Raw genomic sequence first — 115,343 nt, forward strand, 5'->3', positions numbered from 1 at the left:
CACGCGTCCTGGGCCGACCGCATCCTGTTCCTGCGCGACGGTCGCGTGATCGATGAGTCGGCGCGCGAGAACGCCGATGCTCTGCTGAGCGGCGCACGGTGATGTTCCGCGACACGAGGGGCGGTGGCGCATCGCGCTGGCGGGTCGCAGCGCGACTGGCGAGACGGCAAGCCTGGCGGGCGCGGGGTTCGAGCCTGTTGATCACGCTGCTGATAGCGCTTCCCGTCGCGGGACTGGTGACGGCCGCGACGCTGACGACCAGCACGATCCCGACACCCGAGCAGGTGCTGGATGCACAGCTGGGCAGCACACAGACCCGGGTGCAGATCGTCAGTGGCCCGGACCCGAGCCTGATCCAGTCGCCGGTGGCTCCGGACTGGTGGCAGGTCGACCGGGATCAAGCCACCGGCGAGCCGGACAATCCCGTTCAGGACCCGCTGCAGGACGTGACCGACCTGCTGCCGCCCGGTGCCGAGACCCTACGGATCCAGCCCGCCACGATCATCGCCCGCACAGCGGCCGGCGTCGCATCCATGGCCGCGCTGGTCGGACCGGCCGGCGACCCCTCCTTCGCGGGGCGCTACGACATCGCGCAGGGGCGGGCCGCAGCATCCGATGACGAGGCACTGGTGACGCGCTCCGCGCTGGAGAGCATCGGCGAGAAGGTCGGCGGCACGCTCGAGTTGCAGAACCCGACCCGTGAGTTCACCATCGTCGGCGTCATCGACATCGTCGATCAGCCCGACTCCACCCGCACCGTGGTGCTTCCGGATGCCGAGCCGAGCGAGATGATCGACAACCCCACCTGGTACCTGCCCGATACGGCACTGACCTGGGAGCAGATCCGAGCGCTCAACGCGCAGGGCGTGACCGCGCTGTCGCGTCCGGTGGCGTTGGAGCCGCCGGTGACCGGTACCCGGGTGGATGAGGCTCGATTGGTGAACCCGGAGGCGACGCTGGGCAGCATCCTGATGATCGGCGGGGTCATCTTCGCGTTCGTGGCGTATCAGATCGTGCTGCTGGCCGGGGCGGCCTTCAGCGTGAGCGCACGGCGGCAGCAGCGTGCGCTTGCGATGGCTGCGAGCGTCGGCTCGACCAGGCGCGATCTGTCGCGCATCGTCATGCTGCAGGGGCTGGTGCTGGGCGGTGCGGGCGCCCTGCTGGGTGTGATCCTCGGGCTCGGCGGGGCGTGGGTCGCCATGCGGATGCTGGATGACGGCAACCGCACCGTGTACTGGGGCTATTCGGCGGTGCCGTGGCTCGTCGCGGCGATCGCCGCCCTCGCGGTGATCGTCGGCACGGCATCCGCCATGCTGCCTGCCCGTGCGGCAGCCAAGGTCGACGTGCTCGCCATGCTGCGCGGCGGTCGCAGGCCGCAGACCGTGCGTCGTTCACGCCCGGTCTGGGGCATCGCCCTCATGCTGCTGGGCGTCGGGACCAGCATCGCGGCTGTCGCGGGGCTGCTGTGGGTGCGCAGTGCCCTGGTCAGCTCCGACGACATCCGTGCGATCGCCTCGTACGTCGGCGTGTTCGCCGGCCCGGTGATCGTGCAGGTCGGCGTGATCGTGAGCGGGCACTGGCTGCTCACGAAGCTGGTGCGCCCGCTGTCGCGCCTGGGGCTCGCACCGCGGCTGGCGATCCGCGATGCCGCAGCCAACGGCACCCGCTCGGCCGCCGCGCTCGGATCGATCGGCGCGGCAGTCATGATCGCGACGTTCGCCGTGTCGGTGGTCGGGATGACGGTGGGAGCGCAGGGGTACGACTACACGGCAGCCGCACCTCGGGGAACGATGACCATGGAGGTGTTCGGAGAGAGCGGCGACCCGGAATCCCCCATCGTGTCCCGGGCCAAGGCTGTTCTCGACGCGCAGTCGCCCACGGCCGACGCGCGGCTGCTCATGCCGCTGAACGAAGCCGACCTGATGGCGCTGGAGCTTCCGGATGCGGAAGTCGCCATGCCGGTCTCACCCGAAGAGATCATCTGCCGCGGGGACGGATCCTCACGGCGCGATGCGGAGTGCGAACACCGACTGGGTGCCCTCACCGGGCTGCGTGTCACCACACCGGAGTCGCTGCCGGTGCTGCTCGGAACCGCCGACGTCGCGGATGCTCAGCGGGTGCTGCGCGACGGCGGCGCCGTAGTACTGGATCGGAGCCTACTGCACGACGGCCGGCTCGTGATCGGATTCTGGAACGCGCGGAAGGCGTACGACGCAGGCGGGACGATGCACTGGTCGGGTGAGACCTCCGTGGCTCTCGGCGAGGGCGCGGCCGTCGCCCAGGATGAGCCGGATCATCAAGAGACGCTCGATACGGTGCTCATCGACGTCCCAGAGCGTTACCGGTACTCGGCTCTGCTCTCGGAGCAGACGGCCGAGCGGCTCGGCATCCGGGTGGGCTCCCTCACACTGGTCGGCGCCTTCGAGCAGCCGGCCGATCAACAGATGGTCGAGCGCATCAACGCCGCGGCCGGGTTCGAAGCCGGCTTCTATGTGCGGGCCGAGACCGGCCCGCCGAGCCCGGTGGTGGGCATCCTGCTGCTGCTGGCCGCCACCGGCATCCTCATGCTGGGCACCAGCGCGATCGTGCTGGGACTGGCCCGCATCGACGGGGCCGCCGACGACGCGACCCTCGCCGCTGTCGGGGCGACGCCCGGGCTGCGCCGCGGGATCTCGTTCTGGCAGGGATCGATCATCGCCCTGCTCGGCTCCGTGACCGGAGCGGCCATCGGCCTGCTGCCGGTGTGGGGTCTCCTCGCGACCGAGCAGGGCTACTACCGCCCGGAATCCATCCCGTGGTGGGCGATCGGCACGATCGCCGTGGGCCTGCCGCTGCTGGTCGCTGCGGTCAACGCCATCACGTCACGCCGACGCCCGGTCGTCACCCGCCGCACTGCGATCGCCTGAGCATCCGGATCGCCGCCCCTGCTGAGCATCCTCGCCCCCGCTGATTCACGTGACTGAGCGGGGGCGGCGGCGACAGGCAGAGGCGGCGACAGGGATGACGCGCGCGCCACTGTTCGCGGAAGACTCGTCGGATGCACAGCGCTGTCAGGGACTCGCGAAAGTAGGATCGGAAGCATGGCCGGTTTCTGGGGCAGACGCAAACGTGAAGAAGAGGCGCTCGCTGCGCAGGATGCTGATCTCGCCCGGCGCGCCGAGCAGGCGCTGGTGGCCGCGGACGAGCGCATCCGCACCACCTCCGACGAGCTGGCCTTCGCGCAGGCCGAGCTCGGCGACGCACTGACCGCCGATCTGAAGGCGGCGCTGACCGCGGTGCGCACGCACCTGCGCGAGGCGTTCCAGCTGCACCAGCTGAACCACGACGAGATCCCCGACACGCCTGAAGAACTGCGCACCCGCAACGCGCGAATCGTGCAGCTGTGCGACTGGGCCGAGAACCTGCTGGATGAGAAGACCGGCGACATCGCCGAGAACGTCGCGAAGGTGCGCCGCGCACCCGAGGTGATCGCACAGGTGCGCAGGGATGCCGAGGCGCTGGGCGCCCACATCCCCCAGGCGCGGGAGACGATCGCGCGCCTCGCGGCACGCTACGCCGAGACGGCCACGCGCCGCATCGCATCGTCCGCCGATGAGGCGGACCAGCTGGTCGCGTTCGCCACGCACGGTGCCGATGTGTCGGAGCGCCGACGTGCAGCGAAGCGGAACGAAGAGGCGAATCTCGCACTGGAGACGGCCACGGAGGCCGTGCGCCGGGCGGCCGCGATACTCGACGCCGTCGACGACTTCGAGATCCAGGCGCTGCGCGCAGAGGCGACCCTGGCGGATGTCGTGGCCGACTCTCGCGGAGACATCGTCGCCGCACGCACCGCGCCGCAGACCCCCGAGGTGACCGCTGCGACGTCAGCGCTGGAGGCCGCGCTGAATGCACTGGCGCCGGCCGGCACCCTGAACGACCCGTTCGCTGAGCTCACCCAGCTGCGCGCGGCCAACAGCGCGCTGGACGCCGCCATCGCCAAGGCGCAGTACCGCATGCAGCATCCGCTCCCCTCCTCGACCAGGTGCAGCATGCGCTGGACGATGCCGACCGTCAGCTGGGCGTGGCGCGCGGGCTGATCTCGGGGCACCGCGGCTGGATCGGAGCGGATGCCCGCACCCGACTCGCCGAGGCCGAGCGCCTGCGCGTGGACGTGCCGGCGATGCTGCCCGCAGAGGACACCCGCGAACAGGCGCTGACCTCCGCTCGCCGCGTGGCGCACCTCGCCGCCGAGGCCCTGCAGCTCGCGCAGCACGACATCGACTCGTCACGCCCGCAGGATCAGGGCTGGGGCGGCGACGGCTGGGGCGGAGGCCGCCGTGGTGGCGGCGGGAACATCGTCAGCGGCGTGCTCGGCGGTCTGGTGATCGGCAGCATCCTGGACGGCATCTTCGACTGACTGCGTCACCGCATCCCGAACCCGATGCACTCCCGATGCATTTTGGGGGCCGACACGCCAGATGTCGGATGGTTTCGCTGGATCGGTCCGACATCTGGCGTGTCGGCCGTCATTTCGGAACGGCGGCCCGAGCCGGGGCCCGCGGCAGACGCGACGAGGCGCCCTCCGGCGGGAGGGCGCCTCGTTCAGTGCGGGGTCAGGATGCCATGGCCTCCGCAGGCGGGGCCTGCGTGGTCAGCGAGATCACGCCGTAGTCCCATCCCTTGCGCCGATAGACGACGCTCGGGTGGTCGGTGCGCACGTCGACGAACAGGAAGAAGTCGTGCCCGACCAGCTCCATGCGGTCGACGGCCTCCTCGACGGTCATCCATTCCGCATCGAAGTTCTTCGTGCGGATGACCACGGGCGAGTACGACTCCTCGTCCTCCTCCACCACGGGGATCGTTCCGGTTGCGACGGCCTGCAGCACGTCGACGGATGCCGGCTGCACATCGATCCCGGTCAGGGCACCGCTGCCCTTCTCGAAGTGCGGGCCTCGCGCATGGTTGCGCCCGTCGATGCGCTTCTCCTTCGCGCGGCGCAGCTGCTCGGTGAGCTTGTCGAGCGCCATGTCCAGAGCGGTGAACTTGTCGCCGTCGACGGCCTCCGCGCGCACGACGGGCCCCTTTCCGAGGAGCGTGAGCTCCACGGTCTCATCGGGAATCCGACCGTTGCGATAGGCGCGGTGCGTGACCTTGACCTCGAGTCGGAGCGCTCGCGGCGCGAGCGTCTGGATACGCGCTGTCTTCTCCTCGACAACCGTCCGGAACCGATCGGAGATGCTCACCCCGACACCGACGATGCTCGTTTCCATCACTGCCTCCTTGTCCCGGTCCTCCCGGCCAAGGGCGGACCGTGGTCGCCTTGTGACCCCCTACGCTAGTCCCCGCGAACGGACATGTCACTATCCACCGACCGCGAGTTCGCGCGTGTCGCGACGGCCGGGCGTGGCGGCGAGCGCGACAGCGCACTGCGGACGGAATCCGGCGGCCCGCAGCGCCCTGGCCGCCTCGTCCAGGGTGGCCCCTGTAGTGACCACATCATCGACGATCACCACCTCCCGTCCACCGCCGTCCACTCCCCTCGCACGCAGACTCCCTGCGACGTTCCGTGCACGCGCCGTGCGATCCAGACCGCGCTGATCCTGCGTGCGCCGGCTCTGGCGCAGCATCCGATCGGCGTGGAACCCGGCCCGCCGGATCAGCAGCTCGGGCACGCGATAGCCGCGCCGCCGGAAGGCGGGCCGGCTCGTGGGCACTGGCACGATCAGTGCGCCGCGCGGAACACGCGTGCGGAGCACGGTCGACAGTGCCGTGCCCAGCGGACGGGCGAGCATGGTCGCGCCCTCCTCCTTGACACGACGGATGCTGCGCGCGACGACCCCCTCGTAGGTCAAGGCGGCGTGCACCGTCAGTCCACCCGGCGTCGTGGTGGCGATCGGGTCGGCGAGCAGCATCCGCCGGCAGTCCGCGCACAGCAGGGTGCCGGTGCGGTCGCATCCGGGGCAGACGGATGCCAGCAGCAGCGCCAGCGCCTCCTCGGCCACCGCGATCATCCTGCCTGCATCCATCCGACGATCCTCGCGCATCGGCAACGCCGAACGGCGCGCCATCACGGCATCCGTGCACAAGTGCACGACGCCCCGTAAATGTGCAGGGAGATCAGTACCCGGCGCGGGTGCCGAGCACCCGCACATCCTCTACGGAGATCTGCCACGAGGAGCCTCGCTGGGCGTACACGGAGCCGTCGGAGGTGAGCACGCGCAGTCCGGTGGTCGTCTTCGCGCCCGAGAGTCCCATGGCGCCGTCCGGCGCCGGAGAGGACGACGAGGGCCCGCCGACGATGTAGGAGATGAGCACCGGATCGGGGCTGTGCGCCAGCACCGCGACGGTGTCGGAGCCGATCCACGCCAACCCGTGCGCCGCGCCGGGGAGACGGCCGATCTCGTGCACCTCGCCGAGCTCCACCGGCTCGGAGTCCTCGCCCCGCAGCACAGCAGCGACGAGCACGCGACGCTGACCGTTCGAGGTGACCACAGCGGCCACTCGCGCGCCGTCGGCCGACACCCGCAGGTGACTGATCGACTCCGCGCCCGGCCACGCCTTGGCGATCGGATGCCGAACCACCCGCGCGGACCACGCCAGCAGTGCGTCAGGGTGATCGCGAGGCACTGTCCAGGTGTAGTCGAACGGATCCAGCGAAGGCTCGATAAGGCCGGTGCGATCATCGAGCTCAGCGGAGTTCCCTGCGGTGACGGCGAACACCCGCCCATCGCGCAGCTGCATGGCCGCCAGTGACGCGTTCGCCGACACGTCCAGAGCGCGGATGGGATCGGCGATCTTCGCGATCTGCGCGGTCAGTCCTCCCACGGGCTCCAACGCGTCGCCGGATGCCGTGCGCCCGAAGGTCTCGTCGTTGAGTACGAGCACGCCCGGGTCGACGATGGTCCCGTCGATCGGCACGGTGCCGGCGTCCAGCGGTGCGCCGTCCACTGTGAAGCGCACCTCCGACACTCCGGCACCGGCCAGGCTCGCCTCCAGCTGGGTCCTCATCCGCGCCAGCTCGCTCGACGATGCAGACAGCACGGTGCGCGACAGCGCGACCGACGCGACCTGCGAGGGGTCGACGGTCACGGCATCGCCGGCCAGGGACATGTCGGCCGAGAAGGCGGTGCGCACGGCAGGTGCGAGCCATTCGCTGGGCTGCCCGGTGATCAGCGCGCGCGAGATCGTCGTCGCCATCGCCGGCCGGCGCGGGAACCAGCGCACATCCGGCACGAGATGCGTCCAGCTGGGATCGAAGTACTTCAGGGCGTACTTCTGATACACCTGCAGGAAGGTCTCGGCATCCAGCACGATGCCGTTGATCGCCTTGGAGATGCGCCATTCACCGCCCTCGGTGCGCTGCAGCTGGTACGTGGCCGTCGCCGGCTTCGAGGTGGCGCTGTACGCGCCGTTGACATCCACGCTGGCGACCTGGTCGAACTGCGCCTTCACCTCCGCGGTCGTCGCGGTGTCGTCCTCGGCATCCACCGATGCGTCGAACTGGCGCGTGAGCACCGACTTGTCGATCGTCACGGACGTGCCGGGTTTCCAGGCCTGCCGGAAGTCGTCGGTGAGGAACTCCTGCGCGGTCTCCCAGTTTCCCGCCGGTGTCATCGAGGCCTCCAGGAAACCATCGACGATGTCCTCCGGTCCGGCACCGGGCTGCGGGCCCTGGGCGATGGGGGTGAACACCGGCACCTCGCCGTCCTCGCCGATCGCCAGCCCCGGGTTCGGCGCGCCGGAGGTGGGCAGTCCCGCGCAGCCCGCCAGCAGCAGCGCCGTCGCCGCAGCGACGAGCAGACGGATGCTGCGCCGACCCCTCATGATGGCTCCTCCCGCTCGCCGTCGCTCCGGCGCAGCACGATCGGCTGCGTCGCGTTGCCCAGGTCGGCGAGCATCTCGGGCGGCTCGACCTGGATCGGTCCCTGGCCCGCGGCCTCTCCCCCGGTGCGCGGGATCGTGAGCACGAAGTTGCTGCCGACGCCCAGCTCCGACCACACCTGCAGCGTGCCGCCGTGCAGGGCGGCATCGCCCAGGGCGATCGACAGCCCCAGTCCGGTGCCGCCGATGGTGCGCTTGCGCGACGGGTCTGCACGCCAGAAGCGGTCGAACACGTGCTCGGCATCCTCTGGCCGCATGCCCATCCCGAAGTCCCGCACGCCGACCGCGACCGCGTGCTGATTGCTGTCGACGGTGACGACGACCGGCTGCCCCTCGCCGTGCTCGATGGCGTTGCCGATCAGGTTGCGCAGCACCCGGCGCACCCGACGCGGATCCATGTCGACCGGGGAGTAGCCGCCGGGTGCGACCATGCGCAGCTCGGTGCCGTGCGTCTCGGCGAGCGGACGCAGCTGCTCGACCATCTCCTCTGCCAGCTGGGCGAGGCTGGTGGCCTCGATCTCCAGCTGCACGGATCCCGCGTCGTAGCGGCTGATCTCGAGCAGGTCGGCCAGCAGGGTCTCGAAGCGCTGCACCTGGGTATGCAGCAGCTCGGCGGTGCGCGCCGTGGTCGGGTCGAACTCGTCCCTCTGGTCGTTGATCATCTCCGCGGCCAGCCGGATGGTGGTCAGCGGTGTGCGCAGCTCGTGTGAGACGTCGGAGACGAACCGCTGCTGCACGAGCGAGAGCTCGGCCAGCTCCTTGATCTGCCGTTCGATGCTGTCGGCCATCGCGTTGAACGAGCGGCCGAGACTGGCCAGCTCGTCCTCGCCGTGCACGGGAAGCCGCACTTCGAGATCGCCGGAGGCCAGCCGCGCGCTGGTCTCGGCCGCCTCGATGATCGGCGCCGACACCGACCTGAGCACCAGCCAGGAGATGACCCCGATCAGGGCGACCAGCGTGAGCCCTGCCAGCCACAGCGTGCGCTGCACGAACAGCAGCGTCTCGTCGGCATCCGCGAGGTCGTACGCGATATAGACGTCGTAGCGGGCGACGTCGGGGATTCGCAGCAGCTGTCCGACGACGATACCGGCGGATTCCGCGTCATCGCCGTGCGGTAGCGCGATCGACTGCCACGCCTGACGCCCCGGCACCTCTTTCACACGGGTCCGCAGCTCCGTGCTCAGCTGCGCCGAGGTCAGTTCCAGGCTGCCGAACCCCGGCGGGGTGTACCCATCGCCGAGATTCTCGGCCAGGAAGCCCACGATGCGGCCGGATGACGCCGCACGCCCGAGTTCGTTCTGCGCCTCGCGCCACAGCGCGGACAGCGTGGCGCGGTCGTCGCCGGCGATCCCCGAGTCGAGCACACGCTGCGCCTGCGCCACGGATGCCCGGGCATTGTGCAGCGCCTCGTCCTTGCGCGCCTCGAACAGGTCGTTGCGGATGACCAGGCCCATGATGATGCAGGTGATCAGAATGGCCAGTGCGGTCGCCACCAGCGTGATCGCCGTGGCACGGAAGCGCATGGATCGCCGCCAGTCGACGAGCAGCGCCTCCGGCCAGGTGCGGGGAGAGCGCCAGGATGCCGCCCGCACATGCGTCGCGGTTGTCGCGATCACCGGGATCTCCTAGCTGATGCTCCCGGCGCGGTAGCCGACGCCGCGCACCGTCATGACGATCTTGGGATTGTCGGGGTCGAGTTCGACCTTGGCGCGCAGCCGCTGCACATGCACGTTCACCAGCCGCGTGTCTGCCTTGTAGTGGTAGCCCCACACCTGCTCGAGCAGCATCTCGCGCGAGAACACCTGCTGCGGCTTGGATGCCAGGGCGACCATCAACTGGAACTCCAGCGGGGTCAGCGCGATCGGCGTCGTGCCGCGTCGCACCTCGTGCGCGTCGACATCGATGGTCAGATCCCCCACCCGCAGCACCTCGGAGGTCGCCTGCGGAGTCGGACGCAGACGGGTGCGGATGCGGGCGACGAGCTCTTTCGGGTTGAACGGCTTGACGATGTAGTCGTCGGCGCCGACCTCCAGCCCGCGCACCACATCGGCGGTGTCGCTGCGTGCGGTGAGCATGATGATCGGCACGCCGGATTCGGCGCGGATGCGGGTGCAGATCTCGATGCCGTCCATCCCCGGCAGCATGAGATCCAGCAGCACCAGGTCGGGGCGCGAGGTGCGCCACTCGTCGACGGCCTGAGCGCCGTCGGCGCAGAACAGCACATCGAGTCCCTCGGTGCGCAGGACGATGCCGATCATCTCGGCAAGCGCCGTGTCATCGTCGACCACGAGGATCCGTGAGGTCATCTTGTGCCCAGCCTCATCTTTCTCTGCGAAGCGGACAGCGATCATCCGCCCCGTCCGCGACTCGGATCAGCCTACTTGAGAATCCCGATGTCGTCCCGAATTCGGCCGCGCGCCCGCATGGCCGGTCTGCCGTGTGACACGATGGGAGAGCACACGGAGGGAGTGCCGATTGAGCGGTCAGACCTGGACCCCCGCGCCCAAGAAGGGCGTGATCCCCCTGCATCCGATGACCTTCGGGACCATCCTCAGCCGTGCGTTCGCCGCGCTGCGGCACAACCCCAAGGTGCTGTTCGGATTCGCGGTGATCGTCGAGTTCGTCGTCACGGTGGTCACGACCGGCGTCATGCTGCTGGTCGGCTGGTTCGTGGTGGGGCGCATCGCATCCGTTCCGGTGGCCTCCCCCGACTACTGGCCGGTGTTCATCGGCTCCGTCGCGCTGGGCGCGCTCGCCGCCGTGGTGATGGCGCTGGCCGCCATCGCCTTCACCTCAGTGGTGCAGGGCCTGGTTGCCGCAGACGTGTCCTACGCGGCGCTGTCGCAGCGAGCACCGCTGCGCGTGCTGTGGAGGCGGGTCAAGCCGGCGTTCTGGCGGCTGTTCTCCTACTCATTGCTGCAGGGCGTGGCCGTGCTGCTGTGGATCGCGCTGGTCTTCGGTGCGATCGTCGGCATCCTTGCCGCACTCGGCCCGGACAGCGCCGGCACGATCGCGCTGACGGTGGGCGTGGGGCTGCTGCTCGCGCTCGGCAGCGTGCCGCTGTACGTGTGGCTGACCACCAAGCTTCTCGTCGTTCCTGCGGTGCTCATGCTGGAGGGCGCTTCGCTGCGCTCCGCGCTGGTGCGCTCCTGGCGGCTCATCCGCGGCCGGTTCTGGCCCGCGTTCGGTGTGATGTTCCTGATCGGCCTGATCATGAACATCGCCATGCAGGTGGTCGCGCTCCCAGCCTCCATCGTCTCGGGTCTGATCAGCGGAGTGCTGGTTCCCACCGGCGCCGACGAGCCGACCCAGGTCATCGCGATCATCACCGCGAACGTGCTGCCTCAGGTGCTGGTGCTGGCCGTGCAGGCGATCGCGATCGTCGTGCAGGGCACCGGGGCGACGCTGATCTACATCGACAGCCGGATGCGGTACGAGGGCCTCGACCAGACGCTGATCCGGCACGTCGAGCTCGCTGCACAGGGAACCCCGGACGAGCAGCTGGACGACCCGTTCGTCGTCGATCCGGCCCGCGCGGTGGCGAAGAACCCGCCGCCCGTGCAGACCCCGACCCCGCCGCCATACCCGGCCCAGTATCCCGGACAATACCCGTATCCGGCGCCGTATCCGGGACAGTACCCGGCCCCGTATCCGGCCCAGTATCCGGCACAGGGCGGCTACCAGGCACCCGGATACTCCGGGTATCCGGCGCAGCCGGCCACACAGCAGCCCGGGTACCCGCCGCCGCCGGCATCCGCTCCTCCTGCCGCGGCCCCGGCCGCCGCTCCTCCCGCCGCAGAGCCGGCAGAACCGGTAGAGCCGGACTCCCCTGCGTCTGCGAATCCCTGGACGCCGCCCGGCGACAGCGCATGATCGCGCTCCCGCTCACCGAGGTGTTCGTCCCGGATGGCGACGAGGCGCGCCGCTGGGCCGGCGAGGAACTGGCGAAGCACGAGTACCAGGCGGCCAAGCCCACCTGGTTCGACGAGGCGGTGACAGCGGTCGTGGACTGGTTCTTCGGCCTGTTCACCGACAAGGGAGCCGGCAGCGTCGCGCCCATCGTCGTGACACTGATCGTCATCGTCGTGATCGCGGCGCTCGTGGTCGCACTGCTGGTGTGGGGCAGGCCCCGCGCCTCGCGCACGGTGAGGAGGCGGGCCGAGCTGCTCGGCGAGCGCGACGACCGCACCGCCGCACAGCTGCGGGCCGAGGCCGAGCGGCGCGCCAGGGAGCGGGACTGGGACGAGGCGATCGTGCTGCGCTATCGGGCTCTGGCACGTGCTCTGATGGAGCGCGACCTGATCGATCCTGCTCCGGGAGCCACCGCGCAGAGCATCGCCCGCGATGCGAGAGGTCCCTTCCCCGGCGTCGCCGATCGGCTGCACGCCGCGGCCACCGCCTTCGATGCCGTCCGCTATCTGCGTACGCCCGGCGATGAGGCCGGCTACCGGGCGATGGCGGCGGTCGACGACGATCTGAGCGCCGCGACGCCGACGATCCCGGACTCCACGGCGGTGACGGTATGAGCGTTCTGGATGCGCCCGTATCGCGCGCGGCCGCGTCGATCGCCCCGGATGCCGCGGCACCGGCATCCGCGACCGCACCGGCATCCACCGCTGCACCACCCCCACCCGGTCGCGCGGGCCGGATCATCGGCTGGGTGATCGTGATCGCACTGCTGCTCGGCATCGCACTGCTGTCGATGCGCTTCATCGTGACGAACCCCGACCTGAGCGGGACGCTGAATCCCGAGAGTCCCGGGCCGAACGGCGCGAAGGCGCTGGCCCAGCTGACCCGCGATCAGGGCGTGGACGTCGAGGTGACCCGCAGCCGTGCCGAGGCGACGGACGCACTGGGATCCGATGCGACGCTGGTGCTCACCGATCCCTTCACCCTCAGCGACGCCGCTGTGCACGAGCTGGTCGACCGCGCCGACCGCGTGGTGCTGCTCAGCAGCAGTGCGCGGATGCTGCGTCTGCTCGACCTCGGCGAGGATGCCCCGGCCGAAGGCGGCACGGTGCGCGCGCAGTGCACTGTTCCCGAGTTCGCGCGGGTCGGCGAGATCGACGCCGCGCGGATGTTCTCCCCGCCGAAGGCGTGCAGGGCTGCTTCCGGTCGGGCACCGGCGCGGCAGCGGTGCTGCGCAGCACTGCGGAGGGCCGCACAGTCAGTCTGGTCGAGGGCACCCGGCTGTTCTCCAACGCCGAGCTGGCGCAGAACGGCAACGCCGCTCTCGGTCTCGCGCTGCTCGCTCAGCAGCCCCGCGTCGTCTGGTACGTGCCCTCCTTCGCCGACAGCGACATCTCGCCCGACGACGAGCAGACTCTGGGCGACCTGACCCCGGATTGGGTGACGCCGGCGATCCTGATGCTGCTCCTGGCGGGTCTGGCCGCGATCTGGTGGCGGGGACGTCGTTTCGGCCCGCTCGTGGCCGAGTCGCTTCCGGTCACGGTGCGCGCCTCGGAGACCATGCAGGGCCGCGCGCGTCTGACGGCGAAGGCCGCGGACGCCGCCCACGCCGGCGCGTCGATCCGCACCGGCACCGTCGGGCGCCTGGCCGCGCGCCTCGCCCTCGGACCGCGCGCCGTCGTCGAAGAGGTGGCGGATGCCGCATCCGATCGCCTGGGCGTGCCGCGCACCTCGCTGTACGACCTGCTCGGCGGACCTGCCCCGCAGGACGACCACGAACTCATCGACCTCGCCCGCCGTCTCGCAGAACTCGAGACTGCGGTCGAGAACACCGTCCGCACCGAAAGGAAACGCCCGTGACCGACGAGCACCTCCTCCGGCCCTGCCTCCGACGACGACACGCTGCGGCAGGCGATGCATCGCGTCCGCGCAGAGGTCGACAAAGCCGTCATCGGCCAGGCCGGCACCGTCACCGGTCTGCTGGTCGCCCTGCTCGCCCGCGGCCACGTGCTGCTCGAGGGCGTGCCCGGCGTGGCCAAGACCCTCGTCGTGCGCAGCTTCGCCCGCGCCGTCGGACTGGACACCAAACGCGTGCAGTTCACGCCCGACCTCATGCCGGGGGACGTCACCGGATCGCTGGTGTACGACGCGCGCACCGGAGAGTTCGAGTTCCGCGAGGGGCCGGTGTTCACCAACATCCTGCTCGCGGACGAGATCAACCGCACCCCGCCGAAGACGCAGGCCGCCCTGCTGGAGGCCATGGAGGAGCGCCAGGTATCGGCCGACGGCCTCAGCCGCACCCTGCCCGATCCCTTCCTGGTCGCGGCGACGCAGAACCCCGTCGAGCACGAGGGCACCTACACGCTGCCCGAGGCGCAGCTGGATCGCTTCCTGATGAAGCTCGTGGTCGGCATGCCCGAGCGCGACGCCGAGGTCTCGGTGCTACGCCTGCACGCAGGCGGCTTCTCACCACGCCTGCTCACCGGCGTGCAGCCGGCCGTGACCGGCGACGAGATCCGGGCCGCGCAGGATGCGGCCGCGCGCGTGCAGGTCACCGACGATGTGCTCGGCTATGTGGTCGACCTCGCCCGTGCCACGCGCCAGTCGCCGTCCGTGGAGCTCGGCGCCAGTCCGCGCGCCTCCACCGCACTGCTGGCCGCGGCAAAGGCCTGGGCCTGGCTGAACGCCTCCTCGGCGGTCACCCCCGACCACGTGCAGACCATGCTGATGCCCACCTGGCGTCACCGCCTGCAGCTGCGCCCCGACGCGCAGATGGAGGGCGTGTCGGCGGATGCCGTGCTGCAGTCGGTCGTGCAGCAGACGCGGGTGCCGATCTGACATGTTCGTGACCGCACTGCTGGCGCCGCTGGTCGCGCTGGGGATCGTGCCGATCGTGCTGCTCAGCGCGATCGGCTATCCCGCGTGGGCGGTCTTCGGCGGCTGGCTGCTGCTGTGCGCGATCCTCGTGGCACTCGACGTGACGCTCGCGGCGAGCTCCCGTGCGGTCGTCATCACCCGTAGGGTGCCGGCGCGCGCACGGCTGGGCGAGCCGGTGGCCACGAGCATCGCCGTGCAGAACACCGGCACCCGCACCCTGCGCGGGTGGCTGCGCGATGCGTGGCAGCCCACGGCCGGCGCACCGCAGGAGCGGGAGCGGATCACCATCCCTCCGGGTGAGCGCCGTCGTCTGCAGATCCCGCTGCTGCCCCGACGACGCGGTGAGCTGGTCACCGGTTTCGCGGTGATCCGCTCCCGCGGGCCGCTGGGCCTGGCGGGGCGGCAGGCCCGGCACGACGTGCGCGGCGCGCTGCGCATCCTGCCGGCGTTCGCCTCCCGCAAGCACCTCCTCCCGCCTCGCGCGCCTGCGCGAGCTGGACGGCAACACGTCGATCCAGGTGCGCGGACAGGGCACGGAGTTCGACTCGCTGCGCGAGTACGTGCGCGGCGACGACATCCGCTCCATCGACTGGCGTGCCACCGCGCGAGCGGGCACCACCATGCTGCGCACATGGCGACCCGAGCGCGACCGCCACGTGGTGATCCTGATCGACACGGGACGCACATCGGCGGCACGTGTGGGCGACAGCACCCGGCTGGAGGCGTCACTCGAGGCCGCGCTGCTGCTGGCCGCGCTGGCCTCCCGCGCGGGCGATCACGTGCACCTGCTGATGTACGACCGCGTCGCACGCGCCCGCGTCACCGGTGTCGACGGGGTGGGGCTGCTGCCCGCGCTGACGGATGCCATGGCGCCGGTGCACGCACGGCTGGTCGACACGGATTGGGCCGGCGCCTTCGCATCCGTGCGCACGCTGACCACCCGCCCGTCGCTGATCGTCGTGCTGACCGCGCAGGATGCCGCGGAATCGGCACGCGGGTTCCTCGGCGCCTTCCCGGACGCCTCGCGTGCGACCACCCTGCTGGTCGGCTCGGCGACCGACGATTCGATCGTGGAGCTGGCACGGCGCCGCGAGTCGCGCATGGACGTGTACCTGGCCGCTGCGGCAGAGCAGACCATCCGGGATGCCCAGCGGGTGGCGGATGCCGTGCGCCGCGCCGGTGGAGAGGCCATCGCGGCGGATCCGGAGACCCTCCCCCGCGCATCGCCGATCGCTATCTCGAGCTCAAGGCCGCCGGCCGCCTCTGACCCCGCCCCAACGGAGAAGGCAGGGGCGCTGGGGCCCGGAGGAAGAGGAACGGCCCCCGCCCCTGAAAGGGGCGAGGGCCGTCGAGGCTGATGCTCAGACCAGGTCGAAGCGGTCCAGCTCCATGACCTTCGTCCAGGCGGTGACGAAGTCGTTGACGAAGCGCTCCGAGGCGTCGTCGGCGGCGTAGGCCTCGGTGACGGCGCGCAGCTCGGAGTTCGAGCCGAACACCAGGTCGGCGCGCGTGCCGATCCACTTCAGCTCGCCGGTGGCGACCTCGGTGGCCTGGAAGGCGTGCGAGCCCGGGTCCAGAGCCTTCCACTCGTAGGCCATGTCGAGCACGTTCACGAAGAAGTCGTTCGTGAGAACGCCGGGGCGATCGGTGAACACGCCGTACTTCGAGCCGTCCCAGTTGGCGTCCAGGGCGCGCAGACCGCCGACCAGCACCGTCATCTCGGGTGCGGTCAGGTTCAGCAGGCTCGCCTTGTCGACCAGCAGGAACTCTGCGGGCAGCTCGGCTGCGGTCGCCAGCGGTCCCACGTAGTTGCGGAACCCGTCGGCGACCGGCTCGAGGTACTCGAACGATTCGACGTCAGTCTTCTCCTGGGTGGCGTCGGTCCGGCCCGGGCGGAACGGCACGACCACGTCGTGACCGGCGTCCCGCGCCGCCTTCTCGACACCGGCGTTTCCGGCGAGGACGATGAGGTCGGCCAGTGAGACGCGCTTGCCGGACTCCTCGAACGACGCCTTGATGCCGCGCAGCACGTCCAGCACCTTCGCGGTGCGGGCCGGGTTGTTGGCCTCCCAGCGGTTCTGCGGCTCCAGCGCCAGGCGCGCGCCGTTGACGCCGCCGCGCTTGTCGCTGTTGCGGAAGGATGCCGCCGCAGCCCATGCCGTGGCGACCAGCTCGGAGACCGTCAGACCGGAGTCGAGGATCTGCTGCTTGAGGGCGGCCGCATCCGCATCGCCGATCAGCTCGTGATCGACCGCGGGCACCGGGTCCTGCCAGATGAGCTCTTCGGTCGGGGCGAGCTTGCCGACGTAGCGCGTCGACGGGCCCATGTCGCGGTGCGTGAGCTTGAACCAGGCCCGGGCGTACGCATCGGCGAACGCCTGCGGGTCGTCGCGGAACTTCGCCGAGATCGGCCCGTAGATCGGGTCGAAGCGCAGCGACAGGTCGCTGGTCAGCATTCGCGGCTCACGACGCGTGGAGGGGTCGTGAGCCATCGGCACCATGTCGGCGCCCGCACCGTTCTTCGGGCGCCACTGCTTGGCGCCCGCCGGGCTCTCCATGAGCTCCCACTCGTACGCGTACAGGATGTGGAAGAACTCGTTGTCCCAGCGGGTCGGGTGGTAGGTCCAGGTGACCTCCAGGCCGCTCGCGGTCTGGTCGTCGCCCTTTCCGGTGCCGAAGGAGTTCTTCCAGCCGATGCCCATCTGCTCCATCGGAGCGTCTTCCACTGCGGGGCCGACCTCATCGGCGGGACCCGCGCCGTGCGTCTTCCCGAAGGTGTGGCCGCCGCCGATCAGGGCGACGGTCTCCTCGTCGTTCATGGCCATCCGCGCGAACGTCTCACGGATGTCGTGAGCGAGCTCCAGCGGGTCGGGGTTGCCGCCCACGCCCTCGGGGTTGACGTAGATCAGGCCCATCTGCGTGGCCGCAAGCGGGCTCTCCAGGTCGCGGGTCTTGCCGGCCTCGTACCGGCCGTCGTCGGCGAGCCAGGTGTTCTCCGAGCCCCAGTACACGTCGTCGTCCGGCTCCCAGGCGTCCACGCGGCCGCCGCCGAAGCCGAAAGTGGTGAAGCCCATCTGCTCCATCGCCACGTTGGCGGCGAAGATCATCAGGTCGGCCCAGGAGACGCGCGAGCCCCACTTCTTCTTGACGGGCCAGAGCACACGGCGCGGCTTGTCCAGGCCGACGTTGTCGGGCCAGCTGTTCAGCGGCGCGAAGCGCTGCTGACCGCTGTTCCCGCCGCCGCGGCCGTCGGTCACGCGGTAGGTGCCGGCGCTGTGCCAGGCCATCCGCACCACGGCAGGACCGTAGTTGTCGAAGTCGGCGGGCCACCAGTCCTGCTTGGTGGTGAGCACCTTCTCGATGTCGGCGCGCAGCTCATCGAGGTCGACCTCCGCGAACTGCCTGCGGTAGTCGTACTCGGGGCCGTACGGGTTGGTGGCGGGCGGGTTCTTGGCAAGCACCCGCAGGTTCAGCCGATTCGGCCACCAGCTGTGCGCAGACGATCCGCCCACGCGGGTGGCGCCGCCGTGCACGACCGGGCACTCGCCGGCCGCAGCCTGCTCCTGTGCTTCGGCCTGCTCTTCGCGGGTCGGCGCCGGGATGATGCCGTCGTTCTCGTCGATGACGTTGTCAGTCATGATGTCCTTCCTGTGGGTGTGAATTCGCGGGGGTCGAGCTGCTGCTCAGCGCGCACGCGGCGCACAGCCCCCAGTACGTGACTTCGGCGACCACGACGCGGTATCCCTGTGCGTCGGTCGGTGTGAGGCAGGGGCGTGCCCGGTGGCGCAGTCCACGTCGGTGACGGCGCCGCACGACGTGCACACCAGGTGATGGTGGTTGTCGTCCACGCGCAGCTCGAACATCATCGGATGCCCGGCGGGTTCGATCCTGCGCACCAGCCCCGCGGCGGTGAAATCGCTCAGCGCGTTGTACACCGACTGCAGGCTCGTGGAGGAGATCTCGTCTCGCACCGCGTCGTGCACGGCATCCGCGGTGGCATGCGGGTGCGCGCGCAGCACCTCGTAGACCGCACGGCGGGACTCTGTGACGCGCAGCCCGGCAGCACGGATCGCCGTGCCTGCGGCATCCGTCGTCAGTTCCTCGCGCATGACACCATCCTACCTTATTTTGAGTCAATCAAGAAAGCCGATGAACGGCCATCGCGCTCCCCGGCGCGCCTCCGGGTTCAGGCGCTGCGCAGCCGAGATCATGTGCTCGCCCGACGCACGCCGGGCACCGACCGGAAGGACAGGGAGATGTCTGAGTCACCCATCACCACCGAGAAGCCGACCCTGGCGGCCAAGCTCGCCGCCGAAGGGTTCGGCACGTTCCTGCTTGTGTTCGGCGGCGTCGGCACGGCGCTGTTCGCCTCGAACCACTTCACCGATCCCGGTGCGACCTCGGCCGTCTACGTCGGTATCGCACTGGCCTTCGGCCTGACCGTCCTCGTGGGCGTCTACGCCTTCGGCCCGCTCTCGGGCGGGCACTTCAACCCTGCCGTCACCGTCGGGGCCGCCGCCGCCGGCCGCATTCCGTGGCGCGATGTGGCCCCGTACATCATCGCCCAGGTTGTCGGCGGCGTGATCGCCTCCACCGCGCTGGTGCTGATCGGAATGTTCGGCCCGGACAACTGGCTGACCACGGCTCAGGATGCCGGGTTCGCCAGCAACGGCTGGGGAGCGCACTCCCCGGCGGATTCGGGATGCTGTCGGCGATCATCATCGAGGTCATCCTGACCGGCTTCTTCGTGATGGTGATCCTCGGCGCCACGCACCCCACGCGCGGCAGCGCCCATGCAGGCATCGCGATCGGCCTCACCCTGACGCTGATCCACCTCATCGCCATCCCGGTGGACAACACCTCGGTCAACCCGGCGCGCTCGATCGCGGCGGCGATCTACGGCGGCCCCGAGCTGCTGGCGCAGCTGTGGGTGTTCCTGGTGTTCCCGATCGTCGGCGCGCTGATCGTCGGCTACTCCTACAAGGCGCTGTTCGACGGCACCGCGAAGGCCTGATCCAGCGGGTCACACATCGGAGGGAGCGGCTGCGGCCGCTCCTCCTCGCGTCTGCGGCGGGGACGGCCGGCAGGTCGGGCGTCAGCCGGCGACCAGGGTCGGCGTGCCCGCCTCGTACTCGATCAGGTCTCCGGTCTCGCCCTGCCTGGCAGCGCGCCGGCCGATCACCAGCATGTAGAACAGCACCACTCCCAGCGCGACGGCGCCGATGCCGATCTTGACCGCCCAGGGCAGTGCGGATCCGGTGATGAAGCCCTCCACGAGCCCAGACAGCAGCAGCACGAAGACCAGTCCCATCGCGACGGTGGCCAGTGCCCGTCCACCGGACGCCAGCGACTGCGCCCGGGTGTGGCGACCGGGCACCGCCCAGGACCAGAAGATGTGCAGTCCCGCGGCGGCGGCGATGAAGATCGCGGTCAGCTCGAGCATGCCGTGCGGCAGGATGTGCAGCATCATCACATCCAGTCGTCCGTGCGCGGCCATGACCGCGGCGGCGACGCCGAGCCCCATGGCGTTCTGGATCAGCATCCAGATCGGCCAGATGCCGGTGACGCCGAACAGCACGCACTGCAGCGCGATCCAGGCGTTGTTCGACCACACCATTCCGGCGAAGGACGCCATCGGCCCGTAGTAGTCGACGAAGTCCTCCTCGGCATACTGCGCGAGCGCGTCCGGGGTGCCGAGGGTGGCGATGCGCGCGGGATCGGCGGCGATCCAGGCGCCGCTGATGAGCACGACCAGCACGAAGGCCACAGCGATCACCCCGGTCGTCCAGCGCAGCCGGTACAGCGCCGCGGGCAGCTGCAGCGTGAAGAAGCGGACGGTCTGGGCGACGATGTTCTCGGACGCCCCGGTGAGGCGCAGTCGCGCGGCGGCGAGGATCGTCGAGAGGTAGGCGCCCTGCGGGGAGTCGCCGACCGAGGTCTTGAGCTCGGCCAGATCGGCGGATGCCGCGCGATAGCGCACGATGAGCTCATCGACCTCCGCGCCGGTCAGATGACGCTGGCGGCTGAGTGCGTCCAGCCGCTCCCATTCGGGGCGGCGCGCGTCGGCGAGGGCATCGGCATCCACGTGATTCACTGTACTCATGTCTCTACCGATCACCGATGAGCAGGAGATCCTCTCCGGCGAGGCCGTCGCGATCGATGTGCAGCCGGTCGGCTTCGTGCTGCGCGCGGCCGGCGCGCTGATCGACATGCTGATCGGCTTCGCGCTGTTCGCCGCGTTCATCATCCTGCAGATCTGGCTGCTGTCGCAGGGGCTGCTGGACGAGCACACGATGGCGATACTGAGCATCTGGTCAGCGGCGATCAGCTTCCTGGTGCTGCCGATCACGGTCGAGATGGCGCTGCGCGGACGCAGCCTGGGAAAGCTCGCCGTGGGCGGCCGCGTCGTGCGCGTCGACGGCGGTGCGATCACCTTCCGGCACACCTTCATCCGCGCGCTCGTGGGTGTGCTGGAGATCTATCTGACCCTCGGCGGCGGTGCCGTGATCGCGGGTGCGGTCACGGCGCGCTCGCAGCGGCTGGGCGATCTGGTGGCGGGCACGTACTGTCAGCGGGTGCGCACGCCCCGGCTCGTCGAGCACGCCCCGTTCCTGCCGCCGTCGCTGATCGGATGGGCGCCGATCGCAGATGTCGCGCGTCTTCCCGACCGGCTGGCCCGGCGCGTCTCGCAGTTCCTGGCCGGGGCCGAGCAGCTCTCTCCGGCCGCGCGCGTGCGCGTGGCGCAGGAGCTGGCATCCGAGGTGAGCGCCTTCGTCTCGCCGCTGCCGCCGGTGGCGCCCGAGGAGCTGCTTCGCGGGGTGACCGTGCTGCGGCGTCAGCGCGAGCAGCGGGCGCTGACGATCGCCGACGACCGCGCGGAGCGGCTGACCGGGCGTCGCATACGCATCTGAGACGGCCCGACGCACATCGAGAAGATGCAAATCAGTGTCGCATGGCCTCATGGCGGACGACCACCCAGCCGGCCGGGACCGAGAGCCGCTGGGCGTGCTGCGCACACAGATCGTGAGCGTGCGGATCCCCTCCAGGACCGAGCGGGCCGAGCGCGGCCATCTGGTCGCCGTAGTCGAACGTGAGCGTCGCCACGGCCTCGCGCGCGCAGGCCACCTTGGAGCAGAGTCGTTCGTCGGTGCGGAGTGAGTCATCCATCCCCTTCAGGCTAGAACCGTCGCCGCCGGATGCGCGGCTGCCGCGCGGCGTCCTAGACTTTCGGCATGCACCGACGTCGACCACCGCGCCCCTCCACCCGGCGCGGAGCGCGCCACGGCCGGCACGGCCGTCTGGGGCGCAGTGAGGTCGTGCGTCCTCCGCTTCCTCCTCTGGACGGCCGCCTCGATCGCTTCGACGTCACCGTCGGCAGCGCGGTGGAGTACCTGCGCGGCTCGTGGGAGGAGCTGCGTGATGTGCGGTTCGAGATCGCGGCCATGCCGACCAGCGATCGCGATGACGGCATCCCGCGCTGGCGCGTCGATCACGCCGGGAAGCGGGTGTCGCTGTTCCGCGTTCCGATCGAGCGCCTGCTGCCGAAGGGTCACGACGACGCTCTGCACCGCCGGATCGCCATCGAGACCGCCGTGTTCCACGCAGCGGCGGAGTATGTCGGCCGCGAGCCCTGGGAGTTCGGCCCCGACCCGCACGACCACTGAGCATGACGCGCCACCGTGCTCGATCCGCGGGATCGCAGTGTGTGTCGGGTCAGGGGCGCACGACGATCGGCTGCTGCGTCGCGGCTCCCGGCCACAGCGGCCAGCCGGCGATCGCCGCAGACCCGTCGCCCCCGCGCATGCCGATCGCGGCATTGACGCTTCCACTGGCCGTCAGGGTGTGCCCGCCCGCGCGCAGAGCGACCGCGGCGATCCCGCCCGCGTCGACCTGCACCACCTGCTCATCGGCACCCTCGAGCCGAACCGTGATCGCTTCCGGCTGAGGATTGCGCAGGTACAGCGTCGCGGGCGCGCCGCTGGGCACCGAGAACGTCGTGCGTGCGTCCGCCGTGAGCTCGGGCGAGGGCAGGGACCAGGCCAGGTCCTCCTCCGCGCCCGCTCGCACGGTCTGGCGGGCGCCGACGACCACGGGAGCAGTCGATGACACCTCGATGTCGTAGGCACCCTCGGCCAGCCCGGCCAGTGAGATCTCGGCGGGCGTGGCCGCCGTCAGCTCGATCGGGTACTCGTCGATGCTCTCGCCGGATGCGGCGGACCTCACCTGAACGGTGGCCTGCGCATCGGCATCCGGTGCGAGCATCCGCACCACGATGCCCACCGCGTCGTCGCCCTCTGTGGCAGGCGTGGCACGGGCCCCGAGGATGACCTGCGTCTTCTGAGGGCCGCTGACGCCGTCCTGCAGATCGATGCCGACCGGATCCAGGGTGCGCACGAGCGTCGACTGCAGCGCCGCCCGCACCGGCGCGCCGGTGGAGACCACCCGCACGACCGGGGATCGCGAGCCGGCGGCGACGGATGCCAGCGGCACGCCGAGCTGGGTCTTGGCGGGCACGACCACCGTCGAGGCGGAGCGCTCGTCACCGTAGACGTCGAGATCGACGGTGGCGGTGACCTCGCCGGGGTTGGACAGGATGATGATGTCGGAGGCGCCGGTGGACACGTCGCCGCCGACGAGCCAGCTGGTCAGCGAGGGCTCTCGGCACGGTGCGGCCGCGAAACCGGCCGCGTCCTCGTCGGACAGCTGCACGGACTCGGCTGCTGCGATCTGCGGCACCGAACGGTTCTGCACCGCGCCGACGATCGCCTGCGCGCCCTCGCCACCGGTCACATCGGGCATCTCCAGTGGTGCGGTGGTGGTCTCGTCCTCGGCGCCGTCCACGCGCAGGCGCAGCGGCGCCGCCGACACCATCAGCCCGGCCTGGGTGGCGTCGCGCCCCAGCACTCGGAACGCCCCGTTGCAGACGAGCACGACGTCACGGGGCACAGGCGTGACGATCGTCACCGCCGGCGAGTTGCGCACTTCGGGCCACGGCGCCGGCACGGACGCGACGGCGCCGGCAACGCAGGCCGCTGCCAGCACGGCGCCAGTGGCGATGCGGGCTCCCGTCGTAGCCAGGCGCACGGTTCGCTGCTTCATCGGGTGGCCTCCGCTCCGTCGACGTCCTCGGGCACGGAGTGCTCCGGCTCGTGCTCGCGAGCCGCCTGCGCCTCGGGCTCCTCGATGATCGGGGCCTCCACGGCGGCAGGTGCGGCCTGGACATCATGATGGTCGACGATGCGCTGACGGGGAAGGACGATCGGCTCATCCGGCATCCGTCCCACGATCCGCGACCGGGAGCGCGCGGCACGACGGGATGCGCGGGTGGGGATCGCCAGCAGCACGGCGGCGAGCAGGATGATCAGCTGCACCAGGGTGACCAGCGAGGCGATGGCGCCCTGACTGGGCGTCAGCGGCGGGCGCGGCGCGATGTCGCCGTCGACGCGCCAGAGCATCCCGCGCGCTGTCTGCCCGGCCTTGATGAACCCAGGCCGCTGGTCGACGGAGGTCGTCGCCTCCTCGCGCATCGTGCGAGCGCGGTCCTGTTCCTGCGGCCGCTGCGCGAGCAGCACGAAGCTGATTCCCTGCCGTGCGAGAGCCCCGGCGGCGTCGAACTCGCGTCCGGAGAGCAGGTCCACGGCGGTCGCGCTGATGTCATCGCCCACTGGCGCGGTGGCCGTGCTGACCAGGGTGGTCTGCGCGCTCAGCGTGGCACTCGCACCCCACACCACTCCTGCAGAGAGGCTGCCGTCGTCCAGTGGGGTCAGCACGAGGGTGCCGCGATCGGCGTCGCCGACGGCCTGCGCCGCCACCAGCGCGGGAAGCGTGCTGGTGGGGCCGTTCTGCACCTCGGCGTGGCCCGTCGGAACGGCCAGCAGAGCGGGCAGCGCGCATACGGCGACCGCGATGGCGGCGACCAGCGAAGCACCGGTGCGCAGCGGACGAAGCGCGACGACGGTGTCCAGGGTCACCAGCGCGGCCCCGACCACCCCCAGCCAGGCCAGGCTCAGCCCCGTGCCGGGCCACACCGACACGCCGACGCCCGCGGCGAAGGACACCACCACACCCGGTGCGAGCAGCGCGGTGGCCAGGCCGGTGAGCGTCGTCGCCAGAAGTACGTATCCGGCACGCCAGCGCGGAGAGAGCGCCGACAGCAGCGCGAGCACGGCCAGCGGGATCAGCAGCAGCGGCACCCAGTCGATGAGCACGCCGCCCGCGAACCATTCCCAGCCCGCGCGGTCGACCGACGGGAAGCCCATCACGATGTCGGCGCGACCGACCGCGTCCAGCGGGAGCACGACACCCGGATCGGCGAGCAGCGCCCACGGATCGCCGCTGCGCAGCTGACGGATCACGAGTGGGAGGAACAGTGCGGTGCTCGGGATCAGAAGCCACAGCAGTCGCGCAGCACCGCGCAGGCGTCGTCCGGCGAGCATGAGCACGAGGGCCAGGAGCCACAGCAGCACGAATGCCGGCGCGAGCGACGGCGAGCAGGCCAGTGCCGCGGCGATGAGCACGGATGCCGCACCGGCGGCTCCCCAGGAGCGATGCGCGACCACGGCGGTGTGGAAGACCCATGGCAGCACCAGGTGCAGCAGCACCGCGGCGGGCCGGCCCTGCACGAGCGCGGAGAGGAAGGTGGGGGCGAGCGCCCAGAGCACGCCGCCGAGGATGCGCAGCCCTGCCCGGTCGGTGACGCGTGTGGCGGCGAACCAGCCGCCGAGCGCGGCCAGCGGCAGTGCGAGGAGCCAGAGCACCACGAGGGCAAGCGATGGGGCGGCTGGTGACAGGCTGCCGAGCACGGCGAGGACGCCGGTGAACGGGTCGGCGGGCCCCACGATGCCCAGACCGAGATCGCGCAGCCCCCAGGCGGCATCCGCCCACAGCGCGGCGACGGTCTGCCGCAGCGGCAGCAGCGCGCCGCCGCCGATCGCCGGCCAGGCGAGCATCGAGACGAAGGCCACCAGGTTGACCAGCAGTGCGGCGAGCACCGTCCACGCGCCCCCGCCGCCGAAGAAGTTCAGTTCGCTCACGACCCCGCGCTCACTGCCGTGGCCGTCGTCCAGCCGCTGCTTCAGCTGCGCCCTGCTCACGCGCAGTGGGGCGATGTCTGCCCAGGAGGCGCGTCGGAAGGAGCGGATGGCACGGCGGGAGCGGGTCAGCGCCCTCAGGCTCACCATGCTCGTGAGCGCCGCACCCCACTCGGGGACGACCTCGCCGGGACGCTTCGCGATCAGATGGGTGATCGAGCGCCATAGCGCCAGCGGGAGCAGCGAGAGCCAGTGCAGCGGAACGGCGACCGCAGGCGCGTACGCGAGGCGGCGGTGCAACTGTGACCTTCTGGTCGCCCATGCTCGCGCGATGGCGTTGCGGGGCTGAGCCGCGGGCCCGGTCGGCAGCACGCCGACGCGTGCTTTCGGCACAAGCACCAGACGAGCGCCACCCAGACGCGCCCGCACACCCAGGTCGAGGCCTTCGTCGGCACCGGCCAGCGCCGTGTCCGGGCGCAGCACGGCGGGCGCTTCGCCGCGGATGAGCACACCGCGCACATCGGCGCCCAGCACATCCTCGAGATCGTCGTGCTGACCCTGGTCGAGTTCTCCGGCGGCCAGTTCGACGGCGCGGCCGGCACGCGTCATGCTGACGCCCAGCGACACGATCTCCCGATCATCGTGCTGCTGCACGAGCTTGGGTGCGGCGATCGCAGCGGATGGCGAGCGCTCGAGCGCTCCGGCGAGCAGGTGCAGTGCGCGGGGATCCGGCCTGGTGTCCTCGGCGAGCAGCCAGACGGCGCTGCCTGGCGCGACACGCGGCTGGGCGAGGGCGACGGCCTCGGAGAACGTGGTGTTCGCGCGTGCCTCGATGATCCCCTCGACGATGTACCCGATGCCGGACAGCGCGCGCACGCGGGTGGCGTCTCCCAGCACGACGACCGTCACTGCGGCGGGAGGAGTGCGCTGGTCGCGCAGCGCGTCGAGGGTGCGACCGAGCTGAACGCTCGCGGATTCGCCGGAGCGCGCGACGATGATGGCGTGGACAGGTGCTGGCATGGCCTAGTCAGCCTATGCAGGGGCGTGCGCCCCGCCGGTCACCACGTCGGCGCGTTCACGAAGAAACCGGCGGGATGCCGCGTCCGAGGACGCGCATCCCGCCGGTTTCATGCTGCCTGGTGCCGATCAGCCGGCGCGGCGCTTGAGCTTGCGACGCTCGCGCTCGCTGAGTCCGCCCCAGATGCCGAAGCGCTCGTCGTTGTTCAGCGCGTACTCGAGGCATTCACCGCGGACATCGCAGGTGGAGCAGATGCGCTTGGCATCCCGCGTGGAGCCGCCCTTCTCAGGGAAGAACGCCTCGGGGTCGGTCTGCGCACATAGCGCGTCGGCCTGCCATGCGAGAGCGCCGTCGTCCTCTGCCTCTGCCCTGCGAACACCCGGAACTCCGAGGTTCACCGGATCGACGAACCAATTCTCGGGAACGTCTGAGCGGTAACCCGTCATCTCGATCTCCCAACCCTGCTTGTGCCCCCCACGGGCCGTGCTTTCACCTAATTACACCCGTGTCATTCGCTCCGGTCAAGTCGCAGATCGTAAACCCTCAATGGCCGCTTTAAGGTTCATTGGATGTTCTCCGGCGTGTCGCGACCGGGCTCGCAGCTCAGTTCCGGCCGGGCTCGGCCAGAAACACCTCGCCGGTTCCGCGCAGCACCAGCTCGGTCTCATCCGCCGTCGCGAACACGGCCGTGCCGACGCGGATCCGCGTCGCCCGGCCCGCGGCACCGGTCACGGCGACATCCCCCGCCGTGGCGAGCACCATGGCGGGGCCGGCCACCTGCAGCCTCTGCTGACCGGACAGCTCGATCCGGCGCAGCGCGAAGTCCGCCACCGGCACGTCGTACGCCGTCACTTCTCCCCGGGGCGCTGGACGGGCACCTCACCGGGTGAGGTGTCGACGATCGCGAGCAGCTCGTCGACGTCGATGTGCTTGGGGGTGAGTCCGCCGCGCAGCACGTTGTCGCTGGCAGCCATGATCTCCACTCCCAGGCCCGAGACATAGGCGTGCAGCAGGCCCGCGCGCAGGAAGATCGCCTCTCCGGGATGCAGCACGAGGAAGTTCATCAGCAGCGCCACCACGACGCCGGGGTCGCGCGGGTTGCGCTGCGCGATCCCGCGGATGGCGGTGAGAGTCTCGGCGAAGCCCTCGGCATCCGCCGTGCGCAGCCCGTCGATCACATCGGCGACGGCTGCGTCGGCCGTGCCGGAGAGCAGCCAGCCGATCGTGGATCGCAGCGCCTCCGGCTCGTCGCCCTTGCTGAGCCGGTCGCGCAGTTCCACCACGCCTGGCGTGTCGGGGAAGGATGCCAGCAGTCGCCGCGTCTGCGTCAGCGGGCGCAGTCCGCTGAGCGCCTCGAAACGATCGCTGAGGGCGACGATCAGCTCGGGCTTGTGGTTGTCGTCGCGATAGTTGCGGGCCGGGTCGGCGGCATCCATCCCCGCCTCGCGCGCGAAGCCGGCACGCGCCTGCTCCCGCGTCGGATGCACCTGGATCGACAGTGGATCGGCGGCGGCGAGCAGCTTGAGCAGATACGGCAGCGAGCCGCCGGTGACGGCATCGAGCGTTCCCCCGTCGGCGACGTCGGCGGGGTCGCCCGGGTGATCCCCGAACCACACCTCCGCCTCGGGTCCCGCCGAGGGGCTGCGCCCCTCGAGTCCGGCCAGCAGCGTCGTCGAGCCCCAGGCGTAGTCGCGCGGCTCGTTCGTGATGGTCAGCAGCATGGCTCTCAGCGTAGAACGTTCTCGCCCCGGTGTACGGCGCGGTGTCACCACGGCACAGGCGACCGAGCGAGGTAGCCTGAACCCGATGGCCGTGTACACCAAGCATCCTGTGGCGGCACCACCCGCTGCACCCGCCCGAGAGACGACGGGGCATCTGATGGTGCGCGCGTACACGGTGCTGTGCCTGTTCACCGTCTTCGCGCACACCGCGGTCTACAACCTGGTGGGCCCGGTCGGCTCGGTCGTCGTGATCATCGTGCTGACGCTCGGTGCGCTGGGGATCTGGATCCCGGCAGTCGTGAAGAGCAGGCCGACACGGTTCCCCTGGCGTCGTCTGCCGTGGGTGGCGCTGGGCTATGCGGCACTCGCGCTGGTGTCGGTGGCATGGTCCCGCTGGCCCAGCGCGACGCTGCTGACCTGGATGCTGCTGGGCGCGGTGACCATGACGGCCATGCTGGCCGCCACCATGCTGAGCTGGCAGGAGATCGCGCGCGCGTTGTCCACGACGCTGAAAGCGATCCTGACGCTCTCCGTGCTCATCGAGCTGTGGGTGGCGCTGGTGCTGCGGCATCCGATCCTGCCGAACTTCGCGGAGGTGCCGCCGGGAAAGATCGATCCGCACATCTACTGGGTGCGCGGGAACCTCTTCGACGACGGGCGCATCCAGGGTGTGGTGGGCAATGCGCATACTCTCGCGATGATGTGCCTGTTCTCGCTGATCGTGTTCGGCGTGCTGTACGCGGCGCGGGTGCGCCGACGCGGGATGCTGATCGCCTGGGCGGCTCTGGCCGTGGTGCTGCTGGTGAAGGCGGCGTCCACGACCGTGTATCTCGGCATCGCGGTGCTGCTGGCCGTTCTCGCGGCGGCGATCCTGGCGCGTCTGACGGAGACCCCGCGCGCTCGCAGAGCCGTGTACGCCGCATGCGCGATCGTGGCTGTGGGCGGCACGACGACCGCCGTGCTGCTGCGCGAGCGCATTCTGGAGCTGTTCGGCAAGGACTCCGATCTGACCGGCCGGCTGGAGATCTGGCAGGCGGTGTGGGAGCGTGCGATCACCCGGCCGGTGTTCGGGAACGGCTTCTCCTCTCCCTGGGTGCCCTGGGATCCCGCGTTCCACGACTGGATCATGGATCACGGGCTGACGGTGTTCCACGCGCACGACATGTGGCTGGATGTCTTCCTGCAGCTCGGCATCGTCGGCGTGGTGCTCATGGCGATCGCATGGCTCGCCCTCACCTGGCGGGCCTGGTTCTTCGCGATCGACCGGCCGCGCTGGGATCTCGACGCCCGGCGCCCGTATTCGGCGATCGCGCTGCTGCCGCTGCTGCTGACGACGGCGCTGCTGTTCGAGGGGCTGGCGGAGTCGGCGCCGATCATGCTGTGGGGCTGGCTGCTGCTGGTACTGCTCTCGTTCAAGATGAAGTCGGTGCCGCTGATCGGCGTCGGCATCGGCGAGCGCACGCCGGTCATCTCGCACGGACCGCGCGGTTCGCAGGTGCGGCGGGCGCCATGACCCCACGGCGACTCGTGGTCTCGCTGCTCGGATCGGCGGAGTTCGCCCGCGCCTACACGCTCACCGCTCTCACGGCCGTTTTCGCCTCGTTCCTGATCGAGCAGCTGACGTCGGCGACGACTCTGGCGACGATCCTCGGAGTCATCGCGGTCATCGGAGTGGGGATGCTGGTCACCCGGCGTGAGGAGCTCTCGCTGCTGCGCTTCGCGCCGACCTCTCTGCTCGGCTTCCTGGCGCTGGCGATCAGCAGCGTGCTGTGGTCGTCGAACCGCCCGCACACGGTGCTGGGGTGGCTGACGCTGCTGGGCTGCGCGACGATCGCGATCACGATCGGGCACGTGCGCGACACGCTGCAGACCGTGCGCGCCATCGGCGACACACTGCGCTGGCTGCTCGCGCTCTCCCTGGGGATGGAGATCATGTCGGGCATCCTGTTGGATATGCCGTTCGCCGCGTTCGGGATCGAGGGCAATCTCGCCCTGGGCGGCCCCATCCAGGGCATCTTCGGAACCCGCAACATGCTCGGATTCATCGCCGTGGTCGCCCTGATCACCTTTGTGATCGAGTGGCGTACGCAGTCGGTGCACCGGGTCGTCGGCGTGCTGTCCGTCGCGCTGGGAGGGTTTCTCGCACTGCTGTCCGATTCGCCGTCCGTCGTGGTGCTCGCTGCCGGTGTCGGCGTGGCGACGCTCGCGTTGACGATCGTGCGCCACACCGCACCTGCTCGGCGCGCAACGGTGCAGTGGGTGCTGGGTGCGCTGGTCGCCGCCGGGCTCGTGTTCGCCTTCGCGCGCCGGCATCAGATCATCCGGCTGCTCGACGCCGGATCGGACTTCTCCACCCGCGCCGATCTGTGGAACACCATCCTCGATTTCGTCGCCGACAAGCCGATCACCGGCTACGGCTGGTTCGGCACCTGGACAGGCAGCGAATACCCGTTCCCCTACATCAACTTCCAGCTCTCCGACCATCACCAGTCCGCGCTGAACGCATACTTCGACGTGCTTCTCCAACTCGGCGCGGTGGGGCTGGCGCTGTTCCTGATCTTCGGCGGCGTAGCCATCGTGCGGTCGTGGCTGGTCGCCAGCGTGCGCCGCTCGGTGGTGTACGCCTGGACGCCGCTGCTGCTTGTCACGCTGGCCGTGGAATCGATGTTCGAGAGCTTCACACTCGTCGGGGCCGGCTGGCTGCTGCTGGTGCTGTGTGCGCTGCGCGCGGGTCAGAGCAGATCGTGGCGGCAGAACATCGACGACGCACAGACCGGCACGATCCCGACGCTGGGTCCCGAGAAGTAGTCAGCCGAGTGCGCACTCCCTGTCTCCAGCGTTCCCAAGGAGATGACCGGTAGGCTTTTGACCCGTGACCCACGTGCTGCAGAACGTCGTCTTCCCACTCGACCGAGACCCCGATCTGCTCCCGCTGTACGCCGACCCTGAGACCTGGTCCGTCATCGACGAGGAGCCGGTGCGCGTCTCCAACCGCGCCCATCTGGGAAACATCCTCGGCCGTCACCGCGCCCGCATCGTCTCCGGCCGCCGCGTCTCGCTCGGCACCTACTTCAATGCGTTTCCCGCCTCGTACTGGCAGCACTGGACGAGCGTCCGCGAAGTGCGCCTCACGGTGCGCACCAGCGGGCCGGCGACGGTTCTCGTCTATCGCTCGAACGGCAGCGGAGTGCGGCAGCGCATCGACACGCGCGAAGTCACCGGCGACGCCTCGACCTCATTCGATCTGGCGCTGACCGAATACAGCGACGGCGGATGGATCTGGTTCGACGTCGTCGCCGACGAGAAGAATGCGGTGCTCGAGGGGGCCGAATGGACCACCGAGCAGGAGCCCGCACGACAAGGCAAGGCCTCGCTGGGCATCACCACCTACAACAAGCCCGACTACTGTGTCGACACGCTGCGCGCCCTCGCCGAATCTCCGGATGCTCTGGAGTTCGTGGATCGGATCTTCCTGATCGATCAGGGCACGCAGCTGGTCGCGGAGCAGTCCGGCTATGACGAGGTCGCCGTCTCGCTCGGCGACACCCTGCAGGTGATCCGGCAGGCGAACCTCGGCGGATCGGGTGGTTTCGCACGTGCCATGCACGAGACGCTGCAGCGCCCGGAGAGCGACTTCGTTCAGCTGCTGGACGACGATGTGCGTCTGGAGCCGGAGTCCCTGCGCCGCTCGATCGTCTTCGCCCGCTACGCGACGACGCCGGTGCTGGTCGGCGGCCACATGTTCGATCTGCTCGACCGCCCCAAGCTGCACGGCTGGGCGGAGGTCGTCGACGAACACCCCTTCATGTGGCGGAACCTGTACCAGGAGAAGATGCCGCACGACTTCGGCGTCGCGAATCTGCGGCAGTCGCCGCTGCTGCACATGCGCATGGATGCCGATTACAACGGCTGGTGGATGTGCCTGATCCCGCTCGAGACGATCCGCGAGGTGGGCCTGTCGCTGCCCGCGTTCATCAAGTGGGACGATGCCGAGTTCTGCCTGCGGGCCGGCGAGGCGGGGTACCCGACGGTGTCCTTGCCCGGCGTGGCACTGTGGCACGTCTCCTGGGTGAACAAGGACGACACGATCGACTGGCAGGCGTACTTCCATGCCCGCAATCGCATCGTGGCGGGCCTGCTGCACTCGAACGCCCCGCAGGGTGGCCGACTGCTCACCCACAGCCTGCGCGTGGACCTCAAGCACCTGATGATGATGCAGTACTATCCGGTGGCACTGCGCGCGAAGGCGCTGCGCGACGTGCTGTCCGGGCCGGAACACATGCGGCAGAACCTGGCGACGGCGATGCCGGGCGCACGAGCGTTGGCGGCAGACTTTCCGGAGACCGTCGTGCACCGCGATCCGAGCCGTGTGCTGCACTCACGGCGAGGACGGCAGGTGTTTCCTCCGCTGCGGGCCCATGAGCTCGACAGTCCTACCGGAGCTCGCCTGCGGCTGTTCACGCTTCGCACGCTGGTTTCCCATTGGCTGCGCACCCTGATCCGGCGAACGTCGAGCGCCCTGAGGTCGAGTTCGGCAAGGGCGACGCACTGTGGTGGAGAGTTCCGCGCTTCGACAGTGCCCTGGTGAGTTCCGCCGACGGCTCAGGGAAGAACATCTACACGCGCGACCGTGCACAGTATCGCCGGATGCTGCGTGAGTCGTTCCTGCTGCACCGACGGCTGCGTCGGAACTGGGCCAGACTGCAGCAGCAGTACCGCAAGGCACTTCCCGAACTCGTTTCGGACGCCTCCTGGCAGCAGACCTTCGAGGAGCAGGCATGACCGCCGCCGCATTCGACCCGGCATCCGCAGCGATCGTGGTCGTCACCTTCAACCGCTCTCATCTGCTGAGCGGGCTGCTCACCAGCATCCGCACGATGGATCCCCAGCCGGGCCGGGTCGTCATCATCGACAACGCCTCCTCGGACGACACCACCGCCGTCGTCGATTCCTTCCGCGAGGGATTCGGCGCCGAGCTCGTCTACCGTCGGCTGCAGACCAACACCGGCGGATCCGGTGGGTTCAGCGAGGGCATGCGCACCGCATACGAGTTGGGCGCGGAGTGGATCTGGATGATGGACGATGATGTCGAGGTGCTCCCCGACGGCCTCGCCCGAATGGGCCGCTGGTCTCATCGGTTCAAGAGCATCCAGGGCCGACGGTACGACTACGACGGCAGCGAGTTCTACTGGCAGTACCGCATCGCCGACCGCATGGGCATTCCCATCCCGTTCGCACCGTCGAAGTTCGACGCGTCGGGTTTCAAGGAGATGAACAGCGGATGCTTCGAGGGCATGTTCATCCACCGCTCGATCGTGCAGCAGATCGGCCTGCCCGACCCCAGGTTCTTCATCTACTGGGATGACCAGATGTACGGCTGGCTGGCGTCGCGCCTGACGACGGCTGTGATCGTCGACGAGTTCGTGTTGCGACGCACGCGTGAGATCCGGCAGTGGGACATGGGCATCAGGCACATGAACGCCTCAAGCAACGCCTACCGCTACTACATCATGCGCAACCGGGCCTTCATCAAGCAGTACTACCGCGTGCACGATGCTTACAGCCCGGCGCTGTTCGGGCTCGGCACGACCGCGACCTTCTTCAAAGAGCTGATCCGGCTGGTCTTCGTCGAGCGCACCGTGCGCGGCACCAGCAACCTGTTCCGTGGCCTGCGCGATGGCGGCAGGATCGGACGCGACCGCAGCTGGCAGCCGATGCCGGCATTGGAGGCATGATGAGCGAGCCGCAGCCCGAATACGTCTGGGCCCACTCCGAAGACAAGCCCAAGCGCGGACGCGTGTGGCTGATCGTCGTCCTCGCCGTGGTGGCGGTGGCTATCGCCGCGGTCGTGTTCTGGCTGTTCCTGCGTCCAGGTGCGCCTCTCGCGCAGCCGACTCCGACCTCAAGTGCCACGCCGAGCTCCTCCCCGCCGGCCACGGCGACCGCTGCGCCGACGCCGACAGCGACGGTCAGCAGCTCCCCCGAGGCGAGCCCCACTCCGATCGACACCCCGCCGCCGGCGCCCGACCCGAGCATCGAAGCGTTCCGCGGACAGGTCGGCGGATGGCTCGACGACGCACTCACCGGACTCGACATCGTCTCGGACTCCAGCGGTCAGGACGCGCTATCGGTCATCGACAACCTGCGGGGCGATGCTCAGCGCCTCGCGGAGGCGTCAGCGCCGTCTTCGATCTCAGCCGACTGGCGCTCGGGCGTATCGGACTACGGCGATCGTCTGACCGACCTCCGCCAGGCCGTGTCGTCCGGCTCAGGCACCTCGGTCGAGGCTGCCCGCTCCGCGGCTCAGCATCTGCGCGATCTGGTGGGAATCTGAGCCTGGGTCACCTGCGCCGGCGGTTGGCCGCACGACCGAGGCGTCGCCCGAGCGATCAGTCGCTCACGACGACGGCCCAGTCACAGATTCGAGTTCTGACAAGTTCCGTTCGATGTTCGACAACGCCGCCTGCAACCGCATGGGGTCGTGCGCGCTGGCTCCGGTCTCGGCGAGCGCGATCCAGCGGTCCAATTCATCCAGCATGGCGTGCCAGACCGCGGCACGGTCGCTCGGCGGCGTGACGGCACGTAACGAAACACCGCGTTCTCGCAGAGCCGCCACCGCTGGCGGTACCGGACCATTCTCCTCTACCGCCGACCGCACACTCTCAACGTCGGCTTTCAGGCTGCGGACGTAGGGCTCGGCGACGTGTTGGAACTGAGTCAGCGCTTCACGACGGGCACTCCCGGGCGTTTCCGCGTCATCGTGCGACGATTCGTTGTCGCGCATCGAGTGCGCGCTCGACTGTCCGGCGGGTGCATCCACACTCGGCTGCCCGTCGGGGGCTTCGCTTGACCCTTCGAGCGTCTCGTCCGTCTTCGCAGAGCTGGCCACGGTGTCGCGTCCCGCGGAGTCCGGCTCAAAGGATGCTGTGGCCCCGGCCGTCCAAACGAGGGCGATCACGACAGCGAGTACCGCGACACCTCCGGCTGCAGCGGCAGCGACTGGCCACCGCAGTTTCGGAAGCGCGCGTGCCTCCGCCCGCTCGGAACGGCTTTTCTCGTCCCTGTGCATCACATCACTCCAAGTGCGCGTAGCGGAACAGGAACGCGGCCATGGCATCGCGCGTGATCGCATTGTACGGGCGGAACTCCTTCTTTCCGCTGACGTCCCATCCGGTCGAGATTCCCGTTGAAGCAAGCCAGGTGATCTCCTTGTAGAAGCCGTTGCTCACAGGAACATCCGCGAACGGCGTCTTCGCGGGAGCAGTGAAAGCCGGCTGCCCTGCGTAGCGGTAGAGGAAGGCGGCCATGGCATCGCGTGTGATGTTCGCGAACGGGCGGAACTCCTTCTTTCCGCCTCCGACATCCCACCCGGTCGTGATACCTGTATTAGCGAGCCAGGTGATCTCCTTGTAGAAAGAGCTCGACGGACTCACATCGGTGAACGGTGACTTTGCGGGCGCCGCAAATGTCGGCGATCCGGCGGCTCGATAGAGAAACGCTGCCATCGCGTCTCGCGTTACGGTGCCGAAAGGACGGTATTCCTTCTTACCGTTTCCGATGTCATACCCCGTGGAGATTCCCTGCCCAGACATCCAGGTGATCTCTGTCGCGAATGCGCTGTACGACGCGGAACCTGGCGTGCTGCTGACATCCGTGAATCCCGTCGACGGGGTCGGTGGCTGGCTTCCGGTCGGTGAGACGGTACCGTCGACACCTGTCTTCGTCCCGGCCAACGTGATCGCATCGGCTGTGGCCAACGTCGCACGGTTCTTCCACCACTGCTCCTTCACCGAGCTTGCGGCGGAGTAGGGCGTCTGGGACTTCTCGAATCCCACGGTGTACGTTCCTGCTGCGAGGCCCGGGATCGAATACGCCGTCGACCCGTTCTTCTGGATCGCTGCGTTCCGGCTCGGGGATGGCACCCATCCAGTGTCGAGCTTCTGATAAGCGATCACGTCTGCGAGGTAGCTGCCTTGAGTGGCATTGCTGCTGAATCCCGACGCGGTCGCTGTCCCTTCGATCTTCGCGTCGAGCTTCTTGGTCGTGAGGTTGACGCCGGTCGCACCGCCGACGGGAGCGGTCACCTTGTACGAACTCGTTCCACTTCTTTGCGCGTATTGTTCGCCCGCAGTGTCGCTGCTGGCAGATCCAACGACGACATAGTAGTCACCGGGCGCAAGCCGCTTGACCGTGTACTTGTTGTTCTCGTCCAGAGAGGCGTCTGCGCCGGCGTATTGCAACGAGCTGGCCGAGCGGAGTGAGAGCCAGATGTTCTCATACCCCGTCGGGGCCGTGATCGTTCCGCTCAGTGTCGCACCTTTGGCCAGCGACGCGTTGATGCCCGCAACAGTGCCACCGACGGAAACCGCGACCTTCTTCGCGCTGGCCCAATCAAGCTCGTCGTCGTAGAACTCGCTCACCAGGTTGGGAGCTTCGATATACGTCTGGCTCACCTCGTCGAAATACTGCGCTGCTGAGAAGGCAACAGTGTAGGCGCCGGAAGACAACCCGGACAGGCTGTAATTTCCGGTTGCTGGATCGACTGCCGCGTAGGCTGAGTCGAACTCGTTCCATGCGGTCACGGAGACGCCGCGGTACGACGAGGCAGGTTCGCCGGCGGGAAGAGAGACCTTGCCGCTGATGATCCCTCCCTTCTCGAGGGTCGCGCTGATCCCTGTGCGCGAGCCGCCTGCGACCAACTTGATGTTCGCAGCCTTGGCGAAGTCGGTCGTGTTGTCGAAGTATTCGCTGATCAGGTTAGGTTCGGGGATCATTGCCGTCCCGTCCCAGAACGAGCCGACCGCGAAGCGAACCGTGTAGTCACCGGCGGCGAGACCCGTGATGGTATACGCACCGGTGGAAGGATCTGGCTGTGCGGTCGCGTGGATCGGCCCATCGGCGATGACGGTGATGTTTCGCAGCGATGTCGCAGGCTCGCCGGACGGAAGAGAGACCTTGCCACTGAGGCTGGCCCCTCTCGCGAGGGTGGCGTTGATACCGGTCCGAGCGGCACCTTCCGTGACTGAGATCGGCACGGCTGTTGACGCATCAGTCACGTCGTTGTAGTACTCCGGGACGAGATTCGGAGCAGGCTTCTCACCGGCGTCGTCCCAGTACGATTCAGCGGAGAATCGAATTCGATAGTCGCCAGCACCGAGTCCGGTGAGCGTATACGCTCCCGACACCGGATCCACACCTACCGGCTGAACGTATGTATCGTTGCTGGTGCTCTCAGCCGTGACGCGGATGCTTCTCAGAGACGTGATGGGCTCTCCCGACGGCAACGTCACCTTGCCGCTGATCTTCGCGCCCTTGACGAGCTGGGCATTGATTCCCGACTTCATGCCGCCGGCGGAAACGGCTACGAGGTCGGCTGCGTTCCAGTCCGCCGTGCCGTTGTAGTACTGAGTGACGAGGTTGGGCGCAGCGACGTCTGTAGACGCACTCTCGTCCCAGTAGCTCGTCGTCGTGAACGTGACGCGGTACTCGCCCGCCGCAAGTCCGACGATCTCGTAGTTTCCTGTCGAAGCATCCACGATTCCATGTGCGAACGATGGTCCGTCAGCAGACACGGTCACCCCCTTCAGCGACGCGGCGGGCTCGCCGGCGGGAAGGGTGATCTTGCCGGTGATCCTGGCTCCCTTCGCGAGCGTCGCATTGATCCCCGATCTAGTGCTCCCAGCCGTCACGGTGACCACAGACGAGGCACTGTAGTCGATGGTGTCGTTGTAGTACTCCGAGACCAGGTTGGGAGTCACGTACTCTGACGTCGCCTCATCCCAATAGCTCTGTGTAGCGAATTGGACGCGGTAGTCGCCCGCGGGCAGATCCTCGATGCTGTACATGCCTGTCACCGGATCGACCGATACGCTGCTTCCTGTTTCGTCGTTCACGGCGTAGACGTACACACCCTGTAGGGACGTCGCCGACTCGCCGGCAGGAAGCGTGACTTTTCCCGAAATCGTCCCGCCGACTGCTGCCGTGGCAGGCTGGGAAACTCCGGTGGTCAGAAATGCGGCGGCGAGGAGGAGCGTAGTTACGACTCCCCCTGAACGTGCGACCAATCCGCGCGCACGACTATTAATCCCCAACACGCTGCCTCCCAGCAGAAATCCGGCCCGTCCCCTGTGGAGGCCTCTAAGCAGTCAACGTAGCGGAAACCCGTTTGAGAAGGGAAGCGCGAATATTTCTGTTTCAGAAATCTGCCGCGCTCCTCTGGAGCACGTGAAACATCCAAGCGACGACTACATCCGCAGGGCCGCTCAGAACTGACTCGTCAGGCAGCATCTCGCCCCGCCAGGCGCCGTGAGAAGACGACGTCCATCGGCGTCGCTCCAGTACCCGTTGTAGAGCTGCCCGGAGCTGTAAGCGATGTAGCCGCCGATCATGAATCCGTTCATGTGCACCGGTTGGCCACGGTAGGTGATCGTCAGGTGCACATGGTCGAAGTTCGCTCCGCCGCCGCAGGGAAGCGTGCGCCCCACATCGCCGAGGTAGGTGCCGGCCTCGACCCGGTGGCCGATCAGCTGGGTCTGCTGGTTGATCAGGTGGTAGTAGCCGGAGGTCCATCCTCCCCGTGGTCGATAACCAGGTACCCGTTGGCGCCGCAGGAGTTCCACCGCACCGTGCCCGCTGCGATCGAGACAACGCGGGTCGAGGCGCCGGTGCCCGGCCTCGGCCCGAAGTCGAGGGCATTCCACGCGTCGTTCGCCCCGCCGTGCGCCGCGCCCGCCTGCCACCGCTGGCCCTTCTCGAATGGCAGACCGAACACGACGCTGCCCTGATCCGAGGCGGACCACAGGGTGACTCCGGAAGTTGCGACCACGACCAGGTCGCCATCGTCCCGGAGCAGCAGGCGGGGCGACAGGCCGGTGCCCGGCGTGCTCGACCAGGCGAGCGATCCATCGGTTCGAAGCAGCGAGAGGATGCCTGTGGAAGACAGCCGGAGCGCGGCACCGGCGTTCCCTCCGGTGTGCGATCTCCAGATGGGCTCTTGCCCGCTTGCGACGACCAGATCCCCCCGGGCTCGACTGTGAACGAGAAGCGCCCGTCCGCGGAGTGCAGGCTCGCACCAGCGGGCATCGACTCACCTGCGGAGATGGACGATCCGAGGCGTAGGGAGACGGTGAGGGGTGCACTCTGACGCACGGCACGAAGATATCCGTCCCTGCTCGCGGTGACCCGGACCGTGATCGGCGCCCCGGCGTCTGCGACCTGCGGTCGGTACTCCGCCGTCGTCGCACCGGGGATGGCCGTGCCACGGCGCAGCCACTGATACTCGATCGTGCTCGGTGCCGGGGACCAGGTGCCGGCGGCGGCCTTGAGCGCCTTCCCGACGGCGGCTTCACCTGTGATCGTGGGTGTGGGCGTCCCGCTGAATTGTGGCATCCCGCCGCGCGCGTACCGATAGAGGAACGCGGCCATGGCGTCTCGGGTCACGAAAGACCACGGATGAAACTCCATGAGCCCCCGGGCAGATCGTATCCCGCGGTGACACCCAGCCGATGAAGCCAGCCGATCTCCGTAGCGAACGGGGTACGAGCCGTGACGTCGACGAACCCCGAGTCGGTGCCGACGTGCGGCGAACCCGCGTATCGATAGAGGAATGCGGCCATCGCATCCCTCGTGATCGGATCCCAGGGTCGGAACTGACGACTTCCGTCGCCCATCTCCCATCCGGTGGAGATGCCGGTCGATGCGAGCCAGGCGATCTCGTGAGTGAACTCCGAGTCGTCCGGCACGTCAGAGAACGGGACCGCGGCCAGCTCATCGACTTCCGGCGATCCCGCGTAGCGATAGAGGAACGCAGCCATCGCATCCCGGGTGATCGGCTGCCAGGGGCGGAACCGACGCACCCCATCGCCCGAATCCCATCCGGTCGAGATCCCCTCGCCAGCCAGCCACGAGATCTCGGCGGCGAACTCGCTGTACGCGGGCGATGCGCGATCCGCAGAGACATCCGCGAACGAAGCCGCGGCGTTCGCCGCAGAGCCCGTCCACACCATCATCGCGGCAACGATCGCGAACGCACCCGTGATGACGCGCTTACGCATTCTTCCCCGATCCTTCCGTGCTCCGGTCTCTTCCGACATCATGCCCGATCTCAGAGGCCCCGGAGATCGCATGTTGCCGACCGCCGCGGCGCGCCACTATCTTCAGTCCTGAATGGCCCCGACGACGAGGCCCGATCATTCTGGGGTGAAATGCGATGGCAATCGGCAACGAGAGGACCGGTGGGATGCCGCGCTCAGAACGACGCGTTCTGAGCAACCTTGTCTTCGGCGCGCTTTCGGTCGGACTCGCCATAGCAGGAATCGCGCAGCCGGCTGTCGCGGTCGAGGATGCTCCGCTGTCCGACCTCTGGCCAGATGGCGGGCTCTTCATCCAACAGAGCGTGCTCGGTCCAGAGGACGCCCTGTACGCAGGCGACGACGGCTACGTCGGCCCAGCTGGATTCCGCGTCGAACCTGGAGGGCTGATGGGACACCGAGTGTATGTCCTGGCTCCCTGGGCCGGAGATGGAGAATGGGAGCGGTGGGAGAGTCGCGCCTGCCCCAGCGAATCAGAAGCCGACGACGCCGAAGTGCGCGTCTCTTTCGCCGACAAGGCCGGAACCGTGATCGCTTCCGCAGAGCGCTGGGGGTTTGGTGAAGACGCGCTCGGCGAGCAAACCGGCTTCCTCATTCATCCGCTGACGAGCGGTGAGTCATCCACGCGCGGCCTGCTCCACTTCACCTGCCACCACTCCGACGGCAGGAGAGACAAGACGGTGGCAGATCTTCCCCTCACCATCTCGTCGTCAACCCCACCCTCACTGTACGCGACGCCGCACCAGTGGACGATCAGCAACGTTGTCGCGGGTCAGCGCTCCCCGTTCAACGCCATGGGGTTCCGACCTGGGGAGACCGTACGCGTCTCGTTCGTCATGCCGGACGACGCGACGTTCACCGCCCATCTGCCCGCACCACCGACGGTGGTCACCGCGGATGGCGCGGGAGGGATCAGCGGAACGGCCCTGGTGCCGCCAGACTGGACCGGCGACGAACTCGTCCTCGTCGCCGCCGGAGCGACCAGTCGGTACGTGCTCATCTCCTGGATGGACCAGGACGACATCTCGGAAAGCGACGTCACCCTCACCGCATCCGTGGTCGAAAAAAGCAGTGCGCCATCCGGCCGCGCGGTGCAGATTCAGCTGACCGGAGACGACGCGAATGCCAGCGTGATCGTCGCCCTGCACTCCGCGGAGGAGCCGATCGTACTCGGCTCCCTCACGACCAATGCCGCCGGCGCCAGCAGCGCCACGCTCGTCCTCCCGCCCGGTCTGGCTGGCGACTATTCCCTCTGGACGGGAACGAAGACCGGCGGATACCGGCTCACCAGCACGCTCATCTCTCTCGGAGCCTCGCCAGCGCAGGCGGTGTCCTTCTCGGATGTGAGTGGCTCGCCGGGGTCTGCCAAGTTCAGTGAGTTCGCGGTGGAGATCGCGTGGATGGCGCAGTCGGGTATCTCGACGGGGTATGACGTTGCCGGTGGGAAGAAGGAGTACCGGCCGTTCGGGACGGTGACGAGGGATGCGATGGCGGCGTTCCTGTATCGGGCGGCGGGGTCGCCGGCATTCAACGCTCCGGCGAAGTCGCCGTTCACGGATGTGACACCGTCCAGCCCGTTCTACAAGGAGATCACCTGGCTCGCCTCGACAGGCGTCACCACCGGATGGGAGCTGCCCGGGGGCAAGAAGGAGTATCGTCCGTTCTCGAACATCACCCGGGATGCGATGGCCGCGTTCCTGTACCGGTTCGCGGACTCACCGTCCTTCACCGCACCAGCCAGATCCGCGTTCATCGACGTGGCCACGAAGCAGTCGTTCTACAAGGAGATCGCCTGGCTGTCCAGCACCGGTGTCTCCGGCGGATGGACCACCGGCAAGGGCAAGGAGTTCCGCCCCTACAACGCCATCACCCGCGACGCCATGGCCGCATTCCTCTACCGATATGACCACCTCAACTGATCAGTGACAAAGACCCGAGACAAGAGGGCGGTGGGTGCAACAGCATCCACCGCCCCTCCGCGTCGCCCGACCGCCCGTGTCGCATTGGCCCTCGCCTTCGTCTGTCTGAGCGCGTTTGTCTTTGACCCCTTCGGGATGGACCGCTGGGTGTTCTCAAAAGAACTCGTATTCGTCACCGGTGCGCTTCTGGCCCTGTGCACTCCGGCATCGGGCAGGTTGCCTCGGTGGTGGTATTGGTGGCTTGTCGGCGCAACAGGCGTCCTCCTGATCGCAACTCTGAGCTCCGGCGCTCCCCTGGCTCAACTGCTGGGGCGCTGGCCACGCTATGAAGGTGTCATCAGCCTGGGGCTGTATGCGCTTGCCGTCGCTGTCGGGGCACGCCTGCTGGGCGGGAGCAGATCCGCCGTACAGACGCAGCGCTCAGGTCAGAGGTTCCTCACTCTGTTCGCGGCCGCTCTCGCTTTGACCGCCTTCATCTCCGTCTTGGAGTCGTTCGGACTGAGACCGATCTCTTCGGACCTCCTGCGCCCCGGCTCGCTTCTCGGCAATGCCTCTGACCTTGGAATCATGGGTGTCATCGGGCTGGGTCTCTTCCTGCCCGCGTTCGCGGACGCCATGGCAGCGGCACCGAGACTCCATCGGATCACCCCTTTGATCGGGCTGCTCTCCGCCATCGTGGTCGTCGTGACCTCCGCTTCTCGCGGAGCGATGCTGGGTGGAGCAGCGGTCATCGTCACCCTTATCGGGGTCGGCGTCTTCCGCCGCGAACGCACGGCACGCTGGTGGGCGGCTGTCGGCGCTGCCGCGGTTGCCGGGCTCGTACTGCTGCTCGTTTCGCCCTTCACGCTGAGCCGTTTGGCCGGGAGCAGCGAGAAGTCGGCGGGCAGTGCAGCTAACCGGCTCGAGCTCTGGTCCACGACGACGTCCTTGATCGGTGGCCACCCGGTCGCAGGCGTCGGAGCGAACGGCTATGCGGACGCGATCACCGCGTTCCTCGGCGACTCGTGGTTCGCCACAATCGGCATCGGCGGCTGGATCGAATCTCCGCACAGCGTGATTCTGCAGATCGCCACGGCAGGTGGATTGCTGGGTATGCTCGCCGTGCTGGCGTTCGCAGCGCTTGCCGCAAGACACCTTAGAAGACAAGGAGTGGGCGGTCCATTCGGAATCGCCGGCCTCCTGGCACTGCTCGGTGCAGGCGTCGCGCTTTGCGTGCATTTCACGTCTCCGGGCACCATGATCCCGCTCTGTTTGATCGCCGGCGCGACGCTGTCAGCGCCACCCGCAGAGGAGCACCGACAGCGCTGGACACGCATCATCACTGTGTCGCTCCTGGGACTGTGGGTGGTCCTCCTCGCAATGTCCGTGGCTGCGGATCATCGCCTCAGCGACGGGATGGCTGCCCTGTCCGACGGCGAGACGGCCATCGCTGAACGGGAGTTCCGGGCTGCGTCGGTACTCCGGTTCTGGGACGCGGATCTTCCTCTCATGGTGAGCGAGTCCCTCGCCGCAACTGCGGAGCATGCGGGCACCGCGCAGGCGGTCCCCACGGCCGCGTCGTGGGCATTGGAGGCCACGACCCGCCTGCCTGCTTCGGCGCGCGCGCTGAAGGCGGAGGCAGTGATCGCGCAGTTCTCCGGACGATTGCAGTACGGGATCACTGCACTCGAGCGTGCTGCTGAACTTGCTCCGACGGACCCGCAGATCTTCCACCGTCTGGGTGGTCTGCAGTTCCTCAATGGAGCACCCCAAGCTGCGCTAGTCTCATTGGAGCGCGCCAGTGCCCTCGCTCCGAACGACCCCGACGTCCGAGCGACTCTCGAATACGTTCGCTCCTCGAACGCGAACTGACACGCTTACCTACCCATTCAGCCAGCTGTCCTCCGTGGCCGCTCGTTTCCTTGAGGAGCCCTGTGCGCGCTCTCTTCCACATCGGCGTCATCAGCGCTCTGGTCCTGGTGCCGTTCACGGCCGCCCCAACGACCGCGGCTGCCGACTCTGGGCCCCCGGCTGGGCCTCTGGCAGCAGCCGAACTTCCTCGCTGCTTTCCGTGGCCCCGGAGTCAGCATCGGCGCCCTATGATCGTGGGCGGTTCGAACACTGGATCGATCTCGACGGGGACGGTTGCAACACCCGCTACGAGGTCTTGATCGACGAGTCAACGTCGCCCGTCACAGTCAGCGGACGATGCACCCTCACAGGCGGAACGTGGGTGTCCCCATATGACGGCTTGATCGCGTACTCCCCTGCCGATATCGAGATAGACCACGTCATCCCGCTCGCCGAAGCGTGGCGATCGGGAGCATCCGAGTGGACCGATGCCCGACGGAAGGCGTTCGCGAACGACCTTGATGTGCCATACGCACTCACCGCCGCATCCTCGGTGTCCAATCAGTCGAAGAGCGACAAGGACCCGGCGAAATGGCTGCCCACCAACAGCGCATTCACTTGCGAATACGTGACGAGCTGGGCTCTGGTCAAGTACCGCTGGACGCTCACGGTGGACCCGATGGAGCTCGCGGCCATCCAGGCCATTCTGTCTGGTGAGTGCGGGGCCGCATCCATCACCCTCCCTACCGTCGTCGAGGCAATGGCTGTGCACCCTGTGACACCGACCACGTTCACCGACGTGTCGGCCGGCATGTCTTTCCGAGACGAGATCATGTGGCTCGCCGATCGCGGAATCAGCACCGGCTGGGCTGATGGGACGTTCCGCCCATATGCGCCGGTCACCCGTGATGCAATGGCAGCGTTCATGTACCGTCTCGCGGGATCACCGGACTTCACAATCCCGACGTCTTCCCCTTTCCTCGACGTGCCCACGAATTATCAGTTCTACAAGGAGATCTCGTGGCTCGCCACACAGGGGATCACCACGGGCTGGCCCGTGTCAGGAGGGCAGGAGTTCCGGCCGTGGAACTTCATCACGCGAGACGCCATGGCCGCGTTCCTGTACCGATACGCGGGGTCGCCCGCGTACACGCCCTCGGGATCCTCTCCGTTCTCGGACCTCCGCTCGACTTCGTCGTTCTACACGGAGATTCGCTGGCTCGCAGCCCGCGGCATCTCCACCGGCTCAGACATCGGATATGGGTGTCGCAACTATGAGCCATTCGGGAACGTGAAACGCGACGCGATGGCCGCGTTCATGTACCGGGCTACTGTTGGCGGGACCACACCCGTAGCGGAGGGAACGTGCTCACCGCCAGCACCACCCATGAAGCCGACACCGCCCGTGGAGCCAACGGGAACGTACATCTCGGGCTATGTCAGCCCTGGCGCATTCTGTAAGAAGGAAAATGCCGGCTGGTACGGGCGCTCCAAGACGGGCGTGCTGATGCGATGCACGACGAGCTCGAGTGATAGCCGACTTCGCTGGCGCGCCGTATAAGCGCGACCCCTACCGCTAGGGTGTGAGAGACCCGGATCGAGGAGACACTGTTGTCGATGCCACCCCCACCACGAGTCAGCGTGATCATTCGTACCAAGGACCGTCCACGACTGCTCGCTCGGGCACTGAAGGACGTGATCGCGCAGGATCATGAGGATTGGGAACTGGTCGTCGTGAACGACGGCGGTGATCCCGCCGCGGTGGACTTGCTCATTGCCGGACTTCCCTCGCTTCGCAGTCGCGCCCGCACGATTCACCATGCGGAGTCCTTGGGAATGGAGTCGGCGTCCAACCATGGCGTCGCCGAGACCACCGGCGACTACATCGCCATTCATGACGACGACGACACCTGGGCGCCGGATTTCCTCAGCGCGGCCGTACGGTGGCTCGACGAGCGCCCCTCTGACGTGGCAGTTGCGGCTGCCACCGAGATTGTCATCGAACGCCTGGAAGACGACAGGATCGTCGAACTCGAACGGCGGGAGTTCCGACCGCCGCACGATCTCATCACTGCCTTCGACTTGATCGTCGTCAACCGGCTGGTGCCGATCTCGCTCTTGACCCGACGCGCGGTGCTGACCGAGCTGGGCGGGTTCGACGACAGCCTCTCCGTCGTCGGAGATTGGGAGTTCCATCTCCGCCTCGCGCTGCACGGTCACATCGGCTACCTTCCTCAGCCCGTGCGTGCTTTCTGGCATCAGCGACCGGAGTCGACCGGCGACCTCTCCAACAGCGTGCACGGAGCACGCGACCTTCACGGGCAGTTCGATCGGCTGATACGGGATCGCGCGCTGCGCTCCTACGCGGAAGAGCACGGCATCGGCGGCCTGCTGTACCTCAGCAAGTTCATCGATGAGCGCATCGCGGCGAGCGAACGCCACACCTATGAGAAGGTGCGCGACGCGATCGAGGCACACCGTGCCGAGATCACCGCCGCGGAGCAACGGATGCAATCGGCTCTCATCGAGGCAATCCGCTATCACTCCCTCGGTGCCACGGTCCGCCGCAATATCGGCCGGCTGCTCCGGCGACGCGGCTGATCAGTTGAGGTGGTCGTATCGGTAGAGGAATGCGGCCATGGCGTCGCGGGTGATGGCGTTGTAGGGGCGGAACTCCTTGCCCTTGCCGGTGGTCCATCCGCCGGAGACACCGGTGCTGGCCAGCCAGGCGATCTCCTTGTAGAACGACTGCTTCGTGGCCACGTCGATGAACGCGGATCTGGCTGGTGCGGTGAAGGACGGTGAGTCCGCGAACCGGTACAGGAACGCGGCCATCGCATCCCGGGTGATGTTCGAGAACGGACGATACTCCTTCTTGCCCCCGGGCAGCTCCCATCCGGTGGTGACGCCTGTCGAGGCGAGCCAGGTGATCTCCTTGTAGAACGGGCTGGACGGTGTCACATCCGTGAACGGCGACTTCGCCGGAGCGTTGAATGCCGGCGACCCCGCCGCCCGATACAGGAACGCCGCCATCGCATCCCTCGTCACCGTCCCGAACGGCCGGTACTCCTTCTTCCCACCGGCAACGTCATACCCCGTCGAGATACCCGACTGCGCCATCCACGCGATCTCCACCGCGAACTCACTGTAGTTTCCGGCGCTCGGGTTGCCGCCGACATCCACGAATCCGGTCACGGGAAGTCCTTGGGGATTCCCGAACCAGTCCCAGAAGTATGCGAAGAAGTTCCGGTTACCGTAGCTGGAACAGTTATCGCCTTCGCCGTAGCCAGCGGCGAGGGAAGCTGCGTTGGGCTGATACGGGGTGTAGTAGTACAGGGCCGACGTCGCGACGTTCTCGACGTACACGGGGGCAGCTCCACACCCCGTTTTCTCTTCTCGATACAAGATGTTCCAGGTGTGGCCGGGATCGTACCAGGAGAAGTAATCCACCTTCACATAACGCTGCATCTGCCGGGCGGCGCCGTACACCTGAAGGAAGAAGCCCCTATAGGCAGGGTCGCACACCGCGTTGTCCGGGCAGTTAAATCCCATCGCCGCGTTGTACCGCTTTGTGTCCGGGTACGTGTGCGTGACAAGGCCCTGCTCCTTCTGCAGCATCACGATCAGCACCTGCGGGTTGATCCCGCACGACTGCGCCACCTTGTGGATGATGGTGGCCGCCGGCTCGTTCGACACGCCCTTGTATCCCTTGCAGAACTCGTCTGCGGGTCGATCGGGCGTGGTCTGCCGATAGTCCTTCAGGCAGACATAGCCTGCCTGGCAACTCGACACCTTCCCACGCAGGAAGGTGTCGATCTGCGCGGACGTCATCGTGCCGGCGTCGAAGAAGACGTCATCCGCAATGATGTTGCCAGGCTTGAAACGCGAGAGATCCGCTGCCTGAGCCGTCAGACTCGGCACGGTCATGACCAGCACCGCGATCAGGCACGCGAGCACCCGGAGAACGATCTTCTTCGATCGAGACATGGTTTCCTATCCTTCGAACTTCATCGCGTCGAGGCGGGCGATCCACGACCGCCTCGTCGCCAGGTGATCGGTGATGTCCAGTGCGAACCGACTGGGATCCTGCAGGAATTCCTCCAACGGAGGCAGGTCGAACAGCTTCGCCTTCTGCCCGAAGTAGGCGTTGGCCCCCATCAGGTACGCGGGGACACCCAGGAACGTCATCATCAATGCCGTGTGATACGAGGACGAGAGGCCGAAGTCCACGCCCTGCAGGGTCCGCAGAGCTGCGGGCAGCCCGGCACCGATTTCGCAGTCGAGCGCCACGCGCGCGGTGTCGATCAGGGTCACCGTCGCGAACGGGAAGTGCTCGGCCAGTGCCTCGACTGTCCCCAGCGTGTCGCGCACCTCCGGACGGGAGTCGTCATACGCATGCAGCAGGATCACTTCCGCCGGTCGCAGAGCTGCGACGCCTGCGAGGGCATCCCTCCAGACGGCAAGGGCGTCCGCTCCACCGGCGTAGTCGGATGTGTTCATGTGGATGGCTACGCGCGGCCCGACCGCTCGGCCTCCAGGCACCTCGGGCGGGGTCGTCCAGTCCTCGAGCACCTCGGTGAGATCATCGAACGTGTCGATGGCGGGGATGTCGAGGCGCTCGCGAACGAGCAGGAGCGATGAGCGGTCGCGCAGTCCGATGAACGGGATCGTGTGGCGCGCGGCCAACGTCTTGAATCCGGCAAGCGCACGCTCATCGACCTGCAAACCGGTGAAGAAGACCTGAGATGCGCCGCACGCTGTCGCGATCGCGTCGATGGCCGCGAAGTGCGCTTCCCCCACATCGCGTTCAGATAGCCCCCGCCGACGACGTGAACCGGTGCGTTCACAGACGGCGGGACGATCTCGGTAAGACCGTCCGGGCGCTCCTCTCGCCCTGGAGCGAAGAACACGATGTGCGGGCAGTTGAACCAGCGGCGAAGAGAAGCGATGCGTTCGGGCGATGCCGCAGCGAATGAGGGCAGGAACAGCACGGGAATCCGATCGCGCCGCTGGTTCCAGTAGTGCAGCACGTTCTTGTTCTGCAGGATGTCACCGAAGTTCGAATGACCGTTGGACCCGGTGTAGACGAGGGTCAGTGCAGCCTTCGAGGTAAGCAGATCCGCCGTTGCCTCATCCGTGAACCAGCGGTAGCCGATACTGGGGCCGCCGCCGGGGCGAGGCAGGTAGCCGCGGAGGGATTCGAGCGTCCGATCCAGCTGATCCGCCGAGTATTCGCGCACGACCAGTTCTCGCGCGGCGGAGATCCGTCGCAGGGCGCCAGAGCGGCCCGTGATGATCTCGTCAAGTGCATCCACGTACGCGTTGATGTCGCCGGCATCCGCGATGAGGTATCCCGTGTCCGAAGTGACGGCCCGCGCGATGTCGCCTACATCGGGCGCGACGACGGACAGCCCGCTCGACATCGCTTCCAGCAGAACATTCGGAAGACCTTCACGGTCGGACGTCAGCAGCAGAACATCCGCGCCGTTTCCGACGACTTCCCCGAATCCATCCGAATACGCGGGATGACGGACGACGCCGGCAGCGTCCAGCCTTCTCATGGTGTCGTGCAGGGTCGGGTCGTCCCCGATGACAGCATCCCCGTAGGCATGGAACTCGACGGGCCGACCTTGCATGGATTCCGCGATGTCGGCCAGACGGTCGAGCCGCTTCTGCCGATCGAATCTGCCCGCCCAGACCACCCGCAGCGGGTGGTCCTGATCGATCGTCGTCCGCTCCGACGGGTGGAATCGCTCATCGACGACCGCATGATGCACGACGAACGCGTTCGCCGGCGCCCCTTCCGCCGTCGCCATGTGATCCACAAGCCGCTCGTTGTCCGTCAGTACGGCAGAGATCGAGTCATAGAAGTCGCGCCCCCGGTGGTGCAGGAACGACCATGCCGTGCCATCCGGAAGACGGTCGATGACGAAAGTGGAGGCGAACAGGTTCGAGTGCTGCGCGAGAGCGCGTCCGTACCTATCTAGGACATCGAATCCGAGCGTGGAGTTGACGACATGCACGGTCGGGGGACGCAACTGGGCGATGAGTGTACCGAGGATGCGCACGCCGAACTGCGGGAGCAGCGCGAACTCTCCGAGGTGGAAGACCGTGACGCCCTCGAGCTCGTCCAGCCGTGTCGAAGGCTCAGGTTCCGTCGTCACGAGTCCGATGACCGATTCCGGTCGAGTTCGGCGCACGGCGGCGATGTACTGCATCGTCAGCAGATCAGCGCCACCCGTGCGAAGCCAAGGGGCGATCACGAGCACATCGACATCGGACGGAAGCGCCGCGATGCCCGCCCAGTAAGCCCGCTGCTCCGGGAGAAATATCCGATCCCATTCCTCCCCCAAGAACCGTACGTGCGCAGTACCTCGGCGCTCGGATACGGCAGCGCTGGCTGAAGCTCGTGCACTTCCGCCCATTCGGATCGGCGATCCAGGAGTTCGTCGCGGATCGGCTGGCTTGCAGTCCGTCGAAGCCGAGATCGGAGCGGACGCGAGAGGTAGGCTGCCGCACGCCAGCCACGATCCACGAGTCGGCTTCGCTGTCGCAGCGACGCCCCACCCCGCGCTTCCTCAGCTGGCGGGTGAATCCGCTCAAGTGCAGCCCGCGCGATGTCACGATCACGCAGAAGGTCGTTCTGAGGGAGCAGGCTGGCGTGATGTGCTGCCGCAAGGCCATGATCGGTGACCCGGTAGAACAGTGTGGTGCCCGTCGCGATCACGTGAAGGATACCTGCCGCCACGGTGTCGCAGTTCCATGCCCAGTCCTCCGGACCGAAGCCACCACCCGGCGACGACGGACGGTAGGGGAACCGCTCGAACACGCTTCTGTGGGCCATGGCAAAGGCATCCCAGGGTTGAACCAAGCTAGCCATCCCGGCTGGAAGGCCGGATCGTCGGTGCCGATAAGACGCCAGGTCTCTCGCTTGGAACCAAACGTGACGACGAGCTCAGGATGAACGATTGCCGGCTCGGACGTGTGCGCGAGTGCATCGAATGCCCGCGAGATCCAGTTCTCAGAAGGAAGGTTGTCCGCGTCCAGCACGCCGATCACCGGGGCACGAGTCGCCGAGATGCCATCGTTCCGGGAGGCGCTGAGGTCACCATTGTCGACTTCCAGCATCGCGATGGCAGCCGCGTTCGCGAGTGCATAATCCGTGCCCAGTCGCGCGAGTGTGCGCCGGGTCGCCTCGTCGATACGGTCGCATACGATGACGACTTCCACCGACAGCGGTGCCGCGGAGGCGATCGCCCGGTCGAGTGCACGAACCGTTGGGATCAGGGTACGACCCTCATGGTGAACAGTCAGGACGATGGCGACATCAGGCTCGAGAGGCACGGTTCCTCACTCTATCCTGCGACGCCGTCGGGCACGTGTTCTAGAAGATCTCGCCACCTGGGCTGCCCTCACTCGAGCACTGGCCGATCAGCGCGTGGTGTAGTCGGCGTTGTACCGGTCGAGAACGTCATTGATCGGCGCATCCAGCACGAGTCCGCCCTTGTCGAGATAGAGGCCTCGCTTGCAGAAGCGACGCAGGTCGCGCTCGTTGTGGCTGACGAAGAACAGCGTGCGCCCTTCTGCCAGAAGCTCGTCGATCCGCTTGTAGCACTTTTCCCGGAAGGCCTTGTCGCCGACAGCGAGCACCTCGTCGACGAGGAGGATGGGTTCGTCCAGTTGAGAGACCACGGAGAACGCGAGCCGCACCTTCATGCCGTTCGAGAGGTGTTTGTAAGGCGTGTCCTCGAAGCCGTCCAGCTCCGCGAAGGCGATCATGTCCTCGTAGCGGGCTGCGACCTCCGCGCGCGACATGCCGTGCAGGCCCGCGGTCATCTTGACGTTCTCGCGCACCGTGAGGTCGCCGACGAATCCGCCGGTCAGCTCGATGAGGGGCGCCACACCGCCGTGCACCTCGACCTCGCCCTCATCGGCGAGCAGCACACCTGCGACCAGTCGGAGCAGTGTCGATTTACCCTGTCCGTTGCGGCCCACCACGCCGATGGACTCGCCAGACTCCACCGAGAAGCTCACGCCGCGAAGCGCCCAGAACTCTCCCGGCCGCGACCGACGGGAGGCCCCGGCGAACAGATCCTTGAAGCTACGACGCCCACGCCGGTTGCGGCGGAAGTGCACCCCCAGGTCCTTCACCTCGATGGCGGTCGACATCACAGCTCCTTCAGTACAGGTCGCTCGAGTGCGCGGAACACCCAGACGCCGAGCGCCAGGATGAGCAGGCTCATGACGACACTGATCACCACGGTCAGCGTGTGCCACTGATCCGGGAAGAACGCCATTCGGTACAGAGTGAAGATCCCCGCCAGCGGGTTGAACGCGCCGAGCGTCTCGAACACGCCAGGAAGGTTCGAGACGTTGTAGATGATCGGGGTCGCGTAGAACAGCGCGCGCAGGATGAGGCCAGTGGTTCGCTCCAGGTCGGCGTACAGCGCGCACAGCGGCGCGACGAGCAGTCCCAGCCCCACCAGCAGAATCGTCTGCAGCAGCACCGCCACCGGCAGCCACAGGATCCCCCACCCGATCTGCGCGTGCTGGCCTGGGTCCGTCTCCACGAGCAGGTTGATGATCACGAAGATCGCGAGCACCGGCAGCGAGAAGAGGAACTCGATGCCTTTGCTCAGCACGATGCGCGTCACCCAGATGGATCGCGGAATCGCGGTGGAGCGCACCAGCCGGGAGTCGCGCTTGAACGCTTTGGTGAAGTCCGACACCGACGAGTTGAACCACACCCAGGGCAGCAGGCCGCTGATGAGGAAGACGATGTAGGGATCCTCGCCCACATCGCGGTGGAACACGCGGGTGAAGACGAACCAGTAGATAGCACTCATCACCAGTGGGTCGAGAACCGACCACAGGTAGCCGAGCATGCTCGTGGAGTAGCGCACCTTCAGATCTCGCGCCGACAGCAGCCACAGCGAATGCGCGTAGCGCTTTGGCGTGCCGGGCGCGCCGACTGAAGTCCTGCTCATCTGCGCGTCAGTCGTCCTGACCTGCGAGGTCGTTGCGCCACATCGACAGGGCCGAGCCGATGGCCATGTGCATGTCGAGGTACTGGTAGGTGCCCAGGCGCCCTCCGAAGTGCACGTCCTGCTCCCCCTTGGCGAGTTCGCGGTACGCGAGCAGACCGTCGCGGTCGGAGGGCGTGTTCACCGGGTAGTACGGCTCGTCCTCCTGGTTCGCGAATCGCGAGAACTCCCGCATGATGACGGTCTTCTCCTGAGCGAAGATGTCCTTGCGCTCGGGATGGAAGTGCTTGAACTCGTGGATGCGGGTGAAGGGCACGTCCAGGTCGGGATAGTTCATCACGCTTGTGCCCTGGAAGTCCGTCGTGTTCAGCACCTCCTGCTCGAAATCGAGTGTGCGCCAGCTGAGCGCGCCTTCCGCGTAGTCGAAGTAGCGGTCGACGGGGCCGGTGTACACGATCGGAAGCTGCCCCACCGTCGCCTTCTTGTTCAGCGGCTGGGTCTCGTCGAAGTAGTCGACGCCGAGCTTCACCTCGATGTTCGGGTGGTCGGCCATCCGCTCCAGCCACGCGGTGTATCCCTCGGTCGGCAGCCCCTCCCAGGTGTCGTTGAAGTAGCGGTTGTCGTAGGTGTAGCGCACGGGCAGACGGCTGACGATGTCGCCGGAGAGCTTGTGCGGGTCGGTCTGCCACTGCTTGGCGGTGTAATCGCGGAAGAACGCCTCGAACAGAGGTCTGCCGACCAGGGCGATGCCCTTCTCCTCGAAGTTCTGCGCGGTCTTGACGTCGAACTCGCCGGCCTGCTCCTTGATGAGCGCCCGCGCCTCGCTCGGTGAATAGGCCGCCTGGAAGAACTGATTGATCGTGCCGAGGTTCACAGGCATCGGGTAGACGACGTCCTTGTGGTGCGTGTACACCCGGTGCACGTAGTTCGTGAACGTCGTGAAGCGGTTCACGTACTCCCACACCGTCGGGTTGGACGTGTGGAACAGATGCGCACCGTAGCGGTGCACCTCGATCCCGGTCTCGGGATCCGCCTCGCTGTAGGCGTTGCCGCCGATGTGCGCGCGACGGTCGATGACGGTCACCTTGCGGCCGGCTGCTGCCGCGCGCTCGGCGATGGTGAGGCCGAAGAAACCCGACCCGACGACGAGAAGATCCATTTTGCGAACTGCTTTCTGGGTGCGCGACGAGAGGTTGAGATGAGCGGATCACAGGTCCGTCTGCTCAGACGATTCTAATGTGACGACGTTGCCGATCCTGTGAGGCCCCGCTGGCTGGAGTCAGCCGGGAGCCGGCAACGCGAACCCACCGCTGTCGAGCATCGTCTTCAGCATCGGCGCCAAGGTACGGCCGTAGGAGTCCGAGATGTGGTTGTCATCGATGTAGGGCGCGATGTTCCCGATCTCGGGCATGCATACACCATCGGGACACAACCATGGGCTGAAGTCCACTGCAGCCACCGCGCCACGTCGGCTGATCGCGTCCAGATCTGCCGCGGACTCCGGCTGGGGCACCTCGCAGTCCTTCTCGGACGAAGTCGCGCATTCATACATGTCGAAACGGAAGCGGGGGTTATCCCTCACTGCGATCACCTGGATGCCCTGATTGGTCAGGTCGTCGATGATCGTCCGAATCCCCTCGATGAAGACCTCGGGTCCTTCGGGAGTGGCCCGCGTCGCAACGAGATAGACGGCGTCGGGAGCGAGATCCGCAGCGTACTCCAGAGCAGCCTTGCGCCATTGCTCGCATGGCGGCCCGGAAGTCGACCACGAGGGCGCGTCAGCTCCGATCGAGCATCCCCCTTCAGCAGCGCAACCATCCCCCAGCCGTTCTCGTCAGCCAGCACTCGAAGCGGCGACATCAATTGCTGCGCATGAGAGTCACCCATGACGAGTACCAGCGGAGCATCGGATCGATGCGCGGCCGCGTTGCTCGAGCACGTTCCAGCCAGAACGTCGTCGTGTGGCTCGAGCGAACCGCAAGAGGCACCGAGATCCACCCACTCGTCTCCGAGCCTGAGGGGTCGCGGCTTGAGGGGAGATCCGGCAGCGGCTCAATCGGCGTGTCAATCTGCGCAGCACCTGGGTAGTCACGGGCATCAGACGACATGACAGCTGCGTCGCGAGCTGCAGCACCCGCCTGCCAGACGGCAAGTGGAATTCCAACCAATGCGACCGTGCATGCGATCACGGCCCCGCCCCAGAGCGCGTGACGATCGAAGACTCGTGCATGGCGGAGCGGCTGCTCTACGCCCCACGCGATCAGGCGGGCCAAGATGAATGAGATCACGATGATCGCCAGGCCGGCGTACGGCCCGGGTTCCGATCTACCGGTCCACATCATCCAGGTGATGAGAACAGGCCAATGCACGAGGTACAAGGCGTAGGCGTCGCGCCCCAGGAATCGAAGGGGCCTGGATGCGAGCAGACGCGTCGGCGATCCCGCCGCTTCCTGCTGGCCTGCGACGATCACGGCGGCAGTGCAGAGAACCGGCCAGAGCGCGAGGTACCCCGGAAACCCGCCCTGCACGTCGAGGACGATGCCGCACACGACAATGCCGACGACTCCGCCCCATCCGAGCAGGATGCGAACGAGACGAGAGGGTTTCAGGTAAGGAAGGGCGAGCGCCACCAGCGAACCGGCGGCGAACTCCCACAGCCTCGTGCGCGTGTCGAAATACGCGAACGACTGCGCCGTGTATGTCTCGTAGATGGAGAAACCGAGTGAGAGCACGAAAACTGTCGAGAAGACGAGCGCCAGCAGGGGCACAGCGCGCTGATGGCTTCTGCGTGTGGCCAGTGCGACGAGGACGATCAGCAGAGGCCAGATGACGAAGACCTGTCCTTGAACTGACAGGGACCAGAAGTGCTGGAAGGGGCTCGGTGTGGCGGTATCCCGAGCGTAGTAGTCCACGTTCGATGCAGCGAGTGACCAGTTCTCGAAGTAGAGAAGACTCGCCCAGCCCTCGCGCCATACCCTCGGCCATTCGATCTCGGGATAGGTCAAGAACGCGACCAGGGCGATACCGACGATCGTCGTGGCCGCGGCTGGGAGGAGGCGACGGAACTTGCGAAGCCAGAATGTGCCCAACTTGAGCGGCGCGCCACCGCGGACTTTCCGCACGAACGAGGCTGTCAGAAAGAAGGCCGAGATCATCAGGAAGACGTCAACGCCACCCGAGACGCGACCCAACCACACGTGGTAGACGACGACGAGAAGGATGGCCAATGCGCGGAGTCCGTCGATGTCGGCGCGGTATCCAGCCGTGCCGACCGCGGACTTCTCCCGACGTACCGTTCTGCGTGTGCTCGCGGGTGTCGTTGGAGGACTGTGGGAAGTCAAGATGCGCGAAGTCTCCTCGATGCTCGGAATGGACGACATATCGAACACCAGCTCGGGAACATGAGAACCTCAGCATGCTAGCCAGAGAAGCTTAGAACGGACCCGCCCCGTTCTCAGACATTGTTCTTGAGCCAGCCGGCAAGCTGCACGTGCGCGTCGCCGAGAACGAGTCCAGTCTCGCCAATCTTTCGCAGGTCAAGAGTGCTGTTCGCGGGGCGAGGCGATACGGGCCCCGCGACGTCGGCATAGTATTCCGCCGTGCTCACAGCGGTTACGCGCGCTGGGTCATGCCCCTTGAGCAGGTAGACCTCTCGCGCGATGTCCGCCCACGAGGCAGGTGTGCCAGCGCTCGTCACGTTGTACACCCCGTACTCGGCGCCGAGGTTCAGGAGATGAATGATCGCGCGCGCTATGTCGGCCGTGAAGGTGAGTCGTCCGACTTGGTCGTCCACGACCTTGGGGTCGATGCCTCGATCGGCCAATGCGGCCATGGTCCGGACGAAGTTGTTTCCTTCGCCGATGACCCAGGAGGTGCGGATGATGTAGTGGCGGGGAACGGTGACGGCGATGGCGTCTCCTGCGGCCTTTGTCTGACCGTACACGCCGAGAGGGCATACCGGGTCGTCCTCGGCATAGGCCTCTTGCTTTCCTCCGTCGAACACATAGTCGCTGGACACGTGCACGAGAGTGATCCCGTTGTCGGCCGCGACTCTTGCGAGGGCGGTCAGTCCCGTGACGTTGGTGGCCCAGGCGTCACGTCGGCCATCTGCTGTCTCGGCGGTGTCGACTGCGGTGTAGGCGGCGGCGTTGATGATCGTGCCGTAGTCGCGCCAGCGCCGCGCGGTCGGGACATCTGGGCTGGCGAGATCGAATGTCTCGCGGGTCGTGTATTCGATGTGCGATTCGTCGCCGAGCTCAGCGTGTAGCGCGCGGCCGAGCTGTCCATTCGCTCCGACGATCAGGATCTTCTTTGGCGGGATCGGGCTGACGTCGGCAAGTCGCGGGTGTTTCTTGTCCTTGTCGGACAACTCGACCTGGTCGAGTGGGATAGGCCAGTCGATGGCAGCGGTCTCGTCGGCGAGGTTGAGGAAGGAGTACTCGGCGTTCGGGGACCAGTGGTCGTTGACGAGGTACACGTACGCTGTGTTCGGTTCGAGGGTCTGGTACGCGTTGCCCACTCCGCAGGGCACGAAGATCGCCTTGGACGGGTCGAGTTCCGTGGTGAACACGGTGCCGAAGGTGGGACCCTCGCGCAGGTCGACCCAGGCGCCGAAGATGCGTCCGGTGGCGAGTGAGACGAACTTGTCCCAGGGCTCGGCGTGGATGCCGCGAGTGGTCCCGACCGCGTCATTGAAGGAGATGTTGTTCTGCACCGGTCCGAGGTCGGGAAGACCTGCGGCGACCATCTTCTCGCGCTGCCAGTTCTCCTTGAACCATCCGCGGCTGTCGCCGTGCACGGGCAGGTCGAACACGACGAGCCCCGGGATCGGTGTCTCCGTGCGGGCGAGCTTCTTGCCGAACTCCATACTCATTGGCCCTTGCCCGCGTAGAAGGCCTCGGTGGCGTCCTTGGACGGCGCCCACCAGTCCTCGTGTGCCCGATACCAGTCGATGGTCGCGGCGAGCCCCGCCTCGAAGTCGCCGTACTGAGGCTTCCAGCCGAGCTCGGTGCGCAGCTTGGTGTAGTCGATCGCGTAGCGCAGGTCGTGCCCGGCACGGTCAGTGACGTGATCGTACGCGTCGGCGGGCTGTCCCATCATGGTGAGGATCAGCTCGACGACGGTCTTGTTGTCCTTCTCGCCGTCTGCGCCGATGAGGTAGGTCTCGCCGATCTGGCCCTTCTCGAGGATGGCGAGCACGGCCGAGGAGTGGTCGTCGGCGTGGATCCAGTCGCGCACGTTCTGTCCCGCCCCGTACAGCTTGGGGCGGATGCCGCGGATCACGTTCGTGATCTGACGGGGAATGAACTTCTCGACGTGCTGGTATGGGCCGTAGTTGTTGGAGCAGTTCGAAATCGTGGCCTGCACGCCGAAGGAACGCACCCAGGCGCGCACGAGCAGGTCGGAACCGGCCTTGGTCGATGAGTACGGCGACGACGGGTTGTACGGGGTGGTCTCGGTGAACCGCTCCGGATCGTCGAGTTCCAGATCCCCGTACACCTCGTCGGTGGAGATGTGATGCAGCCGGGTGCCGTGCCGGCGCGCTGCCTCCAGCAGCGTGTAAGTGCCGATGATGTTCGTGTCCAGGAACGGACGCGGGTCATGCAGCGAGTTGTCGTTGTGCGACTCCGCGGCGTAGTGCACCACGGCATCCGCATCAGCGAACAGACGGTCGACCAGTTCGGCATCCGCGATGTCACCCTCGACGAACGACACGCGTTTCCCGGGCAGCCCCGCCAGCGACTCCCGGTTCCCGGCGTAGGTGAGCTTGTCCAGCACCGTCACATCGTGATCGGTGTGTGCCACGACATGGTGAACGAAGTTGGATCCGATGAATCCCGCGCCACCGGTGACCAGCAGACGCGACATCAGCGTCCCCTCTCCAGGATCTCGAGCAGGTACGTCCCGTACCCCGATTTGACCACCTTCTCAGCACGCTCGCGCAACTCGACATCCGAGAGGAATCCCTGCCGCCAGGCAACCTCCTCCGGGGCACCGATCTTCATACCGGTCCGGCGTTCCATGGTGCGCACGTATTCGGTGGCATCCGTCATCTGATCGAACGTCCCCGTGTCCAGCCAGGCCGTACCGCGCGGGAGCACCTCCACCTGAAGCTTGCCGCGCTCGAGATACGCACGGTTCACGTCGGTGATCTCGTACTCGCCGCGCGCCGACGGCTGCAGGTTACGGGCGATCTCAACCACGTCGTTGTCGTAGAAATAGAGACCCGGGACAGCGAAATTGCTCTTCGGCACCGAGGGCTTCTCCTCCAGCGACACCGCGCGGCCCTCAGTGTCGAACTCCACCACGCCGTATGCCTGGGGCTCGGAGACCCAGTACGCGAAAACCGCACCACCATCCACGTCGACGTACCGCTTGAGCTGCGTCCCCAGGCCGGGGCCGTAAAGCAGATTGTCGCCGAGTACCAGCGCGACCGAGTCGTCCCCGATGAAGTCAGCGCCGATCGTGAAAGCCTGTGCCAGACCATCCGGCGACGGCTGCTGAGCGAAAGTGATCTTCACGCCGAACTGCGAACCGTCTCCGAGAAGGCGCTCGAAATGCGCGGCATCGTGCGGGGTCGTGATGATCAGGATGTCATCGATCCCGGCGAGCATGAGCGTGGACAGCGGGTAGTAGACCATCGGCTTGTCGTACACCGGAATCAGCTGCTTGGAGACGCCGAGGGTGATCGGATGCAAGCGCGTGCCGGAACCACCGGCGAGAATGATGCCCTTCACTCGATCATCGTGCCACACTCCGCGGAGAGACGCGGTGGAGCGTCTTTACGTGCGTCACTTCGTTCACAGTGGCAACATCTGGATATATCAGTCACAATATGCAGGTGACCGGCTTGAGATTCACCCGTTTTCGCGCGCTCCTTGCGACTGGAGCGGCGATAGTCGTGGCCGCCTCGCTCCTCGTCGCCGGTCCGGCGAACGCGACTGCGGACAGCGTCGTGGTCGCCGGAACGGACGTCTCCTCCACCTCGAGCATCGCCGCATCGATGTCGGGCCCGGTGAAGACCGCGAACCTTTCGTTGTTCCGACCGGGCAACATCATCTCCGACGACGTGTTCTTCAATTCATCGACGATGACGACTGCGCAGATCGACGCATTCCTACGCGGAAAAGTATCAAGCTGCCGATCTGGCTACGTCTGTCTGAAGGACTTCCGTCAGAACACGCCCAATCGTGCGTCGGACACGTACTGCAAGGGCTACAACGGAGCGGCGAACGAGTCGGCGGCCACGATCGTGTACCGAGTGGCGCAGTCGTGCGGCATCAACCCGCAGGTGTTGATCGTCATGCTTCAGAAGGAACAGGGTCTGGTCACTCACACATACCCCAGCACCAAGCGATATGACAAGGCGATGGGACAGGGATGCCCCGACACCGCCGGCTGCGACCCTCAATTCGCCGGTTTCTTCTACCAGGTGTACGGCGCGGCACGTCAGATGCAGATCTACGTGGAGGGACGCTACTTCAAGTGGTACGCCCCCGGCCACACCTGGAACATCTTGTACCACCCGAACGGTTCCTGTGGGACCGCGCCCGTCTACGTGGAGAACAAGGCCACGTCGGCGCTCTACTACTACACCCCGTACCAGCCCAACGGCGCCGCACTGCGCGCCGGCTACGGCGAAGGCGACGGCTGCTCAAGTTACGGTAACAGGAACTTCTTCCAGTATTTCTGGGACTGGTTCGGCGATCCCCAGGGCAGGTCCGTTTCCGGTGCAATCGCTGATGTGTGGCATGCCCACGGCAGCGCGTCCGGATGGATCGGCGGCGCAACCGATGACATGCGCGGGTGGGCGAGCGGACCCGGCTGGTCGCAGCGGTTCGCGAACGCAGACATCTTCGTCAAGGCAGGGCAGCCGGGGCACACGGTAACCGGTCCGATCCGTACCGAGTACCGCTTGGTCGGGGAGGTTGCAAGCGGACTCGGCTGGCCGAGAACAGACCGCGTGGTGATCGCCGGCGGCGCATACCAGGACTTCGAGGGCGGCCGCATCTACGAACGATCCGACGGACGCGCCTTCGCGATCGCGGCTCCGATGTTCGCACTGCATGAGTCCGTCGGCAATGTCTTCGGGGCGTACGGCTGGCCGACCAGCCGTGCGTACGCAGTCGCCGGGGGCTCGACGCAGACGTTCGACCACGGTGCGGCTTACCAGACCAGCAGCGGCGCCTACCTCCTGAACGAGTCGTGGAACAGCTGGCTGACAGCTGCCGGAGGCACTGCGGGCAAGTACGGGATCCCTGTGTCAAGCGTCCAGTCGGTCGGAACCTCGACACAGAGACTGCTCCTCTCGAAGGCCGCTGCCTATCGCACTGGGTCGACGACCCTCGCCGTCGCCGATCAGTTCTTTGCGCCGTATGCGCAGCAGGACTACGAGAAGGGCGCCCTCGGTGTTCCGAAGGCGTCGTCCAAGAGCGTCGCAGGTGGCAGCGTTCAAGAGTTCGCCGGGGGCAGATCTACTCATCGTCAGCCGGCACGTACGCAGTCACAACGCTGGCTTCCGCGCTGGCGAGCGCGGGCGGCGTCGGCAAGGTCGGATTCCCCGCAGCGCCGGCACAGGTGAGTTCCAGTGCGTCTTCGCAGCGGTTCACCGACGTCACCCTCACGGTCGGCAAGTCCGGTCCGCAGACTGTACGCGGTGCCATCAGGTCGCGGTATGACGCTTTGAACGGCGCATCGGGGTTCCTCGGCGCGGCCAAGGGTCCCGAACGGGCGGTTGCAGACGGATTCGTTCAGGACTTCGACGGTGGCCGCATCGTCTGCACCCCCGGTGCACTGGTCGCGCTCAGCACGTCCATGGCTGCGCAGTGGGACAAGCTTGGCGGGCAGACCGGGCGTCTTGGATGGCCTCTCGGGACCCCCACCACGTCAAACGGCATCACCCAGGTGACCTTCCAGGGCGGGCTTCTCATCACCGACGCGAAAGGACTGACGACGCCGGTCTTCGGCATGACGTTGAATGCGTTCCGCGTCGCTGGTGGCGTCGCCGTGCTCGGAGCGCCCACCGGACCTGAGCAGTCCTCGGCCGCGGGATATTCGCAGCCATTCCAGAAGGGCGTCGTCTTCGTTCCGTTCAACGGGTATGCCTCCGCCGTGGCCCTTGAGACGTACGGTGAGTTCGTGCGTGGCGGCGGCATCCCCGGCTTCGGCTTCGCCACCGGTCCCGCTGTTCCGGTGGGTGCGGGCAAAGCACAGCCTTTCCAGCTGGGTTCCATCGCTACCGACCGTGCGGGCGTGACCGCCGCGATTCGGGGTACGACATGGCGAGTGTTCCAGTCCAACGGTGGATACACCGGCCCCCTCTCCTTCCCGACCAAGAGCGAAGCGAAGATCGATGACGGTTATGTCCAGCAGTTCGCCGGTGGTTGGACCTATGTCTCTCCCTCCGCACTGGCGGTCACTCGCGGAGTGCTCAACCGTGAATACTGGAAGCTCGGCGGACCGAGCGGCAGCCTCGGCTGGCCGCTGGCGAATGAGACCAGCGGAAACGGTGTCTGGCAGCAGCGATTCCAGAAGGGCACGATCTCTCTGTACGCCAACGGGTCCGTGGTCGTGCGCTGAGCATCGCCCTGTAAGCGCGCTTGTCGCGGCAGTGGATAGACTTGGGAGATTATGACGCACGCGCAGGATGCTGTGCTGGTGATCGTGCCTGCCTGGAATGAGGCAAGAAACGTCGGCAACACAGTACGTGAGATCCTCACGTCCGACCCCCGCTATCACGTGACGGTTGTCGACGACGGATCTGTCGACGACACCGCGGCCGTTGCACGCGAAGCAGGCGCGACGGTGCTCACTCTGCCGTTCAACCTCGGCGTCGGAGGGGCCATGCGCACAGGCTTCACGTATGCGCAGCGCAAGGGCTACCGCCGCGCTATACAGGTCGACGCAGATGGGCAGCACAACCCTGCGGACATCGCACAGGTTCTTGCGGGGCTGGACAAGGCCGACATCTCCATCGGCGCCAGGTTCAGTGACGTCGGAGACTACAAGGTCCGCGGTCCACGACGCTGGGCGATGATCATGCTCGCCGCCATCGTGTCGCGCGTGGCGAAGACGAGGCTTACCGATGTCACGAGCGGCTTCCGTGCTGCCAATGAACGCGCGATCGCACAGTACGTCAGCTACTACCCCACCGAATATCTCGGCGACACGCTCGACTCGCTGGTCGTAGCATGCCACGCCGGACTGACTGTGACTCAGATCCCCGTGGCGATGCGTCCTCGAGTCCACGGTGAACCCAGTCAGGGGGCGTTGGGTTCGACGGTCTACCTCGCGCGCTCACTTTTCGCGCTCGGACTCGCGCTGCTGCGCCATCCGCGTCGACCGAAGCGTTCTGAGGAGAGCAGATGACCATTGCGATCTCCGGGGCGATTCTCGCGGCCATCATGCTGGTCGCGGTCTTCGCGATGCTGCTCACCCGCCGGCTGCGAGAGAAGTATGCCGTGCTCTGGATCATCATCGCGCTTGCGATGCTCCTGCTGGGTCTGTTCCCCCAGCTTCTCCTGAGCATGACATCGCTGCTCGGCGTGGTCCTGCCGGCGAATCTGTTGTTCGCCATGGCGATCCTGCTACTGCTCGGCGTCTCCCTCCACCTCTCGTGGGAGCAGTCCCAATCTGAGGATGAGATCAGGCGTGCCGCCGAGGAACTGGCGATACTCCGCGGCGACTACGATGAGCTGTCGCGTGAGATCGCGGCGATGAAGGAACACAACGGCGCACCGCGTCAGGAGCCCCCGCGGACGATCAGCCACATGGCTGAACCTGCCGCTGGGCGGGCCACCCGGGGCGGCCTGAGGCACATCCTGATCGCGACCGCCATCGCGGGTGGCATCGGCTACCTCATCCAGCTGGCAGTACCGATCGTCGCACCCGATGCGTATCTCGATTTCGCGACGATGTGGTCCGCGACCTACCTCGTGGTCACGTGCCTTTCCGGCATCCAGCAGGAGCTCACTCGTGCGTCGCGGCGTGGCCCGGCCGGGTCCGGCTTCCGAACCTGGAGTAGGTTCGCGATCACGAGCGGCATCACGGCGACGGGCCTGGTAGCCGTCATCTTCTGGGTGAGCGGGCCTCGTCTTTTTCCGGCAGAAACCCTGCCATTCGTCGGCGTGGTCGCGCTTGCAACCTTCGGCTACTGCCTCGTCGCGGCGATCAGCGGCGCGGTCTACGGGCTCACCGAGTGGGGCGCCGTGGCAGGAATGACCGTCGTCGACGCGGTGATCCGCGTGATCCTGATCGCATCGGCGCTTCTTGCCGGAGGCAGCGCGATCCTGCTCGGGTGGGCGACGGCCGTCCCGTTTCTCCTGGCTGCGCTGGTTATCTGGCTCTGGGTCGGGAGACGCATCAGACACCATCTGGTGATCGATGTCCCGATGGTTCGGCTCTTCAAGAACTCAGCCGCGACCGTGGCAGCGTCATTGTCCACGGGCGCGCTGATCAGCGGCCTGCCGATGATCCTCAAGGCATTCGCACCGGACGCGGGAGTTGACCTGCTCGCGTCGTTCATCCTGGTCATCACTCTCACGCGAGCACCGCTGGTCGTCCCCCTCGTAGCCTTACAGGGATACCTGCTGGTTTCCTTCCGAGATAGCGCGCATGGTTCTGCTTCGCGCATCCTTCGATGGACGACAGCCGTGCTCGGCGTCGTGATCGTGCTCGCGGTCGCAGCAGCAGTCGCGGGACCGGCGCTCATGACCTGGCTCTTCTCCGGCTTCCTGATCCTCACCCCGATGGACTTCGCGCTCATCGTGCTGAGCGCGGGTCTCACCGGTGTCATGTGCATCACGGGGCCCGCCGTGCTGGCGATGAATCGGCACGCTTGGTACACATCCGGATGGGTGGTCAGCGCAGGGGCGACCATCGTCGTGCTCCTGCTCCCGATAGAGGCGCACACTCGTGTCGTCGCCGCGCTGCTCATGGGGCCTCTACTGGGCGCGATCGTTCACGTCATCGCAGTCGCCCGAGCGTCTGCGCCGACTCGCTGAGGCGTTGTCGCGCCCAGCTTCATACCTGAAGGTCAGGCCAGAGCGCCCTCGAAGACAGCCCGTGTCTCTTCCGCCGTACGCGCCCAGGTGAATTCTGCAGCCCTCGCACGGCCTGCGGAGGACATCGCAGCGACGAGCTCGGGATCCGCCAGCACGGCTGCGAGCAGCTCGGCGAGTGAGCGATCGCTTGCCGGGTCGAAGTATCGCGCCGCGTCACCACCTACATAGCGATGTACATCTATATCGCTGAGCAGCGTCGGCAGGCCGGCTCCCATCGCCTCCAGCGTGGGCAGGGAGAACCCCTCGGCGAAAGAGGGAATCGCCAGCGCCGTCGCTACCGAGTAAAGATGCGCGACCTCGGAGTCGTCCACCCACCCTCGGAGTTCGACCCAGGGCGCCATCCCGTTCTCCGACACGACGGAGGCAAGAGGGTCATCGCCCCTCCCCCGGTGATCACGATGCGAGGGCGCTCGTGCTCTGGCAACAGCGCGGCTGCCCGTATGAGGGCACCCCAGTTCTTATGCGGACGTCGGTTGCCCATCGCAATGATGAGCGGACCCTCGGATCCGGCGAGGGACCGATCAACGCCCGCAGGACTCTGCCCTGCCAGCGGGATCACGCTGATCTTCGCGATGGGAACATGCAGGTACTTGGATATCTCGTGCTGAGAGGTCGGGCTGATCGTGATGATGTGAGCGGCGTTGCCCGCCGCCTGCTGCTCCATCCACTTCACGGGCGCGGTGTAGAGCGGGGTCGTCATCAGCTCGGGATGGCTCCAGTACAACATGTCGTGCATGGTGACGACGGTGGGCATCGCGGTGCGGCGGGGCCCCAGAGTCGCGGGAGCGTGAACCAGATCTGCACGTTCACGCCGGGCCGCACGCCCGACCTGGACCAGCTCGCCCCAGGCCCATGCAAAACGGTTCTCACCGCTGATGCCGGACTCGACCACACGTCCGGGGAACCAGTTGAGGTCAAGTTCTGCACCTTCGCGAGACACGAACCCGACATACTCCCAATCGCCGGGCAGCCGGCCAAGAGCGCGGTACAGCTCGCGCGTGTATGTCTCCATACCGCCCTTGGTACCGGTGTATGAAAGGAGGTCTACGAGAACGCGGGGCACGTGCACAAGCCTACAAGCTGGTCCCTGAGCCGCTCACTCGCTCTGGCGCCGCTGGCCTGCGGCGAATGCGATTCATCGCCGGTCTCTCGATCAAGGTCCAGCTCAGCCAGGCCAGGCTGAACGTCACGAGGATGGCCACCAGGTTGTAGACGACGAAGCCGAGCGCGCCGTCCCCTGCGCCCAACCCGATCAGCACCAGGAGCTGCTGAACCGGCCAGGCGTAGATGTAGAAGCCATAGCTGACATCATTGGTTCCCACCCAGCGCGGCTGCGGAATGATCGTGGCCAGCCACAGCAGTCCATAGGCCAGAAAGGGCGCGGATGCCTGCCCTCCCCAATGCGGGATTGCCAGAATCTGCGCCGCCGCGATGGCGAGCGAGGACACTCCGAGCCACTGGTTCACGCCCAGACGCTCGATGACGAAGTAGACGCAGGCGCCACCAAGGAAGAATGGCGCCAGTTTGGCGAAAAGCACAAAGCTTCCGTCCAGGCCGAGCGCCGTCAGAAGCGAACCGCTCGCGTGGGCCGCTGTGGCGACGACGAAGATGATCAGACTAAGGACCGCGCTGCGGCGGAACCACGCCAGGGCCCCAAGGCACCAGACGAGCACGTAGCAGAGGAACTCGTAGTACAGCGTCCACAGCGAACCGTTCCACACGGCGGGATACGGGAGCTCGCTGAGGGTTCTGCCGATGGAGTATTCGTTCATGTAGAGCGTGATGTTGCTCCACACGAATTCGACGGGTGTGACCGCGGTCGTCGCGTACCCCTGCAGCGAGCCGTACTGGATCAGCATCGCCAGCGGCCCGAACAGAACCGCTGTGACGATCAGGCAGACGATGAATGCCGGGAAGATCCTTGTCGCACGATGCAACAGGTAGTCGCCTGCTTTCGAGCGCAACCGGGACCGGGTGATGAGAAACCCGCTGATGACGAAGAACCCTGCAACAGCCCAGCCGCCGAGGTTCTCCCCCTGAGGTGCGGCCCATCCCCGTTGCCCGTCGTGTAGAACGAGTGCGCGAGCAGCACAGTGGCCGCTAGTACCAGCCGGAAGAGGTTCAGGCTGTTCTCACGATAGGGGTACGGCACACCTTTGAGTGCCGCAGAGAGACTCACTTCAGCAGTTTCCGATCCGCCATCTCCTTCAGCGAGCGCTCGTAGCCATCTGACTCGACCGGTTCCGTGAGCACCCATTCGGCGAACCGCCGAACACCCTCCCGGAACGGGACTTCGGGGGTGAACCCGAGTACGTCACGCAACGCCGAGGTGTCGGCGAAGTTGTGGCGGATGTCACCGAGCCGGTAGTTGCCCGACACATGCGTCGGAACCTCGGTGCCGTACGCGGCGAAAAGTGCGTCGATGACCTCGTTCACCGTCGTAGCCACGCCAGAACCCACGTTGAGGGTCTGCCCGGCCGCAGCAGGAGCGGTGGCCGCTCGGAAGGTCGCTTCCACGACATCATCGATGTACACGAAGTCGCGACTCTCCAAGCCGTCCTCGAAGACATTGATCTCCTTGCCCTGCCGGATCAGGGTCGAGAAGATGGAGAGGATGCCGGTGTACGGGTTCTTCAGAGACTGTCCAGGGCCGTAGACGTTCTGGTAGCGCACCGAGACGCCTTCCTTGCCGAGCGTGGGCATCACCGTCATGATCAGCGATTCCTGCATCTGCTTGGTGATCCCGTACACGCTCGACGGATGCAGTTCGGCTGACTCATCGGTCGCGACGACGGAGAGCTCGCCCTCTCCGGGCATGTGGACATCGAAGTCCCCTGCCGCCATGTCAGCATCGGATCGGTGCGGCGGGTAGACGAGTCTGCCGTCTCGCGTCCGGTAAGCGCCCTCACCGTAGATCGAACGAGAGGAGGCGATCACGACTCGTCGGACGTCGTTGGGTTCGTTGGCGAGGATGTCGAGCATCTTCGCGGTTCCGCCGACGTTCGCATCCACATACCGCTCGATCTCGTACATCGACTGCCCTGTGCCGGTCTCGGCGGCCAGGTGCACCACAACCTCTGCACCGTCCAGGGCTCGACGGAGGTCATCCTTCGAAGTGACAGTTCCTTCGATCACGGTGGCCACACCATCCAGCGATCGCAGCATGGGCGATGTGTTCGCCGGGTCGTCGCCGTGAACCTGCGGTATCAGCGAATCCAGCACGGTCACCGTGTGACCGGCCGCTGCGAAACGAGCGGCCAGACGGGAGCCGATGAATCCGGCTCCCCCGGTGATGAGCACCTGCTCGGTCATTTCGGGTCTCCCCATCGTTCTCAGAGGCACAGCATCCGTGCCCGGTCGGAAAATGTCAGAAGGCGAAGATGTGCGCAAGCGTCGATCTTACCCCGGCGCCGCTTCCGTGCCGGAGGACGCGATGCAGCTCGGTGACGGCGTGCAGCCGCGACATACCGCGCAGACGCGCGGTCCAGTATGTGCCTCTCCATCCCCTCGCCTTCGCGAGTCGCGCAGCTTGACGGTAATACGTGCGCTCGTCTCTGAATCGTCTGCCGTCGAGCAGAGTCTTCTGCGACGCACTCGCCTGGTGGCGACGGTACGAGAACGCGATGTCCGGTGCATATGCCAGTGCTCCGCCATCGAAGGCGATATCCATGAGCAGCGCCAGATCCTGGATGATCGGCAGGCCGTCTCTGAAGTCGATGCGCTTCAGAGTCTCTGTGCGGAATGTGAGGGACGGCCAGTAGAGCCAGTCACCTCGAATCAGACTCGTGGCCATCGTCGGGCCTCGAAGCAGTGCGATGCCGCCGTCCGGCTTCGCAGCCAGCAGCCCCTGCTTGACCCGGTCGACGAGCGGCTTGCGTGGGATGCCGTGTTCATCGATCACCACGACGCCAGGCTGGATCACGTCGACGTCCGGAACCTGATCGATGACCCGCTCAACGACCTCGAGATAGTTCGCATGCATGAGATCGTCGCATCCGAGGATCGTTATGAACGGACTGGTGGCCCGGCGGATCGCTTCGCGGTAGTTCTCGGTGATGCCGAGATTCGTCTCGTTTCGGACGTACTGGACGCGCGAGTCGTCGAGGTCTGAGAAGTACGCGGGAACGGACTCGTCCGGATAGCAATCATCGAGGACGGTCATCCGCCAATCTGTCGATCGCTGCGCCCGAACGGACTCCACGGTCTGGAAGAGAAGCTGCGGGTCGCCCCAGAAAGGAACGAAGATCTCGTGTGTCATCGGCCCAACTCGCATGTCGTGATCTTGTAAAGTCTCGCACCGGGCTCCGAGGTGACAAGCTCGACAAAGGGTGAGCCCTTCAGGTCGGTGACACCGTCGAACCCGCCGTCGTTGGGCATGAGGTCCGGTCCATCGAAATCGAGGATGTAACTGACACCGGTCTTCTTCAGCGCCTGGCACACCTCTGGCTCATCGCCATCCTGCGCGAACGTCTCGTTGATCACACGAGCCGCCTTCGTCTCGTGCATGAGGAGATGAGGCATGAGCACCTTTCGCCCGCTGATGCCATAGGCGAAGGAAGTCCCGGTCCAGGGGTCGCCTGCGATGACGGCATCCTCGGGCACGTACTCATCGAGTTCATCCAGCAGCTTGTACTCGCCTGCGGACAGGATCGGTCCGACACCGTCTTCACCGTAGACATAGTGCAGATCTGCAGCTGCCTGACGCATCGCGCTCGTCTGCGAGAGCACTACGAGCCCGATCGCGAGAACACTGACGCCGGCGGTCACCGGAATGCGTCTCGTCACGGCGCGCAGCCCGCTGCTGCGCATGTTCCGCATCAGCCAGCGCACGACAAGCGCCGCACCGCTTGCGGCGAGGGGAACGGCGGCGAGCGTCCAGATGCTCGCGAGGCGCGGTGCGTTGTTGTACCAGGGGCCTGTCAGCCATGTTCGCAGAACCTCGAAGGGCGAGCCCGCAACGACCACGTACAGCACCGCCCCGACGAGTCCCATGCCGAGTGCGATCATGCGGGCATGAGTCCGTCTTCGCAACGCGCCGACTACACCGATGAGCACGAGAGCCGCGAGGAGGTATGCCATCGCATACCCATACACGGCGGCCGCGGCGACCTCGCCGATCGCCGTCGGCAGGCTGCCCGTCACCGGCCAATAGATCTGCGAGGCGGGTGGGCGCAGGAAGCGCAGAACGATCATCGCCACCACCACGAGTCCTGCGGCGCCACCGATGATGAGCAATCGCTCTCGGCGTCCCGACCGATGCCGCCACAGCCAGCATCCGAGCATCACAACGGCGGGCGTTCCCAACGCCAGCACGGCGAGCAGTGCACCCGGATGAGCGACTGCGACACCCGGAACCAACAGGACAAGGAGCAGCACCAGATCGTGGCGTCGCGAGAGCCGCTGCGGCCGAAGCGCCGAGACGAGCGTCGCAATGGCGACTGGCGCTATCGCGAGGCCGAGGAACAGCGGGTAGAGCGGACCGTAGTGCAGCGGCAGGAACGGAAACGCGGGCGACGACGCTGCGAGCGCACCGGCGGCCACAGTGACCAGCATGCCGCCGCCGAACAGCACCCGTGACATCAAGATGATCGACAGCGGCCACACGACCGCCGCGACTACGACGACGAGAGCGTTGCTCGCCATCGGCACGCTGCAGCCGGAGATCTGGGCGATGAGCGCGCCGACAGCATGCCAAGCAGACGGGTAGAAGAGCAGAGTCCCGGGATCGGTCATCGAGCCGACCCAGAGAGGCGATCCGTTCGCGGTGTCGAGAACGTACTGGATCGCGTTGATGTGGAAGAAGTTGTCGTACCGCTGCGCGATCAACGCCGGGTCGCCCATACCCCGCAGCACGATCAGACCGATCGTGACGACGCCGGCAGCGACTGCGATGATGCCCACCAGTGTCCTGCGCGGTTCACGGGAGACACGGCGAGCAGGGGCTGGCGTCCCGATCCAACGCATCCAGCACCAGGCAGCGGCAACCGCGACCGCAGTGAGGGAGACAAGCGGAAGTGCGGTCCACGGAATCGAGGTCCATGCGCCGACCATCGACGCCACGACGACGAGCGAGACGGAGAGCGGTGCGCTGGCAGAAGCGAGCCACCAGCCCCGTAATCTCAGCGCCAGCCCGAGAACGAACCCGGGAAGGAACAGGATCGCGGCTGTGACCAGAAGTGGAGGTAGGAATGGCAGCCAGACGTTCAAGAAGCTGCCCACCACTCACACACTCTTCTCGACATGCTCGACCTTCGGGTTGAACGTGATCCCCTTCAGCCAGCGTCCCATCATCTTCGCGCGCAATCCGAGCGACACTCGGCCGCGGTGCAGGCTCACGAACAGGCGTGCACCGAACTCGAGGAAGTACAGGAACCCGCGGTGGTGCAGCTGCCAGGACGACTCGTTGCGCACACCATAGGCGAACTTCCAGTAGTTCTGGCGGTTCACCATCGCAAAGTTGACGCCCTTGTTGTCGCCCATGTCATGCACCACGACGCTGTCGAGCACCTGCACCCCCGGGCAGCGCGCAGTCAGCCGCAGCGTGTACTCGCGATCGTCGAACCAGATGAAATAATCCGAGTACGGCAGACCGTACTCGGCGATCGCCCAGCGGGGAATGAGCACCGACACGAACGAGCACGCCGTCACCATCACGTTCTGCTGCCCCTTGACCAGCAGTCGGCCCCAATCCCAGGTGGGCACCGGGTTGTTCATCTCACAGATGCTGCCGTCGGTGAACTTCACCACCGAGCACGCATAGGGCACATCGCCACCGAGCTCCGCCACCGATTCGTCGAACCCGCGCACGAGCCTGTCCAGCGCCTCGGGCTGGGGGTAGCAATCGTCGTCCATGATCCAGACGTGGTCAGCACCCGAAGCGTATCCGCGTTTCATACCCTCCGAGAATCCGCCGGCGCCGCCGAGATTCTGCGGCATCGTCACGACTTCGAGGGGAACGCTGGTCTCCAGGGACGCCAGGTACTCTGCGGTTCCGTCTGTCGACGCGTTGTCGATCACGAACAGGGTGGAGACGGAACGCGTCTGTGCCTCTATGGAGGTGATGACCGTCTTCAGCTTCTCCAGTCGGTTGAACGTCACGACGACGCCGGCCACGGTCACCATTCGCGGATCTCCTTCGCGAACCAGTCGGTCGCACTCGTCTTGGACAGCAATTTCTTCTCGCCCTTTCGTTCCCGGCGCCAGAGCGACTCTCGCTCGCCCTCGTCGTCGGCGAGCGCCAGTACGCGAGCAGCGAGCCCTCGGGCAGCACGGTGCACATCCCGGGGGACAAGCGCGGATGGCGGAACGACGTCGGACTGGGCGCCGACGTCGGTGGATACCACGGGCACGCCCATCGTAATCGCTTCCAGCGTCGTCAATGTCAGGCCCTCGTTGTGCGACGAGACGACGAGCACGTGGGACTCGCCCAGGGTCACGGGAACGGGCACGCTGGAGTCCCTGCGCTCGATCGCATCTGTCATGCCCATGCCTGCGATCACATCGTCGATCCACGAAGACAGCTCGCCATCACCGTGCATGATGAATCGCACGTCGTCGCGCTTCGCTGCGACCCGGCGCGCCATCGAGACGAAGACCTCCGGCGCCTTCTGCCGCGCCATCCGCCCGATGAATGTGACGGTCAGTGGCTCACCCTCGCGACGAGCCGCGAACGTCGCATCCTTGGGCTTTATGGTGAGTCCTCCGAGCGGAGCCATGACCACCTTGTCTGCGGGAACTCCCTGAACGTCAGTCATCCACTGTGCGAGCCGAGGCGAGATGACGTGGTGCTTGGTGATGCTGTCGGTCACGCGAACGCTGCTCAGCGGATAGCCACCGCCGCGATACTCGACGATGTGCGTCGAGTCCACGATCGGGATCTCCGGCCGAGACCGCCTGATCCACGCCAGGCGGTCGTACAGCCATTGATTGTGATGCACCACGACACCCCTGACGTCGAAAGTGCGCAGGATGCCGCTCAGCAGCTGCTCGACGCCGAGCGTCTGCGAATCCACGGTCGCCTCGGAGAACGGGATGATCAACGCTCCGTCCAACTCGGCACGTGTGACCCAGGGATGCTGCGAATCGCGGTTGGAGAGAACCACCGGCAGGAAACCGGCCTCGCGCACGAGCCGAACCGTCTCGAACGCCCAGCGTTCTGCACCGCCCAGTTCGAACCAGTGCACACCGATGATGACGGCGGGTTCTGCGCCGGCCGGAGCCGCCGGCGCTGTCACCAGCTCCGGCCTGGGCTCTTCGTCGGAGTCCTGGAAGACCAGGTCGTAGCGCTGCCGCTCAGCCTGCACTCCGAGCCGGCGCACGTCTCGCGCCAAGGCGAGGTCCCGAGCTTCGTCGTACCACAGTGGGGTCTTCGCCTTGACCTTCCGGGCGACCCGGCCCACCAGGTCGGTTCGGGCGGGACGGATGGGGTCGTGTGCGAGCACCGCATCCGATGGTATGTGGATGTGCCGAGTCGGCCGCTGGATGAGCTCCTCCGCTGCCTTCTCGGCTGGACCCGCGATTCGGTCCTCGTGGTCGACCAGGCTGCGGATGCGGACGCTGGCGGTGCGTTGCCTGTTCTCTCGCGACAGGCCGGAGAACGTCGAATCATCGGTGGTGCGCGGAAGCGTCTCGATCGAACCGCCGTAGAGATGGACGTCGAGGAAGCGGCCGGGGGCCATCAGCGCGTGGAAGTTCAATGCTCCGACCAGCAGCCGCCGCTCACGTTCCGTCATCGCATCGAGCGTCGCTTCCTCGATCTCGAAAAGGGCCGGCAGGCCGTGCAGATGCTTGAGAGTCACGTGGGGAGCTTTCCGGTGCAGAGATCAGTACACAACTCCGCAGAGTCTACTGGGGCGTTGCTTCGGGATCGCTGGCAACGACGGCCGGGCACGCGCCGTGCTCACTGTCACCGCCCCCGGAGCATCGAGCTTCTAAGATGGCATGCGGCGCTCGTCGATCGGCGAGCAGACGGAGGTTATGTCGCGGTGCCCGACACGCGTATGAAGGACGACGACTCGAAGCTCGTCCGACCCGCCTCACAGCGAGGACTCGCCGAAGTTTTCCGGCACCGATATCTGCTGTCCCTTCTGGTGAGGAAGGAAGTGCAGATCCGCTACCGCGGATCCGTCCTCGGCTGGCTGTGGTCGTACGTCAAGCCATTGCTGCAGTTCGTCGTCTTCTATTTCGCCATCGGCGTGTTCCTCGGCATGAACGGCCGCGTCGACTACTTCCCGATCTATCTGCTCGCCGGCATCACGATCGTGACCTTCTTCAACGAGGCGTTCTCGAACGGCACCCGTTCACTGGTGGACAATGCCGCGCTCATCAAGAAGATCTACCTCCCTCGAGAGATGTTCCCGGTCGCGAGCATGCTGATCGCCGCGGTGAACACTGTCCCGCAGATCATCGTGGTGATGGTTATCGCCGTGTTCTTCGGCTGGACCCCGTCCCTGCTCTCGTTCGCCGCGATCCTTCTCGCGCTCGTGATCGTGGCCGTGCTCGCGAGCGGCCTCGGCCTGCTCTTCGGCTCCATCAACGTCTCCTTCCGCGATGCTCAGAGCTTCGTCGAGATCATCGTGATGGTGGCGATCTGGGCATCGCCCGTGATGTACGAGTGGACTGCGGTCGCCAACGTCGTCCCGGACTGGCTCTTCACGCTGTACAGGCTCAACCCCCTCACCTCCGCCGTCGAACTCTTCCACTACGGCATCTGGTATCCCCTTGGACCGAGTAACGGCGCCGTCCAGCCCGATCTGTGGACCTTCGCCGGTGTCGCCGTGCTCACGTCATTCGTCATGCTGGTGCTGGGCCAGTTCGTCTTCCGCCGGCTGGAGGGTCGCTTTGCGCAGGATCTCTGAAACTCCGAGGATCGTCGTCAGGGACGTGCGCAAGGAGTTCAAACTCCGTCACACGCACTCGATCAAGGAGACTGCTCTCGCCGCGGTCCGCCGGAAGCCCTTGACAACGCAGTTCCGAGCTCTCGACGGTGTCTCGTTCGAGATCGCCGAGGGTGAGGCCGTCGCACTGCTCGGATTCAACGGCTCCGGCAAATCAACCATGCTCAAACTCATCTCGGGTGTGCTGACACCCGACTCGGGCAGCATCCTCACGCGCGGACGCGTCGCCGGACTCATCGAAGTGGGGGCCGGTTTCCATCCCGATCTCTCCGGACGGGAGAACATCTACCTGAATGCAGCGATTCTCGGGATGTCGAAGAAGGAGATCGATGCTCGATTCGAGTCCATCGTCGACTTCAGCGAGATCGAGAGATTCATCGACACCGAGGTGAAGCACTACTCCTCGGGCATGTTCCTCAGGCTGGCCTTCTCCGTGGCCATCCACACGGAGGTCGACGTTCTTCTCATCGACGAGATCCTCTCCGTCGGCGACGAGCCCTTCCAGAAGAAGTGCCTCACCCGCATCCGCGAACTGCATGCAGAGGGCAAGACGCTGGTGGTGGTGAGCCACGATCTGGATATGGTCTCGAAACTATGTGACCGCGGCGTTCTGCTCCGGGATGGAAAGGTGCTCTTCGACGGCCCGAGCACACAAGCCGTCGAGGTCATGCGCACCTGAGCCGCGGCCTTTCAGAGTTCTGCGTGCAGCGCCCAGAGACGCTCAGCGCTGCTCGGCCAGGAGAACGCCCTGGCTCGATCGGACGCCAGCACGCGCAGACGCCTCCCGCCTGCACCGAGGGCGTCGACGAGCGCGTCTTCGAGTTCTGCAGCCTGCACCACCGCTCCCCCGTCGGCGATCACATCGCGGTGCACCCCGAGTCGACCGCGACCACAGGGATCGCGAGCGCCATCGCCTCGACGGCGCGCCACGGCCACGCCGTGTGCTCCGAGGTCGCGACGAACGCCGCCGCTCCGCCGAGCACGCTCGCGCGATCCGCATCATCCAGCCGGCCGCGGATGTGCGCTCGCTGCTCGGACAGTCCGGCAGCCGCCGCGGCATCCGCCAGCGCCGGCTCCGTCCCCTCCACGGCATCCAGCACGACGCCTTCCGCCCCAGCCCGTGCTGCCGCGCGGAAGCCGGCAGCCAGCGACTCACCCTCCCCTGCGATCACGACGTAGCGGTCCGGCAGCTGCAGCGCCTCCCGCCGCGCAGCAGCATCCGACGGCATCCGGAAGCCGTCCGGAGCCGCGCCTGCGATCACCCGGATACGATCACCCAGCTTCGCGATCTCGCCGAGCTCCTGCGCCATCGCATGCGAGGGCACCACGACGGCATCCGCGTGCTTCACCGCCCTCTTGAGCATCGCCCGCTGCCACGAGACCCGCGCCTTCGGCAGCGCGTCGGGCATCTCCCAGGCGCACAGGTCCCACAGCGTCACGGTGATCTGGTGCGCGTCGTGGGTTCGGTCGTGCCGCACGAGGGGGCCATCAGGCTCGGGGCGTGGATGAGCCCGCCGCCCACGCCGGGGGCGATGCCCAGCTGCCAGGCCGCAGCCAGCTCCTGCCGCCCGAGGGACAGCGTGCGCACGTCCTGCACACCGCGCACGTGCACCTCGCCACCGCGGGGAACGAGCGCTGAGACGACGCAGCCGCGGGGGCCGTGGCTACCAGCCCCGCCGTCAGCGACAGGGCCGCACGCGCCTGATCGACGTTCACGACCTGCGACGCCTGATCCAGCACGACGCGAAGCTGCACACTCATGAAGTCAGCCTAGGCGAGGCGGGCGCGGATTCCCCGAGGCGGCGCCGTCACACCCCGGTCAGCTCTCGGGAGTCTCCTTCTTCGGCGGATGCAGGGCATCATGCACCATCTCGCGCACCAGCTCGTAGTCCGGATCCTTCTCATCGATTCCGTTCTCGGGCGTCAGCTCGATCCGCGTCACCGGCTGCGCCTTCGCCTTCATCATCAGATCGAAGAACTCCGGCAGCTTGTCCTGCGGCAGATCGGTCGAGGCCAGCGCCGTGCTCGCATCCATCACCGCGCCGAAGTTCGCCAGCACGTTCTCGGGAGTGAACTGCGCGAGGATCGCCTCCTGCAGCTGGCGCTGCCGCTTCATGCGGTCGTAGTCGCTGGTGGTGTACCTCGAGCGTGCATACCACTGCGCGGTGTCGCCGTCCATGTGCTGCTCGCCGGGCTCGATCCAGCCGATCGCCCAGTCGTCGACGTCGTGCGCACCCGACCCGGGCGGCGGACCGCCCTTGGGCAGGCGCTCGGTGACGGTGATGTCCACCCCGCCGAGGGCGTCGACGAGGTCGGCGAAGCCGTTCATGTCGACGAAGGCATAGTACGGGATCTCGATGCCCAGCACGCCCTCTGCCGCGTCCTTGGTGGCCTCGATGCCCGGTGCGGAGCCGTGCAGCGCGGCATCCGGATACAGTCCCGCGCCGTGGTCCTCGCGGCACACCTCGGCCGCATTGCGCACCTGGTTCATCCACGGGTTCCACCCGCACGTCTTGTCGCTGTGCGACTCGAACCCATCAGGGTACAGCGCGCGCATCGGACTGCCCTCGCTGAACGGCGGGTGCGGCATCTCCCGCGGGATGCCGGTGATCGTCATCGCGCCCGTGGTCGCGTTCACCGAGACCACCGAGATGCTGTCGAAGCGCATCGAGTCGCGGCCGTCGCCGCTGTCGGCACCGAGCAGCAGGATGTTGTAGTAGCCGTCGCTGGGCGGCAGGCTCGGCCCGCTGTTGCCGAAGACCGTGCCGAGCGCGCCGCGTCCGGACGCCACCGCCCCGGCGGCGAACACGACACCGGAGCCGATCAGAGCGAGCACGAGCACGGATGCGATCGGCGCCGCCCACCGGGTGATCACGGGCAGCTTGATCACCCGCAGCAGCCGCAGCGTGTCGAGGGTGAGGACGATCCACAGCACCAGGTAGCCCACCAGCAGCACCTGCACGAGGGTGAGCACGAACCATGAGAGCGGGCCGGAGACGAGCCAGATCACGCTCTGGCGGGAGAACAGCGCCAGCCCGGCCGCGATGATGATGACTGCCCAGCCGAACAGGGTCGCTCCGAGCCCGAAGCGTCCGAGCCGTCTGCTGCCGGCCAGCACCTGCGCCGAACCGGGGATCAGCACGTTCAGCACGATCAGCCACCAGGCGCGCCGACCCATGGCATCCGCATCCTGCGGATCCGGATGCCGGATCGGATGCGTCTCGATCAGCGGGCGCACGCTCCGCTCCGAAGCGCGTGGAGCCGCCAGGGTCACAGCGAGTCCTTCAACCGCCGGTTCTTCAGCTCCACCTGACCCTCGAGATCGCGGGCATACGCCTCGACGCGGTCTGCGAGGTCGGCATCCGATGTTCCGAGTATGCGAGCGGCGAGGATGCCGGCGTTGCGGGCGCCGCCGATCGACACCGTCGCGACGGGGATGCCGGCCGGCATCTGCACGATCGACAGCAGCGAGTCCATCCCGTCCAGGTAGGCGAGCGGCACCGGCACGCCGATCACCGGCACGGCGGTGACGGATGCCAGCATCCCGGGCAGGTGCGCAGCGCCGCCGGCACCGGCGATGATCGCCCGGATGCCGCGCGCCCGTGCCTCGCGGCCGTAGCTCATCAGCTTGTCGGGCGTGCGGTGCGCCGAGACCACCTCCACCTCGTGCGGGATGCCGAAGTCGGTGAGCGCCTGCGAGGCATCGCTCATCACGCGCCAGTCGGAGTCGGAACCCATGACGACGCCGACCAGGGGCGAAGAGGAGGAATGCAGCGGCTCAGTCACCATGACAGGCTACGGCGCGGCCCTGTGAGTTCCCGGCAGCGGCACGCCTGCGCCACACCATGCGACCGGCGGGTCGACATCAGAGGAACTGCGTGACGGTGGCACGGGCCGTGTAGACGGCATCGTCCAGGTCGTCGCCGACCACGTTCACATGACCGACCTTGCGACCCGGGCGGGGCGTCTTGCCGTAGGTGTGCACCTTGGCATCCGGGTGCTCCTCCATCGCCTGCGCGAACCGATCCTCCAGCGCGCCGTCCTCGGGCCCGCCGAGGATGTTGACCATCACGGTCCACGGGGCACGTGGTTCCGTGCCACCCAGCGGCAGATCCGCGACGGCGCGCAGGTGCTGCTCGAACTGCCCGGTCACGGCGCCGTCCTGGCTCCAGTGGCCGCTGTTGTGCGGGCGCATCGCCAGCTCGTTCACCAGAATGCGCTCGTCATCGGTCTCGAAGAGCTCGACGGCCAGCATCCCGGTCACGCCCACTCCTTCGGCGATGGCCCGGCCGATCTGCTCGGCGACCTCGACCAGCCGGGCCCCGGTGCCGGGGGCCGGCGCAATGACCTCGGCGCACACCCCATCGCGCTGCACGGTCTCGACCACCGGATAGGCGACCATCTGCCCGCCGGGGCGGCGTGCCACCTGCTGTGCCAGTTCACGCCGGAACGACACCAGCTCCTCGGCGAGCAGTGCGTCATCGCCGGTGAGCGCATCGAACCAGTTGGCGGCATCCGCACCCGCATGCACCACCCGCACGCCCTTGCCGTCGTATCCGCCGCGCGGCGTCTTGACCACGGCACCGCCGCCGTGATCGTCGATGAAGCGCTGCAGCTCCTCGGCGTCGCGCACCGGCGCCCAGTCCGGCTGCGGGATGCCGAGCTCGGCGAGCCGAGCGCGCATGACCAGCTTGTCCTGGGCGAACTGCAGGGCGTCCGGCCCCGGGTGCACCTGCACGCCGTCGGCGACCAGCGCACGCAGCACCTCCTGCGGAACGTGCTCGTGGTCGAAGGTGACGACATCGACATCGCGGACGAACGCGCGCACGGTCTCCAGATCGCGGTAGTCGCCGACCGCCGTGGCCGCCAGCTGAGCGGACATGCCCTCGTCCTCGGCCAGCACTCGAAGGTCCAGGCCCAGTTCGACCGCCGGCGCGATCATCATCCTCGCCAGCTGTCCCCCGCCGATCACTCCCACGCGCACCGTCATCCGCGGCTCCTCTCGTCGGTGACCATTCTCCCGCATCCGCCGGCCGATCACGTTCCGCCGTGTGCGACGGATGCTACGCCTGACCGGACTGGGCGTCGCGATGCGCGAGGATCTGGTTCACCTCGATCTGATCCGCGAGCACCTCGTGCACGAGGTTGACACTGGGCACGTTGACCAGCCGCAGCGGGGCATCGATGCCGTTGCTCAGCGTGATCGTCCCGGCTCCCCACATCCGCTGGATGATCCCGCGACGCACGCCGATCGAATAGCCGCGGGTGTGCGAGAGCTCGCGCCGGCTCCTGGCCCCCAGCCCGTCGCGCACGATCACGCGACGGGTGGTGATCGTGTACGACCGCGAGAGCCAGATCAGGAACGGTACGATCACCAGCAGCACGATCGCTGCAGCAGCCGCGGCGAGCAGCATCCAGTCCTCGAACCCCGACGGCAGGTTGTCGTAGAAATATGCGGTCGCGCCGCAGACGCCGATCAGCACCACGGCCGACCAGAACAGGCGGCGGGCATGGCTGCGGAATCTGGCGACCAGCAGTTCTTCGACGGGCGCACCGTGCGGCGGCATCATCGGCCGTCCTCCGAGCGTCACAGGCTGGGTCACCCCTCCATTGTGCCTGCGACCGGCGGCAACACCGCCAGCCGTGCTGCGGCGTGTCAGCGCCTTGGACACCGGGAGCAGAGGCCGCTCAGGCCGGGCGCACGTGCACGACGTCTCCGGAAGACACCTCGCGCTCGACATGCCCGTCGTCGACCACCAGGCAGCCATCGGCGGCGAGCCGCACCGCGCGCCCGGCGAGCACGCTCCCGTCCGGCAGCGACACGTTCACATCCAGCCCGAGCGTCAGGCAGCGGGCCGAGGCAGCGGCGAACAGTCCGGATGCCGCGGCATCTGCTTCGCGAGTGAACGCCTCGACCAGCGCCGACAGCCCGGACAGGTAATCGGAGAGCAGCCTGTCGACGTCGACCGCGACGCCCAGCGCCGCGAAAGAGGTCGCGGTCGGCACCGGCAGCTGCTGCGCGGTCATCGCCGTGTTGACGCCCGTGCCCACGATCACCGCGCGGTGAGTGACCTCGGCGAGGATGCCGCAGATCTTCCGTCCGTCGACGAGCACGTCATTGGGCCACTTCAGGCCGACGTCGTGACCCGGCAGCTGGGCGGCGACGGCATCCGTCATCGCCACTCCCGCCGCCAGCGGGATCCAGCCCCACGAACCGACGTCGGCCGGCAGCGCCCGCAGCAGCACCGACACGGCGAGCGCCGCGCCGGGCGGTGCGATCCAGACGCGATCCAGCCGGCCCCGGCCGGAGCTCTGGGAGTCGGTGAGCAGCACCGACAGGTGCGGCCAGGCCTCGGCATCCGTCGCCCGCCTGCGCAGCTCGGCGTTGGTGGAGCCGCACTCCGGCAGCACGAGCAGCCGGGAGGCGAGTGCCTGCGTGCCGGTCAGATCCATTCAGGCCTCGTCATCCGGGTCGTCGTTGGCGTCGTCGTCCTCGTCCTCGGGCTCGATCGCATCCCGCGCGTGCCACTGCTCCCACTTCTGCATGAGCTGCTCGATCGCGGAGTGGAACTCGGCTGTCGCCACGCCGGGGGTGGTGTCGCCGAAGTAGTGCGTGGACCACTCCCGCAGCCGCTCCACGGTCTGCTCGTCGGCGAGAACGCGATCCACCTCTGCGACGACCTCGGCGGCTCCGGCGGTGGTCAGCCATTCGCACCCCGACAGATAGCCGCGGCGGTCGACCTTGGCGTGGGGGTTCGCCGGCTGTGTCACCAGCAGCGGCTTTCCCGTGGCCAGGCGGTCGTAGATCATCGCGGAGATGTCCGAGATGGCGACATCCGCGGCGGCGATCTGCCAGCCGACCTCCGGACCGTCGTCATAGACGTGCTGGGCGCTCGGGTCGGTGGCGTTCGCCGCACGGATCATGGCGATGATCTTCCGGTTCGCCGCACCGTAGGCGTCGTCCATCACGCCGGTGCGCGGGTGCGGCCGGTAGATGACGCGATGGCGCCCGGAGGCGAGCAGCTGCTCGACGAGGGTCACGCCATGGCTGAGCACGGAGCCGTAGCTCATCGACTGGCGATCGCCCTCCCATGTCGGCGAGTACAGCACCACCGTCCGCTCATCGGGCCTGTACGGCAGCGGACCCTCGAAGTAGTCGGCCTGCGGCCGGCCGATGCGCAGCGCGCGCTCATCGACGTCGTAGTTCCACAGCGCACCGGCGAGCCTGTCGTGCGCTGCCTGGCCGGCGATGAAGGTGAAGTCGTAGGACTTGATCTGGTTGCTGGCCATATAGACCTTGTCGGACTCGCCATGGCTGATGAACACGTGCCAGCGGTGCCCATAGCGGAACATCTGGAAGTTGCGCGTGTTCTGGTTCACGTACAGCACGACGCGGATGTCCTGGGTGGCCAGGAACCGCTCGAGCTGGTTGATCCTGGGCACGAAGGCCACCGGCAGCGCCTTCTCCTGCAGGAGCTTCTCGGCACCGGTGGGGTTGCGGGAGAGCACCACCACCGGCCACCGCTCCGCGAGCTTCTGCAGGGGCTTGTACCACTGACGCATCTGGTACATGTTCACCGCGGCATCCGCGAAGTACACGGCGACTTTGTAGGTTCCCTCCGGATGCTTGCCCTGGGCGCGCAGGGTGCTCTGCACCCGCTGTGCCGCCGATCGTGTTGCCAGCGCCCTGCCCAGCAGCCGGTACGCCTTCTTCCCATCCGAAACGACACCCATCGTTCCAGAATACGGGCCGCGCTCGACGGGGCATCACCCCATGACCGCGCCGCATGACATGATCGACGGATGCAGCACGATGACAGGCCCGACCCCGGTGGGGTGTCGTTCATCATGCCCGTGCTGAACGAGATCGACTACCTCGAGCACGCGGTGCGCTCGGTGCTGGAGCAGGACGTCGACGGCCCCACCGAGCTCGTGCTGGCGCTCGGTCCCTCCAGCGACGGCACCACGGAGCTCGCGCAGCGTCTGGCCGCCGAGGACGACCGCCTGCTGCTGGTCGAGAACCCTCAGGCGCACATTCCGGTCGGTCTGAACGCCGCCATCCGCGCGAGCAGCCACCCCACCGTGATCCGCGTGGACGCGCACTCCGAGCTCTCCCCGGCTATGCCCGCCGGGCCCTGGAGACGCTGCAGCGCACCGGGGCCGCCAACGTGGGCGGGGTGATGCGCGCCGACGGCCGCACGCCCTTCCAGCGTGCCGTGGCCCGGCTGTACAACGCGCCGGTCGGCCTGGGCGGCGGCGCCTATCACGGCGGCGCTCCGGAGGGCGAGGCAGAGTCGGCGTACCTCGGGGTGATGCGGCGTGAGGTGCTCGACGAGGTCGGCCTGTTCGACGAGACGATCCGCCGCGGCGAGGACTGGGAGCTGAACCTGCGCATCCGGCAGGCCGGGCACCTGGTCTGGTTCGATCCGGCGCTGTCGGTGACCTACTGGCCGCGCGAGAGCTGGTGGCGTCTGGCCCGCCAGTTCCGTGCGACGGGTGCCTGGCGCGGCGAGCTGGTGCGGCGCTACGGCCGCCGCAACGGTCTGCGCTTCTTCGCCCCGCCTGCGCTGGTCGTGCTCACCGCGCTGGCGGTCATCATCGGCATCCTGCAGCTGACGGGTGTTCTGCGCGCGGTCGCATCCCTGCTGGCATCCGTCGTCTACCTGCCGCTGATCGCGTACGCGGCGCTGGTGCTCGCGGTGGGGCTGGCGGGCGTGGGGATCGCGCGCGGGCCTCGCGGCCTGCGCGAGCGGCTGTGGACTTTGGCCGTGCTGCCCACGATGCACATCTCCTGGGGTCTGGGGTTCCTCGCCGGCGTGCTGCGCGGCGCCGGCGACACAGTCGACGCCTCCCGCCTCGGCTCCCGCAACACCCCGCTCCCCTGATCGCAAGCCCGTCAGGCGGTCAGCCAGCCGAGGTCGAGGATGCGGGAGACCACGCGGTCTGCAGCCCCGCCATCGTCGAGACGGTTGAACTGCGCGGCCCATGCCGCGTATCGCTCACGGTAGGCGCCCGGGCCGTCGGGATCCTCGAGCGCGCGCACCAGCTCGTCCTGGCTGGTCACCAGCGGGCCGGGGGCACGCTCGGCGAGATCGAAGTAGAAGCCGCGCAGCTGGCCGCGGTAGTGCTCCAGATCAGGCACCAGGAAGTACATCGGCCGCCCGGTGATGCTGAAGTCGAACATCACCGAGGAGTAGTCGGTGATCAGGGCATCGGCGACCAGCAGCAGCCGTGCCGTCTCGGGGTAGCCGGTGACGTCGATCACCCGGGAGCCGGCCCGGTCGCGTCCGGGCTGCAGGGTACGGGAGTGCCCGCGCACCAGCACCACCGAGTCGGTGCGGGCCGCCAGTTCGGCCGGGTCGATGAAGTCGACCATCTCGGAGCGGTCGTCCCGCCAGGTCGGCGCGTACAACAGCACCCGCTCGTCCGGTGCGATACCCAGCGCCGCACGGATCGGCGCGGGATCGCCCGTGGTCAGCATGTCATTGCGCGGGTATCCGTCCGTCCAGATGGGCTTGCCGAAGAACGCATAGGCCTTCCTGAGCACGCGCGCGGAATACACGTTCTGCGCGAGCAGCGCGTCCCAGCGCCGCGATTCCTTGACCACGGCGGCCATGCGGCGCGGATCGAAACCGGGCCGGTGCAGCGCGAGACGCTTCAACGGCGTGCCGTGCCACGTCTGCAGCACGTGCTGGCCAGGCTTGCGCACGAACCGGCGACGCAGCCAGTCGTTGACGATCAGCATCCGCGCCGAACCACGTGCCCGCCACCACTCCGGAGTACCCTCCACGACGGCGACCGCGCCCTCGGGCACCTCCACCGACAGGTCAGAGACCGCCCAGTATCGAACCACCGACGGCGCGCGCTCGGCGAGCACCCGATCGATGGCACGCGGGTTGCAGCCGGAGGTCTGCCCGTAGAAGCTCTCGAAGAACACGGCGTTCTCGTCCGCCCCGATCTGCGAGATGTACCGCTCCTCGAGCGTGCGCTGCCCCTCGGCAGTGACATATGCCGGATCCAGCGGCGCCGCGATCAGCACCCTGGCACCGTGCGCCTCGATGCGCAGGATCGGCAGCAGCGTGGGCGCCACCTCGAGCCCCGCCAGGTCGGCATCCGGGATGTCGAGTTCGTACCGGCCGGACGGCAGCGGCAGCTCGGCGCCACCCCACCGCACGGTGTGCAGCGGGAACGTCGCCTTCCAGGTCTTGCCGCCGCCGGTGACCTTCGCGACGACGCGCGCACGCGGGCCGGTCAACACAGCGGATGCCGGGCGTGGTCCGGTTCCCGCGACGATCAATGTCTGCGACTGCTCATCGATGCGAGCGGTGGTCATCGTGCTCCCTTCGGCGCGGGGATCCCCCGCGCGCGGATCGCTCGGTACACCCGATGGGCGTTGCGCCCATCGCGGTGGGCGTGCATGTGCGCGCTGAGCTCGGCCGAGCGCCGGGCGCGGTCGGCCCGCGCCACGTCGTCGCCGAGCACGGCGTCGAGCTGATCGATCGCGCCGTCCCAGTCGCGCGCGTAGTCGGCGCCGGCGACGTCTTCATAGCGGCCGTAGAAGCCGCGCTCGCGCGCATAGGCCTCCACATCGGGGGCGAGGTACACCACCGGCATCGCCAGCAGTCCCACGTCGTACGCCATCGAGGAGTAGTCGGTGACGAGCACGTCCATGCGCGGCAGTGCGGGCGTGACATCGGCGAGCAGCTCGGCGCTCAGCATCCGAACCCGCCCGCTCGACCATGGCGGAGCGTAGGAGCCCTCCCCCAGCGGATGCGAGCGGATGAACAGGATCGCGTCGTGCCGCTCCAGCATCCGCACGATCCGCACCCACTGCCCGGCATCCGGCACGGCAGGATCGGCGGCGCCGTCGCGCCACGTGGGCGCGTACAGCACCACCCGCTGCTGCGAGAGCAGGGGCCCGGTGCGGGTCAGCAGAGCGGATGCCGTGGCCCGTCGCTCCTGAGCGGTACCGGCGGAGAGCACGTCCACGCGCGGCTCGCCCGTGACGACGACGCGATCATCGCCGAGGCCGAAGGCGGACTCCAGCCGGCCACGTGATCGGTGCGAGGCCGCCGGCAGCACGCGGATGCGCTGCGCGGCCGAGCGATATGCGACGGTCAGCAGGCGACGCAGCAGCTGCGCGCCCGGCAGCCGCGCCGGCACCTGTGCGGTGACCGGGGAGTCCAGGCCGATGCGCTTGAGCGGGATGCCGTGCCACAGCTGCACGACGAAGCCGTCGCTGCTTCCATAGCGGTTCACGTCGCCCAGCCCGTGGGTGACGACGATCACCCCGGCGCGGGCAGTCGCCCACCAGCCCCGCAGTCCGTCTCTGCGGCAGGTACGGATGCCGAGGGCCTTGGCATCCTTCTCCTCCTGCGGCGAGCGCGTGAGCCAGAGCGTGCGATGGCCGGCGGCGTGTGCCTCGCGCTGCAGGGCGAGTGCACCATCGCCGATTCCGGCTCCACAGCCGAACACCCAGGTGCCGCCGCGAGGAACGAGCGCGGTTCCTATGCGTCCGACGGCATACATCGGCAGCCGGAGCAGCTTGGCCGCGTTGCCGGTTCCGAACGAGAAGGACGCCACCTCGCGAGCCTATCGCGCGGTGGCGTCCCGTCCTGGCAGTCGACTGGGGATCCGAGTGGCGGATTCCCGTATGGGCTCAGAGCTTGAGCTGACCCAGCGTCGCCTCGGTGGTGTAGGTCTTTCCGGAGCGGACGTAGACGATCTTCACCGTGGAGCCGGCCGCCTCCGCGCGCACCTGCGCGGTGAGGTCGGTGGCGCTGGAGATCGGCACCCCGTTGAACTCGGTGATGACATCTCCGGTCTGAAGGCCCGCCTTCTGCGCGGCCCCTCCGGCGGTCACACCGGAGCCGCCGCCATTGGGTGCAGAGATCACCGCGCCGGCAACCGTTGCGTCCTGCATCGACGACGCATCGCGCACCGTAGCGCCGAGCAGGCCGTGGGTGGCTGCGCCGTTCTCGATGATCTCGCCGGACACGCGCTGGGCGATGTTCGCCGGGATGGCGAAGCCGACGCCGATCGAACCGGACTCGCCGGAGGACGATGAGGATTGGCCGGCGGTCGCGATGGCGACGTTGATGCCGATCAGGCGGCCCTTGCTGTCCACCAGCGCGCCGCCGGAGTTGCCGGGGTTGATGGCGGCGTCGGTCTGGATGACCGAGATCGAGATGGACTGCTTGGGCTGCTGCTGGGTGCCCAGCCCGGGAATGTCGAACTGGAACGGATTGCCGCCGTCGCTGTCGCCGTCACCGCCGTCACCGGGCTGCTGAGCGTCGGGCGTGGTGTCGGGCACGGCGGAGGAGGCGACCTGGATGCTGCGGTTCAGCGCGCTGACGATTCCTGTGGTCACCGAGTTCGACAGCCCGAGCGGTGCGCCGACGGCCACAGCCGTGTCGCCTACGTTGAGCGCGGACGAGTCACCGAACTCGATGGGCGTCAGGTCGGTTGCGTTGTCGAGCTTGATGACGGCGAGGTCGTAGATCGGGTCGGTGCCGACCACGCTCGCCGAGTAGATGCGACCGTCGGAAGTCGTGACGCGGATGGTGGGGTCGGCCACCTCGCCGCCGAGGGTGACCACGTGCGTGTTGGTGAGCACGTAGCCGTTCTTGTTCAGGATGACGCCGGATCCGCTGCCGGATGCCCGGGATCCGGCCACCTCGATCGTCACGACCGAGGGGAGCACCTCGGTGGCGACCGCGGTGGTCTCGTTGACCGAGCCGGGATTGTTCACTGTGACGGTCTGCGGGCCGGTGGCCGACTGCGAGGTGGGCTGGTCGAGCACCGCGACGCCGAGCGCGTGGCCCCCGAATCCTGCCACGCCTCCCACGAGAGCTGCGGCGAGCAGAAGCCCTGCGACCTTGACCGCTCCGCCGCCCTTGTTCTGAGAGCCGGTCGAAGCCGGGGCGCCGAGCGTCGGGCCCAGCGGCTGGGTCGGTGCGCCGGCGGAGGTCATCGGCTGTCCGAATCCTCCGAAGGACGACCCTGTCAGGTGCGATGCGGCGTGCGCGGGATCGGTGTACGCGGGCTGGCCGGCAGGAGCCGTCGCCTGGTGAGCAGGTGCACCGGCCGGCGACTGCCAGGCCGGGGCCTGCGTGGGTGCCGGGGCCTGCGTGGGTGCCGGGGCCTGTGCCGACGAGGAGTCGGGGCCGCTCGGGGCAGGGCTTCCGGGGGCCGACGCGGCGTGCGGAGCCTCGGGGGCGGGGATGTCACCGCTGGTGTTGTTGTCGTTCATGATCTGCTCCTTCCAGGCGCATCATCAGAGTGACAAGTCAGTCTGTGCTTTTCATATGGCGAAGATGGATGTCCGCTATGGTCTTAGCCTGTTCTGCATGGACAACATTCCCGGTGCCTGGCGGCGAACCGCCGCAGGAGCAGGTCTGCTCTCCCCCGCGGGAGAGGTCGCGCCCACCATCTTCGCAGAGATGTCGGCCGCTGCGGTGCGATTCGATGCGATCAATCTCGGGCAGGGCTTTCCCGATGAAGACGGCCCCGCGGCGGTGCTCGAGGCTGCGCGGGAAGCCATCGCGCAGGGCGCGAATCAGTATCCGCCCGGGCGCGGAATCCCCGACCTGCGCACCGCTGTCAGCGAGCATCAGCAGCGCTTCTACGGGCTGGTCGTCGACCCCGACACCGAGGTGCTGGTCACGGCGGGGGCGACCGAGGCGCTGACGGCCGCACTGCTCGCGCTGATCGACTCCCCCGACGACGAGGTGGTCGTCTTCGAGCCCTATTACGACTCCTACGCTGCAGTCGTGGCGCTGGCCGGCGCCCGGCTGCGCACCGTGCCGCTGCGGCGCCCCGATTTCCAGCCCGATCTCGATCGGCTGGCCTCCGTCGTGAACGACCGCACCCGGATCATCCTCGTGAACGACCCGCACAATCCGACCGGTGCAGTGTTCGCATCCGAGGTGCAGACCGAGATCGTGCGCCTGGCGCAGAAGCACGACGCGATCATCGTCACCGACGAGGTGTACGAGCACCTGTCCTTCCACGCCCCGCACGTGCCGATCGCCACCCTGCCCGGTGCCGTCGAGCGCACCCTGACGATCTCCTCGGGCGGGAAGACCTTCTCTGCGACGGGCTGGAAGATCGGCTGGGTGCACGGGCCCGCCGAGTTGATCACCGCGGTGCTCACCGTGAAGCAGTACCTCACCTACGTCAACGGCTCGGCCTTCCAACCGGCGATCGCCGTGGGACTGCGACTGCCCGACTCGTATTTCGCCGACGCGGCGGCCGTGCTGCTGCACAAGCACGAGGTGCTCGGCGATGCCCTGCGCACCGCAGGATTCGAGGTGCACTCCCCGCAGGGCGGGTACTTCACCGTCGCCGATGCCACGGCGCTGGGCGGCGCGGATGCCGCGGAGTTCTGCCGCGCACTGCCGGGCCGGGTGGGAGTGGTCGCCATCCCGATCAGTGCGTTCGTGGCACCGGAACACCATGCCGGCTATGCCGGCCTGGTGCGGTTCGCGGCATGCAAGCGCATCGAGGTGCTCGAGGAGGCGGCCTCCCGCCTCGCGACGCTGCGCTGACCCCTCGGCTGTTCCTGGCTCCCAGGCCCCCAGCTTCAGGTGGCGCAACACGCCGCATCCGCCCGGCCTGAGGCGACCATTCGCGCCCCGCGAAGGTGGGGCGATCAGCCCTTCGGCGAGACGACGTAGCGACGCAGGCGCAGCACGGGGTTGATCTCGCGGGTGCGGGCGATCAGCTGAGGATCGACGGATGCCAGGGCGATGCCCTCCCCGCGCTGACCCCTGCGACGACGACCCCCTGGGGGTCGATCACCTGGGAAAGGCCGACGCCGATGGGCGCCGGGTGATCTGCGGCGATCACATAGGTGGTGTTCTCGATGGCGCGGGCGGTCAGCAGCGTGTTCCAGTGGTGCTCCTTGAGCGCACCGCGTACCCATTCGGCCGGCACGATCAGGGCATCCGCCCCGGCGTCCACCAGCGTGCGCGCCACCTCGGGAAAGCGCAGGTCGTAGCAGGTCATCATGCCGAACCGGATGCCGTCGACGTCGAACACCGAGGTCTGACCCGCCTCACCCGCCTCGATCCACGCAGACTCGGTCTGCCCGAAGGCATCGTAGAGGTGCTGCTTGCGGTACATCGCCTGCACCCCGGCATCCGACACCGCGACCAGGGTGTTGCGCACCCGACCGGCATCCGCCTGCTCGATCAGCCCTGCGACGACCACGACGTCATGCTCGGCGGCGAGACGCCGAAGCGCCTGCGCGAAGGGACCGTCGAGGGTCTCGGCGTTGGCCGCGAGCGAGTCGTCCATCGGGTCGGTGAAGAAGCTGGCGTACTCCGGAAGCACGATCACGCGGGCGCCGCGGGCCGCGGCCTCGGTGACGAGCTCGGTCACGCGCCGGATGTTGGACCCGCGGGAATCCGTGGGAGCGAACTGGCAGACGGCGACGAGCGGAGCGGATGCGGACATATGCCCATCCTCGCACCCGCCTCCCGCAACGGGCATAGCCTGGTGGCGACCCGAGGAAGGAAACCCCATGACCGACTCCCCTACCCGTCCCGCAGCCCTGAGCTGATCCGACGTCGCCGCCAGCTCGTGCCCGACACCACGGCCGCGTTCGAGGCGTTCAGCAAGCAGGTCTTCGCCGCCGGTGCGCTGGATGAGACGACCAAGCAGCTCATCGCCGTCGCCGTCGCCCACGTCACGCAGTGCCCGTACTGCATCGACGGCCATACGAAGCAGGCATCCCGCAAGGGAGCCACGGACGAGCAGATCATGGAGGCGATCTGGGTCGCCGCGGAGATGCGGGCGGGTGGCGCCTACGCGCACTCCGTGGTCGCGCTGAACGCCCTGGATGCTGCGCACGGTCACTCGCACGAGTAGCGAGGTCGCCTGCGTGTGAGCGCCACGGCTGAGCGGCAGCCGCCGCGCATGCGAAAGGCCCCTGATCCGGATTTCTCCTGATCAGGGGCCTTTCTTGTGTCGCATTCTCGTTGCGGGGGCAGGATTTGAACCTACGACCTCCGGGTTATGAGCCCGGCGAGCTACCGAACTGCTCCACCCCGCGGCACGTCTTATAGCCTAACACGCTCCAGATCCCGGGGCTAATCGAGCAGGGTCCGCGATACACGCGGGCGTGTCGACCTTTCGGCGCCCATGCCGGGACATTCGCGGGGCCCATATGGTCGTCTCCCGGCGAGGGAAGCGACCATATGGGCCCCACGAAGCAGAGTTCCGAATCGCGAGCTCCGGGTCAGTCCTGATCCTCCAGCGCAAGGAGCTTCTCGATCGCGGCGGTGAGCTTCTTGTCCTGGGCGGCGAACTCCGTCAGGTCGCCGGCCTTCAGCGCGGCCTCACGTGCCGTCAGCGCCTCCTTGGCATCCGACAGCGCCTGCGCCACGGCATCCGACGGTGGCGCGGTAGTGCCGCCCTCGTCCGGCGGCGTCGTCTCGCCCCCATCGGGCGGCGTGGTGCCCTCGTCATCGGGCGGCGTCACGCCCTCATCGCCGCCGACCGCGCCGGCATCGCCGCCGAAGAGCGCATCGAGCGCCTCGGTCAGCGTGTCCTCGAACGCGACCCTGTCGCCGAACGCGACCAGGATCTTGCGGAGGTTCGGCAGCTTCGTGCCCTCGGAGGACTGCACGAACACCGGCTGCACATACAGCAGTCCGCCGCCGACCGGAAGGGTCAGCAGGTTGCCGTACTTCACCTCGGACTTACCGATCGTGAGCACGTTGAGCTTCTCGGCGACCGTGGCATCGGAGTCGAAGGTGTTCTGCACCTGGCCGGGCCCGGGCACCGTGGTGGAGGTGTCGATCTCCAGCATCCGCAGCTTTCCGTAGTCCGGATCCTTGACACCGGCCGTCGACCCGGCGTCGGAGTCCACCGCCAGGTAGCCCATCAGCACCTGTCTGCTCTCGCCGGCCCCGTCGGCGGGGATGAAGGTCGAGAACATCGAGAAGCGCGGCTCGTCCTGACCGGGCATCTTCATCGACAGGTAGTACGGCGGCTGCAGCTGCGACTTGATGCGCGGGTCCTCCGGCGTCTGCCAGCGGTTGTCCTCCTGGGCGAAGGAGCCCGCGTCATCGATGTGGTAGACGCCGAGCATCGCCCGCTGCACCTTGAACAGGTCGGTCGGATAGCGCACGTGGCTGATCAGGTCGGCCGACATCTCGCTGATCGGCTTGACCGTGGCCGGGTAGACCTTCTGCCAGGCCTGGAGGATCGGATCCTCAGCGTCCCAGGCATACAGGTTCACGGAGCCGTCGTAGGCGTCGACGGTGGCCTTGACCGAGTTGCGGATGTAGTTGATGTTGTCAAACGCGACGGTGGATGCCGGGGTGTTCGCGTCGGCGATGGCATCGCGCAGACTGACCGTCTTGGAGTACGGGTACGCCGAGCTGGTCGTGAAGCCGTCGACGATCCACACGATGTGGCCGTCCACCACGCTCGGGTACGGGTCGTGATCCAGAGTCAGGTACGGGGCGACCTTCTGCACGCGGGTGAGCGGATCGCGGTCGTACAGGATCTGCGACTCGGAGTTGACCAGGTTCGAGAACAGGATCTGCTCCGACTGGAACTTCAGCGCGTACAGCAGCTTCGTGAACGTGTCGCCGATGCGCGGCCCGCCGTCTCCCGTGAACGTGGTCTTGGTGTCGGTGCTGTCGCTGTCCTGACCGCGGGGATAGTCGATCTCCACCGGCTTGGTGCCCTCGGGGGCACCGACGATGGAGTATTCCGGCGAGGACTCACCGAAGTACACCCGCGGCTGGAACTTCTCGCTCTCGCTCAGGAAGCCCGAGGTGGGGATGCCCTGTTCGAGGAAAACCGGCTCACCGTCGGAGGTGCGCTCGTTGCCCGCCATCGCGACCAGCCCATAGCCGTGCGTGTACACGGCGGTGCGGTTGTTCCAGCTGTCACCGGCGCCGAGCTTGGTCATGTCCAGGTCACGCACCGAGACGACCGTGTCCTGGGACTTGCCGTCGATCGTGTAGCGATCCACATCCAGCTCAGGGGCGAACTGGTAGTAGGAGCGGTACTGCTCCAGCTGCCGCACGGTCGGTCCGATCACGGCCGGGTCCATGATGCGCACGGATGCCGTGGTGTCGGCGTCGGCGCGCAGCTGACCGGCGGCCGTGTCAGTCGTCGCCTTGAACGGAGTGACCTCCATGTCATCGACACCGAACGCCTGCTTGGTGGCCTTGATGTTCCGCTCGTAGTACTGCGCCTGATAGCTGTTCTCGTTCGGCTTTACCTGGAAGGTGGTGACCACCCAGGGGTAGCCCATGCCCACCACGAGCGAGGCGACGACGAACAATCCGGTCGCCGCGAGCGGGAAGCGCCAGCGGCCGATCGCCGCGGTCACCAGGAACAGCACGGCCACGACAGCCGCGATGATCGACAGGATCGCCAGGCCCGGGATGGTGGCGTGCACGCCGGTGTACCCTGCGCCGGTGATGCGCCCCTCGGGCTGCACCAGGGTGAGGTAGCGATCCAGCCACAGGCTCACCGCCTGCACGGCCAGGTAGATCCCGGCCAGGATGGCCAGCTGGATGCGGGCCGGCTTCGAGATGCGCAGCTCGCGGTGGCCGACGCGCACCGAGCCGTACAGGTACGACACCAGCGCGGTGATCACCAGGCACAGCAGCAGCACGGCCGAGACGAACGCGAGCAGCATCGAGTAGAACGGCATCGCGAACAGGTAGAACCCGGTGTCGACGCCGAACTCGGGGTCGACGGTCGTGGTGGTCACGCCGTTCGCCCATAGCCACACGGTCTTCCAGTTGCCCGCGGCGGCGAATCCGGCGAAGATGCCGAAGAACACCGGCATGCCCCACATGGCCAGTCTGCGCAGCGGCTCGATGACCTCCTGATAGCGATCAAGCTGCGAGCTCAGCCGCACGTACACCGGTCGCAACCGGTAGGCGAGCTGGATGCACAGGAAGATCGGCAGCGCCATGCCGAGGAATCCCACCGCGAACATCGACACGGTCGCGAACCACTGCGTGGTCAGCACCGTCGTGAATGTCAGCTGGTCGAACCAGAGATATTCGGTGTACAGCGACGCGAAGATGAAGAACGCCACGATCAGGGCGACGATGATCGCCACCGACACCGTGAGGATCCGACGGGATGCGCTGTGCGTGGCCGCGGGAGAAGAAGAGGAGGTGGTCACCCTGCCATACTATGCAGGCCGGCTATGGACTGACTCCCGGTTCCGCTCAGCGCGGACGGATCAGCGGACGGATGCCGTGCACACCGGCAGCTTCGAGGTATCGCCGTCCTCGGCGATCACCTTCAGGATGTCCAGCGACTCATCCAGGCTTCCGGTGCGATACACCTGCAGACCGTCCGGGATGTGTCCGACGACCTCGTCGCAGTTACTCTCCGGAGCCAGGAAGACGGTGGCGCCGGCATCCAGCGCCCCGTACAGCTTCTGACGGATGCCGCCGATCGGCCCCACCTCTCCGGCCGCGTCGATCGTGCCGGTGCCGGCCACTTTCTTCCCGCCGTTGAGCTCGCCGGGAGTGAGCGTGTCGATGATCCCGAGCGCGAACATCATCCCGGCGCTCGGCCCGCCCACGTTGTCCAGCTGCAGTCGGACGTCGATCGGGAAGTCGTAGTCGGTGGTCAGGGAGATACCGATCAGCCAGACCGTCGCGCCATCGGCATCCGTCGTCTTCTGCGGCGTGATCGCCACAGTGCGGGTCTCGCCGTCCCGCAGCACGCTCAATTCGACCTCCGCGCCCTTCGCCTTCTGAATCGCGTCGCGCAGCAGCGTCGCCGAATCGACATCGGCCCCATCGACCGCCAGGATCCGATCGCCTTCCTGCAGGTTTCCCTCTGCGGGCGATCCCTCGATCACGCTGACCACCTCGACCTGGGCGCCCACGTCATAGCCCAATTCGGTCAGCGCGGCGGCCGTCGCTTCGTGCTGGGAATCGACCATCAGCGCCGCATTGCGCTCATCGCGCTGCTCGCTGGTCACCCCCTCGGGGAACACCGCGTCGATCGGAACCACCGCTCGGGTGGGATCGAACCAGGCCAGCGCGAGCTCGAACCAGGTGGGCGTGCGCTGCCTGTTTCCGACCGTCTGCACCGTCAGCAGGTCCAGAGAGCCGCCCGTGGGATATGTCTTCGCTCCGTCGACTTCGATCAGCGGCACCTCAGTGCCATCGGCGCCGAGAGCCGTGCCGAGGGTGTCGAAAACCGGGCCGGGGCGCTGGATCACGTACTGGGTCGGGATGAAGGTCAGCCCGACCAGCGCGACCAGCGCGACGCTCAGAGCGACGACGCCGACGGTCGTGCCGTTGCTGCGGCGTGATGACACGTGACCTCCGGGCGTTCGCGAGCGGCGTACAGGGATCCGTGCTTCTCGGAGCGGAGCACAGGATCGTGTGACTAGCGTAGAGCGCACACGCTACGGGCATGCTGAGAGGGCGATACGCATGGCAGACGACGATCAGGACCCTTCCGACTTCGAGGAGATGCTGCGCCGGATGATGTCGGGCGGGCAGTTCGATCCCGAGGCGCTGCGCGAGGTGCTCTCGAACATGCAGGGCGACGGGTTCGACCCGAACATGATGTCGGGCATCATGGCGCAGATGAAGGGGATGTTCTCCGGCGATCCATGGCAGAACGCCGAGCAGCAGGCGCTGCACCTCGCCAATCGCGACGGACTGAGCATCACCAGCGGCGCGCAGTCGTCCCTGGCGGACGCCTTCGGTCTGGCGAACCTGTGGCTGAGCGAGGCCACCACGATCTCGGAGCTGACCTCGACCCCGCAGGCGATGACCCGCGGCGAGTGGGTGCAGAAGACCCTTCCGGTGTGGAAGGAGATCGCCTCGCCCGTCTCGACCTCCATCGCCGACGCGCTCACCGACGCCCTGCAGACACAGGTGCCTGAAGAGATGCAGGGCATGGTGCAGGGCGCCGGCGAGCTGATGCGCGGCCTGGGCGGCTCGCTGTTCGCCACGCAGTTCGGGCAGGTGCTCGGCCGGCTCTCGCTCGAGGTCGTCTCGGGGGAGACGTCGGCATCCCGGTGCTCCCGGCGGGGACCGCCGCGGTCATCCCGCAGAACATCGCCGCTTTCGGAGAGGGGCTGGAGGTCCCCGAGGATCAGATCGCCCTGTATCTGGCAGTGCGCGAACTGGCCTACGCGCGGCTGTACCGGCACGCGAAATGGCTGCACCTGCACGTGCTGTCGCAGATCACCGACTTCGCGCGCGGAGTGACCGTCGACATCGATGCGCTCGAGGACGTCGCCTCGCGCCTGGATCCCACCGATCCCGAGGAAGCTGCGCGCCGCGATCGAGGGCGGGGCGCTGCTGCCTGCACAGACCGAGGCGCAGCGCGAGGCGCTCACCCGCCTGGAGAACCTGATCGCGACGATCGACGGCTGGGTGGACGTCGTCACCGGCCAGGCCATCGCGCGGCTCCCCGACGGCGCACGGCTCGCCGAAGCAGCCCGGCGCCGCCGCGCGGTCGGCGGTCCGGCCGAGGACGCACTGGGCGCGCTGGTGGGGCTGAAGCTGCGTCCGCGTCGACTGCGAGAGGCGTCGGCGATGTGGCAGGCGGTGACGGATGCCGTCGGCATCGCCGCCCGCGACACGCTGTGGGACTACCCCGATCTCATGCCGCTCTCCAGCGACATCGACGATCCGTCCGCCCTCATCGAGCGCCTGCAGGCGCTGCAGCGCGGTGAGACCCCCGCTGCGGACGAGTTCGACGAGGCGCTCGCCCGCCTGCTGGACGGCGAGGACTTCCCGAACGACGACGCCCCGAACGACGACGCCCCGAACGACGACGCCCCGAACAAGGACGCCCCCGAAGACGACGCCCCCGAAGGACCCACCCCGGTCTGATTCGCCGAAACCCCCTCTGCGCGTCGAGACCCCTCATGAATTGCGCGATTCATGAGGGGCCTCGACGCTGGTGAGGGGTCTCGGCGGAAGGTGACTGGTTCTGCACAGGCGGGGGATCGTGAGGATTCATCCACAGATCTCCCAAACACGGCCCGCGGATGCCGGTGGACGCCCAGAATCGGGGTATGAGCCCACGACCGCCCGCCAGGATCACCCGACTCGACGCACGCTACCCGCTGCTGTGGCGGGACGAGCGCACCGTGCAGTTCGGCCTCGAGGGCATGGTCACCGTCGAGATCGACGAACCGTGGGTGGAGCCGCTTCTCGCGCGGCTGCGCACCGGCATCCGCCTGTCGGGCTTCGACGTCATCGCGCACGGCCTCGGTGCTCCCCGCGCAGCCGCACGCAAGCTGCTCGCACGGCTGCGCCCGGTGCTGGTGAGCGATCCGCCGCCTGCGCCCCCGGTGCGCGTCGAGGGGGTGAACATCGCCGACAGTCGCACCGAGGAGCGGATGCGGCGAGCGCTAGAAGAGGAAGGAATCTCCTCGCCGACCCCGATTCTGCCGGAGCCGTCACGGTCGTCGTGCTCGAGGGAGCCGCATCGGCACTGCAGCTCGCGGGCTACCTGCGCGAGGACCGTCCACACCTGCCGGTCGCGTTCGAGGACGAGGCCGCCACGATCGGACCGCTCGTGATCCCCGGTCGCACACCCTGCCTGTCGTGCCGGGATGAGCACGAGCGACGGCGCGACCCCGCCTGGCCGGCGCTGCACGCGCAGCTGGTGGGGCGTTCGGTGTCGATCAGCTCCGCCCGAATCGCACACGCCGCTACCCTGATCGCCAGGGTGCTGCGCACTCCGGTCGAACGCACCGGGGTGATGGTGCGGCTCAGCCCCGACGGGCGGCACGCCTGGAAGTCGGTGCGACCTCACGCAGACTGCCCGTGCCTCGGGATGTCGTCCCGATCTCTGCCAGAAAGCGCGACGGCGCCCGCTCCCCTCTCCCCGCACTCCGCGACCACGAGATCGCCAGCGTACGCGCGGCCCGCGTGATGCCGACGTAGGCCAGGCGCCGCTCCTCGTCGACGTGCTCGAACGAGGAGGCATAGGAGATCGGCAGAGCGCCCTCCGCCCATCCGGCCAGCAGCACGTGCGGCCATTCCAGGCCTTTCGCCGCATGCAGGGTGGACAGCGTCACGGTGCGCAGCGTCGGCTCGTGCTGATCCTTCGCACGCGCCATCAGGTCATCGGCGAACACCCGCAGCGTCGTCCCCGCCGGAGCGTCCTCGGCGAGGCGCAGGATCGCGCGGCGCGCCTCCCAGCCGTCGCGCTGAGCGCCGCCAGCCTCGGGCGGCTCATCAGTGAGCCCGAGCCCGCGCAGCACGTCGCGCACGGTGGGAAGGAACCCGGCATCCGTCGGGGCAACGGCGGCACCCCGCAGTGCGAGCACCGCCTGACGCACCTCGGGCATGCTGAAGAATCGCGTGCCGCCCAGCACGGTGGTGGCGATGCCGCGCGCGGCGATCGCCTGCTGCAGCACGGCCGACTGCGCATGCGCGCGGTACAGCACGGCGATGTCGGCCGGCGAGACCCCCGCGGCGATGTGCGCCGCGATCGCGTCGGCGATGCCCTCGGCCTCGTCACGCTCGCTGTCGTAGGCGGTGACCGTCGGCGCCTCGGCGAGAGCATCGTCCGCACCGCCCTTCGCAGGAACGAGATCGAGAGCACCGGGACGGCCCCGCATCAGCGCATTGGCCGCGGCGAGGATCGGCGCCCGTGAGCGGTAGTTGGTCTCCAGACGCACGACCGTGGCATCCGGATACCGCTTCTCGAACTCCAGCAGGTAGCGCTGCTGCGCCCCGCGAAGGAGTAGATGGTCTGGCTGGCATCGCCGACCACGCAGATGTCCCGCCGATCTCCGAGCCACAGTTCCAGCAGCCGGTTCTGCAGCGGTGAGACATCCTGGAACTCATCGACGGTGAAGTGCCGGTACTGCTCGTGCACGGCCGCAGCGACCCGGCGTTCGGTCTCGAGCATTCCCGCGCAGGCCAGCAGCACGTCCTCGAAGTCCAGCTGCCGGCGCTCGTCCTTCAGCGCCTCATAGGCGGCCTGCAGCTCGATCAGCTGCTCCGGACGGATGCCGCTGATCGGCCGCCCTTGCTGCGCGTACTGCTCGATCGACAGCATCGACACCTTCCGCCACTCGATCTCAGAGGCGATGTCGCGCAGCGTGGCGGTGCTGGGCCGCAGTCGCATCGCGTCGGCGGCCTGACCCAGCATCCGCACCTTGTTGTCGACGATGCCGGGGGCCGAGTCGCCGGTGAGCGTGGGCCAGAAGAAGTTCAGCTGCGCCAGCGCCGCACTGTGGAAGGTGCGTGCCGAGACGCCGCCGACACCCAGCGCGCGCAGGCGTCCACGCAATTCGCCGGCGGCCTTCGCGGTGAAGGTGACGGCCATGACACGCGAGGGCGAGTAGGCACCGGTGTCCACGCCGTGTGCGATGCGGTGGGTGATGACGCGGGTCTTGCCGGTTCCCGCACCCGCCAGCACCGCAACCGGGCCGCGCAGCACGGATGCCGCCTCGCGCTGCCGATCGTCGAGGGAATCGAGTGCACCCACTACGCGCGCTCCTCGTACCACTGCTCAATGAGTCTCCGCGCGATCGAGGCGGAACCCGGCAGACCCACCGGCCCCTCCCCGCGAGCGAACTGCCGATCTCGTCGCGGCTCAGCCAGCGCACTTCGAGGATCTCCTCGCCATCCGCCTGGACGTGCTCATCGACGGCCACGGCCCGGAAGCCAAGCATGATGGAGCGCGGATAGGGCCAGGCCTGAGAGGAGATGTAGCGCAGGTCGCGCACGCGCACCCCAGCCTCCTCGCCCAGCTCACGGTGCACGGTGTCCTCAAGCGATTCGCCCGCCTCGACGAATCCGGCGAAGCAGGAGTACATGCTTCCCCGCCAGTTCGCGTTGGCTCCCAGCAGCAGCCGCGCGCCATCCGGGCTCTCGACGGCGACGATGACTGCGGGATCGGTGCGCGGGAAGTGCTCGGCGCCGCAGCTCGGGCAGCTGCGCGCCCAGCCCGCCTGCACGATCTCCAGTGCGGCGCCGCAAGCCGTGCAATGACGTGCGTCCGAAAGCCAACCCGCCAGCGCGATGGCCGTGACGAGCAGATCGGATTCGTGCTCCCCCAGTCGCCCGCCGACGTCGCGAAGGCCCAGCCAGGTCTCCTCCGGTGCGCTGTCGATACTGTCGGTCTCAGTGGGAACGGATGCCAGCAGCAGAGCAGAGCCATCGCGATCCCGGCCGAGCAGCGCCCAATCGGCGGCGCCCACGCTGTCGACGTCCACGCGCACGACCTCGTCGCCGGCGATCCGCAGCCTCCCCGCACGCACGACTACGACCCGCGTCCCCGGGGTCTCCCGGAGCCGGGCGAGCACGTTCTCCTCGGTGCGCAGCTCGGCGGCCCGGTCGAGCATCTCGCGCTCCGCCGTCATACGCTCCTCCTGCTCTCGTGCCGCCCACTCGCCCGTCACGGACACCGGCGACGATCGTCGTAAACCGGAGCAAGGGCGTGGCGTGGGCGCACCGGCTGGGGTGCGCACCTACCCTGGAGGACATGGCACGCTCACCTTTCACTCTAGTGGCGGCGGTCACGGCCGCACTGCCCGGGGCGGAGGTCGTCGGCGCCCGAGCTCTGACCTCGGACGGGGACGGAAGATTCGACTCGGCCGTCGCTACCCTCTCCGACGGCAGGGAACTCGTCATCCGCGTGGCCGCCGACGATGCGGCTGCACGCGAGCTCGCCGAGGAGTCCCTGGCGCTGCGCGCGCTGACCGCCGGGGCCAGGGAGATGCTGCCGTTCCAGGTGCCCACGCACCTCGGCGAGACGCGAGTCGGCGAAGCTCGAGCTCAGGTGACCGATCTCATGCCCGGATTCCAGATCGACGCCGTGCATATCCCCGCAGGGCGCGGGGCCGCCGTGTCGATCGGTCAAGCCATCGCGGCCGTGCATGCGCTGCCCTCCTCTGTGGTGCGTGCGGCGGGCCTGACCGTGCGTGATGCCGGTGGTGTGCGCGCCGAGATCCAACAGCTCATCGACCGAGCAGCGGCCACCGGCCGCGTTCCGGTGCGGCTGACGAACCGGTGGCGAAGCGCCACCGATGACGACGACTTCTGGCGCTTCGAGTCCACCGTCACCCTGGCGGGTCTTCAGGCGCAGTCGTTCCTTTTCGAGGACGACCCCGACGACGGTCCGCAGGTGACCGGCGTGATCGGATGGAGCGGCCTGACCGTCGGCGACCCCGCCGAGGACCTCGGCTGGCTCTCCGGTGCGCCGGATGCCGCCGACGACGTGCACGCCGCCTACGTCGCGTCGTCCACCCGCGCGGTGGACAGCGCACTGCGCGTGCGCGCGCGACTGCACGCCGAGCTGGAGTTCGCGCGCTGGCTGGTGCACGGCGACGAGACCCGGCAGTCGGACATCGTCGACGATGCGGCCGAGCTGCTGGAGTCTCTCGCAGAGGGTCTGCGCAGCGACGATCTGCGTGTGGTCGCCGCGTACACCGGCGGAGTCGACTCGGCTCTGGACGTGCTCGACCAGACCCCCGACACAGCGGCGCCTGCCGTGGACACGTCGATGCAGACCGACGCCTACCGTGCGGAGGATCTGTGGCCGGACGATGGCGATGGCGATACCGACTCGAGCGACGAGGCCGACGACTCCACGGATGCCGGCGACTCGACGGATGCCGACAGCTCGACGGATGCCGACAGCTCGACGGATGCCGATGAGGACGATCGATCCGCCGATGACAGCGGAACCGCGTCGTGGGAGGAGCCCACACAGGATCTGACCGAGGTCAGCACGATCCGCGGATCGCTGCGCGCGACGGAGGACCAGTCGAAAGGCTCGTCGGTCGCGACGGCCGGTGACGATGGCGCCGAGCAGCAGCCCAGCGACATCGATTCCGCCGATGAGGCTCAACGCGCGGCGCGTGCCGCGCTCCAGCGCTGGACCAATTCCGCTTCGGAGTAGACCCGGTCGTCGCGGATGACCAGGTCGTCCGCCACGTAGAACAGCGCCACATCGATCTGCTCCAGCGGCACTCCGAACCGGCGGTGATACGCCAGCCGGTAGAGGGCGAGCTGCAGCATCCGCTCTTCGCGTTCCCGGGCCGTGCGCGGCGCGCGCCCGGTCTTCCAGTCGACGATCTCGATGCGTCCGCCGCGGTCCTCACGCCGATACACCGCGTCGAGCTTGCAGATCACGATGTGCCCCTCGGCGAAGGAGAAGTCGATCTCGATCTCGACTGCGATCGGCTGCAGCTGAGCCCACTCGCTGCGCTCGAAGATCTCGCGCAGCGATGCCAGCGCCACCTCGTCACCGGCGTTCGCGCCGCCCATCGGCACGGTCTCGGCTCCAGCATCCGCATCTTCGTCGATCTCCCACAGCGCGCTCTCCGCCGCCGATCCTGCCCCGACCAGCCCGGAGCGGTGCTCGACCCAGGCGTGGAAGAGGGTGCCGATACGGGTCTGCGTGTACGGGCGCTCCGGCATCGGCCGGCCCAGATCGCGCAGGGTGCCGCGGTAGTCGGTGACCCAGTCCTTGAACCTCGATGCGGGCACCCGGGTGGGAGCCTCCGCCCCAGCCCCGCGCAGACGCTCGGCTCGCTCGATGAGCAGTCGCTCCAGCTGCGGACTCGGCACCGGTGGCCCGGCCGCCGCCATCGCAGCCCGCACCGCGTCAGCGGCCGCCATGACCCGACGGCGCCTGCCGCCCAGCGGATCCAGTGGCCAGGATGCGGTCAGGCCCGGCCCGTCGTAGGGGTTCTCGTCCGGATCCACCGAACCGATCTCGTCGAGCCCGAGCACCTCGATCGCATCCTGCAGGTACGGGCTCGCCTTGCGCGGCTTGACCTGCCCCGCCCAGTGCGCGCCCGACAGCAGCAGATCGCGGCGAGCACGGGTCACGGCGACGTAGGCAAGCCGACGCTCCTCCTGCTTCTGATAATCGCGGTACTCATCCCTGAAGCGCCGCAGCGCACCGCCGTGCGGGAACGCCTTGGTCACCCCCGCAGCGAGCGCGCTCAGCGCCGCCTTGTGCCGCGCGGCGGGGTCGCCTCCTGCGGCATCCATCTCGGCCTGCGGATCCCACCGGAACTCCGGCAGCGCATCCCGGTCGCCGCGCAGCGCGAAAGGGACGACGCCGAAGCCGAACCAGCCGGAGGTGTCGCTGATCCGACCGGGGAGTTCGTCCTCCACTAACCGGACGACTGATACCGCATCCCACTCCAAGCCCTTCGAGCCGTGGATGGTGAGCAGCTGCACCACGCCCGGCTCCGGCGGCTCCGGACGGGGCATGAGTTCGTCGGTGCTCTCGGCCTTGTCGAGCCAGGCCAGCAGGCTGGCGATCGTGCCGCGATCGTCGGCGCTGAGAAAGGCGCGCACCTCGTCGGTGAACGCACGCAGCTGCGTGGCCGCCACGCGCGCGGGCCCGCGCGACTCGTTGGCGGCAAGCTCGATGTCCAGCCGCAGCTCGAGCTCGATCATCCGGATGAGCTCGGGGATCGGCAGGCCCGCGGAGCGTCGCAGCCGCTCCAGGATCTCACCCGCGGCGCGCAGACGGGCCCGGCCCTGGGCGGTGATGCCGGAGACGAGCCGATAGTCGTCGGGCGCGGTCCGCAGGAAGTCGACGGCGTCGATGATCGACACGGCCTCGTCCGCTCCCCGTGATGAGCGCAGACGCTGGCGCACCTCGTCCGAGAGCGGGCTGAGGTCGGCGTCACGCGACGCGAGCGCCGTGGCCAGGTCGTGCAGTGCGGCCATATCGGCGAGGCCGACCGCGAAGCGGGGGCCGACGAGCAGCCGGATCAGGGCGGAGCCCGCCGTGGGGTCATGGATCACTCGCAGCATCGACACCACGTCGACGACCTCGGGGGTAGACAGCAGCCCTCCCAGACCCAGGATGCGATGCGGGATGTCACGGCGGGCGAGCGCCGACGCGAAGGTGTGCATGTGCCGCTTGGAGCGGAACAGGATGGCACCGGTGTGCGCCCGCGGTGCGCCGGACGCGGCATGCTCGGCCCGGCGCCGCGCGAACCACTCGGCGACGTGCTCTGCCTCATCGTCGACCGTATGCGGGAAGGCCACCTCGACCCGGCCGGTGCCGGCTCCGGGGCGCGACCGCAGTGCGGGGACGTCGAGGCCGGGTCGCGAGAGCGGCTCGAGGATGCGGTTGGCGACGTCGAGGATGCGTTCGTCGTTGCGCCAGCTGGTCATCAGGCTGTACGTCGTGGCCGACCCGGTCTTCGTGAACGCCCGGCCGAAGGCGTAGAGGTTGTCGGCGCTCGCCCCCGCCAGCCATAGATCGACTGGTGGGGGTCGCCGACCGCCATCACGGCGCTGTCGCGGAACAGCGCCGCGAGGAACCGTGTCTGGATCACCGAGGTGTCCTGATATTCGTCCAGCAGCACCACCCGATGCTGTTCCCGCAGCTCTGCGCGCACATCAGGGGCCGACTCGACGATGTCGAAGGCGCCGCCGACCTGATCGGCGAAGTCGAGCACGCCACGGCGCTCCTTCTCGGCGATGTAGTCGCGCACGAGCGCGACCAGCACCGGCATGCTCAGCAGGTTGAGTGCGGCGGCATCGACGGCGCCGTTGCTGCGATACGGCTCGAATGCGGCGGCCTGCTGCACGGCGATGCGCTCGACGGCATCGAGGTCGGCCCTGTGGTCGAGCACCTCTGCGGCGAGCCTCTGCACGGCGTCGATGACGGTGCCGAGCGCCCGGTCGATGTCTTCCAGCCCCGGCAGTTCGGCGCGCAGCACCACCGCACGGGCGATCAGCCATGACGCGGACTGGCTGAGCATCGCCGCTTCGGGGTCTCGGCCGATGCGTGCGGCATGCTCGCGGACGATGCCGTCGGCGAAGGCGTTGTAGGTCGACACCCGCGGCCGGATCAGCAGGTCCTCCGCGGAGCGCGGCGTGCGCGGGTCCCAGCCGGTGCCGATTCGCTCGGCGAGGGCGTCAAGCACCTGCGTGCGCACGGTGTCGCGCTGAGCCCCCGGGGCGGCGTCGTGCACGCGGCGCAGCGCATCCGACGCCACGAGCTCGGGCAGGTGCGGGAGCAGTCCGCGCCGCCCGAAGTGTCCGATGGTCTCCAACCGGGTGCCGATCCGCTCGCCGAGCTCACCCGCCGCCTTGCGTGTGAAGGTGAGACCGAGCACCTCGTCAGCGCGCACGTGCCCGTTGGCGACCAGCCAGACGACACGGCCGGACATGGTCTCGGTCTTACCGCTGCCGGCACCGGCGACCACCAGCGCGGGCTCGGGCGGCGCCTGGATGACTCGCTGCTGCTCCTCTGTGGGCACGGGCAGTCCGAGAGCGAGCGCGATGACCTCGGCGGAGATCAGCGATGGTGTCGGCCACGTGGAGCCAGCCGCTGTCTCCGGCGGGGCGGCGTTCGAAACGTCCGTGGTGTTCACGCGCTCACCGCCGGGACGGTGTGGATATGGCATGGCGTCACCCGCACCAACGTGTCGGCGCAGTGCGCCTCGACCTGTGCGGTGAAGCTGCTCGCAGCCATGCCACGACCCGCTTCGGCGACACGGTGCAGGAACGCCGCCCTGCCGTCGGCGTCGAGCGTGTGCTGATGCGCGACCCGGTACTCGGCCTTGCCGACGGTCTTGGAGACGATCACCAGGCGCGCACCGGTCAGCGCCGCGGCCGGTGCACCCTCGATGAGCCCCTGCTGCACAGCGACCTGGTAGGCGGCGAGCTGGGCATGCTCACGGACGTTGGCCTCGGTGTCCGGCTCGTACTTGCCGGTCTTCAGATCCACCACGACCACACGCTCGCCGCCGTCACCGTCGCCCATCCGGTCCCACTTCTGCCCGCGAGCCGCATCGTGCTCCCCGGCGCCGGCCGGATAGGCCTCCACGCGGTCGATGATCCCGCTGACCACCGCATGCGCCCTCACCTCGGCATGCGGTGCCCCCGCGTCCCGGGCATCCGAGAGCTCATTCACCACCTCCTCGGTCTGCAGGTCCACGGCGAAACGGAACTCCGCCTCGGCTGCCAGCATGCGACCGCCATCGCGTGCAGCCTCGCCGAGATAGGCATGCAGCCGCTGCACATACAGGTCGGCCCGCCGGCGCTCCTTCCGGCCGATCCAGGCCGTCTCGAAGTCGAGCTCCGGCCAGTGCTCGTCGACGATGGCGGACATCGCCTCGAGGTCGCCGTCGGGAACCCGCTCCATCGCCTCGTGCACGATGGTGCCGATGCCTGCAGAAGGCGGAGCGACTGCATCGCCGCCGAGGGCAGCGACCACCCAGTTCAGTCCGCACTCCTCGAAGGCCTCCATCCGCGAGGGCGACACCCTCACCGGGGCGGTGCTGAGATCGCGGAGCGGCGCCGTGCTCGACGGCGGCGCCACGCCGTACCAGTCGGCGGGCGCGGCCCCCGCCACCCCTGCTTCGGCGAGCAGCCGCAGCTGTCCGGCGGCGTGGTCCCGCTCGGCATCGTCGGAGGACAGGTTCAGCGTGCGACGATGCCTGGCGACCAGTCCGCGCAGGGTGAGTGGGTGCGCGAAGCGCTGCTCATCGTGCTCGACCGGCGGGGGCGCAGGCAGGAACGAGAAGAACGGGCTCGGCGACATGTCGTCGTCATCGACTGCCGAGACCACCAGTCGGGTCCGCGCACGGGAGATGGCACGCACGAACAGCCGCAGCTCGTCGTGCAGCGCCGCCCGGCGACGGTCGAGCACACCGGGGACCGCCTCCGGTGATCCGGTGCGTGAGGCAGCGAGCCATTCGGCCAAGCGCCAGGTCTCCAGCATCCCTCCGCGCAGCCGCACATTCGGCCACACTCCGTCCTGCACGCCGGCGACGACCACGGCCTCGAACTCCGCACCCAGCGCGCTCGCCGGCGTCATCAGCGTGACCAGCCCCGGGCGGTCGGGTGCGGAGAGCGTGTCCTCGGGCACCTCGCTGTCGAGTATGTCGCGGATGAACAGCGCCGGCTTCTCCTGCGGCGAGCGCTCCACGAATCGCTTGGCCGCGTCGAACAATGCGACCAGGCTGTCCAGGGATCGGGCGATCTCTGCACCTCCGGGCTGGTCGGCCGCTGCGCGCCACGCGGAGTGCAACGGCGTGCCGTCGAAGGCGCGAGCCCGATCCCATACCCGCCACAGCAGCTCATGGATGGTGTCCCCTGCGGACGCCGCATCGTGCAGCTGGGCGAGCGTCTCGGCGAACCGCTTGGCGGTGCGTGCCTCCGGAGCATCCACCCGGTCGAGCAGATGCGGGAACTGCATCCCCTCGCGCAGCAGTTCGCGCGCCGGCGTCGACCCGCCGTCGGAGAGCTCGACGTGCCGCAGCCTGGCTCTCAGGCGACGCAGCCCCACGGCATCCAGTCCGCCGAACGGCGAGACGAGCGCCTCGGCGAGCAGCCCGGTCTCCCGCTCTGCGGCGGGCGTGAGGCCCAGCCGAACGATCTCGACGATCGCGCGCACCGTTTCATCGCTGCCCAGTGGGCGCGGCACCCCGGCCGCACGGGTGGGCACCTCGCGGGCGGCCAGTTCGGCTTCGAGCGTGACGATCTGCCGGGTGTCGTGGGCGATGACCGCCATGTCGCTCCAGGCGATCCCGTCGGTGAGATGCCAATCGCGCAGAGTCGCGGCGATGCGGTCGATCTCCTCGTGCGGCGATGGCGCGACCAGGGTGCGTACGCCGTCGTCGGTCGTCTCTTTGGGGGGACGACGATGATCCACTCGCCCCGCCACGCCGATCGCCTGGGTGACGGTGCGCGTGAGGGCGGTGAGCGCCTCGCTCTGCCGGTGCGGGGCATCGAGCACGAGCACGTCGCCGAGCACCTGGGCGAGCTCGGCGAAGAGCTGCGGACTGGCACCGCGGAACACTCCGGACGAGATGTCGGGGTCGCCGAACGCGAGCACGGCGATTCCGCGTTCCCGCAGCGCGCGCACCAGGCGGATACCACCCCGGGTGAGCTCCTGCGCATCGTCGATCAGCACCGTTCGCAGGGCCGCGAGCGGACCCAGATCCGCGGCATCCGCTGTGCGCAGAATGGCAGTCGCCTCCGACAGCAGCTCGGGGATGTCGCGATGCGCCACCCGCATCCCCGCCATCACGTCACGGTACTCGTCGAGGAAGTCGGCGGCTGCTCGCCAGACCTCCCGCCCGGACTCCTCCAGCTCGCCCGGCCGCACGCCCAGCTCTGTGCATTCGGCGAGGAATGCGCGCAGCTCGGAGCGGAACCCCTTCGATGCGCGCACCACGGGGCTCAGCCCCTCCGGCCAACGACGGGTGCCGTCCTCGGCATCGCCGGCAAGCAGATCGGCGATGATGCGATCCTGGTCGGCGCCGGTCAGCAGCGCCGGCGGCTCCATCCCGTGCCGTACCGTCAGGCCGCGCACCAGCTGGAAGGCGAAGGACGCCAGTGAGCGCACCAGCGGCCCGGGTGTGGCCTGCATCACACGCACACCCACCCGGTCGCGCAGTGCCGTCGCCGCCTGCCGGCTCGGGGTGAGCACGAGCAGCTCCTCCGGACGCATCCCTGCTGTCAGCAGGTGCACGACACGGTCGACGAGCGCCGTCGTCTTGCCCGTTCCCGGTGCGCCGATGACCACTCCGGATGCCATCGCAGGAACGTGCACGACGGCGTGCTGGGCGGCATCCTCGATCATGACCTCAAGGCTAGCGACGCGCACCGACATCGCCGTCGCAGACGCCGCAGCACCAACCGCATCCTGTTGTGCGCCCAGGGCGAAATCACGTCCGAGGCCCGGCTTCACGCCGGTGCCAGCAGGTAGAGTTGCCGGTGTTCGCAGACACCTGAGGAGTACGAGTGGAAATCCGCATCGGCATCGTCAACACCGGTCGTGAGCTGAGCTTCGACACCGCCACCAGCGCCGACGAGGTGCGCGAGCAGGTCACCTCCGCTCTCGAGCAGAACGCCAGCCACCTGAGCTTCACCGACGCGAAGGGCAGCTCGTACATCGTCCCCACCGCGAACCTGGCCTACGTCGAACTCGGCTCGGAGGAGCTGCGCCGCGTCGGCTTCGTCGCCTGACATGTACATCCTGCTCGCACTGATCGCCGCCTGCTCACTCGGCATCGGGCTGCACTATCTGCTGCCCGCGCGCAGCCTGCGCGGAGTCGCGGTCACGCCGGCGATCGCCACGGCGGCAGCGGCGGCGATCTACACGATCCTGCAGTGGACGGGGGTGACCGAGAGCAGCGTCTGGCTGTGGGTCGCCAGTCTCGGCGGCGGGCTCCTGCTCGCCGCGCTCGCGACGATCGCGATCAGCGTGCTGCGCACCCGTCACGACGCCGCGGCCAGGCAGGCGCTCGGCATCTGACGCAGTCGACGACGCAGACGGATGCTATGAGGCGAGCCCCATCGCATCCATGCGTCGGGCGTGCGCGCCCATGAGCTCGGTGTAGACCGGCTCGATGCGCTTGTCGTCGGCATCCAGACGCCCCGGACGCAGCGCGTCGCGGCAGACCAGCAGTGTGTCGCCGACCAGACGGCGTCCCCGCATCGACAGCAGCGAACGCCATTCGCTGTCGCTCTCGATGGTCTGCTGGATTATCGAGACGATCTCGTCACCGGCATCCGGCTGGCGCAGGATCTCTGCGACCCGCTCGCCGGTCTCGCCGTAACTGGAGGCCAGCGCCAGGTAGAAGTCGTCCAGCATGCCTGCGGTGAGGTAGACCGCCAGCAGCGTCTCCTCCTGGCGTTCGCCGATCGTCTTGCGCCGGAAGTCGTCGAGGTTCTCGCGGAACGGCAGCATCACCTCCGTGGGATCCTCACCCTGATCGGCGATGACCTCGACGATGCCGCGGTGCTTGTCCAGCGCCGCACCCGCCGCGCGCGAGAGGGCTTCCTTCCGGGCGAGCTCGGCGGTGCCACGGATGCCGCGGCTGAGCGTCTCGAAGTATCCCAGCTGCAGATACGCGGCTTGCCCGAGGAAGCGATTCAGCTCGGGCGCCAGCTCGGCGAAGTCGACGCGCTGCGCACCCCCGTTGTCCCCACGACTGCGCAGCGTCAGGGTGCGCCGCTGAGGCTTGCGCTTCCAGAACCAGTTGACCACCCGCCCAGACTACTCGGAGCCGTCTGCTGTGCCGCAGACAGCACCTCCGCTAGGCTTGTGCTGTCCTGCCATCGGAGCAGGGCCCCGCGCCTGTGGCAGAAGTTGACGGCGTGGATCCGTTACGAGGCGCCGCTCGCGCATGGCAGACAGCCGCGCACGCGCCGGACAGGCAAAGACATACTGTGACTTCATTCGCTGATCTCGGAATCGATCAGGACATCCTCGATGCCCTCGCCGCGAAGGGCATCGTCGACGCGTTCCCCATCCAGGAGCAGACCATTCCCCTCGGCCTTCCCGGCCAGGACATCATCGGCCAGGCCAAGACCGGAACGGGAAAGACCTTCGGCTTCGGCATCCCGGTGGTGCAGCGACTGGGCCAGAATCCCGAGCCAGGCGTCAAGGCGCTCATCGTCGTGCCGACCCGCGAGCTCGCGGTGCAGGTGTACGAGGACATCGACATGCTCACCTCCAACCGCTCCACGAGCGTGGTCGCGATCTACGGCGGCAAGGCCTACGAGGGGCAGATCGACCAGCTCAAGGCCGGCGCGCAGATCGTGGTCGGCACCCCCGGTCGCCTGATCGACCTGGCCGGCCAGCGTCTGCTGGATCTGTCGAACGCGACGGAGGTCGTGCTGGACGAGGCCGACAAGATGCTGGATCTGGGCTTCCTCGCCGACATCGAGAAGATCTTCTCCAAGGTGCCGCCGGTGCGTCACACCCAGCTGTTCTCGGCGACCATGCCCGGACCGATCGTCGCCCTGGCGCGTCGGTTCATGAACAACCCGATCCACATCCGTGCCAACGATCCCGACGAGGGTCTGACCCAGGCGAACATCAAGCACATCGTCTACCGGGCGCACTCGCTGGACAAGGACGAGATCATCGCCCGCATCCTGCAGGCCGAGGGCCGCGGCAAGACCGTGATCTTCACCCGCACCAAGCGCGCGGCGCAGCGACTGGTCGACGAGCTCGGCGACCGCGGCTTCAACGTCGGCGGTGTGCACGGCGACATGGGCCAGGAGCAGCGCGAGCGCTCGATGGCCGCGTTCAAGGCCGGCAAGCGCGATGTGCTCGTGGCCACCGACGTCGCCGCCCGCGGCATCGACGTCGACGATGTGACACACGTGATCAACCACACGATCCCCGACGAGGACAAGACGTACCTGCACCGTGCCGGTCGTACGGGTCGCGCGGGCAAGACTGGCATCGCCGTCACGTTCGTCGACTGGGAGGACCTGCACAAGTGGGCCCTGATCAACCGCGCGCTGGACTTCGGTCAGCCCGAGCCCGTCGAGACCTACTCCTCCAGCCCGCACCTGTACAGCGACCTGAACATCCCGGAGGGCACCAAGGGTCGCCTGGTGACCGCCCCCAAGGCGGAGAAGTCGTCCTCTGAGCGGCGTCAGCGTCAGCCGCAGAAGGCGGCGGATGCCGCGGCCGAGGGCACCGATGAGGGGACCACCCGTCGTCGGCGTCGTCGCCGTCGGGGCTCCGAGGCCGAGAAGGTCGGTGCGACGTTCACCGAGGGCGCGGAGCAGCAGGCATCCGCTTCCGCCGACGGCGCTGCCGCCGAGCGCGACGCGGAGGGAGCGGGCACGCACGACGGCGATGCCACCCGCGAGCACCGCGACGGCAAGCCCGCCCCGCAGCGCCGCCGTCGTCGCCGCCGCTCGGGCGGTGCCGCCCCCACCGGGGCCTGATCCGTCGAGGGGCTCGCCGATGCGGGCCCCTCACCTGTTTCACCCCGCTCACGTGTCACAACACGCCGCAACACCCCACCACGTCACCGCGTGTCGCGCCACCCGAACGGACGGATGCAGCACCGTGCGCCGTAGGAGCGCCAAGAGCCTCGAGGTGTCACGGCCTCCGCAGCTCAGGGCCCCCGCAGCTCACGGCGTCCGCAGCTCAGGGCGTCCGCGGCTCCGAGCCGGTCGCGCGCTCGATGATGCGGGAGACCATCTCGTCGGAGGTGGTGTTCTCGCCGGGAAGATTCGGCTTGCCCGCCCCGTGGTAGTCACTCGACCCGGTGACGATCAGGTCGTGCCGGGCGGCGATCTTGCGCAGCATCCGCTTGCCATCCTCGGTGTTCTCGCGATGACCGATCTCCAGGCCGCCGAGACCCTCGGCGATCAGCCGCTCCAGGTACGCGACCGGCATCATCCGATCCCGCCCCGAGGTCGCCGGATGGGCGATGACCGCCACTCCCCCGCCCGGGTGATCAGCCGCACCACGGTCAGCGGATCGGGGGCGTAGTGCGGCTCGTAATACCCGGCTCTGGGATGCAGGATGCCGTCGAACGCCTCTGATCGGTCACCGACGATGCCGGCGGCCACCAGGGCGTCGGCGATGTGCGGACGCCCGATGGTGGCATCCGGCGTGGTGTGCTCCAGGACGTCCTGCCAGCGGAGGTCGTAGTCGCGGCCGATGCTGCGCACGATCCGCTCGGCACGTCCCACGCGGTCCCGGCGGATGCGATCGGTCTCGGCGACCAGTGCGGGATCGGTCGGATCGAAGAGGTAGCCCAGCACGTGCACGCTTCGCCAATCGTGCCGGGCCGAGAACTCGATGCCGCCCAGGAACGTCATTCCCCGCGACACGGCGGCATCGCCCGCCTCGCCCCACCCGGTCGTGCGGTCGTGATCGGTGAGCGCCAGAGTGCGGATGCCGTGGGCCTGAGCCTGACGGACGACCTCCGCAGGCGTCTCGGTGCCATCGGAGTGGTTGGAATGCAGGTGCAGGTCACTCGGACCGGTGACGGTGGAGTGCACGCCCTGGGTCATGCTCCGAGCGTACCGCCAGGGGCGTCACAGCAGATTCCCCTAGGCTTTCCACGATGCTACGTCTGGTCGGAATCCTCATCACGGTGCTCTTCGCGATCGCGACCGCCATTCTCGTCTGGCCGCAGTTCTTCCAGCTCGAGAACACGTTCCCGATCGCGCAGATCATCGCTTCGAGAGCGCTCGTGCTGGGCGGCTTCGTCGTCGTGATGATCCTGGCCCTACTGATGATGCTCGCCAGGCCCATGCGCGGATTCGCGGCATCCATCCTCATCGTCGCCCTGCTCGGCGCCGGAGCCACGGCCGTCGTCGGCGGGCTGCGCGGAGCCGGCACCGGCTCGCTGCCGGCGAAGACCGACACGGCGCTGCGGGTGCTCACCTGGAACACGAACGGCGCAGCGGTGTCGGCGGAGCGCATCGCGCAGGTGATCGATGAGCAGCAGGTGGACATCGTCACCCTCCCAGAGACCTCGGAAGAGGTCGGCGAGCAGATCGCGATCCGGATGCGCGAGGCGGGCAGTCCGATGTGGGTGCACCACGTGAACATCCGTCCCGACGTGCCCAACGGGCCGCAGGCGTGGCAGACGACCATCCTCATCTCCGCCGAGCTGGGCGAGTACTCGGTGATCGCCTCCTCGCGCGACGGCTCGAGCAACACCACCTCGGTGCCCAGCGCGGTCGCGATGCCGGTGGACGGCACCGGTCCGACGATCGTCGCGGTGCACGCTGTGGCGCCGCGTGAGAAGGCGATGAGCCGCTGGCGCGCCGACCTGGCCTGGGTCGCCGATCAGTGCCCCGCTGGCGACTTCATCCTTGCGGGAGACTTCAACGCCACTCTGGATCACATGGCACGTCTGGGTTCGGACGGCGGAACGATGGGGCGCTGCCAGGATGCGGCCAGCACCACCGGTAACGGGATGCTGGGCACCTGGCCCGCCGATGTGCCGGCGCTGCTGGGTGCGCCGATCGACCACATCATGGCGAGCGAGAACTGGCGGGCAACCGGTTCGGAGGTGCTCCCGGATGCCGGTGGCAGCGACCACCGCGCCCTGGTGGCGCAGCTGGAGCCCGCGACGTAGCACGCGCGCGGCGACGATCCCCAGCATCCGTGTCGGACGGGGATGCGACAATGGAGCACATGACCAGTGCACAGAACGACACCGTCGTCGAGACCCCCGTCGAGGCCGTCGTCGAGGACAAGAATCCCCGAAAGCAGCCCTTCCCGCAGGGCTTCCTGAACACGATCTCCACCGGATGGGCCGACCGGCCGGAATCCCTGCCCTCGGCCCGCCCGCATGCCGCCTTCGCGTCCGCTCGTCGCGAGAAGGTCTCCGCAGCGTTCCCCGGAAAGCGCCTCGTCGTGCCGGCTGGATCCTTCAAGCAGCGCAGCAACGACACCGACTACCCGTTCCGGGCGCACTCGGCGTTCCTGCACCTGACCGGCTGGGAGAACGACGCCGAACCGGATTCGATGCTGGTGTTCGAGCCGCGGTCCTCCGACGCCGAGGATGCCGGCCATGACGTCACCCTGTACTTCCGCGAGCGCGCCGACCGCAGCACCAGCGAGTTCTATTCGGATGCCACCATCGGCGAGTTCTGGATCGGGCCGCGACCGTCATTGGACGGTGTCGCCGCCGATCTGGCCGTGCCCACCGCGCACATCGACTCCTTCCTCTCGGGAGATGACGATCTCGTCGTCGGCGAGGACGATGAGCTCACCCGCTTCGTCTCCGAGCTGCGCCTGGTGAAGGACGAGTTCGAGATCGCCGAGATGCGCCGCGCGGTGGCGGTCACGGCATCCGGGTTCGACGACATCATCCGCGACTTCGACCGGGCCGTCGCGCATCCGCGCGGCGAGCGCATCGTCGAGGGCGTCTTCCACCAGCGCGCCCGCAGCGACGGCAACTGGGAAGGCTACGACACGATCGCGGCATCCGGTCACCACGCCTGCTACCTGCACTGGACCCGCAATGACGGCGCGGTGGTGCCGGGCGACCTGATCCTGATCGATGCCGGTGTCGAGGTCGACAGCCAGTACACCGCCGACATCACCCGCACGCTGCCGGTTAACGGCAGGTTCTCCGACGTGCAGCGCCGGGTCTACGAGGTGGTGCTCGAGGCCGCGGATGCCGCGTTCGCCGCCGCCAAGCCGGGTGTGCGCTTCCGTGAGGTGCATGAGGCGGCGATGCAGGTCATCGCCGCGCGCACGGCCGAATGGGGTCTGCTGCCGGTGAGCGCGCAGGAGGCGTTGGATGCCGACAACGGCGGCCAGCACCGGCGGTACATGGTGCACGGCACCAGCCACCACCTCGGGATCGATGTGCACGACTGCGCGCAGGCGCGCCGCGAGATGTACTACGACGGCATCCTCGAGGCGGGCATGGTGTTCACGATCGAGCCGGG

Annotated in this window: 97 protein-coding genes, 1 tRNA gene and 7 pseudogenes (2 of these 105 cut by a window edge); 42 read left to right on the forward strand and 63 right to left on the reverse strand. The window is 67.8% G+C overall.

Annotated elements, in window-relative coordinates:
* From QUE33_RS06425 to QUE33_RS16085, 4 genes and pseudogenes are all read left to right on the forward strand, one after another.
* Positions 1 to 102, forward strand: a pseudogene (locus tag QUE33_RS06425) (ABC transporter ATP-binding protein) (it extends 497 nt beyond the left edge of the window).
* Positions 102 to 2,906, forward strand: coding sequence for an FtsX-like permease family protein (locus tag QUE33_RS06430; RefSeq protein WP_350226553.1), 2,805 nt, complete (start codon positions 102 to 104; stop codon positions 2,904 to 2,906). Before QUE33_RS06425 ends, QUE33_RS06430 begins: the two are co-directional and overlap by 1 nt.
* Before the next feature lie 174 nt (positions 2,907 to 3,080).
* A complete protein-coding gene (locus QUE33_RS06435; protein WP_350226521.1) occupies positions 3,081 to 4,076 on the forward strand; it encodes a hypothetical protein in 996 nt (331 codons plus the stop codon).
* Positions 4,022 to 4,396 carry a hypothetical protein gene (locus tag QUE33_RS16085; protein WP_350226522.1) on the forward strand — a complete coding sequence of 125 codons (375 nt, stop codon included), beginning with the start codon at positions 4,022 to 4,024 and terminating at the stop codon, positions 4,394 to 4,396. The genes QUE33_RS06435 and QUE33_RS16085 overlap by 55 nt, the downstream gene beginning before the upstream one ends.
* A 196-nt stretch (positions 4,397 to 4,592) precedes the next feature.
* On the opposite strand, the gene hpf is transcribed toward QUE33_RS16085, so the two are convergent.
* The 5 genes from hpf to mtrA all read right to left on the reverse strand — a co-directional run bounded on the left by hpf (position 4,593) and on the right by mtrA (position 10,166).
* Positions 4,593 to 5,249 (reverse strand): ribosome hibernation-promoting factor, HPF/YfiA family, encoded by a 657-nt coding sequence (hpf, locus tag QUE33_RS06440; protein WP_286302607.1) that lies wholly within the window; start codon positions 5,247 to 5,249, stop codon positions 4,593 to 4,595.
* A gap of 90 nt (positions 5,250 to 5,339) precedes the next feature.
* The gene (locus tag QUE33_RS06445; RefSeq protein ID WP_286302608.1) at positions 5,340 to 6,005 is read right to left on the reverse strand and encodes a ComF family protein; all 666 of its coding nucleotides are present in this window, start codon (positions 6,003 to 6,005) and stop codon (positions 5,340 to 5,342) included.
* Between the two features lie 91 nt (positions 6,006 to 6,096).
* The gene (locus tag QUE33_RS06450; protein ID WP_286302609.1) at positions 6,097 to 7,803 is read right to left on the reverse strand and encodes an LpqB family beta-propeller domain-containing protein; all 1,707 of its coding nucleotides are present in this window, start codon (positions 7,801 to 7,803) and stop codon (positions 6,097 to 6,099) included.
* On the reverse strand, positions 7,800 to 9,476 hold the full coding sequence (gene mtrB, locus QUE33_RS06455; RefSeq protein ID WP_286302610.1) for an MtrAB system histidine kinase MtrB: 1,677 nt from the start codon (positions 9,474 to 9,476) through the stop codon (positions 7,800 to 7,802). The genes QUE33_RS06450 and mtrB overlap by 4 nt, the downstream gene beginning before the upstream one ends.
* A 9-nt stretch (positions 9,477 to 9,485) precedes the next feature.
* Positions 9,486 to 10,166, reverse strand: coding sequence for an MtrAB system response regulator MtrA (mtrA, locus tag QUE33_RS06460; RefSeq protein WP_286302611.1), 681 nt, complete (start codon positions 10,164 to 10,166; stop codon positions 9,486 to 9,488).
* Between the two features lie 169 nt (positions 10,167 to 10,335).
* On the opposite strand from mtrA, the gene QUE33_RS06465 reads away from it, so the two are divergent.
* Genes QUE33_RS06465 through QUE33_RS06485 form a run of 5 tightly spaced genes read left to right on the forward strand, consistent with a single transcriptional unit; the run spans position 10,336 to position 14,607 of the window.
* Entirely contained in the window at positions 10,336 to 11,733 is a 1,398-nt protein-coding gene (locus QUE33_RS06465) for a hypothetical protein (protein WP_286302612.1), read from the forward strand.
* Entirely contained in the window at positions 11,730 to 12,386 is a 657-nt protein-coding gene (locus QUE33_RS06470) for a DUF4129 domain-containing protein (RefSeq protein WP_286302613.1), read from the forward strand. The genes QUE33_RS06465 and QUE33_RS06470 overlap by 4 nt, the downstream gene beginning before the upstream one ends.
* A complete protein-coding gene (locus QUE33_RS06475; protein ID WP_286302614.1) occupies positions 12,383 to 13,198 on the forward strand; it encodes a DUF4350 domain-containing protein in 816 nt (271 codons plus the stop codon). The genes QUE33_RS06470 and QUE33_RS06475 overlap by 4 nt, the downstream gene beginning before the upstream one ends.
* On the forward strand, positions 13,138 to 13,629 hold the full coding sequence (locus QUE33_RS06480; RefSeq protein ID WP_286302615.1) for a hypothetical protein: 492 nt from the start codon (positions 13,138 to 13,140) through the stop codon (positions 13,627 to 13,629). Before QUE33_RS06475 ends, QUE33_RS06480 begins: the two co-directional genes overlap by 61 nt.
* Positions 13,630 to 13,683: 54 nt before the next feature.
* On the forward strand, positions 13,684 to 14,607 hold the full coding sequence (locus QUE33_RS06485) for an AAA family ATPase (RefSeq protein WP_286302617.1): 924 nt from the start codon (positions 13,684 to 13,686) through the stop codon (positions 14,605 to 14,607).
* 75 nt (positions 14,608 to 14,682) lie between these two features.
* On the opposite strand, the gene QUE33_RS16090 is transcribed toward QUE33_RS06485, so the two are convergent.
* On the reverse strand, positions 14,683 to 14,934 hold the full coding sequence (locus QUE33_RS16090) for a hypothetical protein (protein ID WP_350226523.1): 252 nt from the start codon (positions 14,932 to 14,934) through the stop codon (positions 14,683 to 14,685).
* Positions 14,935 to 15,164: 230 nt separating this feature from the next.
* On the opposite strand from QUE33_RS16090, the gene QUE33_RS16095 reads away from it, so the two are divergent.
* Positions 15,165 to 16,004: a DUF58 domain-containing protein gene (locus QUE33_RS16095; protein WP_350226524.1), complete on the forward strand. Its 840-nt coding sequence runs from the start codon at positions 15,165 to 15,167 to the stop codon at positions 16,002 to 16,004.
* Positions 16,005 to 16,007: 3 nt separating this feature from the next.
* On the opposite strand, the gene katG is transcribed toward QUE33_RS16095, so the two are convergent.
* Together katG and QUE33_RS06500 are read right to left on the reverse strand one after the other, a co-directional pair.
* The gene (gene katG, locus QUE33_RS06495) at positions 16,008 to 18,284 is read right to left on the reverse strand and encodes a catalase/peroxidase HPI (RefSeq protein ID WP_286302618.1); all 2,277 of its coding nucleotides are present in this window, start codon (positions 18,282 to 18,284) and stop codon (positions 16,008 to 16,010) included.
* A pseudogene (locus tag QUE33_RS06500) lies at positions 18,277 to 18,755 on the reverse strand (Fur family transcriptional regulator). Before QUE33_RS06500 ends, katG begins: the two are co-directional and overlap by 8 nt.
* 147 nt (positions 18,756 to 18,902) lie before the next feature.
* Here QUE33_RS06500 and QUE33_RS16100 point away from each other — a divergent pair.
* Together QUE33_RS16100 and QUE33_RS16105 are read left to right on the forward strand one after the other, a co-directional pair.
* Positions 18,903 to 19,382, forward strand: coding sequence for an aquaporin (locus QUE33_RS16100; protein ID WP_350226525.1), 480 nt, complete (start codon positions 18,903 to 18,905; stop codon positions 19,380 to 19,382).
* A complete protein-coding gene (locus tag QUE33_RS16105; RefSeq protein ID WP_350226526.1) occupies positions 19,349 to 19,660 on the forward strand; it encodes an aquaporin in 312 nt (103 codons plus the stop codon). The genes QUE33_RS16100 and QUE33_RS16105 overlap by 34 nt, the downstream gene beginning before the upstream one ends.
* 81 nt (positions 19,661 to 19,741) lie before the next feature.
* Here the strand turns inward: QUE33_RS16105 and QUE33_RS06510 are convergent, their stop codons facing one another.
* Entirely contained in the window at positions 19,742 to 20,731 is a 990-nt protein-coding gene (locus QUE33_RS06510) for a stage II sporulation protein M (protein ID WP_286303078.1), read from the reverse strand.
* A gap of 16 nt (positions 20,732 to 20,747) precedes the next feature.
* Between QUE33_RS06510 and QUE33_RS06515 the strand changes: the two genes are divergently transcribed.
* Complete coding sequence (locus tag QUE33_RS06515) at positions 20,748 to 21,557, forward strand: RDD family protein (RefSeq protein WP_286302619.1); 810 nt, start codon at positions 20,748 to 20,750, stop codon at positions 21,555 to 21,557.
* Positions 21,558 to 21,588: 31 nt separating this feature from the next.
* Here the strand turns inward: QUE33_RS06515 and QUE33_RS06520 are convergent, their stop codons facing one another.
* The gene (locus QUE33_RS06520; RefSeq protein WP_286302620.1) at positions 21,589 to 21,813 is read right to left on the reverse strand and encodes a DUF3499 family protein; all 225 of its coding nucleotides are present in this window, start codon (positions 21,811 to 21,813) and stop codon (positions 21,589 to 21,591) included.
* 65 nt (positions 21,814 to 21,878) lie between these two features.
* On the opposite strand from QUE33_RS06520, the gene QUE33_RS06525 reads away from it, so the two are divergent.
* Positions 21,879 to 22,310 (forward strand): hypothetical protein, encoded by a 432-nt coding sequence (locus QUE33_RS06525; RefSeq protein ID WP_378760379.1) that lies wholly within the window; start codon positions 21,879 to 21,881, stop codon positions 22,308 to 22,310.
* 49 nt (positions 22,311 to 22,359) lie between these two features.
* Here the strand turns inward: QUE33_RS06525 and QUE33_RS06530 are convergent, their stop codons facing one another.
* From QUE33_RS06530 to manA, 5 genes are all read right to left on the reverse strand, one after another.
* Complete coding sequence (locus QUE33_RS06530) at positions 22,360 to 23,745, reverse strand: DUF5719 family protein (RefSeq protein WP_286302621.1); 1,386 nt, start codon at positions 23,743 to 23,745, stop codon at positions 22,360 to 22,362.
* A complete protein-coding gene (locus QUE33_RS06535) occupies positions 23,742 to 26,696 on the reverse strand; it encodes a glycosyltransferase (RefSeq protein WP_286302623.1) in 2,955 nt (984 codons plus the stop codon). Before QUE33_RS06535 ends, QUE33_RS06530 begins: the two co-directional genes overlap by 4 nt.
* A 126-nt stretch (positions 26,697 to 26,822) precedes the next feature.
* Positions 26,823 to 27,140, reverse strand: coding sequence for a WhiB family transcriptional regulator (locus QUE33_RS06540; protein WP_286302624.1), 318 nt, complete (start codon positions 27,138 to 27,140; stop codon positions 26,823 to 26,825).
* 157 nt (positions 27,141 to 27,297) lie between these two features.
* A complete protein-coding gene (locus QUE33_RS16110) occupies positions 27,298 to 27,546 on the reverse strand; it encodes a hypothetical protein (RefSeq protein WP_350226527.1) in 249 nt (82 codons plus the stop codon).
* Entirely contained in the window at positions 27,543 to 28,415 is an 873-nt protein-coding gene (gene manA / locus QUE33_RS06545) for a mannose-6-phosphate isomerase, class I (protein ID WP_350226528.1), read from the reverse strand. Before manA ends, QUE33_RS16110 begins: the two co-directional genes overlap by 4 nt.
* An 85-nt stretch (positions 28,416 to 28,500) precedes the next feature.
* On the opposite strand from manA, the gene QUE33_RS06550 reads away from it, so the two are divergent.
* From QUE33_RS06550 to QUE33_RS06575, 6 genes are all read left to right on the forward strand, one after another.
* Positions 28,501 to 29,928, forward strand: a complete 1,428-nt coding sequence (locus QUE33_RS06550) for an O-antigen ligase family protein (protein ID WP_286302626.1) — start codon at positions 28,501 to 28,503, stop codon at positions 29,926 to 29,928.
* Positions 29,925 to 31,223 (forward strand): O-antigen ligase family protein, encoded by a 1,299-nt coding sequence (locus QUE33_RS06555; protein WP_286302628.1) that lies wholly within the window; start codon positions 29,925 to 29,927, stop codon positions 31,221 to 31,223. The genes QUE33_RS06550 and QUE33_RS06555 overlap by 4 nt, the downstream gene beginning before the upstream one ends.
* Before the next feature lie 64 nt (positions 31,224 to 31,287).
* Complete coding sequence (locus tag QUE33_RS06560; RefSeq protein WP_286302630.1) at positions 31,288 to 33,003, forward strand: glycosyltransferase; 1,716 nt, start codon at positions 31,288 to 31,290, stop codon at positions 33,001 to 33,003.
* Positions 32,898 to 33,197: a hypothetical protein gene (locus QUE33_RS06565; RefSeq protein ID WP_286302631.1), complete on the forward strand. Its 300-nt coding sequence runs from the start codon at positions 32,898 to 32,900 to the stop codon at positions 33,195 to 33,197. The genes QUE33_RS06560 and QUE33_RS06565 overlap by 106 nt, the downstream gene beginning before the upstream one ends.
* Positions 33,194 to 34,150 (forward strand): glycosyltransferase, encoded by a 957-nt coding sequence (locus tag QUE33_RS06570; protein ID WP_286302632.1) that lies wholly within the window; start codon positions 33,194 to 33,196, stop codon positions 34,148 to 34,150. Before QUE33_RS06565 ends, QUE33_RS06570 begins: the two co-directional genes overlap by 4 nt.
* Positions 34,147 to 34,749, forward strand: coding sequence for a hypothetical protein (locus tag QUE33_RS06575; protein WP_286302633.1), 603 nt, complete (start codon positions 34,147 to 34,149; stop codon positions 34,747 to 34,749). Before QUE33_RS06570 ends, QUE33_RS06575 begins: the two co-directional genes overlap by 4 nt.
* Before the next feature lie 63 nt (positions 34,750 to 34,812).
* Here QUE33_RS06575 and QUE33_RS06580 read toward each other — a convergent pair whose 3' ends face one another.
* From QUE33_RS06580 to QUE33_RS06605, 6 genes are all read right to left on the reverse strand, one after another.
* Positions 34,813 to 35,199, reverse strand: coding sequence for a hypothetical protein (locus QUE33_RS06580; protein ID WP_286302635.1), 387 nt, complete (start codon positions 35,197 to 35,199; stop codon positions 34,813 to 34,815).
* A gap of 289 nt (positions 35,200 to 35,488) precedes the next feature.
* On the reverse strand, positions 35,489 to 38,308 hold the full coding sequence (locus QUE33_RS06585) for an S-layer homology domain-containing protein (RefSeq protein ID WP_286302637.1): 2,820 nt from the start codon (positions 38,306 to 38,308) through the stop codon (positions 35,489 to 35,491).
* Positions 38,309 to 38,677: 369 nt separating this feature from the next.
* On the reverse strand, positions 38,678 to 39,034 hold the full coding sequence (locus QUE33_RS06590; RefSeq protein ID WP_286302638.1) for a M23 family metallopeptidase: 357 nt from the start codon (positions 39,032 to 39,034) through the stop codon (positions 38,678 to 38,680).
* Between the two features lie 816 nt (positions 39,035 to 39,850).
* Positions 39,851 to 40,468, reverse strand: a complete 618-nt coding sequence (locus tag QUE33_RS06595) for an S-layer homology domain-containing protein (protein ID WP_286302640.1) — start codon at positions 40,466 to 40,468, stop codon at positions 39,851 to 39,853.
* Positions 40,469 to 40,662: 194 nt separating this feature from the next.
* On the reverse strand, positions 40,663 to 40,902 hold the full coding sequence (locus QUE33_RS06600; protein WP_286302642.1) for a hypothetical protein: 240 nt from the start codon (positions 40,900 to 40,902) through the stop codon (positions 40,663 to 40,665).
* A gap of 75 nt (positions 40,903 to 40,977) precedes the next feature.
* Entirely contained in the window at positions 40,978 to 41,103 is a 126-nt protein-coding gene (locus QUE33_RS06605; RefSeq protein WP_286302644.1) for a hypothetical protein, read from the reverse strand.
* Positions 41,104 to 41,184: 81 nt separating this feature from the next.
* Between QUE33_RS06605 and QUE33_RS06610 the strand changes: the two genes are divergently transcribed.
* From QUE33_RS06610 to QUE33_RS06630, 4 genes are all read left to right on the forward strand, one after another.
* Entirely contained in the window at positions 41,185 to 42,423 is a 1,239-nt protein-coding gene (locus QUE33_RS06610) for an S-layer homology domain-containing protein (RefSeq protein ID WP_286302646.1), read from the forward strand.
* 567 nt (positions 42,424 to 42,990) lie between these two features.
* Positions 42,991 to 44,274, forward strand: coding sequence for an O-antigen ligase family protein (locus QUE33_RS06615; protein WP_286302648.1), 1,284 nt, complete (start codon positions 42,991 to 42,993; stop codon positions 44,272 to 44,274).
* 379 nt (positions 44,275 to 44,653) lie between these two features.
* Positions 44,654 to 45,814 carry an S-layer homology domain-containing protein gene (locus QUE33_RS06625; protein ID WP_350226529.1) on the forward strand — a complete coding sequence of 387 codons (1,161 nt, stop codon included), beginning with the start codon at positions 44,654 to 44,656 and terminating at the stop codon, positions 45,812 to 45,814.
* A gap of 80 nt (positions 45,815 to 45,894) precedes the next feature.
* Entirely contained in the window at positions 45,895 to 46,854 is a 960-nt protein-coding gene (locus QUE33_RS06630; RefSeq protein WP_286302649.1) for a glycosyltransferase family 2 protein, read from the forward strand.
* Here the strand turns inward: QUE33_RS06630 and QUE33_RS06635 are convergent, their stop codons facing one another.
* From QUE33_RS06635 to rfbA, 12 genes are all read right to left on the reverse strand, one after another.
* Positions 46,855 to 48,240, reverse strand: a complete 1,386-nt coding sequence (locus QUE33_RS06635; RefSeq protein ID WP_286302650.1) for an S-layer homology domain-containing protein — start codon at positions 48,238 to 48,240, stop codon at positions 46,855 to 46,857. It abuts the gene before it with no gap.
* Positions 48,241 to 48,246: 6 nt separating this feature from the next.
* A complete protein-coding gene (locus QUE33_RS06640) occupies positions 48,247 to 48,753 on the reverse strand; it encodes a hypothetical protein (protein ID WP_286302651.1) in 507 nt (168 codons plus the stop codon).
* A gap of 8 nt (positions 48,754 to 48,761) precedes the next feature.
* Entirely contained in the window at positions 48,762 to 50,522 is a 1,761-nt protein-coding gene (locus QUE33_RS06645; protein ID WP_286302652.1) for a glycosyltransferase family 4 protein, read from the reverse strand.
* 454 nt (positions 50,523 to 50,976) lie between these two features.
* Complete coding sequence (locus QUE33_RS06650) at positions 50,977 to 51,597, reverse strand: glycosyltransferase family A protein (protein ID WP_286302654.1); 621 nt, start codon at positions 51,595 to 51,597, stop codon at positions 50,977 to 50,979.
* A gap of 87 nt (positions 51,598 to 51,684) precedes the next feature.
* The gene (locus QUE33_RS06655; RefSeq protein WP_286302655.1) at positions 51,685 to 52,422 is read right to left on the reverse strand and encodes an ABC transporter ATP-binding protein; all 738 of its coding nucleotides are present in this window, start codon (positions 52,420 to 52,422) and stop codon (positions 51,685 to 51,687) included.
* A complete protein-coding gene (locus QUE33_RS06660; protein ID WP_286302656.1) occupies positions 52,422 to 53,240 on the reverse strand; it encodes an ABC transporter permease in 819 nt (272 codons plus the stop codon). The genes QUE33_RS06655 and QUE33_RS06660 overlap by 1 nt, the downstream gene beginning before the upstream one ends.
* A gap of 7 nt (positions 53,241 to 53,247) precedes the next feature.
* On the reverse strand, positions 53,248 to 54,396 hold the full coding sequence (gene glf, locus QUE33_RS06665; RefSeq protein ID WP_286302658.1) for a UDP-galactopyranose mutase: 1,149 nt from the start codon (positions 54,394 to 54,396) through the stop codon (positions 53,248 to 53,250).
* A 120-nt stretch (positions 54,397 to 54,516) separates the two neighbouring features.
* Positions 54,517 to 55,062 (reverse strand): SGNH hydrolase domain-containing protein, encoded by a 546-nt coding sequence (locus QUE33_RS06670; RefSeq protein WP_350226554.1) that lies wholly within the window; start codon positions 55,060 to 55,062, stop codon positions 54,517 to 54,519.
* A gap of 34 nt (positions 55,063 to 55,096) precedes the next feature.
* Complete coding sequence (locus tag QUE33_RS06675) at positions 55,097 to 56,464, reverse strand: acyltransferase family protein (protein WP_286302660.1); 1,368 nt, start codon at positions 56,462 to 56,464, stop codon at positions 55,097 to 55,099.
* Positions 56,465 to 56,691: 227 nt separating this feature from the next.
* Positions 56,692 to 58,110, reverse strand: a complete 1,419-nt coding sequence (locus QUE33_RS06680) for a sugar nucleotide-binding protein (protein WP_286302661.1) — start codon at positions 58,108 to 58,110, stop codon at positions 56,692 to 56,694.
* Positions 58,107 to 59,105: a dTDP-glucose 4,6-dehydratase gene (gene rfbB / locus QUE33_RS06685; protein ID WP_286302663.1), complete on the reverse strand. Its 999-nt coding sequence runs from the start codon at positions 59,103 to 59,105 to the stop codon at positions 58,107 to 58,109. The genes QUE33_RS06680 and rfbB overlap by 4 nt, the downstream gene beginning before the upstream one ends.
* Complete coding sequence (gene rfbA, locus QUE33_RS06690) at positions 59,105 to 59,974, reverse strand: glucose-1-phosphate thymidylyltransferase RfbA (RefSeq protein WP_286302666.1); 870 nt, start codon at positions 59,972 to 59,974, stop codon at positions 59,105 to 59,107. The genes rfbB and rfbA overlap by 1 nt, the downstream gene beginning before the upstream one ends.
* 164 nt (positions 59,975 to 60,138) lie before the next feature.
* Between rfbA and QUE33_RS06695 the strand changes: the two genes are divergently transcribed.
* Genes QUE33_RS06695 through QUE33_RS06710 form a run of 4 tightly spaced genes read left to right on the forward strand, consistent with a single transcriptional unit; the run spans position 60,139 to position 65,239 of the window.
* Entirely contained in the window at positions 60,139 to 61,818 is a 1,680-nt protein-coding gene (locus QUE33_RS06695) for an LGFP repeat-containing protein (protein ID WP_286302668.1), read from the forward strand.
* On the forward strand, positions 61,815 to 62,816 hold the full coding sequence (locus tag QUE33_RS06700; RefSeq protein ID WP_286302671.1) for an LGFP repeat-containing protein: 1,002 nt from the start codon (positions 61,815 to 61,817) through the stop codon (positions 62,814 to 62,816). Before QUE33_RS06695 ends, QUE33_RS06700 begins: the two co-directional genes overlap by 4 nt.
* A gap of 51 nt (positions 62,817 to 62,867) precedes the next feature.
* The gene (locus tag QUE33_RS06705; RefSeq protein ID WP_286302673.1) at positions 62,868 to 63,605 is read left to right on the forward strand and encodes a glycosyltransferase family 2 protein; all 738 of its coding nucleotides are present in this window, start codon (positions 62,868 to 62,870) and stop codon (positions 63,603 to 63,605) included.
* Positions 63,602 to 65,239, forward strand: coding sequence for a DUF2304 domain-containing protein (locus QUE33_RS06710; RefSeq protein ID WP_286302675.1), 1,638 nt, complete (start codon positions 63,602 to 63,604; stop codon positions 65,237 to 65,239). Before QUE33_RS06705 ends, QUE33_RS06710 begins: the two co-directional genes overlap by 4 nt.
* 32 nt (positions 65,240 to 65,271) lie before the next feature.
* Here the strand turns inward: QUE33_RS06710 and QUE33_RS06715 are convergent, their stop codons facing one another.
* The 8 genes from QUE33_RS06715 to QUE33_RS06750 all read right to left on the reverse strand — a co-directional run bounded on the left by QUE33_RS06715 (position 65,272) and on the right by QUE33_RS06750 (position 74,097).
* Positions 65,272 to 65,640 carry a glycosyltransferase gene (locus QUE33_RS06715; protein WP_286302677.1) on the reverse strand — a complete coding sequence of 123 codons (369 nt, stop codon included), beginning with the start codon at positions 65,638 to 65,640 and terminating at the stop codon, positions 65,272 to 65,274.
* Positions 65,574 to 66,311 carry a glycosyltransferase gene (locus tag QUE33_RS06720; protein WP_286302678.1) on the reverse strand — a complete coding sequence of 246 codons (738 nt, stop codon included), beginning with the start codon at positions 66,309 to 66,311 and terminating at the stop codon, positions 65,574 to 65,576. The genes QUE33_RS06715 and QUE33_RS06720 overlap by 67 nt, the downstream gene beginning before the upstream one ends.
* A 61-nt stretch (positions 66,312 to 66,372) precedes the next feature.
* Complete coding sequence (locus QUE33_RS06725) at positions 66,373 to 67,293, reverse strand: acyltransferase family protein (RefSeq protein WP_350226555.1); 921 nt, start codon at positions 67,291 to 67,293, stop codon at positions 66,373 to 66,375.
* A 181-nt stretch (positions 67,294 to 67,474) separates the two neighbouring features.
* Positions 67,475 to 68,611, reverse strand: a complete 1,137-nt coding sequence (locus tag QUE33_RS06730) for an NAD-dependent epimerase/dehydratase family protein (RefSeq protein WP_286302679.1) — start codon at positions 68,609 to 68,611, stop codon at positions 67,475 to 67,477.
* 55 nt (positions 68,612 to 68,666) lie between these two features.
* A complete protein-coding gene (locus QUE33_RS06735) occupies positions 68,667 to 69,557 on the reverse strand; it encodes a glycosyltransferase (RefSeq protein ID WP_286302680.1) in 891 nt (296 codons plus the stop codon).
* Positions 69,554 to 71,521, reverse strand: coding sequence for a DUF6541 family protein (locus QUE33_RS06740; RefSeq protein WP_350226530.1), 1,968 nt, complete (start codon positions 71,519 to 71,521; stop codon positions 69,554 to 69,556). The genes QUE33_RS06735 and QUE33_RS06740 overlap by 4 nt, the downstream gene beginning before the upstream one ends.
* Complete coding sequence (locus tag QUE33_RS06745; protein ID WP_286302683.1) at positions 71,522 to 72,421, reverse strand: glycosyltransferase family 2 protein; 900 nt, start codon at positions 72,419 to 72,421, stop codon at positions 71,522 to 71,524.
* Positions 72,415 to 74,097: a glycosyltransferase gene (locus QUE33_RS06750; protein WP_286302685.1), complete on the reverse strand. Its 1,683-nt coding sequence runs from the start codon at positions 74,095 to 74,097 to the stop codon at positions 72,415 to 72,417. Before QUE33_RS06750 ends, QUE33_RS06745 begins: the two co-directional genes overlap by 7 nt.
* A 303-nt stretch (positions 74,098 to 74,400) precedes the next feature.
* Between QUE33_RS06750 and QUE33_RS06755 the strand changes: the two genes are divergently transcribed.
* Both QUE33_RS06755 and QUE33_RS06760 read left to right on the forward strand, forming a co-directional pair.
* Positions 74,401 to 75,156 carry an ABC transporter permease gene (locus QUE33_RS06755; RefSeq protein ID WP_350226531.1) on the forward strand — a complete coding sequence of 252 codons (756 nt, stop codon included), beginning with the start codon at positions 74,401 to 74,403 and terminating at the stop codon, positions 75,154 to 75,156.
* Positions 75,140 to 75,874 (forward strand): ABC transporter ATP-binding protein, encoded by a 735-nt coding sequence (locus tag QUE33_RS06760; protein ID WP_286302687.1) that lies wholly within the window; start codon positions 75,140 to 75,142, stop codon positions 75,872 to 75,874. The genes QUE33_RS06755 and QUE33_RS06760 overlap by 17 nt, the downstream gene beginning before the upstream one ends.
* 11 nt (positions 75,875 to 75,885) lie before the next feature.
* On the opposite strand, the gene QUE33_RS06765 is transcribed toward QUE33_RS06760, so the two are convergent.
* Together QUE33_RS06765 and QUE33_RS06770 are read right to left on the reverse strand one after the other, a co-directional pair.
* Positions 75,886 to 76,068 (reverse strand): hypothetical protein, encoded by a 183-nt coding sequence (locus tag QUE33_RS06765; RefSeq protein WP_286302689.1) that lies wholly within the window; start codon positions 76,066 to 76,068, stop codon positions 75,886 to 75,888.
* Positions 76,053 to 76,673 (reverse strand): glycosyltransferase, encoded by a 621-nt coding sequence (locus QUE33_RS06770; RefSeq protein ID WP_286302691.1) that lies wholly within the window; start codon positions 76,671 to 76,673, stop codon positions 76,053 to 76,055. Before QUE33_RS06770 ends, QUE33_RS06765 begins: the two co-directional genes overlap by 16 nt.
* 23 nt (positions 76,674 to 76,696) lie before the next feature.
* On the opposite strand from QUE33_RS06770, the gene QUE33_RS06775 reads away from it, so the two are divergent.
* Positions 76,697 to 76,834, forward strand: coding sequence for a hypothetical protein (locus tag QUE33_RS06775; protein ID WP_286302693.1), 138 nt, complete (start codon positions 76,697 to 76,699; stop codon positions 76,832 to 76,834).
* A 180-nt stretch (positions 76,835 to 77,014) separates the two neighbouring features.
* On the opposite strand, the gene QUE33_RS06780 is transcribed toward QUE33_RS06775, so the two are convergent.
* The 6 genes from QUE33_RS06780 to QUE33_RS06805 form a co-directional block, all read right to left on the reverse strand.
* Positions 77,015 to 78,433, reverse strand: a complete 1,419-nt coding sequence (locus QUE33_RS06780; RefSeq protein ID WP_378762313.1) for an LCP family protein — start codon at positions 78,431 to 78,433, stop codon at positions 77,015 to 77,017.
* A 32-nt stretch (positions 78,434 to 78,465) separates the two neighbouring features.
* Positions 78,466 to 78,933 carry a 5-(carboxyamino)imidazole ribonucleotide mutase gene (gene purE, locus QUE33_RS06785; RefSeq protein ID WP_286303085.1) on the reverse strand — a complete coding sequence of 156 codons (468 nt, stop codon included), beginning with the start codon at positions 78,931 to 78,933 and terminating at the stop codon, positions 78,466 to 78,468.
* Between the two features lie 127 nt (positions 78,934 to 79,060).
* Positions 79,061 to 80,185, reverse strand: coding sequence for a 5-(carboxyamino)imidazole ribonucleotide synthase (locus tag QUE33_RS06790; protein ID WP_286302697.1), 1,125 nt, complete (start codon positions 80,183 to 80,185; stop codon positions 79,061 to 79,063).
* Positions 80,186 to 80,258: 73 nt separating this feature from the next.
* Positions 80,259 to 80,798 carry a PH domain-containing protein gene (locus QUE33_RS06795; protein WP_378762309.1) on the reverse strand — a complete coding sequence of 180 codons (540 nt, stop codon included), beginning with the start codon at positions 80,796 to 80,798 and terminating at the stop codon, positions 80,259 to 80,261.
* Positions 80,799 to 80,883: 85 nt separating this feature from the next.
* Positions 80,884 to 81,648: a biotin--[acetyl-CoA-carboxylase] ligase gene (locus tag QUE33_RS06800; RefSeq protein WP_286302700.1), complete on the reverse strand. Its 765-nt coding sequence runs from the start codon at positions 81,646 to 81,648 to the stop codon at positions 80,884 to 80,886.
* Complete coding sequence (locus QUE33_RS06805; protein WP_286302701.1) at positions 81,649 to 82,929, reverse strand: hypothetical protein; 1,281 nt, start codon at positions 82,927 to 82,929, stop codon at positions 81,649 to 81,651. It abuts the gene before it with no gap.
* A gap of 69 nt (positions 82,930 to 82,998) precedes the next feature.
* On the opposite strand from QUE33_RS06805, the pseudogene QUE33_RS06810 reads away from it, so the two are divergent.
* Positions 82,999 to 84,080, forward strand: a pseudogene (locus QUE33_RS06810) (glycosyltransferase family 2 protein).
* An 11-nt stretch (positions 84,081 to 84,091) separates the two neighbouring features.
* Here QUE33_RS06810 and QUE33_RS06815 read toward each other — a convergent pair.
* The 3 genes from QUE33_RS06815 to QUE33_RS06825 all read right to left on the reverse strand — a co-directional run bounded on the left by QUE33_RS06815 (position 84,092) and on the right by QUE33_RS06825 (position 88,447).
* Complete coding sequence (locus QUE33_RS06815; RefSeq protein ID WP_286302702.1) at positions 84,092 to 85,528, reverse strand: CDP-glycerol glycerophosphotransferase family protein; 1,437 nt, start codon at positions 85,526 to 85,528, stop codon at positions 84,092 to 84,094.
* On the reverse strand, positions 85,525 to 86,778 hold the full coding sequence (locus tag QUE33_RS06820; RefSeq protein ID WP_286302703.1) for a CDP-glycerol glycerophosphotransferase family protein: 1,254 nt from the start codon (positions 86,776 to 86,778) through the stop codon (positions 85,525 to 85,527). Before QUE33_RS06820 ends, QUE33_RS06815 begins: the two co-directional genes overlap by 4 nt.
* A gap of 76 nt (positions 86,779 to 86,854) precedes the next feature.
* Positions 86,855 to 88,447, reverse strand: a complete 1,593-nt coding sequence (locus QUE33_RS06825) for a trypsin-like peptidase domain-containing protein (RefSeq protein WP_286302704.1) — start codon at positions 88,445 to 88,447, stop codon at positions 86,855 to 86,857.
* Positions 88,448 to 88,544: 97 nt separating this feature from the next.
* On the opposite strand from QUE33_RS06825, the gene QUE33_RS06830 reads away from it, so the two are divergent.
* The gene (locus tag QUE33_RS06830) at positions 88,545 to 89,744 is read left to right on the forward strand and encodes an aminotransferase class I/II-fold pyridoxal phosphate-dependent enzyme (RefSeq protein ID WP_286302705.1); all 1,200 of its coding nucleotides are present in this window, start codon (positions 88,545 to 88,547) and stop codon (positions 89,742 to 89,744) included.
* 172 nt (positions 89,745 to 89,916) lie between these two features.
* Here the strand turns inward: QUE33_RS06830 and QUE33_RS06835 are convergent, their stop codons facing one another.
* Positions 89,917 to 90,654 (reverse strand): carbon-nitrogen hydrolase family protein, encoded by a 738-nt coding sequence (locus QUE33_RS06835; protein WP_350226532.1) that lies wholly within the window; start codon positions 90,652 to 90,654, stop codon positions 89,917 to 89,919.
* Positions 90,655 to 90,780: 126 nt separating this feature from the next.
* Here QUE33_RS06835 and QUE33_RS06840 point away from each other — a divergent pair, with 126 nt between their 5' ends.
* On the forward strand, positions 90,781 to 91,068 hold the full coding sequence (locus QUE33_RS06840; protein WP_286302707.1) for a carboxymuconolactone decarboxylase family protein: 288 nt from the start codon (positions 90,781 to 90,783) through the stop codon (positions 91,066 to 91,068).
* 110 nt (positions 91,069 to 91,178) lie between these two features.
* Here QUE33_RS06840 and QUE33_RS06845 read toward each other — a convergent pair.
* The 3 genes from QUE33_RS06845 to QUE33_RS06855 form a co-directional block, all read right to left on the reverse strand.
* Positions 91,179 to 91,252: transfer RNA gene (locus tag QUE33_RS06845), tRNA-Met, on the reverse strand.
* 186 nt (positions 91,253 to 91,438) lie between these two features.
* Positions 91,439 to 94,360 (reverse strand): UPF0182 family membrane protein, encoded by a 2,922-nt coding sequence (locus tag QUE33_RS06850; RefSeq protein WP_286302709.1) that lies wholly within the window; start codon positions 94,358 to 94,360, stop codon positions 91,439 to 91,441.
* Between the two features lie 60 nt (positions 94,361 to 94,420).
* Positions 94,421 to 95,515: a YlbL family protein gene (locus QUE33_RS06855; protein ID WP_286302712.1), complete on the reverse strand. Its 1,095-nt coding sequence runs from the start codon at positions 95,513 to 95,515 to the stop codon at positions 94,421 to 94,423.
* Between the two features lie 118 nt (positions 95,516 to 95,633).
* Here QUE33_RS06855 and QUE33_RS06860 point away from each other — a divergent pair.
* Both QUE33_RS06860 and QUE33_RS06865 read left to right on the forward strand, forming a co-directional pair.
* Positions 95,634 to 97,049: pseudogene (locus tag QUE33_RS06860) on the forward strand (zinc-dependent metalloprotease).
* 185 nt (positions 97,050 to 97,234) lie between these two features.
* Entirely contained in the window at positions 97,235 to 97,744 is a 510-nt protein-coding gene (locus QUE33_RS06865; RefSeq protein ID WP_286302713.1) for a hypothetical protein, read from the forward strand.
* 192 nt (positions 97,745 to 97,936) lie between these two features.
* On the opposite strand, the pseudogene QUE33_RS06870 reads toward QUE33_RS06865, so the two are convergent.
* Both QUE33_RS06870 and nudC read right to left on the reverse strand, forming a co-directional pair.
* Positions 97,937 to 99,666 (reverse strand): annotated as a pseudogene (locus tag QUE33_RS06870) (ATP-dependent helicase).
* A 154-nt stretch (positions 99,667 to 99,820) separates the two neighbouring features.
* Positions 99,821 to 100,543, reverse strand: a pseudogene (gene nudC, locus QUE33_RS06875) (NAD(+) diphosphatase); the annotation flags it as partial.
* A 122-nt stretch (positions 100,544 to 100,665) separates the two neighbouring features.
* Here nudC and QUE33_RS06880 point away from each other — a divergent pair.
* Entirely contained in the window at positions 100,666 to 102,084 is a 1,419-nt protein-coding gene (locus QUE33_RS06880) for a phosphotransferase (protein ID WP_286302714.1), read from the forward strand.
* Here the strand turns inward: QUE33_RS06880 and QUE33_RS06885 are convergent.
* The 3 genes from QUE33_RS06885 to QUE33_RS06890 are packed head-to-tail and all read right to left on the reverse strand — an operon-like array spanning position 102,030 to position 108,753.
* Positions 102,030 to 104,327, reverse strand: a complete 2,298-nt coding sequence (locus QUE33_RS06885) for an ATP-dependent DNA helicase (protein WP_350226533.1) — start codon at positions 104,325 to 104,327, stop codon at positions 102,030 to 102,032. The genes QUE33_RS06880 and QUE33_RS06885 overlap by 55 nt on opposite strands.
* Positions 104,327 to 105,568: a UvrD-helicase domain-containing protein gene (locus tag QUE33_RS16115; protein WP_434019618.1), complete on the reverse strand. Its 1,242-nt coding sequence runs from the start codon at positions 105,566 to 105,568 to the stop codon at positions 104,327 to 104,329. The genes QUE33_RS06885 and QUE33_RS16115 overlap by 1 nt, the downstream gene beginning before the upstream one ends.
* Positions 105,532 to 108,753: an ATP-dependent helicase gene (locus QUE33_RS06890; protein ID WP_286302715.1), complete on the reverse strand. Its 3,222-nt coding sequence runs from the start codon at positions 108,751 to 108,753 to the stop codon at positions 105,532 to 105,534. Before QUE33_RS06890 ends, QUE33_RS16115 begins: the two co-directional genes overlap by 37 nt.
* A 161-nt stretch (positions 108,754 to 108,914) precedes the next feature.
* Between QUE33_RS06890 and QUE33_RS06895 the strand changes: the two genes are divergently transcribed.
* Together QUE33_RS06895 and QUE33_RS06900 are read left to right on the forward strand one after the other, a co-directional pair.
* Positions 108,915 to 109,139: a DUF3107 domain-containing protein gene (locus tag QUE33_RS06895; RefSeq protein WP_286302716.1), complete on the forward strand. Its 225-nt coding sequence runs from the start codon at positions 108,915 to 108,917 to the stop codon at positions 109,137 to 109,139.
* A 1-nt stretch (position 109,140) separates the two neighbouring features.
* Positions 109,141 to 109,428, forward strand: a complete 288-nt coding sequence (locus QUE33_RS06900) for a hypothetical protein (RefSeq protein ID WP_286302717.1) — start codon at positions 109,141 to 109,143, stop codon at positions 109,426 to 109,428.
* 24 nt (positions 109,429 to 109,452) lie between these two features.
* On the opposite strand, the gene QUE33_RS06905 is transcribed toward QUE33_RS06900, so the two are convergent.
* The gene (locus QUE33_RS06905) at positions 109,453 to 110,163 is read right to left on the reverse strand and encodes a ferritin-like fold-containing protein (RefSeq protein WP_286302718.1); all 711 of its coding nucleotides are present in this window, start codon (positions 110,161 to 110,163) and stop codon (positions 109,453 to 109,455) included.
* A gap of 182 nt (positions 110,164 to 110,345) precedes the next feature.
* Here QUE33_RS06905 and QUE33_RS06910 point away from each other — a divergent pair, with 182 nt between their 5' ends.
* On the forward strand, positions 110,346 to 111,863 hold the full coding sequence (locus tag QUE33_RS06910; RefSeq protein ID WP_286302719.1) for a DEAD/DEAH box helicase: 1,518 nt from the start codon (positions 110,346 to 110,348) through the stop codon (positions 111,861 to 111,863).
* 205 nt (positions 111,864 to 112,068) lie between these two features.
* On the opposite strand, the pseudogene QUE33_RS06915 reads toward QUE33_RS06910, so the two are convergent.
* Positions 112,069 to 112,943 (reverse strand): annotated as a pseudogene (locus tag QUE33_RS06915) (PHP domain-containing protein).
* Positions 112,944 to 112,996: 53 nt separating this feature from the next.
* Here QUE33_RS06915 and QUE33_RS06920 point away from each other — a divergent pair.
* Both QUE33_RS06920 and QUE33_RS06925 read left to right on the forward strand, forming a co-directional pair.
* Positions 112,997 to 114,019: an endonuclease/exonuclease/phosphatase family protein gene (locus QUE33_RS06920; protein WP_286302720.1), complete on the forward strand. Its 1,023-nt coding sequence runs from the start codon at positions 112,997 to 112,999 to the stop codon at positions 114,017 to 114,019.
* 59 nt (positions 114,020 to 114,078) lie between these two features.
* Positions 114,079 to 115,343, forward strand: the 5' portion of a protein-coding gene (locus tag QUE33_RS06925) for an aminopeptidase P family protein (protein WP_286302722.1). It continues 169 nt past the right edge of the window; the window shows 1,265 of its 1,434 coding nt (coding positions 1–1,265); it begins with the start codon at positions 114,079 to 114,081; its stop codon lies off the right edge, out of view.

It is taken from the genome of Microbacterium suwonense (assembly GCF_030296555.1).
GTDB lineage: Bacteria > Actinomycetota > Actinomycetes > Actinomycetales > Microbacteriaceae > Microbacterium > Microbacterium suwonense.

Excerpts from the sequence above, each read along its gene's own strand:
- QUE33_RS06680 (WP_286302661.1), bottom strand. The coding sequence starts at position 58,110 with ATGAGTATGGAGTTCGGCAAGAAGCTCGCCCGCACGGAGACACCGATC.
- QUE33_RS06885 (WP_350226533.1), bottom strand. The coding sequence starts at position 104,327 with ATGACCAGCTGGCGCAACGACGAACGCATCCTCGACGTCGCCAACCGC.
- purE (WP_286303085.1), bottom strand. The coding sequence starts at position 78,933 with ATGGGTTCCGACTCCGACTGGCGCGTGATGAGCGATGCCTCGCAGGCG.
- QUE33_RS06535 (WP_286302623.1), bottom strand. The coding sequence starts at position 26,696 with ATGCCAGCACCTGTCCACGCCATCATCGTCGCGCGCTCCGGCGAATCC.
- QUE33_RS06525 (WP_378760379.1), top strand. The coding sequence starts at position 21,879 with ATGCACCGACGTCGACCACCGCGCCCCTCCACCCGGCGCGGAGCGCGC.
- QUE33_RS06530 (WP_286302621.1), bottom strand. The coding sequence starts at position 23,745 with ATGAAGCAGCGAACCGTGCGCCTGGCTACGACGGGAGCCCGCATCGCC.
- QUE33_RS06435 (WP_350226521.1), top strand. The coding sequence starts at position 3,081 with ATGGCCGGTTTCTGGGGCAGACGCAAACGTGAAGAAGAGGCGCTCGCT.
- QUE33_RS06890 (WP_286302715.1), bottom strand. The coding sequence starts at position 108,753 with ATGATCGAGGATGCCGCCCAGCACGCCGTCGTGCACGTTCCTGCGATG.
- QUE33_RS06515 (WP_286302619.1), top strand. The coding sequence starts at position 20,748 with ATGTCTCTACCGATCACCGATGAGCAGGAGATCCTCTCCGGCGAGGCC.
- QUE33_RS06730 (WP_286302679.1), bottom strand. The coding sequence starts at position 68,611 with ATGACCGAGCAGGTGCTCATCACCGGGGGAGCCGGATTCATCGGCTCC.
- QUE33_RS06880 (WP_286302714.1), top strand. The coding sequence starts at position 100,666 with ATGGCACGCTCACCTTTCACTCTAGTGGCGGCGGTCACGGCCGCACTG.
- QUE33_RS06475 (WP_286302614.1), top strand. The coding sequence starts at position 12,383 with ATGAGCGTTCTGGATGCGCCCGTATCGCGCGCGGCCGCGTCGATCGCC.
- QUE33_RS06485 (WP_286302617.1), top strand. The coding sequence starts at position 13,684 with ATGCATCGCGTCCGCGCAGAGGTCGACAAAGCCGTCATCGGCCAGGCC.
- rfbB (WP_286302663.1), bottom strand. The coding sequence starts at position 59,105 with ATGTCGCGTCTGCTGGTCACCGGTGGCGCGGGATTCATCGGATCCAAC.
- QUE33_RS16090 (WP_350226523.1), bottom strand. The coding sequence starts at position 14,934 with ATGGTGATCCGCTCCCGCTCCTGCGGTGCGCCGGCCGTGGGCTGCCAC.
- QUE33_RS06745 (WP_286302683.1), bottom strand. The coding sequence starts at position 72,421 with ATGGTGACCGTGGCCGGCGTCGTCGTGACGTTCAACCGACTGGAGAAG.
- hpf (WP_286302607.1), bottom strand. The coding sequence starts at position 5,249 with ATGGAAACGAGCATCGTCGGTGTCGGGGTGAGCATCTCCGATCGGTTC.
- QUE33_RS06470 (WP_286302613.1), top strand. The coding sequence starts at position 11,730 with ATGATCGCGCTCCCGCTCACCGAGGTGTTCGTCCCGGATGGCGACGAG.
- manA (WP_350226528.1), bottom strand. The coding sequence starts at position 28,415 with ATGCTGCTGACCATCACGAACGAGCCGCGCGACTACGCCTGGGGCTCG.
- QUE33_RS06640 (WP_286302651.1), bottom strand. The coding sequence starts at position 48,753 with ATGAACACATCCGACTACGCCGGTGGAGCGGACGCCCTTGCCGTCTGG.
- QUE33_RS16115 (WP_434019618.1), bottom strand. The coding sequence starts at position 105,568 with ATGCCATATCCACACCGTCCCGGCGGTGAGCGCGTGAACACCACGGAC.
- QUE33_RS06815 (WP_286302702.1), bottom strand. The coding sequence starts at position 85,528 with ATGACCACCGCTCGCATCGATGAGCAGTCGCAGACATTGATCGTCGCG.
- QUE33_RS16105 (WP_350226526.1), top strand. The coding sequence starts at position 19,349 with ATGCTGTCGGCGATCATCATCGAGGTCATCCTGACCGGCTTCTTCGTG.
- QUE33_RS06805 (WP_286302701.1), bottom strand. The coding sequence starts at position 82,929 with ATGGGTGTCGTTTCGGATGGGAAGAAGGCGTACCGGCTGCTGGGCAGG.
- QUE33_RS06715 (WP_286302677.1), bottom strand. The coding sequence starts at position 65,640 with ATGGCGCCCTGGGTCGAACTCCGAGGGTGGGTGGACGACTCCGAGGTC.
- QUE33_RS06575 (WP_286302633.1), top strand. The coding sequence starts at position 34,147 with ATGATGAGCGAGCCGCAGCCCGAATACGTCTGGGCCCACTCCGAAGAC.
- glf (WP_286302658.1), bottom strand. The coding sequence starts at position 54,396 with ATGGATCTTCTCGTCGTCGGGTCGGGTTTCTTCGGCCTCACCATCGCC.
- QUE33_RS06720 (WP_286302678.1), bottom strand. The coding sequence starts at position 66,311 with ATGGAGACATACACGCGCGAGCTGTACCGCGCTCTTGGCCGGCTGCCC.
- QUE33_RS06550 (WP_286302626.1), top strand. The coding sequence starts at position 28,501 with ATGGCCGTGTACACCAAGCATCCTGTGGCGGCACCACCCGCTGCACCC.
- QUE33_RS06660 (WP_286302656.1), bottom strand. The coding sequence starts at position 53,240 with ATGAGCAGGACTTCAGTCGGCGCGCCCGGCACGCCAAAGCGCTACGCG.
- QUE33_RS06450 (WP_286302609.1), bottom strand. The coding sequence starts at position 7,803 with ATGAGGGGTCGGCGCAGCATCCGTCTGCTCGTCGCTGCGGCGACGGCG.
- QUE33_RS06705 (WP_286302673.1), top strand. The coding sequence starts at position 62,868 with ATGACGCACGCGCAGGATGCTGTGCTGGTGATCGTGCCTGCCTGGAAT.
- QUE33_RS06865 (WP_286302713.1), top strand. The coding sequence starts at position 97,235 with ATGAGCCCACGACCGCCCGCCAGGATCACCCGACTCGACGCACGCTAC.
- QUE33_RS06430 (WP_350226553.1), top strand. The coding sequence starts at position 102 with ATGTTCCGCGACACGAGGGGCGGTGGCGCATCGCGCTGGCGGGTCGCA.
- QUE33_RS16100 (WP_350226525.1), top strand. The coding sequence starts at position 18,903 with ATGTCTGAGTCACCCATCACCACCGAGAAGCCGACCCTGGCGGCCAAG.
- QUE33_RS06790 (WP_286302697.1), bottom strand. The coding sequence starts at position 80,185 with ATGACGGTGCGCGTGGGAGTGATCGGCGGGGGACAGCTGGCGAGGATG.
- mtrA (WP_286302611.1), bottom strand. The coding sequence starts at position 10,166 with ATGACCTCACGGATCCTCGTGGTCGACGATGACACGGCGCTTGCCGAG.
- QUE33_RS06830 (WP_286302705.1), top strand. The coding sequence starts at position 88,545 with ATGGACAACATTCCCGGTGCCTGGCGGCGAACCGCCGCAGGAGCAGGT.
- QUE33_RS06615 (WP_286302648.1), top strand. The coding sequence starts at position 42,991 with ATGGGTGTCATCGGGCTGGGTCTCTTCCTGCCCGCGTTCGCGGACGCC.
- QUE33_RS06540 (WP_286302624.1), bottom strand. The coding sequence starts at position 27,140 with ATGACGGGTTACCGCTCAGACGTTCCCGAGAATTGGTTCGTCGATCCG.
- QUE33_RS06835 (WP_350226532.1), bottom strand. The coding sequence starts at position 90,654 with ATGTCCGCATCCGCTCCGCTCGTCGCCGTCTGCCAGTTCGCTCCCACG.
- katG (WP_286302618.1), bottom strand. The coding sequence starts at position 18,284 with ATGACTGACAACGTCATCGACGAGAACGACGGCATCATCCCGGCGCCG.
- QUE33_RS06520 (WP_286302620.1), bottom strand. The coding sequence starts at position 21,813 with ATGGATGACTCACTCCGCACCGACGAACGACTCTGCTCCAAGGTGGCC.
- QUE33_RS06710 (WP_286302675.1), top strand. The coding sequence starts at position 63,602 with ATGACCATTGCGATCTCCGGGGCGATTCTCGCGGCCATCATGCTGGTC.
- QUE33_RS06920 (WP_286302720.1), top strand. The coding sequence starts at position 112,997 with ATGCTACGTCTGGTCGGAATCCTCATCACGGTGCTCTTCGCGATCGCG.
- QUE33_RS06555 (WP_286302628.1), top strand. The coding sequence starts at position 29,925 with ATGACCCCACGGCGACTCGTGGTCTCGCTGCTCGGATCGGCGGAGTTC.
- QUE33_RS06570 (WP_286302632.1), top strand. The coding sequence starts at position 33,194 with ATGACCGCCGCCGCATTCGACCCGGCATCCGCAGCGATCGTGGTCGTC.
- QUE33_RS06800 (WP_286302700.1), bottom strand. The coding sequence starts at position 81,648 with ATGGATCTGACCGGCACGCAGGCACTCGCCTCCCGGCTGCTCGTGCTG.
- QUE33_RS06655 (WP_286302655.1), bottom strand. The coding sequence starts at position 52,422 with ATGTCGACCGCCATCGAGGTGAAGGACCTGGGGGTGCACTTCCGCCGC.
- QUE33_RS06735 (WP_286302680.1), bottom strand. The coding sequence starts at position 69,557 with ATGACACACGAGATCTTCGTTCCTTTCTGGGGCGACCCGCAGCTTCTC.
- QUE33_RS06825 (WP_286302704.1), bottom strand. The coding sequence starts at position 88,447 with ATGAACGACAACAACACCAGCGGTGACATCCCCGCCCCCGAGGCTCCG.
- QUE33_RS06900 (WP_286302717.1), top strand. The coding sequence starts at position 109,141 with ATGTACATCCTGCTCGCACTGATCGCCGCCTGCTCACTCGGCATCGGG.
- QUE33_RS06595 (WP_286302640.1), bottom strand. The coding sequence starts at position 40,468 with ATGCGTAAGCGCGTCATCACGGGTGCGTTCGCGATCGTTGCCGCGATG.
- QUE33_RS06445 (WP_286302608.1), bottom strand. The coding sequence starts at position 6,005 with ATGGATGCAGGCAGGATGATCGCGGTGGCCGAGGAGGCGCTGGCGCTG.
- QUE33_RS06580 (WP_286302635.1), bottom strand. The coding sequence starts at position 35,199 with ATGCGCGACAACGAATCGTCGCACGATGACGCGGAAACGCCCGGGAGT.
- QUE33_RS06635 (WP_286302650.1), bottom strand. The coding sequence starts at position 48,240 with ATGTCTCGATCGAAGAAGATCGTTCTCCGGGTGCTCGCGTGCCTGATC.
- QUE33_RS06605 (WP_286302644.1), bottom strand. The coding sequence starts at position 41,103 with ATGAATGAGGAAGCCGGTTTGCTCGCCGAGCGCGTCTTCACCAAACCC.